The sequence below is a fragment of the Fluviirhizobium alvei genome (assembly GCF_030551875.1).
Lineage (GTDB): Bacteria > Pseudomonadota > Alphaproteobacteria > Rhizobiales > Rhizobiaceae > Rhizobium_E > Rhizobium_E alvei.
This window is the reverse complement of the sequence record NZ_JAUOZU010000013.1, coordinates 1-113,142: the sequence shown is the minus strand read 5'-3', so window position 1 is coordinate 113,142 and position 113,142 is coordinate 1. Positions and strand designations below refer to the sequence as shown.

General features: G+C 59.2%; 111 protein-coding genes, 5 tRNA genes and 1 pseudogene (1 of these 117 only partly in view). 71 read left to right on the top strand and 46 right to left on the bottom strand.

What is annotated here, in order from left to right; translation table 11 throughout:
• Positions 1–2,049: the 5' portion of a phospholipase D-like domain-containing protein gene (locus tag Q4481_RS17590; protein WP_304377709.1), read on the bottom strand. Its footprint begins 57 nt before the window's first position; the window shows 2,049 of its 2,106 coding nt (coding positions 1–2,049); its start codon is at positions 2,047–2,049; its stop codon lies off the left edge, out of view.
• A 182-nt stretch (positions 2,050–2,231) separates the two neighbouring features.
• Between Q4481_RS17590 and Q4481_RS17585 the strand changes: the two genes are divergently transcribed.
• Complete coding sequence (locus tag Q4481_RS17585) at positions 2,232–2,564, top strand: YARHG domain-containing protein (protein ID WP_368400483.1); 333 nt, start codon at positions 2,232–2,234, stop codon at positions 2,562–2,564.
• 6 nt (positions 2,565–2,570) lie between these two features.
• Here Q4481_RS17585 and Q4481_RS17580 read toward each other — a convergent pair whose 3' ends face one another.
• The 5 genes from Q4481_RS17580 to Q4481_RS17560 all read right to left on the bottom strand — a co-directional run bounded on the left by Q4481_RS17580 (position 2,571) and on the right by Q4481_RS17560 (position 7,383).
• Entirely contained in the window at positions 2,571–3,332 is a 762-nt protein-coding gene (locus Q4481_RS17580) for an SDR family NAD(P)-dependent oxidoreductase (RefSeq protein WP_304377707.1), read from the bottom strand.
• A gap of 1 nt (position 3,333) precedes the next feature.
• Positions 3,334–4,158 (bottom strand): ABC transporter permease, encoded by an 825-nt coding sequence (locus tag Q4481_RS17575; RefSeq protein WP_304377706.1) that lies wholly within the window; start codon positions 4,156–4,158, stop codon positions 3,334–3,336.
• On the bottom strand, positions 4,158–5,027 hold the full coding sequence (locus Q4481_RS17570) for an ABC transporter permease (RefSeq protein ID WP_304377705.1): 870 nt from the start codon (positions 5,025–5,027) through the stop codon (positions 4,158–4,160). The genes Q4481_RS17575 and Q4481_RS17570 overlap by 1 nt, the downstream gene beginning before the upstream one ends.
• A gap of 75 nt (positions 5,028–5,102) precedes the next feature.
• Positions 5,103–6,260 carry an ABC transporter substrate-binding protein gene (locus Q4481_RS17565; RefSeq protein WP_304377704.1) on the bottom strand — a complete coding sequence of 386 codons (1,158 nt, stop codon included), beginning with the start codon at positions 6,258–6,260 and terminating at the stop codon, positions 5,103–5,105.
• Between the two features lie 28 nt (positions 6,261–6,288).
• The gene (locus Q4481_RS17560) at positions 6,289–7,383 is read right to left on the bottom strand and encodes an ABC transporter ATP-binding protein (protein WP_304377703.1); all 1,095 of its coding nucleotides are present in this window, start codon (positions 7,381–7,383) and stop codon (positions 6,289–6,291) included.
• A gap of 156 nt (positions 7,384–7,539) precedes the next feature.
• Between Q4481_RS17560 and Q4481_RS17555 the strand changes: the two genes are divergently transcribed.
• Entirely contained in the window at positions 7,540–8,334 is a 795-nt protein-coding gene (locus Q4481_RS17555; RefSeq protein ID WP_304377702.1) for a helix-turn-helix transcriptional regulator, read from the top strand.
• Positions 8,335–8,385: 51 nt separating this feature from the next.
• On the opposite strand, the gene Q4481_RS17550 is transcribed toward Q4481_RS17555, so the two are convergent.
• The 16 genes from Q4481_RS17550 to phnG all read right to left on the bottom strand — a co-directional run bounded on the left by Q4481_RS17550 (position 8,386) and on the right by phnG (position 23,479).
• Positions 8,386–9,654 (bottom strand): calcium-binding protein, encoded by a 1,269-nt coding sequence (locus Q4481_RS17550; RefSeq protein WP_304377701.1) that lies wholly within the window; start codon positions 9,652–9,654, stop codon positions 8,386–8,388.
• A gap of 232 nt (positions 9,655–9,886) precedes the next feature.
• On the bottom strand, positions 9,887–10,486 hold the full coding sequence (gene phnN, locus Q4481_RS17545; RefSeq protein ID WP_304377700.1) for a phosphonate metabolism protein/1,5-bisphosphokinase (PRPP-forming) PhnN: 600 nt from the start codon (positions 10,484–10,486) through the stop codon (positions 9,887–9,889).
• On the bottom strand, positions 10,483–11,622 hold the full coding sequence (locus Q4481_RS17540; RefSeq protein WP_304377699.1) for an alpha-D-ribose 1-methylphosphonate 5-triphosphate diphosphatase: 1,140 nt from the start codon (positions 11,620–11,622) through the stop codon (positions 10,483–10,485). Before Q4481_RS17540 ends, phnN begins: the two co-directional genes overlap by 4 nt.
• A gap of 1 nt (position 11,623) precedes the next feature.
• Complete coding sequence (locus tag Q4481_RS17535; protein ID WP_304377698.1) at positions 11,624–12,331, bottom strand: DUF1045 domain-containing protein; 708 nt, start codon at positions 12,329–12,331, stop codon at positions 11,624–11,626.
• 56 nt (positions 12,332–12,387) lie between these two features.
• A complete protein-coding gene (phnE, locus tag Q4481_RS17530) occupies positions 12,388–13,893 on the bottom strand; it encodes a phosphonate ABC transporter, permease protein PhnE (RefSeq protein WP_304377697.1) in 1,506 nt (501 codons plus the stop codon).
• Positions 13,890–14,852, bottom strand: a complete 963-nt coding sequence (gene phnE / locus Q4481_RS17525; RefSeq protein ID WP_304377696.1) for a phosphonate ABC transporter, permease protein PhnE — start codon at positions 14,850–14,852, stop codon at positions 13,890–13,892. Before phnE (Q4481_RS17525) ends, phnE (Q4481_RS17530) begins: the two co-directional genes overlap by 4 nt.
• Positions 14,853–14,924: 72 nt before the next feature.
• Positions 14,925–15,830 carry a phosphonate ABC transporter substrate-binding protein gene (gene phnD, locus Q4481_RS17520; RefSeq protein WP_304377695.1) on the bottom strand — a complete coding sequence of 302 codons (906 nt, stop codon included), beginning with the start codon at positions 15,828–15,830 and terminating at the stop codon, positions 14,925–14,927.
• A gap of 81 nt (positions 15,831–15,911) precedes the next feature.
• Positions 15,912–16,754 carry a phosphonate ABC transporter ATP-binding protein gene (gene phnC, locus Q4481_RS17515; RefSeq protein ID WP_304377694.1) on the bottom strand — a complete coding sequence of 281 codons (843 nt, stop codon included), beginning with the start codon at positions 16,752–16,754 and terminating at the stop codon, positions 15,912–15,914.
• A gap of 137 nt (positions 16,755–16,891) precedes the next feature.
• Positions 16,892–18,067: an AI-2E family transporter gene (locus Q4481_RS17510; RefSeq protein WP_377353115.1), complete on the bottom strand. Its 1,176-nt coding sequence runs from the start codon at positions 18,065–18,067 to the stop codon at positions 16,892–16,894.
• 138 nt (positions 18,068–18,205) lie between these two features.
• Positions 18,206–18,820, bottom strand: a complete 615-nt coding sequence (locus tag Q4481_RS17505) for a DapH/DapD/GlmU-related protein (RefSeq protein ID WP_377353081.1) — start codon at positions 18,818–18,820, stop codon at positions 18,206–18,208.
• Positions 18,820–19,527, bottom strand: coding sequence for a phosphonate C-P lyase system protein PhnL (gene phnL / locus Q4481_RS17500; RefSeq protein WP_304377819.1), 708 nt, complete (start codon positions 19,525–19,527; stop codon positions 18,820–18,822). Before phnL ends, Q4481_RS17505 begins: the two co-directional genes overlap by 1 nt.
• A gap of 19 nt (positions 19,528–19,546) precedes the next feature.
• Positions 19,547–20,323 (bottom strand): phosphonate C-P lyase system protein PhnK, encoded by a 777-nt coding sequence (phnK, locus tag Q4481_RS17495; protein ID WP_304377693.1) that lies wholly within the window; start codon positions 20,321–20,323, stop codon positions 19,547–19,549.
• On the bottom strand, positions 20,320–21,201 hold the full coding sequence (locus Q4481_RS17490; RefSeq protein WP_304377692.1) for an alpha-D-ribose 1-methylphosphonate 5-phosphate C-P-lyase PhnJ: 882 nt from the start codon (positions 21,199–21,201) through the stop codon (positions 20,320–20,322). Before Q4481_RS17490 ends, phnK begins: the two co-directional genes overlap by 4 nt.
• Before the next feature lie 99 nt (positions 21,202–21,300).
• Positions 21,301–22,416, bottom strand: coding sequence for a carbon-phosphorus lyase complex subunit (locus tag Q4481_RS17485; RefSeq protein ID WP_304377691.1), 1,116 nt, complete (start codon positions 22,414–22,416; stop codon positions 21,301–21,303).
• Positions 22,417–22,418: 2 nt separating this feature from the next.
• Positions 22,419–23,027 carry a phosphonate C-P lyase system protein PhnH gene (phnH, locus tag Q4481_RS17480; protein WP_304377690.1) on the bottom strand — a complete coding sequence of 203 codons (609 nt, stop codon included), beginning with the start codon at positions 23,025–23,027 and terminating at the stop codon, positions 22,419–22,421.
• The gene (phnG, locus tag Q4481_RS17475; protein WP_304377689.1) at positions 23,027–23,479 is read right to left on the bottom strand and encodes a phosphonate C-P lyase system protein PhnG; all 453 of its coding nucleotides are present in this window, start codon (positions 23,477–23,479) and stop codon (positions 23,027–23,029) included. Before phnG ends, phnH begins: the two co-directional genes overlap by 1 nt.
• A gap of 102 nt (positions 23,480–23,581) precedes the next feature.
• Here phnG and phnF point away from each other — a divergent pair, with 102 nt between their 5' ends.
• The 3 genes from phnF (at position 23,582) to Q4481_RS17460 (ending at position 24,878) form a co-directional block, all read left to right on the top strand.
• Complete coding sequence (phnF, locus tag Q4481_RS17470; protein WP_304377688.1) at positions 23,582–24,328, top strand: phosphonate metabolism transcriptional regulator PhnF; 747 nt, start codon at positions 23,582–23,584, stop codon at positions 24,326–24,328.
• Positions 24,329–24,511: 183 nt separating this feature from the next.
• Positions 24,512–24,588: transfer RNA gene (locus tag Q4481_RS17465), tRNA-Asp, on the top strand.
• A 213-nt stretch (positions 24,589–24,801) separates the two neighbouring features.
• Positions 24,802–24,878 (top strand) — tRNA-Asp (locus Q4481_RS17460).
• Positions 24,879–24,966: 88 nt separating this feature from the next.
• Here Q4481_RS17460 and Q4481_RS17455 read toward each other — a convergent pair.
• A complete protein-coding gene (locus Q4481_RS17455; protein ID WP_304377687.1) occupies positions 24,967–25,305 on the bottom strand; it encodes a hypothetical protein in 339 nt (112 codons plus the stop codon).
• A 548-nt stretch (positions 25,306–25,853) separates the two neighbouring features.
• Between Q4481_RS17455 and Q4481_RS17450 the strand changes: the two genes are divergently transcribed.
• The 22 genes from Q4481_RS17450 (at position 25,854) to Q4481_RS17345 (ending at position 48,312) form a co-directional block, all read left to right on the top strand.
• A complete protein-coding gene (locus Q4481_RS17450) occupies positions 25,854–26,219 on the top strand; it encodes an NADH-quinone oxidoreductase subunit A (protein ID WP_304377818.1) in 366 nt (121 codons plus the stop codon).
• A complete protein-coding gene (locus tag Q4481_RS17445) occupies positions 26,210–26,791 on the top strand; it encodes a NuoB/complex I 20 kDa subunit family protein (protein ID WP_304377686.1) in 582 nt (193 codons plus the stop codon). The genes Q4481_RS17450 and Q4481_RS17445 overlap by 10 nt, the downstream gene beginning before the upstream one ends.
• Positions 26,792–26,801: 10 nt before the next feature.
• The gene (locus Q4481_RS17440) at positions 26,802–27,404 is read left to right on the top strand and encodes an NADH-quinone oxidoreductase subunit C (RefSeq protein WP_304377685.1); all 603 of its coding nucleotides are present in this window, start codon (positions 26,802–26,804) and stop codon (positions 27,402–27,404) included.
• A 69-nt stretch (positions 27,405–27,473) separates the two neighbouring features.
• Positions 27,474–28,664, top strand: coding sequence for an NADH-quinone oxidoreductase subunit D (locus tag Q4481_RS17435; RefSeq protein WP_304377684.1), 1,191 nt, complete (start codon positions 27,474–27,476; stop codon positions 28,662–28,664).
• Complete coding sequence (locus tag Q4481_RS17430; protein WP_304377683.1) at positions 28,664–28,912, top strand: hypothetical protein; 249 nt, start codon at positions 28,664–28,666, stop codon at positions 28,910–28,912. Before Q4481_RS17435 ends, Q4481_RS17430 begins: the two co-directional genes overlap by 1 nt.
• 15 nt (positions 28,913–28,927) lie before the next feature.
• On the top strand, positions 28,928–29,950 hold the full coding sequence (gene nuoE / locus Q4481_RS17425) for an NADH-quinone oxidoreductase subunit NuoE (protein WP_304377682.1): 1,023 nt from the start codon (positions 28,928–28,930) through the stop codon (positions 29,948–29,950).
• A gap of 10 nt (positions 29,951–29,960) precedes the next feature.
• Positions 29,961–31,265, top strand: coding sequence for an NADH-quinone oxidoreductase subunit NuoF (gene nuoF, locus Q4481_RS17420; RefSeq protein ID WP_304377681.1), 1,305 nt, complete (start codon positions 29,961–29,963; stop codon positions 31,263–31,265).
• A gap of 4 nt (positions 31,266–31,269) precedes the next feature.
• Positions 31,270–31,764 (top strand): helix-hairpin-helix domain-containing protein, encoded by a 495-nt coding sequence (locus Q4481_RS17415; protein ID WP_304377680.1) that lies wholly within the window; start codon positions 31,270–31,272, stop codon positions 31,762–31,764.
• Between the two features lie 129 nt (positions 31,765–31,893).
• Positions 31,894–33,975: an NADH-quinone oxidoreductase subunit NuoG gene (gene nuoG / locus Q4481_RS17410; RefSeq protein WP_304377679.1), complete on the top strand. Its 2,082-nt coding sequence runs from the start codon at positions 31,894–31,896 to the stop codon at positions 33,973–33,975.
• 20 nt (positions 33,976–33,995) lie between these two features.
• On the top strand, positions 33,996–35,039 hold the full coding sequence (nuoH, locus tag Q4481_RS17405; protein ID WP_304377678.1) for an NADH-quinone oxidoreductase subunit NuoH: 1,044 nt from the start codon (positions 33,996–33,998) through the stop codon (positions 35,037–35,039).
• Positions 35,040–35,075: 36 nt separating this feature from the next.
• Positions 35,076–35,567 (top strand): NADH-quinone oxidoreductase subunit NuoI, encoded by a 492-nt coding sequence (gene nuoI / locus Q4481_RS17400; RefSeq protein WP_304377677.1) that lies wholly within the window; start codon positions 35,076–35,078, stop codon positions 35,565–35,567.
• A 138-nt stretch (positions 35,568–35,705) separates the two neighbouring features.
• Positions 35,706–36,320 (top strand): NADH-quinone oxidoreductase subunit J, encoded by a 615-nt coding sequence (locus Q4481_RS17395; RefSeq protein WP_304377676.1) that lies wholly within the window; start codon positions 35,706–35,708, stop codon positions 36,318–36,320.
• Between the two features lie 23 nt (positions 36,321–36,343).
• On the top strand, positions 36,344–36,652 hold the full coding sequence (gene nuoK / locus Q4481_RS17390; RefSeq protein WP_304377675.1) for an NADH-quinone oxidoreductase subunit NuoK: 309 nt from the start codon (positions 36,344–36,346) through the stop codon (positions 36,650–36,652).
• 7 nt (positions 36,653–36,659) lie between these two features.
• Positions 36,660–38,690: an NADH-quinone oxidoreductase subunit L gene (gene nuoL, locus Q4481_RS17385; protein WP_304377674.1), complete on the top strand. Its 2,031-nt coding sequence runs from the start codon at positions 36,660–36,662 to the stop codon at positions 38,688–38,690.
• Positions 38,690–40,201 (top strand): NADH-quinone oxidoreductase subunit M, encoded by a 1,512-nt coding sequence (locus Q4481_RS17380; protein ID WP_304377673.1) that lies wholly within the window; start codon positions 38,690–38,692, stop codon positions 40,199–40,201. Before nuoL ends, Q4481_RS17380 begins: the two co-directional genes overlap by 1 nt.
• Before the next feature lie 18 nt (positions 40,202–40,219).
• A complete protein-coding gene (gene nuoN / locus Q4481_RS17375) occupies positions 40,220–41,662 on the top strand; it encodes an NADH-quinone oxidoreductase subunit NuoN (RefSeq protein WP_304377672.1) in 1,443 nt (480 codons plus the stop codon).
• The gene (locus Q4481_RS17370; protein ID WP_304377671.1) at positions 41,662–42,429 is read left to right on the top strand and encodes a biotin--[acetyl-CoA-carboxylase] ligase; all 768 of its coding nucleotides are present in this window, start codon (positions 41,662–41,664) and stop codon (positions 42,427–42,429) included. Before nuoN ends, Q4481_RS17370 begins: the two co-directional genes overlap by 1 nt.
• A gap of 22 nt (positions 42,430–42,451) precedes the next feature.
• The gene (locus tag Q4481_RS17365) at positions 42,452–44,119 is read left to right on the top strand and encodes a ribonuclease J (RefSeq protein ID WP_304377670.1); all 1,668 of its coding nucleotides are present in this window, start codon (positions 42,452–42,454) and stop codon (positions 44,117–44,119) included.
• 23 nt (positions 44,120–44,142) lie between these two features.
• Complete coding sequence (locus Q4481_RS17360; protein ID WP_304377669.1) at positions 44,143–44,412, top strand: DUF1467 family protein; 270 nt, start codon at positions 44,143–44,145, stop codon at positions 44,410–44,412.
• Between the two features lie 565 nt (positions 44,413–44,977).
• Positions 44,978–46,300, top strand: coding sequence for a proline--tRNA ligase (gene proS, locus Q4481_RS17355; RefSeq protein ID WP_304377668.1), 1,323 nt, complete (start codon positions 44,978–44,980; stop codon positions 46,298–46,300).
• Positions 46,301–46,327: 27 nt separating this feature from the next.
• The gene (locus tag Q4481_RS17350; protein ID WP_304377667.1) at positions 46,328–47,620 is read left to right on the top strand and encodes a lipoprotein-releasing ABC transporter permease subunit; all 1,293 of its coding nucleotides are present in this window, start codon (positions 46,328–46,330) and stop codon (positions 47,618–47,620) included.
• Positions 47,621–47,628: 8 nt separating this feature from the next.
• A complete protein-coding gene (locus tag Q4481_RS17345; protein WP_304377666.1) occupies positions 47,629–48,312 on the top strand; it encodes an ABC transporter ATP-binding protein in 684 nt (227 codons plus the stop codon).
• 5 nt (positions 48,313–48,317) lie between these two features.
• Here the strand turns inward: Q4481_RS17345 and Q4481_RS17340 are convergent, their stop codons facing one another.
• Both Q4481_RS17340 and Q4481_RS17335 read right to left on the bottom strand, forming a co-directional pair.
• Positions 48,318–48,914, bottom strand: a complete 597-nt coding sequence (locus Q4481_RS17340) for a hypothetical protein (protein WP_304377665.1) — start codon at positions 48,912–48,914, stop codon at positions 48,318–48,320.
• A gap of 166 nt (positions 48,915–49,080) precedes the next feature.
• Positions 49,081–50,040, bottom strand: a complete 960-nt coding sequence (locus Q4481_RS17335; protein ID WP_304377664.1) for an alpha/beta hydrolase — start codon at positions 50,038–50,040, stop codon at positions 49,081–49,083.
• Between the two features lie 138 nt (positions 50,041–50,178).
• Here Q4481_RS17335 and Q4481_RS17330 point away from each other — a divergent pair, with 138 nt between their 5' ends.
• Both Q4481_RS17330 and Q4481_RS17325 read left to right on the top strand, forming a co-directional pair.
• On the top strand, positions 50,179–50,496 hold the full coding sequence (locus Q4481_RS17330; protein WP_304377663.1) for an HlyU family transcriptional regulator: 318 nt from the start codon (positions 50,179–50,181) through the stop codon (positions 50,494–50,496).
• 61 nt (positions 50,497–50,557) lie between these two features.
• Entirely contained in the window at positions 50,558–51,022 is a 465-nt protein-coding gene (locus Q4481_RS17325) for a hypothetical protein (RefSeq protein ID WP_304377662.1), read from the top strand.
• Between the two features lie 287 nt (positions 51,023–51,309).
• Here the strand turns inward: Q4481_RS17325 and Q4481_RS17320 are convergent, their stop codons facing one another.
• Both Q4481_RS17320 and Q4481_RS17315 read right to left on the bottom strand, forming a co-directional pair.
• Positions 51,310–52,077, bottom strand: coding sequence for a class II aldolase and adducin N-terminal domain-containing protein (locus tag Q4481_RS17320; RefSeq protein ID WP_354542189.1), 768 nt, complete (start codon positions 52,075–52,077; stop codon positions 51,310–51,312).
• 325 nt (positions 52,078–52,402) lie between these two features.
• Positions 52,403–52,867, bottom strand: a complete 465-nt coding sequence (locus tag Q4481_RS17315; RefSeq protein ID WP_304377660.1) for an Lrp/AsnC family transcriptional regulator — start codon at positions 52,865–52,867, stop codon at positions 52,403–52,405.
• Between the two features lie 154 nt (positions 52,868–53,021).
• Between Q4481_RS17315 and ald the strand changes: the two genes are divergently transcribed.
• The 3 genes from ald to Q4481_RS17300 all read left to right on the top strand — a co-directional run bounded on the left by ald (position 53,022) and on the right by Q4481_RS17300 (position 57,643).
• The gene (gene ald / locus Q4481_RS17310) at positions 53,022–54,137 is read left to right on the top strand and encodes an alanine dehydrogenase (protein WP_304377659.1); all 1,116 of its coding nucleotides are present in this window, start codon (positions 53,022–53,024) and stop codon (positions 54,135–54,137) included.
• 213 nt (positions 54,138–54,350) lie between these two features.
• The gene (locus Q4481_RS17305) at positions 54,351–56,054 is read left to right on the top strand and encodes a PQQ-dependent sugar dehydrogenase (RefSeq protein WP_304377658.1); all 1,704 of its coding nucleotides are present in this window, start codon (positions 54,351–54,353) and stop codon (positions 56,052–56,054) included.
• 200 nt (positions 56,055–56,254) lie between these two features.
• On the top strand, positions 56,255–57,643 hold the full coding sequence (locus Q4481_RS17300) for an efflux transporter outer membrane subunit (RefSeq protein ID WP_304377657.1): 1,389 nt from the start codon (positions 56,255–56,257) through the stop codon (positions 57,641–57,643).
• An 80-nt stretch (positions 57,644–57,723) separates the two neighbouring features.
• On the opposite strand, the gene Q4481_RS17295 is transcribed toward Q4481_RS17300, so the two are convergent.
• From Q4481_RS17295 to Q4481_RS17255, 9 genes are all read right to left on the bottom strand, one after another.
• Complete coding sequence (locus Q4481_RS17295; RefSeq protein ID WP_304377656.1) at positions 57,724–59,148, bottom strand: gamma-aminobutyraldehyde dehydrogenase; 1,425 nt, start codon at positions 59,146–59,148, stop codon at positions 57,724–57,726.
• 16 nt (positions 59,149–59,164) lie between these two features.
• A complete protein-coding gene (locus Q4481_RS17290; RefSeq protein WP_304377655.1) occupies positions 59,165–59,980 on the bottom strand; it encodes an ABC transporter permease in 816 nt (271 codons plus the stop codon).
• Entirely contained in the window at positions 59,970–60,914 is a 945-nt protein-coding gene (locus tag Q4481_RS17285) for an ABC transporter permease (protein ID WP_304377654.1), read from the bottom strand. Before Q4481_RS17285 ends, Q4481_RS17290 begins: the two co-directional genes overlap by 11 nt.
• Complete coding sequence (locus tag Q4481_RS17280) at positions 60,911–61,912, bottom strand: ABC transporter ATP-binding protein (protein WP_304377653.1); 1,002 nt, start codon at positions 61,910–61,912, stop codon at positions 60,911–60,913. Before Q4481_RS17280 ends, Q4481_RS17285 begins: the two co-directional genes overlap by 4 nt.
• Positions 61,913–62,068: 156 nt before the next feature.
• On the bottom strand, positions 62,069–63,226 hold the full coding sequence (locus tag Q4481_RS17275) for an ABC transporter substrate-binding protein (RefSeq protein ID WP_304377652.1): 1,158 nt from the start codon (positions 63,224–63,226) through the stop codon (positions 62,069–62,071).
• Between the two features lie 105 nt (positions 63,227–63,331).
• The gene (locus Q4481_RS17270; protein WP_304377651.1) at positions 63,332–64,240 is read right to left on the bottom strand and encodes a LysR family transcriptional regulator; all 909 of its coding nucleotides are present in this window, start codon (positions 64,238–64,240) and stop codon (positions 63,332–63,334) included.
• A 51-nt stretch (positions 64,241–64,291) separates the two neighbouring features.
• Entirely contained in the window at positions 64,292–64,753 is a 462-nt protein-coding gene (locus Q4481_RS17265) for a hypothetical protein (protein ID WP_304377650.1), read from the bottom strand.
• Between the two features lie 100 nt (positions 64,754–64,853).
• Positions 64,854–64,982, bottom strand: a complete 129-nt coding sequence (locus Q4481_RS17260; RefSeq protein ID WP_304377649.1) for an SEC-C metal-binding domain-containing protein — start codon at positions 64,980–64,982, stop codon at positions 64,854–64,856.
• Positions 64,983–65,150: 168 nt separating this feature from the next.
• Positions 65,151–67,499, bottom strand: a complete 2,349-nt coding sequence (locus tag Q4481_RS17255; RefSeq protein ID WP_304377648.1) for a membrane-bound PQQ-dependent dehydrogenase, glucose/quinate/shikimate family — start codon at positions 67,497–67,499, stop codon at positions 65,151–65,153.
• Positions 67,500–67,508: 9 nt separating this feature from the next.
• Here Q4481_RS17255 and Q4481_RS17250 point away from each other — a divergent pair, with 9 nt between their 5' ends.
• The 15 genes from Q4481_RS17250 (at position 67,509) to Q4481_RS17180 (ending at position 80,559) form a co-directional block, all read left to right on the top strand.
• Complete coding sequence (locus tag Q4481_RS17250) at positions 67,509–67,766, top strand: hypothetical protein (RefSeq protein WP_304377647.1); 258 nt, start codon at positions 67,509–67,511, stop codon at positions 67,764–67,766.
• Positions 67,763–68,602, top strand: coding sequence for a VOC family protein (locus Q4481_RS17245; RefSeq protein ID WP_304377646.1), 840 nt, complete (start codon positions 67,763–67,765; stop codon positions 68,600–68,602). Before Q4481_RS17250 ends, Q4481_RS17245 begins: the two co-directional genes overlap by 4 nt.
• Positions 68,603–68,606: 4 nt before the next feature.
• Positions 68,607–69,449: a 3-deoxy-8-phosphooctulonate synthase gene (gene kdsA, locus Q4481_RS17240; RefSeq protein WP_304377645.1), complete on the top strand. Its 843-nt coding sequence runs from the start codon at positions 68,607–68,609 to the stop codon at positions 69,447–69,449.
• A 112-nt stretch (positions 69,450–69,561) separates the two neighbouring features.
• A complete protein-coding gene (gene eno / locus Q4481_RS17235) occupies positions 69,562–70,836 on the top strand; it encodes a phosphopyruvate hydratase (RefSeq protein ID WP_304377644.1) in 1,275 nt (424 codons plus the stop codon).
• A 145-nt stretch (positions 70,837–70,981) separates the two neighbouring features.
• Entirely contained in the window at positions 70,982–71,290 is a 309-nt protein-coding gene (locus Q4481_RS17230; RefSeq protein ID WP_304377643.1) for an FtsB family cell division protein, read from the top strand.
• Between the two features lie 210 nt (positions 71,291–71,500).
• Complete coding sequence (gene pdhA / locus Q4481_RS17225; protein WP_304377642.1) at positions 71,501–72,550, top strand: pyruvate dehydrogenase (acetyl-transferring) E1 component subunit alpha; 1,050 nt, start codon at positions 71,501–71,503, stop codon at positions 72,548–72,550.
• 96 nt (positions 72,551–72,646) lie between these two features.
• Positions 72,647–74,020 (top strand): pyruvate dehydrogenase complex E1 component subunit beta, encoded by a 1,374-nt coding sequence (locus Q4481_RS17220; protein ID WP_304377641.1) that lies wholly within the window; start codon positions 72,647–72,649, stop codon positions 74,018–74,020.
• Positions 74,021–74,035: 15 nt separating this feature from the next.
• Positions 74,036–75,388 carry a pyruvate dehydrogenase complex dihydrolipoamide acetyltransferase gene (locus Q4481_RS17215; RefSeq protein ID WP_304377640.1) on the top strand — a complete coding sequence of 451 codons (1,353 nt, stop codon included), beginning with the start codon at positions 74,036–74,038 and terminating at the stop codon, positions 75,386–75,388.
• Positions 75,389–75,551: 163 nt separating this feature from the next.
• Entirely contained in the window at positions 75,552–76,103 is a 552-nt protein-coding gene (locus tag Q4481_RS17210) for a hypothetical protein (protein WP_304377639.1), read from the top strand.
• Positions 76,103–76,741 carry an SGNH/GDSL hydrolase family protein gene (locus Q4481_RS17205; protein ID WP_304377638.1) on the top strand — a complete coding sequence of 213 codons (639 nt, stop codon included), beginning with the start codon at positions 76,103–76,105 and terminating at the stop codon, positions 76,739–76,741. The genes Q4481_RS17210 and Q4481_RS17205 overlap by 1 nt, the downstream gene beginning before the upstream one ends.
• A gap of 75 nt (positions 76,742–76,816) precedes the next feature.
• Positions 76,817–77,083, top strand: a complete 267-nt coding sequence (locus Q4481_RS17200) for an HP1242/YdcH family protein (protein ID WP_304377637.1) — start codon at positions 76,817–76,819, stop codon at positions 77,081–77,083.
• An 83-nt stretch (positions 77,084–77,166) separates the two neighbouring features.
• Complete coding sequence (lpdA, locus tag Q4481_RS17195) at positions 77,167–78,612, top strand: dihydrolipoyl dehydrogenase (protein ID WP_304377636.1); 1,446 nt, start codon at positions 77,167–77,169, stop codon at positions 78,610–78,612.
• Between the two features lie 76 nt (positions 78,613–78,688).
• Positions 78,689–78,946 (top strand): GlsB/YeaQ/YmgE family stress response membrane protein, encoded by a 258-nt coding sequence (locus Q4481_RS17190; RefSeq protein WP_304377635.1) that lies wholly within the window; start codon positions 78,689–78,691, stop codon positions 78,944–78,946.
• 139 nt (positions 78,947–79,085) lie between these two features.
• A complete protein-coding gene (lipA, locus tag Q4481_RS17185; RefSeq protein WP_304377634.1) occupies positions 79,086–80,042 on the top strand; it encodes a lipoyl synthase in 957 nt (318 codons plus the stop codon).
• A gap of 58 nt (positions 80,043–80,100) precedes the next feature.
• A complete protein-coding gene (locus Q4481_RS17180; protein ID WP_304377633.1) occupies positions 80,101–80,559 on the top strand; it encodes a type II toxin-antitoxin system RatA family toxin in 459 nt (152 codons plus the stop codon).
• Here the strand turns inward: Q4481_RS17180 and Q4481_RS17175 are convergent.
• Positions 80,552–81,049, bottom strand: a complete 498-nt coding sequence (locus Q4481_RS17175) for a CinA family protein (protein ID WP_304377632.1) — start codon at positions 81,047–81,049, stop codon at positions 80,552–80,554. The genes Q4481_RS17180 and Q4481_RS17175 overlap by 8 nt on opposite strands.
• On the bottom strand, positions 81,049–82,254 hold the full coding sequence (locus Q4481_RS17170) for a bifunctional 2-C-methyl-D-erythritol 4-phosphate cytidylyltransferase/2-C-methyl-D-erythritol 2,4-cyclodiphosphate synthase (RefSeq protein WP_377353102.1): 1,206 nt from the start codon (positions 82,252–82,254) through the stop codon (positions 81,049–81,051). Before Q4481_RS17170 ends, Q4481_RS17175 begins: the two co-directional genes overlap by 1 nt.
• A 162-nt stretch (positions 82,255–82,416) precedes the next feature.
• Between Q4481_RS17170 and dusB the strand changes: the two genes are divergently transcribed.
• The 8 genes from dusB to hflX all read left to right on the top strand — a co-directional run bounded on the left by dusB (position 82,417) and on the right by hflX (position 92,591).
• The gene (gene dusB, locus Q4481_RS17165; protein ID WP_377353104.1) at positions 82,417–83,439 is read left to right on the top strand and encodes a tRNA dihydrouridine synthase DusB; all 1,023 of its coding nucleotides are present in this window, start codon (positions 82,417–82,419) and stop codon (positions 83,437–83,439) included.
• On the top strand, positions 83,436–84,566 hold the full coding sequence (locus Q4481_RS17160; protein ID WP_304377630.1) for a two-component system sensor histidine kinase NtrB: 1,131 nt from the start codon (positions 83,436–83,438) through the stop codon (positions 84,564–84,566). Before dusB ends, Q4481_RS17160 begins: the two co-directional genes overlap by 4 nt.
• 22 nt (positions 84,567–84,588) lie before the next feature.
• Positions 84,589–86,043 (top strand): nitrogen regulation protein NR(I), encoded by a 1,455-nt coding sequence (ntrC, locus tag Q4481_RS17155; RefSeq protein WP_304377629.1) that lies wholly within the window; start codon positions 84,589–84,591, stop codon positions 86,041–86,043.
• A gap of 188 nt (positions 86,044–86,231) precedes the next feature.
• Positions 86,232–88,478, top strand: coding sequence for a sensor histidine kinase NtrY-like (locus tag Q4481_RS17150; protein WP_304377628.1), 2,247 nt, complete (start codon positions 86,232–86,234; stop codon positions 88,476–88,478).
• Positions 88,468–89,832 (top strand): nitrogen assimilation response regulator NtrX, encoded by a 1,365-nt coding sequence (gene ntrX, locus Q4481_RS17145; RefSeq protein ID WP_304377627.1) that lies wholly within the window; start codon positions 88,468–88,470, stop codon positions 89,830–89,832. The genes Q4481_RS17150 and ntrX overlap by 11 nt, the downstream gene beginning before the upstream one ends.
• A gap of 37 nt (positions 89,833–89,869) precedes the next feature.
• Positions 89,870–90,733 (top strand): D-amino-acid transaminase, encoded by an 864-nt coding sequence (locus Q4481_RS17140; protein ID WP_304377626.1) that lies wholly within the window; start codon positions 89,870–89,872, stop codon positions 90,731–90,733.
• A gap of 104 nt (positions 90,734–90,837) precedes the next feature.
• Complete coding sequence (gene hfq, locus Q4481_RS17135; RefSeq protein WP_304377625.1) at positions 90,838–91,080, top strand: RNA chaperone Hfq; 243 nt, start codon at positions 90,838–90,840, stop codon at positions 91,078–91,080.
• 197 nt (positions 91,081–91,277) lie between these two features.
• Positions 91,278–92,591 carry a GTPase HflX gene (gene hflX, locus Q4481_RS17130; RefSeq protein WP_304377624.1) on the top strand — a complete coding sequence of 438 codons (1,314 nt, stop codon included), beginning with the start codon at positions 91,278–91,280 and terminating at the stop codon, positions 92,589–92,591.
• A gap of 178 nt (positions 92,592–92,769) precedes the next feature.
• On the opposite strand, the gene mazG is transcribed toward hflX, so the two are convergent.
• Both mazG and Q4481_RS17120 read right to left on the bottom strand, forming a co-directional pair.
• The gene (mazG, locus tag Q4481_RS17125; protein WP_304377623.1) at positions 92,770–93,591 is read right to left on the bottom strand and encodes a nucleoside triphosphate pyrophosphohydrolase; all 822 of its coding nucleotides are present in this window, start codon (positions 93,589–93,591) and stop codon (positions 92,770–92,772) included.
• Between the two features lie 5 nt (positions 93,592–93,596).
• Entirely contained in the window at positions 93,597–94,196 is a 600-nt protein-coding gene (locus Q4481_RS17120; protein WP_304377622.1) for a deaminase, read from the bottom strand.
• Positions 94,197–94,476: 280 nt separating this feature from the next.
• Between Q4481_RS17120 and cysG the strand changes: the two genes are divergently transcribed.
• From cysG to Q4481_RS17095, 5 genes are all read left to right on the top strand, one after another.
• Positions 94,477–95,919, top strand: coding sequence for a siroheme synthase CysG (gene cysG / locus Q4481_RS17115; protein ID WP_304377621.1), 1,443 nt, complete (start codon positions 94,477–94,479; stop codon positions 95,917–95,919).
• On the top strand, positions 95,916–96,215 hold the full coding sequence (locus Q4481_RS17110) for a DUF2849 domain-containing protein (protein WP_304377620.1): 300 nt from the start codon (positions 95,916–95,918) through the stop codon (positions 96,213–96,215). Before cysG ends, Q4481_RS17110 begins: the two co-directional genes overlap by 4 nt.
• A 14-nt stretch (positions 96,216–96,229) precedes the next feature.
• Positions 96,230–97,903 (top strand): nitrite/sulfite reductase, encoded by a 1,674-nt coding sequence (locus tag Q4481_RS17105; protein WP_304377619.1) that lies wholly within the window; start codon positions 96,230–96,232, stop codon positions 97,901–97,903.
• Positions 97,904–97,914: 11 nt separating this feature from the next.
• Entirely contained in the window at positions 97,915–98,424 is a 510-nt protein-coding gene (locus tag Q4481_RS17100; RefSeq protein ID WP_304377618.1) for a DUF934 domain-containing protein, read from the top strand.
• A gap of 219 nt (positions 98,425–98,643) precedes the next feature.
• Entirely contained in the window at positions 98,644–99,453 is an 810-nt protein-coding gene (locus Q4481_RS17095; RefSeq protein WP_304377617.1) for a ferredoxin--NADP reductase, read from the top strand.
• A 78-nt stretch (positions 99,454–99,531) separates the two neighbouring features.
• On the opposite strand, the gene Q4481_RS17090 is transcribed toward Q4481_RS17095, so the two are convergent.
• Positions 99,532–100,167, bottom strand: a complete 636-nt coding sequence (locus Q4481_RS17090) for a GntR family transcriptional regulator (protein WP_304377616.1) — start codon at positions 100,165–100,167, stop codon at positions 99,532–99,534.
• A 208-nt stretch (positions 100,168–100,375) separates the two neighbouring features.
• Positions 100,376–101,149: an NAD kinase gene (locus Q4481_RS17085; protein ID WP_304377615.1), complete on the bottom strand. Its 774-nt coding sequence runs from the start codon at positions 101,147–101,149 to the stop codon at positions 100,376–100,378.
• A 250-nt stretch (positions 101,150–101,399) separates the two neighbouring features.
• Between Q4481_RS17085 and cobF the strand changes: the two genes are divergently transcribed.
• From cobF to Q4481_RS17060, 5 genes are all read left to right on the top strand, one after another.
• Entirely contained in the window at positions 101,400–102,173 is a 774-nt protein-coding gene (cobF, locus tag Q4481_RS17080; RefSeq protein WP_304377614.1) for a precorrin-6A synthase (deacetylating), read from the top strand.
• A gap of 67 nt (positions 102,174–102,240) precedes the next feature.
• Positions 102,241–103,659: a precorrin-3B synthase gene (gene cobG, locus Q4481_RS17075; RefSeq protein WP_304377613.1), complete on the top strand. Its 1,419-nt coding sequence runs from the start codon at positions 102,241–102,243 to the stop codon at positions 103,657–103,659.
• Complete coding sequence (locus tag Q4481_RS17070) at positions 103,656–104,288, top strand: precorrin-8X methylmutase (RefSeq protein ID WP_304377612.1); 633 nt, start codon at positions 103,656–103,658, stop codon at positions 104,286–104,288. The genes cobG and Q4481_RS17070 overlap by 4 nt, the downstream gene beginning before the upstream one ends.
• Positions 104,285–105,022 (top strand): precorrin-2 C(20)-methyltransferase, encoded by a 738-nt coding sequence (locus Q4481_RS17065; protein ID WP_304377611.1) that lies wholly within the window; start codon positions 104,285–104,287, stop codon positions 105,020–105,022. The genes Q4481_RS17070 and Q4481_RS17065 overlap by 4 nt, the downstream gene beginning before the upstream one ends.
• Positions 105,019–105,783, top strand: a complete 765-nt coding sequence (locus tag Q4481_RS17060) for a precorrin-3B C(17)-methyltransferase (RefSeq protein ID WP_304377610.1) — start codon at positions 105,019–105,021, stop codon at positions 105,781–105,783. Before Q4481_RS17065 ends, Q4481_RS17060 begins: the two co-directional genes overlap by 4 nt.
• On the opposite strand, the gene Q4481_RS17055 is transcribed toward Q4481_RS17060, so the two are convergent.
• The gene (locus Q4481_RS17055) at positions 105,747–106,517 is read right to left on the bottom strand and encodes a cobalt-precorrin-6A reductase (protein WP_304377609.1); all 771 of its coding nucleotides are present in this window, start codon (positions 106,515–106,517) and stop codon (positions 105,747–105,749) included. The genes Q4481_RS17060 and Q4481_RS17055 overlap by 37 nt on opposite strands.
• Here Q4481_RS17055 and cbiE point away from each other — a divergent pair.
• Positions 106,516–107,793, top strand: a complete 1,278-nt coding sequence (gene cbiE, locus Q4481_RS17050) for a precorrin-6y C5,15-methyltransferase (decarboxylating) subunit CbiE (RefSeq protein WP_304377608.1) — start codon at positions 106,516–106,518, stop codon at positions 107,791–107,793. The two genes, Q4481_RS17055 and cbiE, sit on opposite strands and share 2 nt — an antisense overlap.
• A gap of 2 nt (positions 107,794–107,795) precedes the next feature.
• Positions 107,796–108,557 (top strand): precorrin-4 C(11)-methyltransferase, encoded by a 762-nt coding sequence (gene cobM / locus Q4481_RS17045; RefSeq protein ID WP_304377607.1) that lies wholly within the window; start codon positions 107,796–107,798, stop codon positions 108,555–108,557.
• A 617-nt stretch (positions 108,558–109,174) separates the two neighbouring features.
• On the opposite strand, the gene Q4481_RS17040 is transcribed toward cobM, so the two are convergent.
• Together Q4481_RS17040 and Q4481_RS17035 are read right to left on the bottom strand one after the other, a co-directional pair.
• Positions 109,175–109,250 (bottom strand) — tRNA-Thr (locus Q4481_RS17040).
• A gap of 98 nt (positions 109,251–109,348) precedes the next feature.
• On the bottom strand, positions 109,349–110,266 hold the full coding sequence (locus tag Q4481_RS17035) for an alpha/beta hydrolase (protein WP_304377606.1): 918 nt from the start codon (positions 110,264–110,266) through the stop codon (positions 109,349–109,351).
• A gap of 183 nt (positions 110,267–110,449) precedes the next feature.
• On the opposite strand from Q4481_RS17035, the gene Q4481_RS17030 reads away from it, so the two are divergent.
• Positions 110,450–111,436: a hypothetical protein gene (locus tag Q4481_RS17030; RefSeq protein ID WP_304377605.1), complete on the top strand. Its 987-nt coding sequence runs from the start codon at positions 110,450–110,452 to the stop codon at positions 111,434–111,436.
• A gap of 60 nt (positions 111,437–111,496) precedes the next feature.
• Here the strand turns inward: Q4481_RS17030 and rlmB are convergent, their stop codons facing one another.
• Positions 111,497–112,369, bottom strand: coding sequence for a 23S rRNA (guanosine(2251)-2'-O)-methyltransferase RlmB (rlmB, locus tag Q4481_RS17025; protein ID WP_304377604.1), 873 nt, complete (start codon positions 112,367–112,369; stop codon positions 111,497–111,499).
• A 293-nt stretch (positions 112,370–112,662) separates the two neighbouring features.
• On the opposite strand from rlmB, the gene Q4481_RS17020 reads away from it, so the two are divergent.
• The 3 genes and pseudogenes from Q4481_RS17020 to Q4481_RS17010 all read left to right on the top strand — a co-directional run.
• Positions 112,663–112,747 (top strand) — tRNA-Tyr (locus Q4481_RS17020).
• A 32-nt stretch (positions 112,748–112,779) separates the two neighbouring features.
• Positions 112,780–112,853, top strand: a tRNA-Gly gene (locus Q4481_RS17015).
• Positions 112,854–113,065: 212 nt separating this feature from the next.
• Positions 113,066–113,142: pseudogene (locus tag Q4481_RS17010) on the top strand (GTP-binding protein); the annotation flags it as partial.

Genomic DNA, 113,142 nt, shown 5'->3' with positions numbered 1-113,142 from the left:
GCGAGCGCGGGGGGCCGGGCTCGAATGCTGGCGGTAATCTTCGAACACAGACTGCATACGATTGTAGAATGCCGGATCGATGATCATGACGCCATTTTCGCTGTCATGAATGAAACTGCGATGGTTGAAGTTGACCGAGGAGATGACCACCAGTTTCTCGTCGATCATCAACAGCTTGGAATGCAGGACGACGTTCTGGCGGGCATTGAAGTTGTAGATCTTGATGCGATCGGCAAAGCGGTTGACGAATTCCTGGTTCAGCGCCGTCAGCACATCGCCGCCGAGATCGCCCTTGAGGTTGATGCGACCGATGATGGTCACTGCCACGCCGCGAGCGATTGCGCGATCGAACGCGGCATTGAGGGCCGGCGTCATGTGCAGGTAGGGATTGACGATCTCGATCTTCTTGCGTGCCGAATCCAGCATGTCGACATAGAAGGTTTCGAGCTCCGCGCCGTCGAGATAGGGCAACGAAATGAAATGGCGGAAGGCGGTTTCGTCGGCGGCATGACTGTTGCGTCCGGTTAGCGTGAACGGTCGTGCCAGATGCGTTTGTCCATCATCGAGCCAGACCGTCGAGAAATGCGAAACGAGGGTTCGGACGGCGGCATCCCCATGGATTTCGAGATCGAAATCATGCCAGTTCGAATAGTAATTGACCGTCAGGCCACGGTTGCGCCGGTATTGCTGCAGGTTCGGATATTTGGCGAGGTTGGTCGGCTGATCGAACAGGAAGCCATCATGGATGTTGCGTCCACCGATGATCGCAACGCTGTTTGCCGGACGCGCTGCTACGGTGGCCAGGAGCTTGACGTGATGCACCTTGTGGAATTCGGACAGGAATTCCTCGAGATTGGCGCCTTTCGGTGCTTTCCAGCGGTAGAATCGGACCTGAACATTGGGGAAATCGCCGCTAAGCTTTTCGAGCAGATCGCGATCCTTCGGCCGCTCGAGCACATCGGATGTCAGGATGCGAACCGTTGTTCCGCGCGCAGCATGGTGACGGACCAGCCGATCGATCACGCGGCCGGAAAAATCGGCCTTGATGTCAAGAAAGGAAAGAACGATCAGTTTCAGCTCTGGAGCGGCTGAAAAATCGATCGGCGCTTCCGGATCCTGGGCGTCGATGAAGGCGTCGGAGAGTTCCCGTCCAAGCAGCGCCTTGACCTTGGCATTGAAAGAAGGCCGCTCCTCGGTCAGAAACACTGTCCGGCTCGGCTTAAGCGGGCAGGTTTCGGACAGGAAGCGGCGCGCCGAGAGAAGGTCGTCGAGCGAATTCGGACCGTGCGGTCGTTTAGCGGCACAGACATCGAAGCGCGTGTCGATAGAATGCAGGTCAGGATTGAATGCCTCCTGTCGCAGGATCCGGATCGGACGGGTCTTGCCGCCGATCGACAGGACACCGTGACAGGATTTGAGATTGCGCCCCGGTTCGAGATGGGCCGCGATCTTGACGTTCGGGTTCTGCGCATTCGAAACGTCGAACTGATGCCCCTTTGCAATGGTCGTTTTCCATCCATTCTCTATGACCGCCAGATCACCGTCGCAGGTCAGGGTGAGCGCCTGCAGTCCCGGTCCGAGTGCTTTCAGTTCGATTTCGACCTGTCGAGCATCAATGCCGGAAAACGAGAATGTTGCTTCTGTATCGGGCCCATCCGCCTTGAGAACGAGGGTCTGCCGCGACAGGCGCCAGGCCGTATCCGGAATGGCGTAGCGGCCGGGCGCCGCGTCGCTTGCTTCGGGGCTATCGCGCAGGCGCGGTGCGGCGAGCTCCGCGAGCTTCTTGCGTTCGTTTGCACGGGCCTGATCGTCCGGTGGCGAGCCTGGTTGCTTCGAAATTTCGGAGAACAGGCGGTCATGGCGCTGCAGGCCTTCTGCGGCGATCTCGGCTGACAGAAGGCGGAGATATCCGGTCTCGGCAATGTTGGCTGGCTTCGTGTCGCGTACGGATTTTGCAGCCGAGCTGAAAGTGTCGAAGGTTCCGGAGCAACTGGTCAGGAACAGAAGCAGGGCGAATGATCGCGCGATCCTCACTGCTCCCAATAACATCCACCCACTCCGCTACATAGCCTATCGACATGACCCGTCAAAACCGGCAGGCCCGCTGCTAATCGCCTCAAACATAGCCTTGTCATTCCCACCAGATTTGCCATGCGGTATGGAAAGCGCCAAGTGCTTTTAGTGCAGTCCAGCATTCCTTTCCAGACCGGTAACCGCCTTGATGTCAATCAATGCCAATGTTGTTAACCGTGATGTATTCTTGCATCAACAGTGGAGAGCAGGAGGAAATGGGAATGGGCAGGATTTTTGTTTCACTATTCTTGGGTTGTAGCGCCGCCTTGATCGCGGAAAACGCGATGGCGCAGAGTTGTTACGATCTCTGGTATGAGCGCAATGCCATCTACGATGCCAATGGTTATTGTTTCTCGACCCAGCTCGGTATGGACACGTTCGACAATTCGGACTGCTGGACTGATCGCCCGAACTTCAGCCGGGCGGAACAACGCCGGATCGATCAGCTCCGGCGCCAGGAACGTTCGCGTGGTTGTCGCGTCAACAACTAAACGGCTTCAGGCGACAGTCTCGCCACCATCGCAGACAAGGATCTGGCCGGTCACATAAGAGGAGCGGTCAGACACCAGGAACAGGATGGGCTCGGCGATCTCGTCGACCGATGCCCATCGTCCCATCGGCACACGTGCCTTGACATAGGCTTCGATGGCTTCGCGTCCGCCGACCTGGCGGATGAAGGGCTCGTTGAAAGGCGTGTCGACCCAGCCGGGGCAGAGGGCATTGACGCGGATGCCGTAACGGGCATAGTCGCCCGCCATCTGCCGTGTCATGGCAATGACGGCATGCTTGGTTGTCGTGTAGGCGATCATCTCGCGATCGAAGAGAATGCCGGAGCTTGACGAGGTGTTGAGGATAACGCCGGAGCCTGCTTCGCGCATTAGAGGCATCACGACGCGGGCGGCATAGAAATGCGCCCGCACATTGAGATCCCACGAGCGATCGAAGCCTTCGAGGCTGACATGTTCGAGATCGCCTTCCACCTGCGCGCCGGCATGATTGTGCAGGATATCGATGCGGCCGAACCGCTGATGCATGTCAAGGATGGCCGCTTCGAGCGCCTTGTCGTCGGTCACGTCGACGCCATAGGCCAAGGCGCGCCCGCCGGCAGCGGTTATTTCGGCTTCGGTTACCTTCGCGCCTTCGAGATTGCGATCGAACACGCCAACGACTGCACCTTCGCGCGCCATGATCGCCGCACTCGCGCGGCCAATGCCGGAGCCTGCTCCTGTTACGATCGCGACTTTGTCTTGCAGTATCATTCTATTCTCCGTCGGGTCCTGGTCGCGACCTGTCTCGCAGCATGAAGCGGGACAGGCCAATCAGCAGCAGCGAGGCCACGAGCACGCTGGTTGCAATGGCATTGATTTCCGGTGTCACGCCCCGGCGGATCGAGGCGAAGACATAGATGGGGAGAGTGGTTTCCGATCCGGCCACGAAAAAGGCGACGATGAAATCATCGAAGGAGAAGGTGAAGGCGAGAAGAAAACCGGCAAGGATGGACGGCATGATCTGCGGCAGAACGATCAGCCGAAAGGTCGTCAGCGGCGTTGCATTGAGATCGCTCGACGCTTCGACGATGTCACGGCCGAGGCTTGCGATCCGCGCCTTGACCAGCATGGTGACGAGCGCCAGCGAGAAGAGACCGTGCGCGGCGATCACCGACCCATAGCCAAGTCCGAGACGGGGCGGCGTTTCCCCCGGCCAGATCCAGGCCAGAGCCGGATTGAGGACGGAAAACAGCGAGACCAGCGCAACGAGCGTTGCGATGCCGATCACGACGCCCGGCACGACGATTGCGGCGGCGAACAGCCCATCGAAGAGCGCGCGGCTTTTTCCGCCCAGGCGCTCCATGCCGAGCGCCGCCATGGTTCCGAAAACGGCTGCCAGCCCAGCCGAAACAAAAGCGATCAGAAGACTGTTCTGAAGCGCTTCGAGCAGGAAACGGTTGGTGAATGCCTTGCCATACCAGGCAAGCGAGAAGCCGCTGATTTCCGAAGCATTGCGGCCGGCATTGAAGGAGAACAGCACGACAAGCGCGATCGGCGCATAAAGAAACAGGAAGACGGCGGTGACAAAGCTGCGCATCAGAGAAGATCCACCTGTCTTGTTCCGGCAATGCGGAAGGCAATGCGCATGGCGCTCATCAGAACCACGACGACCACGAGCACGAGCGTGACTGCGATCGCCGAGCCGAATGGCCAGTTGCGCGACTGCAGGAAGAGATCGACCAGGGCGTTGCCGATGAAGAAGACCTTGCCGCCGCCAAGCAGCTGCGGGATGAGATATTCGCCGAGAAGCAGGATGGTCACCAGCGCCACCCCCGTCATCACCCCTGGAAGCGAAAGCGGCAGCGTGATCCTGAAAAAGGTGTTGAGCGGCCGCGAGCCGAGGTCCGAAGAGGCATCGAGGAGCCGCCGGTCCAGCTTTTCGAGGCTGACATAGATCGGCATGATCATCAGCGGCAGGTAGCCATAGACAATGCCCACCAGCACCGCAAAAGGCGTGTTGATCAGGCGGATATCGTCAAGCCCGATTATCGAGAGCAGTTGCGGAATGCCGCGCGAGCCGAGGATGAACATCCAGGCATAGGTGCGCACGAGCAGGCTGGTCCAGAACGGCACGACGACCAGCGAGACGAGCAGAAGCCGGTAACGCGGATTGGCTTTGACCGCGAGGAAATAGGCGACCGGATAGGCGATCAGCAGGCAGAGAAAGGCGCCGACCGGCGCCAGCAGCATGGTGTTCCAGAAGGCCGCGGCACGGGTCGGCAAGGCGGCGAACTGGGCAAAGGTGAAGGCCGGCTGATAGCCGCCTGCCTGGGCGCGTTCCCCAAAGGCAAAGACAAGGATCGCGATGAAGGGCAGGATCAGGAAAATGAAGAGCCAGGCTGCTGCCGGGGCCATCAGAGCCGCTGTTACCAACCGTTCTCGACGCGCGTTTAACCGTGCGATCATTCGCATTCATCCTTTGGGCAATCAGAGCGGATAGCGGACCGGAGCGATGGGGTGCATCACTCCGGTTCCATCAGGTCAAGCCGATTTGAACCGTGCCATCAGTTCGGCGCGGTTCGGATCCGTCAGCGTTACCGCGGCACCGAATTCGAGCGGCTTGAGCGCGGCTTCATCCGGATAAACGATGAGGTTCTGCGTGACATCCTTCGGCAGAAGATCAAAGACACGCGAGTCGGTCGTCGGTGCGCCGTTGAAGATATGTTCCTTGACCGCAACGTCCGGCGTCATCAGGTAGTCGAGCAGGGCATAGGCACCCGGCTTGTTCTGGGCATCCTTGGGAATCGCGTAGAAATCGCACCAGATTTCGCCACCATCCTTGCCGAGATTGAACTTGATTTCTGGCATGTCACGGTTCAGCTGCGCCCCGTCATTGGTCCAGCACATGGTCATCCAGGCATCGGTTGCCCGCATCGCCGGCTGATAGTCCGAGTTGATCGCGAAGAGGTGCGGCTTGACCTTGAGCAACAATTCTTCCGCCTTGGCCAGTTCCTCGGGCTTGATCGAGTTGAAACTGTAGCCGAGGGCGACCAGAGCGCTGCCGATGGTGGTCAGCTGATAATCGTGTACCATGGCGCGGCCATCGGCTTCGGTCATGGCAAGATCGAAAAACTCCTTCCAGCTGGTCACCGGGCTCTTCATCTTGGCAGAATTGAAGGCAATGCCCGTAGTGCCCCAGTTTTTCGGAACCGCATAGACTGTACCATCGATTGTGCCTTCGCTGGTGAAGCGGGGATTTTCCGTTGCGCCAGAGAAATTCGGCAGCATCGAAAGATCGAGCGCATCGATCAGGCCGAGCTTCTGGTAGGTGGAAATCGTGTAGTTGGTCGGCACATAAAGGTCCCAACCCGAAGCGCCGGCCTGCAGTTTGGCGAGCATTTCCTCGTTCGAACCGAAGACGTTGACTTCCACGGCAACGCCGGTCTTGGCCGTGAAGGCGTCGAAGGTGGCCGGATCGTGGTAATTCGGCCAGGTTGCCAGTGACACCTTGCTGCCAAGGTCGCCCGCTTGTGCCGGGCTGCCGAGGATACCGGTGCGGCCTGCAAGCACGGTTGCTGCAAGTCCCAGGCCGGTGACACCCAGGAAATGGCGCCGGCTCACCGAACCTCGCTTGAAGCGCATCAGTTCGTCGGCAAGTTTCGCCTGGGTCAGATAACCGTTTTCATTTTCGCTGCTCATGACACTGTTCCCTGTTTTCGTTTGGTTTTCAGTCATAGAATATGCGCGGCGCATCCGGATCGATCTGCAACTCGACCTCCGCACCCGGATCGAAAAGATCGGCGGGTCCGCCCGCAACCCGGTCAGCAAAGACCAGGATGTCGCCGACGCCGGGGACGGAGATCGAGTATTCCGCCGACGCGCCCAGAAAGATCCGGTGCGTGACACGTCCGGTTAATTGTCCCCCATTCGAACCGGCTGCCAGGAGGCGAATGGATTCGGGACGGATCGACAGTGTTGCCGCGCCCGATCTGATTCCGGAAGGCCGGTCGAGCAAGATTGATGCGCCATTGTTCAGGCGCGCTGAGCCTGTCCTGCCGTCGGTGGTCTCGATCGAGACGGGCAGGCGGTTGGTCTTTCCGACGAAATCGGCGACGAAGAGATCGGCCGGGTTATCGTAGATCTCCTGCGGTGAGGCGAACTGTACGATCCGGCCGGCATTCATCACGCAGACCCGGTCGCTCATCGATAGCGCTTCTTCCTGATCATGGGTGACGAGAAGGAAGGTGATGCCAAGTTCGCGATGCAGGTTCTGCAACTCGATCTGCATGGCAATGCGGAGCTTCTTGTCGAGTGCGGCGAGCGGCTCGTCGAGCAGGAGCACCCGCGGGCGGTTGACGATGGCGCGGGCGAGTGCGACGCGCTGCTGCTGGCCGCCCGACATTTCGTGGATCCGGCGCTGGGCGAACTTGCCCAGATGCACCATTTCCAGTGCTTCGCCGACACGGCGGCGGATTTCGGCATCGCTCAGGCGCGGCCTGATCTGCCGCAATCCATAGGCAATATTGGTTTCCACATCGAAATGCGGAAAGAGCGCATAGTGCTGGAACACCATGTTGACCGGTCGACGGTAGGGCGGCACACCATTCATGGCCTCGCCGCCAACCGAAACGGTTCCCTCGCTTGGCTGCTCGAAACCGCCGATCATGCGCAGGCACGTTGTCTTGCCGCAGCCCGATGGACCGAGGAGTGCGACGAAAGCGCCGCGCTCCAGCTGAAGATTCACATCGGTTACGGCCGTGACGTCGCCGTAGCGCTTGGTGACCGACCGGAATTCGATATCGAATTCGGACTTGTTTTCCACGTAGGTTCCCCGGGCAGTTTTGTTTTATGCGTCATAAGCCCCGTCTGAAAGAACCTTATCCAGACCTTCACTTTAGGGTATATACCCCAAAAGGGGTATTCTCCTTAAAAACGGCCTTGCTAGGGAGTATGGCGTACCCTTTTTGAGGAGCGTCGCATGCGCGTGGATTTCGATGCCCTGTTTCAATCCATCGATCATCTGATCGAATTGGAGAAGGCAGACGACAAAGCGGTCGGGGCGCCGTTGACCGGGCTTCTGTCGTCGCTCGTTGATTTTGATTTCGTTGTGATTTTTGCCTATCGCGGCGAGCAGCGACCGATCGATCTCTATTCGACGTTCGATCCGCAGCAATATCATGTCTATGTCAGTCTCTATCAGGATGGCCCCTATCTCCTCGATCCATTCTACCGGACAGCCTGCGCACAACAGCAGGGCGTATGGCGCATGCGCGACCTGGCGCCGGACCGGTTCTTCGCCTCGGAATATTACCGCAACTACTATATCCAGACCGGGTTGGCGGAGGAGGTGGGCTTTTTCATCCCGATGGAGGAAGGCGTCACGGTGGTGGTTTCCCTGATGCGCACCGAGGTTCGTGGCGCCTTTCGTCCGCCCGAACTTGCAATGCTCAGAAAAACGGAAGCGGTGGTCGCAAGGATCATCCGAAAATTCTGGGGAAGCCTGTCACCACGATTTGATGCTGCCCAGACGAAAGCGGCAAGAACCGGACAGGGCGGCGCCGTGGCTGAACGCGCATGGGCTAACCGCAATCTCACGCATCGCGAGAAATCCATCATCGAACTGGTCTTGCAGGGACATAGTTCGGAATCGATCGGTTTGCGGCTTGGCGTGGCGACCGGAACCATCAAGGTGCATCGGCGCAATATCTATCGCAAGCTCGGTATTTCATCCCAGGCGCAACTGATGTCGCTTTATCTGGGTAGCCTGAAGTAGAAGACCCGGCACGATGGCCGGGTCCCTGAATGAGCATCTGATCGGATCAGATCAAAGTACCAGATAGTCTGCCTTGAGGTTGTAGATATCGTCGAGGAAGATCGAGAAATCGGCCTTGCCGTCACCGTTAACATCGCCCTTGAGGTAGGAGCCTTCGTCGGTCTTTGCCAGGCGAAGTTCACCCGCTTCGCCTGAGAAGGCCTTGTTTCCGATATAGTCGAAGGCCTGATTGCCCTTGGCGGTGGTATCCGCATCGATGAAATGCAGGTCGATGCTGTCGCCCTGCCACTTCTTGAAATCAGCGACGACGTCTGCAGCCGCATTGGAAGCCGAAAGATGGGCAATGCGGAACTGGAACGTGTCGGCTCCTGCGCCGCCATAAAGCTCGTCCTTGCCGGCGCCGCCGACCAGAATGTCGTTACCGACCTTGCCGTAAATCACGTCATCGCCATCTCCGCCCGTCAGGCGATTCGAGGCTGCGTTACCTGTCAGCGTGTTGGCAAGTGCATTGCCTGTGCCGCGCAGCGCGGATCCGGTCAGTGTGAGATTTTCCACATTATCCGACAGCGTGAAATTGACGCTCGCGGAAACGCTGTCGGTTCCTTCATCAGCGCTTTCGCTGATCGTATCGTTGACATCGTCCACGACATACTGGTCGTCTCCAGCTGCGCCAGCAAGAATATCGGCTCCGGCTCCGCCATCGATGATGTCGCCATAGGCCGTGCCGCGATAGGTATCGGCTCCAGCGCTACCGACAAAATTCTGCGCCTTGGTGCCGAGCAGTTCATAGACCAGATCGATATACTCGTAGCCGGTGACATTGTCGCTATCGAGGTCGACGACCGTGTTTGCCTTCCGGAGGGCGTTGTAGAGCGTATAGACCAGATTGTCGCTGCCGGTGCCATCGCCGATTTCGGCGCTGAAATCGAGGCCGGAAACGACGAGGCCGGAGATCACGCCGGTCAGTTCGCTGCGGACGGTATTGTTATCTTCATCGGTGGTTTCGGTATAGGTCGTGGAGCTGTCATAATAGCCGAGCGTGAAACCGTCCACCGATCCGGAAATGCCGTGACCCTGGCCATACATGCCGTCATAGGCAAGATCAGAGCCTTCCATGAGAACCTGTGCGCTGGTGGTGTCGCCGGAATAGCGGAAACCGACCTGGGTGTCGCCCATATAGGGAATGCCGCCATAGTAGGTGGAGGAACCGGCAGTTGTCGTGCCGGCGCCTTCGGCAATTGCGGCGAAGTAATCATAGATGAATTGTTCGTAGTCGAAGCTTTCGAGCGAAGATGCGTCGATCGTGATATAGTCAGCCATAGTTGTCTCCCCGTGTCTGACGGCAGCTGTTGAGCTTTTGAAGAGGCATGGCTAGGCGCGTCTGGTTCGATCAGACGGCGAGGGCTTTGCCGAATGGATGGCCCCGACCGAAAGAGGGCTCGATCTGGCTCCGTTGGAGCGCTATCTATTAAACATGATTATATCAGTCAACATATATTGCACACGGAACAAAAAAATATGAATGAAAATGTCAGGTAATTGAAGCGAACGATCAGACGGCGACGGGTGCCGTCTGTTCGGATTGCGCGGTCCTGATGGCATTCACAAAACGATGGGCTGCGTCGTGCAGATCGCCGGAATTGTCGATTGTCTCCACCTGGAGACCGATCTGCCAGTCCTGCGTCTGGCGGGCCATGCGGCGCATGATGTCTTCGGCACTCTCGCGTCCCCTCGCTGCCAGACGCAAAGCGATGATTTCCGGGGAAGCCGTCACATGAAGCACAATGAGCTTGTCGTAAGTGCGCGCGAACTCCGCAAGATGTTCGCGCGAGCCGTTGACGATCAGGGATGTGCCCGCAGCCAGTTCGTCCAGGGTTGTCGCAGGGATGCCATAGTTCAAACCATGCGCCTGCCAATGAACGGCGAAGGCGCCGGCTTCCACCATGGTCCTAAACTGCGTCTCGGTGACCGCGATATGATCTTCGGTCACGCCGTCGGATGGGCGGGTGATGACGCGCCGGACAAATCCGATGCGCGAATTGCCCGCGAGGGTCTTTCTCGCTTCGGAGATCAGGCTGTCCTTTCCCGCACCGCTGGGACCGACGACGACGAAAAGCGTGCCGAGCCGATCGAGAGGATCCGTGCTCATCATGCCACGCGCCGCCCCCGGCGCCAGACGGACCGGACCACCGGAACACCGGCATCGTGGCGGATGCGCACGAGATCGGCCCGCAAGCCTTGCCGAATGGCGCCGCGGTCGTTCAGGCCGACCGTGCGGGCGGGTGTCGTGGTGACCAGCGCGATCGCCTCGGTGAGTGGCAAGCCATTTTCGGATTCGGCCAGCACGAAGGGAGCGTGAATGAGACTGAGCGGCACGTAATCCGACGACAGGACATCGAGGATCCGGTTTTCCGCCAGATCGCGGGCCGATATATTGCCCGAGTGAGACTTGCCGCGAACGATGTTCGGCGCCCCCATCAGAACGCTCATGCCGTTTTCATGCGAGGCACGGGCCGCTTCCATGCTGGTCGGGAACTCGGCGAGCCGTACACCATAGCCTTTCGCCTCTTCGACATGGTCGATCGTGGCATCGTCATGGGAGGCGACCGTAATGCCGCGACCGGCACAGATGGCGGCGATCGCATCGCGGTGTTTCTTCGAATAAATGGCGGAAGCTTCCTGCCGGCGCGCGACGAAATGGGCGAAGGCTTCGTCGGACAGGCCGCGCTTGGTCTTGTAGTAAAGCGTGTACTGTTCCATCGTCTGGAACTGGCGCTGACCCGGAGCATGGTCCATCAGCGAGACAAGACGGACCTGAGGATCTTCCTCGAACTCGATGAAATGATCCATCACATCGGCGGATGACACTTCGCAGCGCAAATGAATAAGGTGTTCAGCCTTCAGGCGACCGTCGCGTCCGGCTTCGGCAAGCGCATCTGCCATGGAGCGCATTTCGCCGAGCTCGAAGCCGCCATCCTCGTCCGATCCCATCCGCAGGCAGTCGAAGACAGTCGTGATGCCGGAGCTCGCGATCTGGGCATCATGGGCCTGGATGGCCGCTGTCTTGACCCAGCGCACACCCGGCCGCGGCGAATAATGGGCTTCGAGATGGTCGGTGTGCAGTTCGACAAGTCCCGGAATCAGATAGTCGCCCTCAAAATCCTCGCCATGCACCGACCGGCCGTGATCAATGGCGGCGATCATTCCATCGCGAACCACCACGGTTCCCTCAATCACCTCGTCCTCGAGAACGATGCGGGCATTGGTCAGAATAAGTTCGTTCGTCATCTCAGGCGGTCTTTCTCAATTTGGGCTCGGCGAGCTTTGCGACATGCCGCACCAGAAACGGCGCGCCGCGCTCAGGCTCGATGAAAAGGGCGAGTTGGGAGAATTCGAGTGGTTCGTTGGCGTGGCCGGCGAAATGCCGATCGAGTTCCTGTTGCATGAAGGGCTGCTGCTCGGGCGGAACCGGACCTGTCAACGTCATGTGGAAGCGGAAATCCTCGAACACATAGGGATAGCCCCAGGTACGCAGGTTTTCCCGCTGGCTTTCTGAGAGCTTTTCGGGTTGCCGGCGCGCGATATCGGCTTCGTTCAGGGGGGCACGGAAGGATTCAAGTCGCATCACGGCGGTGTCGCACAGCAACTGCAGCTCGGCACTCCATTCCGCAGGGACCAGGGCGAAGAACGGCCCCAGCCGGCCAAGGACGATCTGTGGCAAGGTAAAGGCCGGCAGATCGGATGCCAACAGATCGAGCGCCTCGACAAGCTCCGCTTCCGTCTTGCCCTCTGCAAGCATGAAAGGCGCTTTCAAGGTGCCGTGAAAGCCGTACCGACGCGGATCGGCCGTGAGTTCCGCCAAAGCCTGCTGGCCGAAATGTTCGCTGGATGGCTGTGCGATCGCAGCGCCGTCAAAAGCATCGCGCCCGAGCCAATGGGCCGCCTTTCGGGTCAGCGGATCGTCTGCCGGTGGCGTGAAATAGATTGCGTAGCGCATTGCGGTTCCATCTGCCTCATCATCTGTCTGGCGGGGCTTAAGGCCCTACTGTGACATTAACGTGAAGCTCCGCCAATAAGACGCGATCTCAATGCATTTGATGCCGTATCGAACAGATAGACGACCAGCAGAATGAGAACGACCATATAGGCCACATTCTCCCAGTCCGAATTGGTGCGCATGGCTTCCCACAGCTTGAGGCCGATGCCGCCAGCGCCGACTGCGCCGATGATGGTGGCCGAGCGGGTGTTCGATTCCCAGAAATAGAGTGCCTGGCTGGCGAAGATGGGGAGAACCTGCGGAATCACGCCGTATCGTTGGACGGCGAGCGGCGAGGCGCCGACCGATTTGACGCCTTCGCGCGGCTTGTTGTCGATATTCTCGAGCGCTTCGGAATACAGTTTTCCGAGCGTGCCGGTGTCGGTGAAGAAGATCGCCGAAATGCCAGCCAGCGGCCCCGGGCCAAAGGCTCGGGTGAAGAAGAGAGCCCAGATCAGCATATCCACCGAGCGGAGAAAATCGAAGAGGCGCTTGGTCAACTGATTGGCGAGGCTGTTGGCGGTGATGTTCCGTGCAGCAATGAAGGCGAGAGGGAAGGACAGAACCATCGCAAAGAGGGTGCCAACGAAGGCCATGACGATCGTCTGCAGGAGCTTGGTCCAGACATCGAGATGCTGCCAGGACGGATTGTAGAGAATGTCGTTGGCGGCGCGTTCGAAGTTGCTCATTTTCGGATCCAGCCGCTCGCCGCTCACCATAAGGCTGGCAACATCGCTTAAGGATTTGCCGAAAAAGACGGAATTGGTGTCGAAGAAGAAATTGGCCCAGCCGAAGAAGCGGTTGCGGATCTTGATCCGGTCCGAATCGATTTCTGCCCAGCCGGTGAGGCCGAAACTCAGGATGATCTTCTTGTCGATATGCGGCTGGCTGGCCCATGCCGGCAGCTGCCCTTTTGCCCTGACCGGCAGATCGTGGCCGAGCGGAATTTCCAGCACGTCGCCCTGATGCCTTATGATCGCAAGCTCGGGCGTCGCCTCGATCGAGGTGCCCGGCGAAAAGGTGACGATCGTTCGATCGACGATCGTTTCAGTGACAGTCTTCGGCGCAGATGTTGGATCGGCAGCCGGCTTGGCCTCCGCCGGCTGTGCCATGAAGCTGATGGTCGATTTCGGTTTGGCGACGGTATCTGCCGCATTGGATTCGACCGTCCGCGTGATCGTCCGTTCGTCTTTTTCCAACCAGTCCGGATGCGGATTGGCGCCGAGTGCGGAATTGTTGGGAAAGGTCACCGTCATGGTTCCATCCGCGCGCAGGCGGATTTCGGGCCGTTCCTCGTAACTCACCCAGTCGGCCAGATAGGCGCCGGCAATATCCCAGTTGGCGCCCTGGAACACTTTTCCGAACGCAAAGAACCAGAAGCTGAACAGAAAGTAGGCGCAGATGGTGGCGATCACGATCGGGATTCTGAGGCGCGACGTCCAGGATTGCTGCACAAGCGCGGGATGCCTTGCGGCAATCAGATCCATGTCATAGCCGTTCATGGTGGTGATTTTCCCGTTCATTGCACGACCTGGAAGGATTGTTCGCCGACGAGCCTGCGTCTCAGCCAGGCGGAAAACTGGTCGACGGCGATGATGGTCAGGAACAGAAGGCCGACGATGGCGAGTGTCTTGGCCTCATGGTCCTGGCTGATGGACAGACGCAGCAATTCGCCAATGCCGCCGCCGCCGACTGCGCCGATGATGGTGGAGGCGCGCACATTGATTTCAAGCCGGAGCAGAAAATAGCTCATGAAGTTCGGCATCACTTGCGGGACAATGGCGAACCAGACCCGTTCAATCCAGTTGGCGCCGGTGGCACGCAGCCCTTCATCGGCCTTCATGTCGGCATTTTCGACAACCTCGAAGAACATTTTTCCGAGCGCGCCGATCGTATGGATCGAGACGGCGATGATGGCCGGAACCGGTCCGAGCGAGAAAATGGCAAGAAAGAAACCTGCGATCACCACTTCCGGGAAGGCGCGCTGGATTTCCATGATGCGACGGACGATTATGCGAACGATCCGGTTCGGCATCAGGTTGGAGGCGGCGAAGAAGCAGAGGACGAAGCCGACCAGGAAACCGACCAGCGTCGCGAAGATGGCGATGTTGACGGTCTCGGCCATCTTGTAGAAATATTCCGGAATGTAGAAGGTTTCCGTCAGATAATAGCGGCCTTCGGGATAATTGTATTTGAAGCTGCCATCGTCATAGGGCGACGGAAGATCGAAGAGGGCGCGGAACACTTCCCAGCCATCGCGCGGTGCCAGACCGCCGATAAAATCGAAGAAATAGGGCAGGCGATCGAAGAACTTGCCGGAATTGCTGTCGTTGGCGAACCAGAGTGAACTTCCGAGAATCGCAAGGAAAACAACAGCGATGAGTGCTGTATAGAGCCGGCGACGGCGAGCAAGCTCACGCCAGTGCATCTCGACCTGACGCCCCTTGTCGCCGAGTTCCGGCGTGAAGGTCGTGGATGACATCGTTTTGGGCTCCGCTCTTTTCGTGAAAACGCCGCCGGACGTCCTGTCCGGCGGCGCGTGAGTGGGTCTTAATCAACCACCGATCGTGGCTTTGCGGGCGTCGATGATCGGCTTGTAGAAATCGACGTTGACTTCAGTAAAGCCCTTGTTTTCGCCGGCGGTCACGGCCTTGAAGCAGGCCGGATCGGTTTCCGGCAGCTTCATCATGTAGTCCTTGAACTTCTGCTTGGATTCGGCGCTCATCGTGGTGCGAACGACATAGGGGCCGTTCGGGATCAGCGGCGAACGCCACAGTTCAACAACGTCGTCCATGTTCAGGATGCCCTTGTCGACCATCTTGCGGAGATTGCCGGAGGTGTAGCCATCCTTGAACTCGCCGACGCCCGAAGCCCAGGTCGTGCCGGCATCGAAGTTGCCCTTCAGCACTTCGAGAACGAGGTTTTCATGGCCGCCGCCGAAACCGGTCGACGAGAAATACTCCTTGACCGGGGCGCCGATGGAGCCCGGTAGCGTGACGAGCGGTACGAGATAACCGGAGGTCGAGTCCGGATCGGCAAAGCCGAGCTTCTTGCCCTTGAGGTCGGCAAGCGTCTTGTAACCCTTGTCCTTGCGGGCAACCATGACCGAATAGTAGCCCATGGAGCCGTCGGTCTGGACAGTCGTCAGCATCGGCTCGACTGCGTTGGCGTTGGCGAGGTAGATCTTGGCGAAGCCGGAAGCGCCGAGTTCGGCGAAATCAAGCGTGCCGCCGAGGAGGCCCTGAACGACGCCGTCATAATCGGCGGCCGGGAACAGCGAGACCTTTTCAACGCCGAGAACGGCCGGAAGCTGATCAACCATGCACTGGTATGACTTCAGTCGGTCGGCTTCGTTTTCGCCACCGAGGATGCCGATACGGAATTCCTTGAGGTCTTCGGCGGCTGCGGCGCCGGCGAATGCCAGTACGGCAACGGCGGCAAGAAGGGTTTTCTTGAGCATGTCAGTCTCCTGTCGGGCCGGATCAGCCGGCATCGGGTAAATCTGGATTTGCCTTTGACGCGGGCGGGCGATCGTCTGACCTCAGACGCCGGCGAGCACGAGCGGACGCAGCGGTCTTTCCCCTGCGGCAACAGCGTTCGCATTCGGCTTGCTGATGGCGGTCGAGGTCATGGATTCATCAATAGCCGACTGATCGGCACCGTAAATTTCGGAGACGGCTTCGGATGTCAGCTGATCCGGTGTGCCATCAAAGACGACACGGCCCTGGGCCATGCCGATGATCCGCTGGCAATAGGCGCGCGCCGTATCCAGCGTGTGAAGGTTGGTGATAACCGTGATGCCTTCGCGTTCGTTGATGTCGCGCAGCGCATCCATGACGATCTTGGCATTCAGCGGATCAAGCGAGGCGATTGGCTCATCGGCAAGCAGCACCTTGGGTTCCTGCATGAGAGCGCGGGCGATGGCGACGCGCTGCTGCTGACCGCCAGAAAGCGTGCCGGCTGCCTGAAGGGCGCTCTGTTCGATACCGAGGCGCTCAAGCGCGGCGATCGCCATGATCCGTTCTTCGCGGGTGAAGAGGTTGAGGATCGAGGTCACAGTCGAGCGATGGTTCAGGCGCCCGAGCAAGACATTGGTCAGCACATCAAGGCGCGGGACAAGATTGAATTGCTGGAAGATCATGGCGCAATCGCGCTGCCAGCGACGCAGTTCGGCACCACGAAGCGTCGAAACCGTGCGTCCGCCAAAGGAGATCGTTCCGGATGTCGGATCCGCAAGACGGTTGATCATGCGCAGGAGGGTTGATTTTCCCGCGCCGGAACGGCCGATGACGCCGACCATCTGGCCGGCGGGAATATCGAAAGTCACATTGTCGACTGCCGTCTTGTCACCAAATCGTCGCGTCAGACCCTTGAACTCGAACATTCCGCCATTTCCCTTTATGTTTATGGGAGCGGTTTATTCGGCTTGCTTGAAGGTCTCGTGTCACTTGCATGACGGTTGGGTGACAAATCCTGTGGTTTGTTGGCCCAAATGAGTGCTTCGCCGTTGGAATTACGAAATCACTCGGATGGCTTGTCAGGAGATGCCCGGTTTGTTGCTATCTCTTCTTCGGTGATGGTCAGAACCCATTCGCGCCAGATGGCTACGAGCAGTGCCATGAGCACCGGCCCGACGAACAGACCGAGGAAGCCCATGGTCTTGACGCCACCGATGAGGCCGAAAAAGGTCGGTAGGAACGGCAGTTTGATCGGGCCGCCGACCAGTTTGGGTCTGAGCGTCTTGTCGACGATAAAGAGTTCGGTTGTGCCCCAGACGAACAGGGCGACGCCTTCGATCAGCGAACCGCTGGCAACCAGATAGGCCGATACGAGCGTGAAGCTTAATGGCGCCCCACCGGGGATCAGGGCTGCAAGACCGGTGAGAAGACCGAGCGTCACAGGCGAGGGCACACCCGCCAGCCAGTAGGCGATGCCAAGGACGATGCCTTCGCCGATGGCGATGATCGTCATTCCGGTGACCGTCGAGCTGATCGTCTGCGGCACGATGCGGGAAACGCGCTCCCAGCGTTCGGGGAGAATGCGTTCGCCGACCTTGTCGAGCTGTCCGACCAGCATCTCGCCTTTGAGATAGACGAAAAACAGTGAAATGAGCATGAAGAGCAGTGTCAAAAGGGCCTGGACCGCCGATGTGCCCGCCGTGATAACACCGCGATAGATGTTGCCGATGTTCGACCCGCTGATCGTTTGAACCAGTTCTCCGAGACCGCCCGGTGTGCCGACATAATGGGTCCAGCTTTCAGCGATCGAGGAACCGATGATTGGCAGTGCCGAAAGCCAGGCCGGTACCGGTGCGCCGACCTTGTTGGCCTCGATAGCCCAATAGACCCAGACCCTGATTTCCTTGATCGCATAGGCCGAAGCTAGGGAAACGGGGATGACGATCAATGTGACGATGAGGAAGATGGCGATCGTGGCGCCCAGCATCCGGCTGCCATTGACCATGGCAAGCAGTCGGCGATAGAGCGGCCAGCTCGCAAAGCCGATGACGAGTGCCGCCAGAACCGGCACGATGAAGCCGTGGAAGAAATAGACGCCGGCAACAAGAACGGCGACAAGCAGAGCGCGGGCGACGGTCACGGGGCCGACAAGTGTAAGACGTCCCGGTTGAGCGCTCGATGCTGCCGATGACGGTTCAATCCCCGGATTCGTTTGCTGATCCTGGTCGTTTTTCATCACCGGCAGATTGGCCATTCTGTTCGTCGCTTTGTTTTTGTTTTCCTTGGAACGGCACCCTATAAAGAAAAATTGTTACGTTCTAACGAAAAATATTGTCGCACGTGTTTCCTGATGGCGAAACGATCCGTTCTGGAGGGTTCAGGCGCCATATTTGTCGAGGAATGCCTCGGCGGAGAGCGACCGGAAATCCGGCAGTGCCTGGCGCAGGGTCATGTGATCCCAATCCCACCAGGCGAGGGTTTCGAACCGTCCCGCGATCTTGCGCGAGAAACGCTCGCGGATCGGCTTGGCGGCAACGCCACCGACGATCATGTAGGGTTCGACATCCTTGGAGACCACCGCTCCGGCCCCGATCGCTGCCCCGTTCCCGATGGTAACTCCGGGAAGGATGGTGGCGCCATGACCGATCCAGACATCATGACCGATCACGATCCGGTGGTCGCGACGCCAGCCGAAAAAATCGTCATCATTGTCGGCATCCGGCCAATAGTCGCCCGAACGATAGGTGAAATGGTGCAGGGTCGGTCGCCAGGTCGGGTGATTGGTGGCATTGATGCGCACGGATGCCGCAATATTGGCGAATTTTCCGATATCCGCGCACCAGATCATACCATATTCCATGACATAGGAATAATCGTCGATGCGGCTTTCGCTGATCCGGCAATGTTCGGCGATCTCGGTATAGGTGCCGAGCTCCGTCTCATGCAACTGGGCGGTCGGATGGATGAGTGGCGTCTCAGAGAGTTTCGGCATTATGCGGCCCTCTTACGTGCCGAGAATGTCGAAACGTCGACAATGCGATCGGCGACGCTGGAACGCACATCCTCGTCATGGAAGATGCCGACAAGTGCTGTGCCGGCCGCCTTCTTCTCGCGGATCATCTCGACGACGACCTGGCGGTTCATCGCATCGAGCGAGGCCGTCGGTTCGTCCAGCAACAGGATCGGGTGATCGGTAATGAAGCCGCGAGCGATGTTGACGCGCTGCTGTTCACCGCCGGAGAACGTGGCCGGTGGCAATTGCCAGAGCGTTTCGGGCAGATTGAGGCGGGCAAGAAGCGCTTCGGCGCGCCTGCGGGCTTCATCCTTGTCTACGCCGCGCGCGATCAAGGGTTCAGCGACGATATCGACCGTCGAGACACGCGGGACTGCGCGGAGGAACTGGCTGACATAGCCGAGCGTTTCGCGGCGGACTTCGAGCACTTTCCGCGGCATGGCTGTCGCGATGTCAATCGCTTCGCCGCGATGGCGAATAATGATCTCGCCGGCATCGACGGCATAGTTGCCGTAGAGCATCTTGAGGATCGAGCTCTTGCCGACGCCCGACGGGCCGCCCAGCACAACGCATTCGCCGGCTGCGGCATGAAGGGTGGCATTCTCGACCACCGGCAGGAGAAGGCCGCCACGCAGATGCATGGTGAAACTCTTCGCGACATTGCGGACGAGCAGAGGTGATTCCAACATGGGGGTTCCTTTCGTCTCAAGCCTGCAGGATCGAGGATACGAGCAGTTGCGTATAGGGTTCGTGCGGATCGTCGAGCACCCGGTCCGTCAGCCCCTGTTCGATGACATGGCCGTCCTTCATCACCATCATCCGATGCGAAATGAGGCGTGCGACGGCAAGGTCGTGGGTAACGATGATCACCGAAAGGCCAAGATCCTGCACCAGTCCGCGCAGGAGATCGAGGAGCCTGGCCTGGACCGACACATCGAGACCGCCGGTCGGCTCATCCATGAACACCAGTCGCGGCGAGGTGACGAGATTGCGGGCGATCTGCAGACGCTGCCGCATGCCGCCGGAAAACGCGCGCGGCTGGTCATCGATACGATCGACGGCGATTTCCACGCGCTCCAGCCAGTCGGAGGCGGTTTCGCGGATCTGGCCGTAATGGCGGGCGCCAACCGCCATCAGGCGCTCTCCGACATTGGCGCCGGCGGAAACGGCCATGCGCAGGCCATCGGCCGGGTTCTGGTGCACAAAACCCCAGTCCGTCCGCATCAGGAAACGGCGCTCGGCCTCGCTCATGCGGCCGATATCGCGATAGGCGCCGTCGCGCATCTGATACTGGATGATGCCGGAATCCGCCATCAGGCGGGTCGAGAGGCAGTTGAGCAGGGTCGTCTTGCCGGAACCCGATTCGCCGACGATCGCCAGCACTTCACCCGGCCAGAGATCGAAGCTGACATTGGCACAGCCGATGCGGCCGCCATAGAATTTCGACAGGCTCATGACCTTCAACAGCGGCAGATCGCTCATTCGGCGGCCTCCTTCAGAATGTCCGTCTGGTCGCCGACATGGCCGTCAGCGCGGCGGGTTTCGCAGAAATCGGTATCGGAGCAGACGAACATCCGCTTGCCCCGGTCATCGAGGATCACCTCATCGAGATAGACATTGCGGGCGCCGCAGAGCGCGCAGGGTTTGGTGAATTTCTGGATCGTGAACGGGTGATCGTCGAAATCGAGGCTGACGACATCCGAATAGGGCGGAATGGCATAGATCCGCTTTTCGCGGCCGGCGCCAAAAAGCTGCAGGGCCTGCGAATGGTGCATTTTCGGATTATCGAACTTGGGGATCGGCGACGGGTCCATGACATAACGCTCTTCGACCTTGACCGGATAGGCATAGGTCGTGGCGATCTCGCCGTTCTTGGCGATATCCTCATAGAGCTTCACATGCATGAGGCCATATTCCTCCAATGCGTGCATTTTGCGGGTTTCCGTTTCGCGCGGCTCGAGGAAGCGCAACGGTTCCGGGATCGGCACCTGATAGACCAGCGTCTGCCCGGCCGTCAGCGTCTCCTCCGGGATCCGGTGGCGGGTCTGGATGATGGTGGCTTCCGACGTCTTCGTCGTCACGGCGACATTGGCAACCTTCTGGAAGAAGGCGCGAATTGACACCGCGTTTGTCGTATCGTCGGCGCCCTGGTCGATGACCTTGAGCACGTCATCCGGTCCGATGATTGCCGCCGTCACCTGGACGCCACCAGTGCCCCATCCATAGGGCATCGGCATTTCGCGGCTTGCAAAGGGCACCTGGTAGCCGGGAATCGCGATCGCTTTAAGGATCGCACGCCGGATCATCCGCTTGGTGCCTTCGTCGAGATAGGCAAAGTTGTAACTGGCAAGTTCAGACATTGTTTCGGTTCCCGACGGGATTTGGAGAGAGGTCGGCGTTTGACTTGATTTCAACGGTTCGGAAAGCGAGCCGGGCGGCGCTGATCGGTTGCTTCTGGATCATTCCGCCGCCTGCCTTGCTTCTGCGTCGGTCGCCTCCTTGCCATGGGCGCGATCGAATTCGCGGCGCATGCGGCGGACGAGATCGAGTTCGGCCTGGAAATCGACATAGTGCGGCAGTTTCAGATGTTCGACGAAGCCGGTGGCCTGGACATTGTCGGAATGGGAAATGACGAATTCCTCATCCTGGGCAGGAGCGACGACATCTTCTCCGAATTCGGCGGCGCGCAGGGCGCGATCCACCAGCGACATCGCCATCGCCTTGCGTTCGCTCTGGCCGAAGACCAGACCGTAACCGCGGGTGAATTGCGGCGGCTGCTTGGCCGATCCCTTGAACTGATTGATCATCTGGCATTCGGTGACCTGGATGCGGCCGACGGAGACGGCAAAACCCAGTTCCGGGATATCGACCTCAACTTCGACTTCGCCGATGCGGATTTCGCCTGCGAAAGGATGAGTGCGGGCATAGCCGCGCTGGGTCGAATAGCCGAGCGCGAGGATAAAGCCTTCATCGGCTCTCGCCAAAGCCTGCAGACGGCTATCGCGATCCAGCGGGAATTCCAGCGGCGTGCGGGTGATGTCCCCGGTCTGGTGGCCGGCGGGCAGGGCGCCGTCTTCCTCGATCAGGCTTTCACCGGCGAGAATCTCTGAGACCCGCATCACCGGTTCGGTGCCGACATCCTTTTCGATCGGTGTGGCCGGCTCATTGTCACCCAGCAGTGATGGTTCCAGTAGCCGGTGGGTATAGTCGAAGGTCGGTCCAAGCAGCTGTCCACCCGGAAGATCCTTGTAGGTGGCCGAGATGCGGCGGGCGACCTGCATTGCGCCGGTGTCGATCGGACGCGAGTAGCCGAACCGGGGAAGGGTGGTGCGGTGGGCACGCAGAATGAAGATCGCCTCGATCATGTCGCCGCGCGCCTGTTTCAGCGCCAGCGCTGCCAGTTCGCGGTCATAAAGAGACCCTTCGGCCATGACGCGGTCGACGCCGAGCGCCAGCTGTTCGACCAGCTGGTCGATCGTAATTGCGGGCAGATTGCGGTCTCCGCGGCGCTTGTCGGCAAGCAGCCGATGGGCATTGTCGATCGCGGCTTCGCCACCCTTGACGGCAACATACATGATCAGATCTCCCGGGACTGGATTCGGGTCGTGCGCGGCAGGCAGACGATGTCGTTGCCGCAGGTGAGGATGAGATCGATGCCGCGCGGATACTGGGCGGCATTGTCAAGCCAGGCCCGTTCGAACTGGGCCGGAAGACCTTCCGGGGCGAGTGTCGTTTCCCCATCGATACCGGGACCGCTGAGCGTCAGCGGACGGCCGGACGTCAGGCTCGAAACTTCATAGACCAGCGTTGCCGAACGATCGGGATATTCCTGGCTGCCCATGGCGAAGGTGGACAGGGACGGCAGGCTGGCACCCTTCTCGATGAAGGCGAAGGAGGCTTCGTCGCGCACATCGGTGATGAGCGCTCCGGCCTGAAAGGCGAGCCAGGACTGGACGCCAGCCTCGATCAGGCGACCGGACATGTGAATCGGTGTGTCGTGATCGCAAAGCGTCAGGGCAATCGCGCCTGCGGCAGCTCCGAGTGGTGCCGGAGGCGTTGCGACCGGATCGAGCCGGCCAATCGTTCCGGGGCGGGACATGCAATCCATGATCGTCTTGAAGACGCATTGGGACTGGTAGACCGGGTCGGCAAATCCGCCTCGATAGGCAACAGAATCATGCGGCATCAATCGTCTCCCCGGACCATGGTGAAAAACTCGACCTTCGTGGCTGCCGTCTGGCGGGCATGGGTGGCATCGGACTGGCTGTGATCGGCGCTGAGGTTTGCCACCAGCTGTGCGATCGCGGTTCTATGGGTCGCCGTCTGGGCAAGCGCGTCGAGAAGTGCGGAGAGTTCCGCCTTGCGACGCGAAAGGCCGAGGCATTGGCCGAAGCCGATTTCTCCGGAGTCCAGACGGATGGTGGCGCGCGAAATCGTGGCCTCACCCAGATTGAACGGGGCGCCGCCGCCACCGATCCGTCCGCGGACCATCACGATCCCGGATTCGGGTCCGCGCACGGGCTCATGGTTTGGAACCGGTGCCATCATTGCGATGGCGTGTTCGAGTTCTTCTTCCGTGGCTCGGGCGAAGCAGGCCATTGCCTGACGCCTTGCTGCCTGTTCTGGCGATTCGCGCATTTGGTTTTGCTGTGGCATTGATCCTGTCCTAAATGTCTATTAGTCTAGATGACTAGACATCTTGAAGGCGGATGTAAGCCGCGGACATGACAGGCATGTGACATGACACAGACTTATGCGATCGATCGGCGCAGCGGCATTTCGGCCTGGCGGCAGATTGCCGACCAGATCAGCCGCTCGATTGCGAGCGGAGAATATGACGCGCGCGGCATGGTGCCGCCGGAAGCGGAACTGGCTGAAAAATTCGGCGTCAACCGCCATACGGTGCGCAGTGCGATCGCCACGTTGGCGGAGGAGGGGTTGCTTCAACCTGTTCGCGGACGCGGCACACTGATTGCCAAGCGGGAACGGCTGGTACTGCCGGTGTCGCGTCGCACGCGATTCTCGAGCGGTCTTGGCGAACAATCGGGCGATGTCGTGATCCGGCTTCTCTCTTCCGAAACGGTCTTGCCCGAAGAAGAGGTTCGTCGCGCGCTGCGGCTCGGCGAAAGTGAAAAGGTCGTGATGGCCAAAACCCTGGGTCTAGCGCGTGACATGCCCATTTCATTCGCGACGAGCTTCTTTCCCGCAGAGCGATTCCCGAACATGGCCGATTCGATCCGCGCGACCGGTTCGGTGACTCGCGCCTTTGCGATGAACGGTCTTGCCGACTATGTGCGCGTCTCGACCGAAGTGATCGGGCGGCTTGCAACCTCGGAGGAGGCAGAACAGCTGAATCTTTCGAATTCCGCCGTCGTTCTGGAGACGATTTCCATCAACGCGGATCTGGACGGCAACCCGGTTCAGTTCGCGCGGACAATCTTCGCCGGGGACCGAATATCTCTAAGGCTTGAGACCGCGCAAGGATGATCCTTCGACGGGATCATGATGGCACGTTTCAAATATATCCTCATAAATTCAATGGGATGACGTTCTTGGGGCGGGAAGTTGGGGCTGTAAAATCAAATTGTCACAAAAGCTGCTTGACACTGATGGCCCGACCCCTTAGACAGCCGCTCACGAACGGCGGCAACGCGGTTCGCAAAGAAAAGCGCGGGTGTAGCTCAGTCGGTTAGAGTGCCGGCCTGTCACGCCGGAGGTCGCGGGTTCGAGCCCCGTCACTCGCGCCATTCTCTTCTTCATTTTGTTTTGTCTGATCGCGGCGCCAAAAGCGCTGCTTTTTTGTTTTTGGCGTTGGATTTCCGGCCGTTTCGGAGCGACCGGGCCGAGTAGGGCGATCCTCTTCGAATATGCACATTCAGCTCGGATAACGGTCTTGACACTGGTTGCCTGACCGCTTAGACAGCCGCTCACGAACGGCGGCAACGCGGTTCGGAAAATGCGCGGGTGTAGCTCAGTCGGTTAGAGTGCCGGCCTGTCACGCCGGAGGTCGCGGGTTCGAGCCCCGTCACTCGCGCCATTCCTTCCTCTTCAATGAAAAGTCATCTCTTTCAAACGCAACCTTGTGCGTTACCCGTTTTGTGCGATCTGCACTGAGAAAAGAGGGCTTACCGGGCCCGCATCCGGACCGGGAGATCGGCCTCGATTTCGCGCCAACCGGCGTCGAGCATATTGTAGGCGGCCTGCATCATGTCGAGGTCCTGAATATTGGAGATGGCGGCAACTGCGGCCATGACGTCGCCGATCGTATCGGCCGTCGTGCCGACCGGGGTCGAGAAGGCCTTCTGAAACTGGGCAGCAGCGTCATTCTGTGTGCCACCGAGCGCACGAAACAGCTCCAGCGCACTTTGAAGGAATCGCTCGCGGCTGTTTTCGAGATCATTGCAGTCTTCGAACCCATGGCGGGCTTCCAACAGCTGGACGGCTTTGTTCTGATACTCGCTCATTCAAAATCACCTTTTGCAATCAAGAGCCGAAGAGTTTCATCAGTTTTTAAAAAACAGGTTAAATCATGCGCTTCGACGTTTGAAAAAATCGATTTTGAAGCGTTGGTCGCCCGATTTTTCCAAACAATGCGACTCAGATTCGCGACAGGCGAACTTGATTCTTGTCCAGAAGGGTAAGGAGCGGCAATTGAGCCGCCAATGAGGCCTCGGCAGGCGCAGGCAATCGAAAAGGCCGGCCCGCCTGTGCATAACCGAATACGACTTTTGTAGCTTCACTTTATGCCGTTCTACCCGCGACTCATCCCGAGAACTGCATGGTTTTGCGCTTGTTTGTCGATCTTGCCATGAATGCGCCTGCCAGGGTGGTGTCATTGCCCGACGGACCGACGGCGCAAATGTGGCGGCAACCCGGCGATTTTAGACACGACGTCTTGCTAATCGGGGATAGCTGCGCTAACCACGACTGCGTTGCAACATCATTCGGCTTGCCGGAGCAGCGTCGTCGCGTGCGACAAACAATGCTGCCGGGCGGGCAGGGACAGATTGAAATGACTGCACTTCTTGGCTCCTATTTGCCGATCGCCATCTTCATTGGCATTGCCCTCGTCATCGGCCTTGCACTGCTGATCGCACCTTTTGCGGTTGCGTTCAAAGCGCCGGATCCTGAAAAGCTCTCGGCATTCGAGTGCGGATTCAATGCCTTCGACGACGCGCGTATGAAATTCGACATCCGGTTCTATCTGGTGTCGATTCTCTTCATCATCTTCGATCTCGAAGTTGCCTTCCTGTTTCCGTGGGCCGTTTCCTTCGGCGACATGGGCTGGTTCGGTTTCTGGTCGATGATGGTCTTCCTCGGCGTTTTGACGATCGGCTTCATTTATGAATGGAAGAAGGGAGCACTCGAATGGGAGTGACATCCGCAAACCAGACGCTTGTGGCTCCTCAGCCCAAGGGCGTGATTGATCCGTCGACCGGCAAGCCGGTTGGCGCCAATGATGCTTTCTTTGGCGAGATCAACAACGAGCTGGCCGACAAGGGTTTCCTCGTCACCTCCACCGATGAGCTGATCACCTGGGCCCGCACCGGTTCGCTCATGTGGATGCAGTTTGGTCTTGCCTGCTGCGCGGTTGAAATGATGCAGGCTTCGATGCCGCGTTATGACATGGAGCGCTTTGGTTTTGCGCCCCGCGCTTCGCCGCGCCAGTCCGACGTGATGATCGTTGCCGGTACTTTGACCAACAAGATGGCGCCTGCGCTCCGCAAGGTCTATGACCAGATGCCGGAGCCGCGTTATGTGATCTCGATGGGCTCCTGCGCCAACGGCGGTGGATACTACCACTATTCCTATTCGGTGGTGCGCGGTTGCGATCGCGTCGTTCCTGTCGATGTCTATGTGCCGGGCTGTCCCCCCACGGCAGAAGCGCTCCTTTACGGCGTGCTGCTGCTGCAGAAGAAAATTCGCCGCACCGGCACGATCGAGCGTTGAGGTGAGTGGGATGACGATTTCCGCACAAGAGCTTTCCACCTACCTGACCGAAACGCGTGGCGCGCTGTTGCTTTCCAACGAGATTGCCTACGGCGAAGTCACGGTTAGCGTGGCGCCTGAAAACTACATCGCGCTTCTGACCTTCCTGCGCGACGATAAAGGCTGTCAGTTCGTCAATATCACCGACCTTTGCGGCGTTGACTATCCGGCACGCGAGAAGCGTTTCGACGTTGTCACGCACCTCATGTCGCCGAAAAAGAACATCCGTTTGCGCGTGAAGGTTCAGGTCGGCGAGGATGAGGCACTGGAATCGGCAACGGCTGTTTATCCGGGTGCCGACTGGTTCGAACGCGAAGCCTACGATATGTACGGCATCCTGTTCTCCGGCCATCCCGATCTTCGCCGCATCCTGACGGATTACGGTTTCGAAGGCTATCCGCTGCGCAAGGATTTCCCGACCACGGGTTATGTCGAGGTTCGCTACGACGATGCTGTCAAGCGGGTCGTCTATGAGCCGGTCCAGCTGCGCCAGGAATTCCGCAATTTCGACTTCCTGTCGCCGTGGGAAGGCACCGACTACGTGCTGCCCGGTGATGAGAAGAAGAGTCAGTGAGAGGAATTTGCACGCCTCGGAAGAGGAAGCAGGTTATTCTCCCCATGATGCTATCTGGAGCGCATCGCGATGACTGAACATAACGTCCGCAACTTTACCATCAACTTCGGACCGGAGCATCCGTCGGCACACGGCGTGCTGCGTCTGGTTCTCGAGCTCGATGGTGAAATCGTCGAACGCGTCGATCCGCATATCGGACTTCTGCACCGCGGCACGGAAAAGCTGATCGAGAGCAAGACCTATCTGCAGGCCGTTCCCTATTTCGACCGGCTCGACTATGTCGCGCCGATGAATCAGGAACATGCCTATGCCCTGGCGGTTGAAAAGCTCCTCGGTATCGAGATCCCGATTCGCGGCCAGCTGATCCGGGTACTCTATTCGGAAATCGGCCGTATCCTGAACCATCTGCTCAACGTGACGACGCAGGCCATGGACTGCGGCGCGCTAACGCCGCCGCTCTGGGGCTTCGAAGAACGTGAAAAGCTGATGCTGTTCTATGAACGTGCGTCGGGCGCGCGCATGCACGCTGCCTATTTCCGTCCGGGCGGCGTCCATCAGGACATCCCGCAGGAACTCGTCGACGATATCGACAAGTGGTGCGATCAGTTCCCGGCCGCGCTTGCCGACATCGACAAGCTTCTGACCGGCAACCGTATCTTCAAGCAGCGCAACGTCGATATCGGCGTCGTCAGCTTGGAAGATGCCTGGGCCTGGGGCTTCTCGGGTGTGATGGTGCGCGGTTCGGGTGCTGCCTGGGATCTTCGCCGCTCGCAGCCATACGAATGCTATTCGGATCTCGAATTCGAAGTTCCGATCGGCAAGAACGGCGACTGCTACGACCGCTATCTCGTGCGCATGGAAGAAATGCGCCAGTCCTGCAAGATCATGAAGCAGGTCTGCAAGCGGCTGAAGACCGACGCCAAGGGCGGCCCAGTGTCCTCGCTCGATGGCAAGGTGGTTCCGCCGAAGCGCGGGCAGATGAAGCGTTCGATGGAAGCGCTCATCCACCACTTCAAGCTCTATACCGAAGGCTACCATGTGCCGGCCGGGGAAGTGTATGCGGCGGTTGAAGCCCCCAAGGGTGAATTCGGCGTCTATGTCGTCTCCGATGGCACCAACAAGCCTTATCGCTGCAAGATCAGGGCTCCGGGCTTTGCCCATCTGCAGGCCATGGATTTCCTCAACCGCAAGCACATGCTCGCTGACGTGACCGCCATTCTCGGCTCGCTCGACATCGTGTTCGGGGAGGTTGATCGCTGATGTCGATGCGTAAGCTCGCCGTTTTCGCTCTGGTTCTCGTTGCTTCCGCTGCGCAGGCTGCGGATGAACAGGAGAACCTGACCGGCGCCAACGGCAGCACGATGACGCAGCTTCTGTCGGAGGGATATGAGATCAAGACTGCCGTTCCGAACGGCAAGCGGGTGATCGTCTTCCTCCAAAAAGATACCAACGCCGCCGCCTGCGAGCTGGTCAGCCTGACCCGCGCTCGCTGCGGCAAGTTAAATTGATAGGGCGTAAAACGAATGTCCGTACGTCGACTTGCCGATGACAGCGTCCAGCCCGCCTCCTTCGCTTTTTCGGAGGAAAATGCGGCCTGGGCGGAAAAGACCATCAGGAAATATCCGGAAGGGCGTCAGCAGTCCGCCGTAATTCCGCTTCTCATGCGTGCGCAGGAGCAGGATGGCTGGGTGACGAAGGCAGCGATCGAAATGATCGCCGACATGCTCGGCATGGCCTATATCCGCGTTCTGGAAGTGGCGACATTCTACACCCAGTTCCAGCTGGGTCCTGTCGGAACCCGCGCCCACATTCAGGTCTGCGGTACCACGCCCTGCATGCTACGCGGCTCGGAAGATCTGATGGCGGTGTGCAAGTCGAAGATCCATCCGCATCCGCACCACCTCAATGCCGACGGCACGCTGTCGTGGGAAGAGGTCGAATGTCTTGGCGCCTGCGTCAATGCACCGATGGTCGCGATCTTCAAGGATACCTATGAGGATCTGACGCCGCGTCAGCTCGAATATATCATCGAGCGTTTCGAGGCCGGCCGTCCGGAAGATGTCAAGCCGGGTCCGCAGATCGACCGTATCAGTTCGGCGCCGTTCGGTGGCCTGAAGACCCTGACGTCGGAAGATGCGGCACCTGCGACAGCCGTTGCGCCGAAGAAGGCCAAGGCGGAAGCGCCGAAGGCCGAGCCGGCAGCTGTCGAAGCAAAGGCAGAGGAAAAGGCTGACGACAAGAAGGCTGATGCGAAGCCTTCTCTGGATGATCCGAACCGTCCCGCCGGCATCGAGAAGCCGGCAACCCCGGACGATCTCAAGATGATCTCTGGCGTCGGTCCGAAAATCGAGGGAACGCTGCAGAGCCTCGGCATCTATACCTTCGCGCAGATCGCGGCCTGGAAGGCCGAAGAACGCGCCTGGGTCGACAGCTACCTCAATTTCCGCGGTCGTATCGATCGCGACGAATGGGTCAAGCAGGCCGAAGTTCTCGCCCGTGGCGGCGAGGAAGAATATCTCAAGGTCTTCGGCAAGAAGCCGCGTTGAAAGGTGAACCATGCTCAAGGATGAAGATCGCATTTTCACCAATCTTTACGGCCACAAGGACAAGTCCCTGAAAGGTGCGATGTCGCGCGGCCACTGGGATGGCACCAAGGCCATTCTCGAAAAGGGCCGTGACTGGATCATCGATGAAATGAAGGCGTCGGGCCTGCGTGGTCGCGGTGGCGCCGGCTTCCCGACAGGCATGAAATGGTCCTTCATGCCGAAGCAGAGCGACGGCCGTCCGCATTACCTTGTCGTCAATGCCGACGAATCCGAACCCGGTACCTGTAAGGACCGCGATATCATGCGCCACGATCCGCATACGCTGATCGAAGGCTGTCTGATTGCGTCCTTCGCCATGGGTGCCCATGCCGCCTATATCTATGTGCGTGGCGAATATATCCGCGAACGCGAAGCGCTGCAGGCCGCAATCGACGAATGCTACGATGCGGGTCTGCTCGGCAAGAACAACAAGCATGGCTGGGACATGGATATCTATGTCCACCATGGCGCCGGCGCCTATATCTGCGGTGAAGAGACCGCGCTGCTCGAAAGCCTTGAAGGCAAGAAGGGTCAGCCGCGCCTGAAGCCGCCGTTCCCGGCCAACATGGGCCTCTATGGCTGCCCGACGACGGTCAACAATGTCGAATCGATCGCGGTCGCCCCGACCATCCTGCGTCGTGGCGCCGGCTGGTTCTCGGCGATCGGCCGGCCGAACAATGTCGGCACCAAGCTGTTCATGGTTTCGGGGCACGTCAATCGTCCCTGCACCTTCGAAGAGGCGATGGGCCACACGTTCCGCGAAATCATCGACTATCATTGCGGCGGTATCCGCGGCGGCTGGGATAATCTTCTTGCCGTCATTCCGGGCGGTGCGTCCTGCCCGATCGTGCGGGCCGAAGACATGGCCGATGCGATCATGGATTTTGACGGCATGCGTGCGGTGAAATCCTCGTTCGGCACCGGCGGCATGATCGTGATGGACAAGTCGACCGACGTCATCAAGGCGATCTGGCGCATCTCGGCCTTCTTCAAGCATGAGAGCTGCGGCCAGTGCACGCCGTGCCGCGAAGGCACGGGCTGGATGATGCGCGTGCTCGAACGCATGGTCAAAGGCCAGGCGCAGAAGCGCGAAATCGACATGCTGTTTGAAGTATCGAAGCAGGTCGAAGGTCATACGATCTGCGCTCTTGGCGATGCTGCGGCCTGGCCCGTCCAGGGTCTGATCCGCAACTTCCGTGCCGAGATCGAAGCTCGGATCGACCAGTATACGCATAATGCGACCGCCCACGGGGCGGTGCTCGAAGCGGCTGAGTGAGGCAATGGTCGGAGCGGAAAAGCAGGGACCGGATGAGACAGGCGGGACAGATCCCGACGCTCTCCTTCGCCTTGCGGAAGCTTCGGCCAAGATCTTTGCCGGTCAGGCTGCGGCCATGACGATGATGACCGCCTTCGGCTTGTCTCTGACGGGCCAGATGGCGGGATTGTTCCTCGGTTCGCTCGACAAGGGCAATCCGGACCGGGAACCGGAAGAATTAAAGGTTGAACCGGATCTTGAGCCGGTTGCCGACAATGTGGTGCCGCTTCGTTCTTCCAGGAAGCGTGCGGCACCGAAGATGGATGATCTGAAGCGCATTTCGGGGATCGGTCCGAAACTCGAAAAAGCGCTCAAGGAAAACGGCATTCTCCGCATTGCGGATATTGCCGGATGGGATGCCGGGCAGGCAGCCGAATTCGATACGCGTCTCGGGCTGGATGGCCGGATCGAACGCGATGATTGGATTGGCCAGGCACGCCGGCTTCTGGGTGATGCTTGAAATACGGATGTGACCGGAAACGGTGACGGACGATAAATGAACAGTCGGCGAGACGCGAGGGGCCATGCCCAGCGGTTTTGACGAAGACTCTGGCTAGACGCGCTGAAAGCGTGAGGCGGGAAGGCAGAAATGGCGAAGCTGAAGGTAGACGGAATAGAAATCGAGGTTCCGGATCATTTCACGCTGTTGCAGGCGTGCGAGGAGGCGGGTGCCGAAGTTCCGCGCTTCTGTTTCCATGAGCGGCTGTCGGTTGCCGGCAATTGTCGCATGTGTCTGGTTGAGGTGAAGGGCGGCCCGCCGAAGCCTGCGGCATCCTGCGCCATGGGCGTGCGCGATATCCGTGGCGGACCGAACGGCGAACTGCCGGAAGTCTTCACCAACACGCCGATGGTCAAGAAGGCCCGCGAAGGCGTCATGGAGTTCCTGCTGATCAACCATCCGCTAGATTGCCCGATCTGCGACCAGGGCGGCGAATGCGACCTGCAGGACCAGGCTATGACCTTCGGTGTCGACGCCTCGCGCTACAGCGAGAACAAGCGCGCCGTCGAGGACAAGTATATCGGACCGCTCGTCAAGACGGTGATGAACCGCTGCATTCACTGCACGCGCTGCGTTCGTTTCACCACCGAAGTGGCCGGCATTTCCGAACTCGGTCTGATCGGTCGTGGCGAAGATGCCGAAATCACCACCTATCTCGAGCAGGCGATGACTTCGGAACTGCAGGGCAATGTCGTTGACCTTTGCCCGGTTGGCGCACTGACCTCGAAGCCGTTTGCCTTCACCGCACGTCCGTGGGAACTCAACAAGACCGAATCGATCGACGTCATGGATGCGCTCGGTTCTGCGATCCGCATCGATACGCGTGGTCGTGAAGTGATGCGCGTGATGCCGCGCGTCAACGAAGACATCAACGAAGAGTGGATTTCCGACAAGACCCGCTTCATCTGGGATGGCCTGCGCACGCAGCGTCTCGACCGGCCCTACGTCCGCAAGGATGGAAAGCTGGTGCCCGCCTCCTGGGGCGAAGCCTTTGCGGCGATCAAGGCCGGCGTTACCGGAACGGCTGCCGACAAGATCGGTGCGATTGCCGGTGACCTCGCAAGCGTCGAGGACATGTACGCGCTCAAGGAACTGATGAGCGCACTCGGTTCGAAGAATATCGATTGCCGCCAGGATGGTGTCGCTCTCGATCCGTCTCTGGGTCGCGCCAGCTACATCTTCAATCCGACGATTGCAGGGATCGAAGACGCCGATGCGCTGCTGATCGTTGGCGCCAACCCGCGTTACGAGGCGGCTGTTCTCAATGCCCGGATTCGCAAGCGCTGGCGTCGCGGCGGCTTCAAGATCGGCGTCATCGGCGAGCATGCCGAACTGCGTTACGATTACGACTATCTCGGCGCCGGCACCGATACGCTCAGCGATCTTGCCGATGGCAAGCTTTCCTTCGCCGAAGTGCTGAAGTCGGCCTCCAAGCCTATGATCATCGTCGGCCAGGGCGCGCTTGTCGGCGAGAATGGCGCTGCCGTCCTCGCTTCTGTTGCTGCGCTTGCTGAAAGCGTCGGTGCGGTTTCGGCCGACTGGAACGGTTTTGCCGTTCTGCATACGGCTGCGTCCCGCGTCGGCGGTCTGGATATCGGCTTCGTGCCGGGCGAGGGCGGTGCCAATGCGGCAGCCCAGGTTGCCGGCATGGATGTGCTCTTCCTGCTCGGTGCCGATGAAATCGACTTGTCGAACAAGAAGGCCAAGCTGACCGTCTATATCGGCTCGCATGGGGACAATGGCGCGCAGAACGCCGACGTCATCCTGCCGGCTGCTGCCTATACAGAAAAGGCCGGGATCTGGGTCAATACCGAAGGTCGGGTCCAGTATGGCAACCGCGCCAACTTCCCGCCGGGCGATGCCCGCGAGGACTGGGCGATTTTCCGCGCGCTTTCGGATGTGCTCGGCAAGCGTCTCGCCTTTGATTCGCTGTCGCAGTTGCGCGCGAAGCTGGTGGCTGAATACCCCCATCTCGGCGAGGACGATGGTATTGTGGCCGGTTCGGTCGACGATATTGCCGCACTTGCGAAAAAACCCCGGGCATTGGCCAAATCGGCATTTGCTTCGCCCGTGAAAGACTTCTATTTGACGAACCCGATAGCGCGCGCTTCGGCCGTAATGGCAGAGTGCTCGGCATTGGCCCGCAACAATTTCAAGGCTGCGGCCGAGTAAGCGCCAAGGGGTAGGGGATCATGGAACAATTTGTCACCACCTATGTCTGGCCGGGCCTGATCATGGTCGCGCAGTCACTGCTGTTTCTGGTAGCGCTGCTGGTCTTCATCGCCTTCATTCTGCTGGCGGACCGCAAGATCTGGGCCGCCGTGCAGTTGCGTCGCGGTCCGAACGTTGTCGGTCTCTGGGGGCTCTTGCAGTCGTTCGCCGACCTTCTGAAGTTCGTCTTCAAGGAACCGGTGATTCCGTCGGGCGCCAACAAGGCCGTCTTCCTGCTGGCGCCGCTTGTTGCCGTGACGCTGGCCCTTGCCACCTATGCCGTCATTCCGGTGTCGGAAGGTTGGGTGATCGCCAACATCAATGTCGGCATCCTTTATGTCTTCGCGATCTCGTCGCTGGAAGTCTATGGCGTGATCATGGGCGGCTGGGCATCGAACTCGAAGTATCCGTTCCTCGGTGCACTTCGTTCGGCAGCGCAGATGGTGTCCTACGAAGTCTCGATCGGCTTCGTCATCGTCACCGTTCTGCTCTGCGTCGGCTCGCTCAATCTGACCGATATCGTACTTTCGCAAAAGGACGGCCTCGGAACGCGGCTCGGCCTGCCGAATTCTTTCCTGGACTGGCATTGGCTGGCACTCTTCCCGATGTTCATCGTCTTCTTCATCTCGGCGCTGGCGGAAACCAACCGTCCTCCGTTCGACCTGCCGGAAGCGGAATCGGAACTCGTGGCCGGCTTCATGGTCGAATATGGCTCCACGCCCTACATGATGTTCATGCTCGGTGAGTATGCGGCCATCGTTCTGATGTGCTCGCTGACGACCGTGCTGTTCCTCGGTGGATGGCTGCCGCCAGTCGATTTCTGGCTGCTCAACTGGGTGCCCGGCATTGTCTGGTTCATCCTCAAGGTCTGCATGGTGTTCTTCATGTTCGCCCTGGTGAAGGCCTTCGTTCCGCGCTACCGCTACGACCAGCTGATGCGCCTGGGCTGGAAGGTATTCCTGCCGCTGTCGCTGGTCATGCTGGTCATCACGGCCTTCGTCCTCAAGCTGACGGGTTGGGCATAACGATGGCGCACAAGTCTGGAATCAAGGAGTAAAGTGATGGCTGCAATTTCCCAGGCGGTACGTTCGCTGTTCCTCAAGGAATTCGTCGGTGCGATTGCGCTGACCATGCGCTATTTTTTCAAGGCGAAGACCACGATCAACTATCCGTTCGAAAAGGGGCCGACCAGCCCGCGTTTCCGCGGCGAGCATGCGCTTCGCCGCTATCCGAACGGCGAGGAGCGCTGCATTGCCTGCAAGCTCTGCGAGGCGATCTGTCCCGCACAGGCTATCACGATCGAAGCCGGTCCGCGTCGCAACGATGGAACGCGCCGAACGGTTCGCTACGACATCGACATGGTGAAGTGCATCTATTGCGGCTTCTGCCAGGAAGCCTGCCCGGTGGATGCGATCGTCGAAGGCCCGAACTTCGAATTCGCGACCGAAACCCGCGAAGAACTCTATTACGACAAGGAGCGCTTGCTGGATAACGGCGATCGCTGGGAGCGCGAAATCGCGCGCAATATTTCGCTCGACGCACCTTACCGGTGATCGGCACAGTTCGATGAGGCCCTGCAACTGCGGGGCACAATTTGGGGATGCGACCGCAGGGCTTGAGCCCATCGGCCGGTATCGCAAGTGGGGCAGGGCGCAAATGGCGGTCCCTGCCGGGAAGAAAAAGGCGCCAAAATGGGTCTGCAGGCTCTGTTTTTCTATCTGTTTGCCTTCGTCGCGGTGGCGTCGGCTTTCATGGTCATCTGGGCAAAGAACCCGGTTCACTCCGTGTTGTTCCTGATCCTGACCTTCGTCAACGCATCGGGACTGTTCCTGCTGACGGGGGCCGAATTCGTCGCCATGATCCTTCTCGTCGTTTATGTCGGCGCGGTTGCGGTTCTCTTCCTCTTCGTGGTGATGATGCTCGACATCGACTTCACCAAGCTCAGGGCGACTGCGCTTGAATACACGCCGGTCGGTGTTCTCATCGGGCTCATTCTGGCTGCCGAACTCGTCATCGTCATCGGTGGTTCGATGTTCTCTCCGAGCGTTGCCAAGAGCGTATCGATGCCGATCCCGGCACCGGAAACCCGGACCAACACTGCCGCCCTCGGCGACGTTCTCTATACCCACTATGCCTATTTCTTCCAGATAGCAGGCCTTGTGCTCCTGGTGGCGATGATCGGCGCGATCGTGCTGACCCTGAAGCACCGCACCGACGTGAAGCGCCAGAACATTGCCAAGCAGGTGGCTCGCTCGCCGGAAACCGGCATGGCGATCACCAATCCGAAGCCCGGTCAGGGCCTGTGAAGTAGAGGCGAAGGATCAGGACCATGGAAATCACACTCGGCCACTATCTCACCGTCAGCGCCATCCTGTTCATGTTGGGTGCCTTCGGAATTTTCCTCAATCGTAAGAACGTGATCGTCATTCTGATGTCGATCGAGCTGATGTTGCTCGCGGTCAACACCAACATGGTCGCGTTCTCCGCATTTCTCAATGACATTACCGGCCAGGTCTTCGCCCTGTTCATCCTGACCGTCGCGGCTGCCGAAGCGGCGATCGGTCTGGCGATCCTGGTGGTGTTCTACCGTAATCGCGGCACCATTGCCGTCGAAGACGTCAACATGATGAAGGGCTGAGAAGGCTATGCTCATCTACAAACTCATCGTCTTCCTTCCCCTTCTCGGTGCCTTGATCGCGGGCCTTGGTGGTTCGTCGATCGGCGCCAAGGCGTCCGAATATGTCACGACCGGTCTGATGCTGGTGGTGGCGGTTCTGTCCTGGATCGTCTTCTTCGACGTGGCGCTTGGCGACAGTCAGCAGTTTTCCGTTCCGGTTCTGCGCTGGATCCAGTCTGGCGGTATCGATGTCGAATGGGCCCTGCGGATCGATACACTGACAGCGGTGATGTTCGTCGTCGTCAACACCGTCTCGAGCCTCGTGCATCTCTATTCGATCGGCTATATGCACCATGATCCGCATCGGCCGCGTTTCTTCGCTTACCTTTCGCTCTTCACCTTCGCCATGCTGATGCTGGTAACGTCGGACAACCTGGTCCAGATGTTCTTCGGTTGGGAAGGCGTGGGTCTGGCTTCCTACCTGCTGATCGGCTTCTGGTACAAGAAGCCGTCGGCCAGTGCCGCCGCCATGAAGGCGTTCATCGTCAACCGCGTCGGTGACTTCGGCTTTGCGCTGGGCATCTTCGGTGTGTTCGTTCTCTTCGGTTCGGTCAATCTGTCGTCGATCTTCGCTGCGGCTGCCAACTATCTGCCGGCTGTGGCCGAGCATGGTGCGGAAGCGGCGGCAACCGGCGAACATGCTGCCGTTGCTGGCGACGTCGTGTTGAACCTCTTCGGTCTGCATCTCGACAAGGCTGGAGCGATCACCGCTGTCTGCCTGCTGCTCTTCATGGGTGCCATGGGTAAATCGGCGCAGTTCCTCCTCCACACCTGGCTGCCGGACGCGATGGAAGGCCCGACCCCGGTCTCGGCGCTCATCCATGCCGCAACCATGGTGACCGCCGGTGTCTTCCTCGTCGCACGCATGTCGCCGCTGTTCGAACTCAGCCACACCGCGCTGATGGTCGTTACGCTGGTTGGTGCCGTGACTGCATTCTTCGCCGCCTCGGTCGGCCTCGTGCAGAACGACATCAAGCGCGTCATCGCTTATTCGACCTGTTCGCAGCTCGGCTATATGTTCGTGGCGCTCGGCGTCGGTGCTTATGGTGCAGCCGTTTTCCACCTCTTCACGCATGCCTTCTTCAAGGCGCTCCTGTTCCTTTGCGCCGGTTCGGTCATCCACGCCGTTTCGAACGAACAGGACATGCGCTACATGGGCGGCCTGCGCAAGCATATCCCCATCACCTTCTGGATGATGATGATCGGCACGCTCGCCATCACCGGCGTCGGCATTCCCGGCACCTCGCTCGGTTTCGCCGGCTTCTTCTCGAAGGATGCGATCATCGAAGCATCCTGGGCCGCGCATAGCCCGCTCTCCGGCTTTGCCTTCACGCTTCTGGTGATCGCGGCCGTGTTCACGAGCTTCTACTCGTGGCGCCTGATCTTCATGACCTTCTTCAACGAGCCGCGCGCTTCGCATGACGTGATGCATCATGTTCATGAATCGCCGAGCGTCATGCTGATCCCGCTTTACGTGCTTGCCGTAGGTGCCGTTTTCGCCGGCTTCGTGTTCCACGATTACTTCTTCGGCGAAGCCTATGCCGAGTTCTGGAAGGGTGCGCTCTTCACGCTGCCGACCAACGAGATCCTCGATCACTATCACCATGTTCCGCTCCTGGTGAAGTGGAGCTCGTTCATCGCCATGGCGCTTGGTCTCTTCGTGGCCTGGATCATGTATATCCGCGCCAAGTGGATGCCGTCCTACCTCGCGAACCAGCACCACGGCCTCTACAATTTCCTTCTCAACAAGTGGTATTTCGACGAGCTCTATGACGTTCTCTTCGTCCGCTCGGCGAAGTGGCTCGGTCGCTTCCTGTGGAAGCAGGGCGACGGCACCGTCATCGATGGTTACGGACCGAACGGCATTGCTGCCCGTGTGGTCGATGTCACCGGTCGTGTCGTGCGTCTGCAGACGGGCTACCTCTACCACTATGCGTTCGTAATGCTGATCGGCATTGCCGCACTCGTAACCTGGATGATGCTCGGGAGTTCGTTCTGATGTCCGGTTGGCCAATTCTTTCCCTGATCACCTTTTTGCCGCTGGTCGGGGTCGTCCTGCTTCTCCTGATGCGGGGTGACAGCGAGGCCGGGCGCCGCAACGTCCTCGTCATTTCGCTTCTGACGACGATTGCGACCCTCGTTCTGTCGCTGGTGCTCTGGTCGTCGTTCGACAATTCCAATGCCGGCTTCCAGTTCGTCGAAAAGGTTGCCTGGCTGAACACGGGTATTTCCTACCATGTCGGCGTCGATGGTATCTCGATGCTCTTCGTGGTCCTGTCCGCGTTCCTGATGCCGTTCTGCGTCATTGCAAGCTGGGTATCTGTCGAGAAGCGCATCAAGGAATATATGATCGCCTTCCTGCTGCTCGAAACGCTGATGATCGGCGTGTTCGTGGCGCTTGATATCGTTCTCTTCTATGTCTTCTTCGAAGCTGGCCTCATCCCGATGTTCATCATCATCGGTGTCTGGGGTGGCAAGGATCGCGTCTACGCTTCCTACAAGTTCTTTCTCTATACGCTGCTTGGCTCGGTTCTGATGCTGCTGGCGATCATGGCGATGTACTGGGATGCCGGCACGACCGATATCACCCAGCTGCTTGCCCACAAGTTCCCGGCGCACATGCAGACATGGCTATGGCTGGCCTTCTTCTCGTCCTTTGCCGTGAAGATGCCGATGTGGCCGGTTCATACCTGGTTGCCGGATGCGCACGTGCAAGCACCGACGGCTGGCTCCGTCATCCTGGCGGGCATTCTGCTGAAGCTCGGCGGCTACGGCTTCCTGCGCTTCTCGCTGCCGATGTTTCCGCTGGCGTCCGACTATTTCGCGCCGTTCGTCTTCTCGCTCTCCGTGATTGCGATCATCTACACCTCGCTGGTGGCGATGATGCAGGAGGACATCAAGAAGCTGATCGCCTATTCGTCGGTCGCCCATATGGGGTACGTGACCATGGGCATCTTCGCGGCCAACACCCAGGGTGTTCAGGGCGCCATCTTCCAGATGCTCAGCCATGGTATCGTGTCGGGTGCGCTTTTCCTCTGCGTCGGCGTCGTCTATGACCGTATGCACACCCGCGACATCGACGCCTATGGTGGCCTCGTCAACAACATGCCGAAATATGCCGTCGCCTTCATGGTCTTCACCATGGCCAATGTCGGCCTGCCTGGCACGTCTGGTTTCGTCGGCGAGTTCCTGACCCTGCTCGGTGCCTTCCGCGCCAACACCTGGGTCGCGCTCTTTGCCACCACCGGCGTCATCCTTTCGGCGGCCTACGCGCTCTGGCTTTACCGTCGGGTGATCTGGGGTGCGCTCGAGAAGGAAAATCTCAAGAAGCTTCTCGATCTTTCGCCGCGTGAACAGCTGATCCTCTATCCGCTGATCGCCCTGACCGTGTTCTTCGGTGTCTATCCGGCTCCGGTATTCGACGCGACGGCAGCCTCGGTCGATCTGCTCGTGAATAACTATAATGCCGCCCTCCAGGCAGCACATGACGTCGCCCTTGCGGTGCACTGACAACAGGACCTTTGCAAAATGACCGTGGAAACATTCATCGCAAGCCTGAACATCTCGGCACCGGAACTGATCCTGGCGATCGGCGCGCTGGTGCTCTTGATGGTCGGTGTCTTCTCGGGCGAACGGGCGGCTGGCGTCGTCACGACGCTCGCCATTCTGGTGATCATCGCCGCAGGCGTCGCTCTCGGCCTCTACGGCAGCGAGGGTACCGCCTATAACGGCGCCTTCGTGTCGGATGCGTTCGCGCGCTTCATGAAGATGCTGTCGCTGGTTGGTGCCGGCGTGGCTCTCTTCATGTCTGCCACCAATGCCAAGAGCGAAAAGATCGACAAGTTCGAATATCCGGTGCTGGTCCTGCTTGCCACGCTCGGCATGATGCTGATGATCTCGGCACATGATCTGATTTCGCTTTACATGTCGCTCGAACTGCAGTCGCTGGCGCTTTACGTGGTCGCGGCAATGAACCGGGACTCGGCGAAATCAACCGAAGCCGGCCTCAAGTATTTCGTTCTCGGCGCGCTGTCGTCGGGCATGATGCTTTACGGCATGTCGCTGGTCTATGGCTTCACCGGCCATACTGGCTTCAGCGAAATCGCAGCTGCCTTGACTGCCGAAACCCGCTCGCTCGGCTTCGTCTTCGGTCTCGTCTTCGTCTTTGCCGGCATGGCGTTCAAGATCTCGGCGGTTCCCTTCCATATGTGGACGCCGGATGTGTATGAAGGTGCGCCGACTTCGGTCACCGCCTTCTTCGCCGCTGCGCCGAAGGTGGCCGCGATGGCGCTTATGGTCCGCACGGCGACCGGTCCGTTCCAGCCCGTCTTCCATGACTGGCAGCAGATCGTCGTCTTCATCGCCATCGCCTCGATGGTGCTCGGTGCCTTTGCCGCGATCGGCCAGACCAATATCAAGCGACTGATGGCCTATTCGTCGATCGGCCATATGGGCTATGCGCTTGTCGGTCTTTCGGCTGGCAATCAGGAAGGCATCACCGGCGTTGCCATCTATATGGCGATCTACATGGTCATGACGCTCGGCTCCTTCGCGGTCATCCTGTCCATGCGCGACAAGAATGGAGAGCCGCTGGAAAAGATCTCGGATCTTGCCGGTCTTTCGACCACCAATCCGATGATGGCGACGGTTCTCACGATCCTGATGTTCTCGTTGGCCGGTATTCCGCCGCTTGCAGGCTTCTTCGCCAAGTATTTCGTCTTCATGGCAGCCATCAAGGCCGGTCTCTATATTCTCTCGGTTATCGGTGTGGTCGCCTCGGTCGTCGGTGCCTACTACTACCTCCGCGTTGTCAAGATCATGTGGTTCGATGAAGCGACCACGGAGATTGCGCGCGTTCCGGCCAGCCTGCGCCTGGTCTTCGGTCTCTCCGGCCTGTTCGTGGTTGGATACATCCTGTTCGGTAGCGTCATCGGTACGGCTGCCGAAGCGGCGGCGATCGCGCTGTTTTGATGGCCAATCGCCTGACGGATGTCGCATCCATCGAGCGCTACCGACATGTCGCGCTCGATGAGGTGGGATCGACAAACACCTACGCACTTGAAAAGGCTCGGGACGGTGACCCGGGCCTTCTCTGGGTTACGGCGCGGCGCCAGACCAGCGGGCGAGGGCGGCGCAACCGGCCCTGGGTCAGTGAACCGGGCAACCTCTATGCGAGCCTCCTGTTGATCGATGTTGCGGCTGAAATGAGCGCGCTTGCATCCCTGCCGCTCGCAGCAGCCCTTGCCGTCCATGATGCCGTATCAGCCGAGTTCGCCTGGGCGCCGGAGCGCGTACGGATCAAATGGCCGAACGATATTCTGCTCGATGGCAAGAAACTTTGCGGCATTCTTCTGGAGGGCGAAACGCTTGCCGATGGACGCCATGCTGTGGTGATTGGCTGCGGTGTCAATATTGTCCACAAGCCGGATTCGCCGCTCTATCCAACCACCACTCTGGCCGAAGCCGGTGTTTCGATCGATGCCGAGGGGCTTCTCGCCCGGTTCATGGTCGCTTTTGCCGAGGTTCTGGCCCTGTGGGATGGCGGGCGAGGCGTGGCTAAGGTCGTGTCCCGCTGGAGCGAGGCGATTGCCGGCGTCGGCAAACCGATCACAGCCAATTTGCCAGACCGTTCGGTTTCCGGCATATTCGCCGGTGTCGAACGTGATGGACGGCTGCGACTGCGGCTCGAATCCGGAGACGATATGCTCATCGCTTCCGGCGATGTGTTCTTTTCCTGAAGTGACGAAAGTGAGTGTGCGTATGGCCGGAACGGAAGAACTGGTATTTCTACCGTTGGGGGGCGTCGGCGAGATCGGCATGAACCTCGCCCTTTATGGTTTCGGCCCGCCGCAAAAACGCGTCTGGATCATGGTCGATTGCGGCGTGTCCTTCCCGGGGCCGGACCTTCCGGGCGTCGATCTTGTCCTGCCGGACATTTCCTTCGTCGAAGCCGAAAAGAAGAACCTTCTCGGCATCTTCATCACGCACGCGCATGAGGACCATTATGGCGCGCTCAAGGATCTCTGGCCGCGGCTGGAAGCGCCGCTTTATGCGTCGGCCTTCACGGCCGGATTGCTCGAAGCGAAGGGCGATTACGAAAAATCCCGCGATGTCATTCCGGTCAAGGCGCTGCATCCGGGCATGAAGGTCGAGGTCGGCCCGTTCCTGATCGAACCGGTGGAAGTCTCGCATTCCATACCGGAAGCGATGTCGCTGTTGATCCGTACGCCACTCGGCAATGTCGTTCATTCGGGTGACTGGAAGATCGATCCCGAGCCGACGCTCGGTCGCACCGACGAGGTGCGATTCCGTAAGATCGGTGACGAGGGTGTTCTGGCGCTGATCTGCGATTCGACCAATGCCCAGCGGGAAGGGGATTCGCCTTCCGAAATGGATGTCTCGCGCAGCCTGACCGAGATCATCCGCAACGCCGAGGGCCGCGTCGCGATCACCACCTTCTCTTCGAATGTCGGGCGCATCCGTTCGATTGCGCTCGCTGCCGAACAGGCGGGCCGCGAAGTTCTTCTGCTCGGCTCGTCCATGCGCCGGGTCGCAGATGTCGCCGATGATCTCGGCATGATGGAGGGATTGAAGCCGTTCATTCAGGAGGACGAGTTCGGCTATCTGCCGCGCGAGAATGCCGTCGTCATCCTGACCGGCAGCCAGGGAGAGGCGCGGGCGGCGCTCGCCAAGATCGCCCGTGATGAAATGCGCAATATCGGTTTCACCCGCGGCGATACGTTCGTCTTTTCCTCGCGCGCCATTCCCGGCAATGAAAAGGCCATTCTTGATATCAAGAATGCACTGATCGATCAGGGAATGATCGTCATCACCGATGGCGAGGCGCTCGTGCATGTGTCGGGCCATCCGCGTCGTAATGAGCTCAAGCGGATGTATGAATGGGTGCGGCCGCAGATCCTGGTCCCGGTCCATGGCGAGGCGGCCCATCTTCATGCCCATGCCGCCCTCGGCCGCGAGGCGGGCATTGCCGACGTTGCGGAGGTGCGCAACGGTTCTATGCTGCGTCTGGCACCTGGGCCGGCGACGATCGTGGATGCTGCTCCGTTCGGACGCATCTACAAGGATGGCAAGCTGATCGGCGACTATGACGAGCTCGGGATCGGTGATCGCCGCAAGCTCTCATTTGTCGGCCATGTTTCCGTCAATGTTCTGCTCGACAACCGCTATGATTTCATCGCCGACCCGGATGTGGTTGCGTTTGGGTTGCCGGCGTTGGACGAGGATGGCGACGATATGGAGGATGTTCTCTATGATGCTGTTCTTGGCGCTGTTGAAAGCATCCCGCGTGTGAAACGCAAGGATCTCGATATGGTGAAAGAAGCGGTGCGGCGCTCCGTTCGTGCGGCCGCAAATGCAGCCTGGGGCAAGAAGCCGGTCGTGACCGTTTTCGTGACCCGGATTGCCTGATCGGTCCTATTGCGGAGGAAGCCATGCCGATTGTTTCGATCATTGCCGAATATTTCATCTGCTGGTGGGTTACACTGTTCATCGTCTTGCCGATCGGGCTTAGAACCCAGGCTGAAGAGCAGAATGTGGTGAATGGCACGGTCAAAAGTGCGCCGGCACGGTTCCGGGCGCGCCGCGTGTTCCTCATGACGACCTTAGTTGCAGCCGTGATTTACGCGATCTGGTTTGTTGCGACGCGTTACTTTGGTCTGAACGCGTTTACCTTTCCACAAGTGGTACCAAATTTCGATTAAGGATTCGGGCAGGCTCATAGAGCTGTCGCAATAGTCATACTATTCGTCGTAAACGGATTTGCGATCGTCGGAAAACAGCAACTCCAGATTCGCGGGCAAAAAAAAACAAGGCATAAAGCCTTGTTTTTTAATGTTTTCGCGTGACCTTTGACCCTTTCGGGGGCTGCGGATAATCGCGCCTTAGATCTCATCCTCCCAAGACTTAACCGCGAAACTTGGCTTGGATTTGAACTCCCTGCCTTATTTATGGCCGGAAACTAGCCCAAGAATTAAGCGCTGTCATCCATTTTTTTGCAAAAATGAGACACCAGGCGAAAAAAAATCCGTTGACTCTCAATTTTTGATAATCTCGTAACAAAAGTGCCTTTTGGCGGCGCGAGCCTGTGAAAAGAAGAACAGCTAGACACTTAAGACGATCGTCGACTGGCATCCTGATCGCTCTGGCTTTCCCCTGAAATCAATGGTGTTGCGGGTTTCTTTCGTTGCCGGAAGCGATTATGAACACTACGAAACTTGTGAAATTCGCGCGATTCCGCAATGGCGCGCCATTCTTCTGGATACGAACATGCGTCTCTCCCGTTATTTTCTGCCCATCCTCAAGGAAAATCCCAAGGAGGCGGAGATTGTCTCGCATCGCCTGATGCTGCGCGCCGGTATGATCCGTCAGCAGAGCCAAGGCATCTATTCTTGGCTGCCGCTCGGCAAGCGCGTGCTCGACAAGGTCAATGCCATCATTCGGGAAGAGCAGAACCGCTCGGGCGCCGTCGAACTCCTGATGCCGACTCTGCAATCGGCAGAGCTCTGGCAGGAGAGCGGTCGTTATGACGATTACGGCAAGGAAATGCTGCGCATCAAGGATCGCCAGGAGCGGTCGATGCTCTATGGTCCGACCAACGAGGAAATGATCACGGACATTTTCCGGTCCTATGTGAAGTCCTACAAGAACCTGCCGCTCAACCTCTACCATATCCAGCTCAAGTTCCGTGACGAGCTGCGGCCGCGTTTCGGCACCATGCGTTCGCGCGAATTCCTGATGAAGGATGCCTACTCGTTCGACCTGACGAAGGAAGGCGCACTGCACGCCTACAACAAGATGTTTACCGCCTATCTCAGAACCTTCGATCGGCTTGGCCTGCGCGCCATTCCGATGCGGGCCGATACGGGTCCGATCGGCGGCAACCACAGCCATGAATTCATCATTCTGGCCGATACGGGCGAATCCGAAGTGTTCTGCCACAAGGATTTCATCGATTTCGACATTCCGCCGGTCGATACCGATTTCGACAGCGTCGATGGTCTGCAGTCGATCTTCGAAAAGTGGACCTCGCGCTATGCCGCGACCTCGGAAATGCATGACGAAGCAGCTTTCGCGGCCATTCCGGAAGGCGATCGGCTTTCGGCTCGCGGCATCGAAGTTGGCCACATCTTCTATTTCGGAACCAAATATTCCGAACCGATGGGTGCCAGTGTGACCGGTCCGGACGGCAAGGAACATCTGGTTCATATGGGTTCGTACGGGATCGGTCCGACGCGCCTTGTTCCGGCCATCATTGAAGCTTCCCATGACGAGAACGGAATCATCTGGCCGAAATCCGTTGCGCCGTTCGATGTTTCCGTCATCAACATGAAGGTTGGTGATGCTGCCTGCGATGCTGCCTCGCTCGAGATCTACCAGAAGCTCGGCAATGCAGGTCTCGATGCTCTGTACGACGATACCGATGACCGTGCCGGCGCGAAGTTCGCGACTGCCGATCTGATCGGCGTCCCGGTCCAGGTCATCGTTGGGCCGCGTTCGATTGCGAGTGGCGAAGTTGAGCTGAAGGATCGCAAGACCGGTGCACGCGAAACCATGAGCATCGAAGCGGCGATCAACAAGATTACGGCATAACACAGACCGAGGATGGGCGAAATCAACGTGGCGAATGCGGATAACAAGGTGAGTGAAGTGGCGTCTTCGCGGCCCTTCTCTACGTTTGAACGGATGGTGGCTTTCCGCTATCTCAGGCCGCGTCGCAAGGAAGCCTTCATTTCGGTGATTGCCGGCTTTTCCTTTGCCGGTATCATGCTCGGCGTGGCGACCCTCATCATCGTCATGGCGGTGATGAACGGATTTCGGACCGAGCTGATCAGCCGCATCCTCGGCATCAATGGTCACATGATCGTGCAGCCGATCGATGGCCCGCTCACCAACTATGCGGACCTTGCGACGAAATATGGTGCGATCGCCGGCGTGAAACTGGCCATCCCGCTCGTCGAGGGCCAGGTGCTTGCGTCAGGCACGGCCTTGGGCAAGACCGGCGCCCTTGTGCGCGGTATCCGCGCCGACGACCTGACCAAACTCAAGCAGGTGTCCGACAATATCAAGCAGGGCGATCTCGTCGGTTTTGCCGCCGGTGATGGCGTCGCGATCGGCTCGCGGATGGCAGCCGATCTCGGTCTTTCGCTCGGGGATAACATCACGCTCATATCTCCCGACGGCGATGTGACGCCGATGGGCGTCAATCCACGCGTGAAGGCCTACAAGGTCTCGGCGATTTTCGAGATCGGCATGTCGGAATATGATGCCTCAATTATCTATATGCCGCTCGAAGAGGCGCAGCTGTTCTTCAATGCCGAGGGGCTGGCGGAATCGATCGAGGTTTTCATCGACAATCCCGACAATGTCGACGAGATGCGGCTCAAGGTCGAGGAGGCTTCCGAGCGCCAGATCTTCATCACCGATTGGCGCCAGAAGAACCGCACCTTCTTCTCAGCCCTTTCGGTGGAACGCAACGTCATGTTCATGATTCTGACGCTGATCGTGCTGGTGGCCGCGCTCAACATCATCTCCGGTCTCATCATGCTGGTGAAGGACAAGGGAACCGATATTGCGATCCTGCGCACGATGGGGGCGACATCGGGTGCCGTCATGCGCATCTTCTTCATGACCGGAGCCGCAATCGGCGTGACCGGGACGCTGGCCGGTGTTTTCCTGGGGGTCGTCGTCTGTCTCAATGTCGAGCGGATCCGCCAGTTCTTCTCCTGGCTCTCAGGAACGACGCTGTTTAATCCGGAACTCTACTTCCTGAGCCAGTTGCCGGCCGAAATGAATCTGGGTGAGACGATTTCCGTTGTCATCATGGCGCTCAGCTTATCCTTCCTTGCCACCATCCTGCCGGCCTGGCGCGCTTCGCGCATCGATCCGGTCCAGGCATTGCGTTACGAATAGGTCGACCCATGGCTGTTGAAGAAGTCTTGCGGCTGGAAGGGGTGGGGCGTCACTATGGTGACGGCGACAAGCGGCTCGACATTTTGAAGGACGCGAATTTTACCATGCGTCGTGGCGAGATGATCGGGCTGGTGGCGCCTTCCGGCACCGGGAAATCGACTCTCTTGCATCTGGCGGGCCTGCTGGAACGGCCGGATGATGGCGACGTCATCATCAATGACCGGCCTTGCGGCACCTTGGCGGATGCCGAACGGACAGCGATCCGCCGGTCGGATATCGGGTTCGTCTATCAGTTCCATCACTTGCTGCCGGAATTTTCCGCGATCGAGAATGTGATGCTGCCGCAGATGATTGCCGGGCTCGGACGCAAGGAAGCGGAAGAGCGGGCAGGGCAGTTGCTCGATTATCTGCGGGTTGGCCATCGCGGCGTTCATCGTCCGGCGGAACTGTCGGGCGGCGAACAGCAGCGTGTGGCGATTGCGCGCGCGGTTGCCAATGCGCCGATCATCCTGCTGGCCGATGAGCCGACCGGCAATCTCGATCCGCATACGGCCCATTACGTGTTTGATGCGTTGGAAGCGCTGGTGCGTCAATCTGGTCTGGCTGCGCTGATCGCGACCCATAACCACGAACTCGCCGCGCGCATGGACCGGCGCGTGACGCTGGACGAGGGCAAGATCGTCGAACTCTGAACCTGTTATTTCAGGGTGAACTTCTGCTCGATGCTGGTGGTCTTGCCGGAATTCTGGTCGGTGAACGTATATTGCAGGACATAGTCTCCTGCAGGGACCGAACTGACATCTAGCGTCAATGGCGTATAGATTTCGAACAGTGGTTCGCGGCTCTCGACCTTGAAATTGCCGAAAGCCTTCTGGACTGCGAGCTTTTCGCCGGTCGGGTTGCGCAGTTCGAAATCGACTGTGAACTGGCTGAAGAGTTCGCCATTGTCATTGGGTTTCCAGGCAAGGCCGACCGGTTCGACATAGGTGATGAGGGATGAACCGACTGGAAATTGGTTTTCCTTCACCCGGTCATAGTTTCCGAACACAACCGGCTTGGCCGTGACGAAAAACGCCCGTCTGATATCGAATGGAATTTTCTCGGAAGCTTTCGACAGGGACGACCGCAGCTTTTCATAGGCTTCGAGCCCATTGCCCTTGTCGAGCAGTTGCTCCGCTTCCGTGGCGAGATCGACAAGAGTGCCAGCGTGAGATGCATTCACCGGCATGCCGATGGAAACGAGTGCTGAAGCTGCGATGACGGCGAAGGTTCGGCCTCGAATGCCATGGGTCATTGCGTGTTCTTTCCGGTTTTGGCGTGAGAATCAATCTTAGCCATTGTGAAGATTAAACGCGCTCTATTTTGGGTCGGTCAAGATTTACTCGCCATCAATTGCTGCGATGCTTGGCAGGCCAAGCCTGTTTTTCGTCGTCAGGCGCGCTGTCAGAGTCGTATTGGGGTCAGAGCTTCCGAAACCAGTCGGAGGCCAACTGCACCGTGCGATCGTTGGATGAAGGCGACAGGGCATCACCGGCCAGCACATGGTGCGACGGGTCTTGGGTGTCGATTTCGGCAATCTCGTTAGGTCCGCTCCAACGGGCGGCGATTGCCTTGGTAGCGACTGGATCGACGACTTCGTCGAGAGGCGAAATCAGGAACAGAACCGGCGTCCTGATCTTGCCGACTTCGGCACCGGCCGCGAGCCTGACGATTTCCGCCATCGGTAACAGGGCCTCGACCGGATAATCCGTTGTCCAGAGAGCCGCCTGCAGGGCATTGGCAGGCTCGAAGCCGCGGCGATCGCCGACAAGGACGTGGGCGATCTGACGAGCGAAGGGCAGGGTGAGGGCGAAAGCCCCGTTAGCCTTGACGCCATAGTTCGGTGATATGAACACTGCCGCATCGATCCGGTCAGCAAATTGTGGATCCGCCAACGCCCATGTGACAAGCGACGCACCGGTGGATGTCGCGATCACGACCACACGGTCGCCGAGCCTGTGGCCGATCTCCACCGCTTCGGCGAGATCGTTGACCCAGTCATTGACTGTCGCTTCACCCATGGCATCAGAATGGCTGCGGCCATGGCCGGCAAGGCGGGCGAAATAGAGATTGGCGCCCAGTGCCTGTGCCACGCGTTCCGGCACCGGCCGGATTTCGCCCGACGAAGCGGAAAAGCCGTGAATATAGAGGAGCGCGACCGGTGTTTTCCGTCGGGCCACCGGATCGGCCCAGAGGATCGATTTGGCCTGGCCCGGTTTGATGTCGGAATATCCCTGTTCCCGTTCGGCGAGGTAGGCATCCAGGTCGCTGCCGATTTTCGACGGGTCAAAGCGCACTGTCGTATCGACCGGTGTTCGCGGCCCGAACAGAAACGCGCCGAGCAAGGCAACGACGATGATCAACAGTCCCCACAGGATCATTCTCTTCCATGCCTTCATAAGCGCCAGCCGAGCGAACCCGGCCCCTCCCGACGTCACCGGAGGCTAGATCGGCAGCGACCGGTTCGCAAGTTAAACTTGCTGCTTCCGTCCTGCGCAGGCCTATGGTAAATCCCGAGCATGTCAGGATTTTTCTCAAAGATTTTCGGTGCCTTTACGGGCGGTTCCAGGGAAACGCCGGCGAAGGCCGAGCAGATGCAGATGATTGGCGACTATCGGGTCATCGCAATCCCGATGCGCGACGGTGCGCAATATCGGCTGGCCGGGCGTATCGAAGTCCAGAAAGGCGAGGAGCTGCTGGTTCGCCGGTTCATCCGCGCCGATCTGTTTGCCAGCGAAGATGACGCCGTCGAGGTTACGTTCCGCAAGGCAAAGCAGATCATCGATCAGCATGGCGCCAGCCTGTTCGGCGATGGGGTCGCGGACCGGACGGTTTGAAGCCAACGTCACCGACGCCTGAAGAGATTGTGCGCAGAAGGCGCAGGTTGGGAGGCATGACGTGAAGATCTTGTTCAGGACTTTGGCCGCTCTGGCCATTCTGGCTGTGCCTGCTCTGGCAGCGGATGTGCCTCCGCCGAAAGTCGATCGCTTCCGGGCCTATCTGATCTACGAAGATACCGGTGAACTGTCCAAGAATCTGGCGAAGGTGGACGACCAGATCGTTGCCAATGATGACAAGGGAACCAGTGTCCAGATGATTGTCGACGTCGTTCTCTCCGGCAAACCGAACCAGCTTTATGAATCCAATCCGGTTCTGCGGGTGAGTGCGCGATCGGATCTCGATGATATCGGAACGCTGGTCGAAAAGGATTATCCGCTGGTCTTCTTTGCCAAGGATGAACTGGTGCGGACCGTCGTCGTCGACCATGCCTGCAACGGCTTTACCATCGATGCCGCCATCATCGATGGCGGCAACAAGGTTTCGGAACTGAGCAAGACCTTCTCGATCACCTGCGGTGACTGATACCAAGCGTCGATGATAGGGATCGATTGCGCCAGAGCGATTTTGGTTTCCGGCGAGGAGAAAACCACAGTCGGACCAGAAGGTCCGGCGCGGATTTTCGACGAAGCCCGGAGGGCAAAAGCGCCCGGTCCTCCGGATGGGCCGGACATCCTTCCCCGACTTTGTCGCAATCCTCGACCGATGCCTCTGCATCGCTCTCCGGTATGCTCCTCGTCGGATGAAGGTGTGCGGTCCTACGCAATCGGTTCATATCATCGACGCTTGGTATGAGCGGTCTGCCGGTCGCGTCAATCCAGAAAATCCGGTTCGCTTTTTTGAAGCAACTTCCTGAGATCGGCGAAGTGGCGATCGGACTGGCCGGGATAATCCTCGATTTCCTGGGCGACCTTTTCGGCGATCTCGTCGGATAGAATCCGCAGTTTCTGTCCGGTCTGCAACGCCTTGATATAGGTCTCGGCTGCCCGTTCGAAATAATACATGCGGTTGAACGTGTCGGCGACATCCTTGCCGATTACCAGCACCCCGTGATTGCCCATGATCATCACTTTGTGCTTCGGATTGGCGAGCAGGCGGGCGCAGCGCTCGCCTTCGTCCTCGAACGCCAGCCCGCCGTAGTCATTATCGATGACATAGCGATCGAAGAAGGTGGCGCAGTTCTGGTCGATCGGCAGCAGACGCGAATCCGCAAGCGAAGCAAGCACCGTCGAATAGATGGAGTGAACATGCATGACGCAGCGCGCATGCGGCAGACGGCGGTGGATCGAGCCATGCAGGCCCCAGGCTGTCGGATCCGGCGCGTCCGGTCGATCCATCGTCTTCGGATCGTTGGCATCGAGCAGCAGAATGTTCGAGGCCGAAATCAAGGAGAAATGGACCTGATTGGGGTTCATCAGAAACTGGGTGCCGTCATCGTTGACGGCCAGCGAGAAGTGATTGGCGACCGCCTCGTGCATGTTGAGACGCGCCGTCCAGCGGAAGGCGCAGGCCAGATCGGCCCGTTCTTCAAAGTAAGGCAGATTGTCGTGACGGGAAATCGTGGAAACGGTTGCGGTCATGTCGGGTCCTCGTAGCAATGGCATCAGGATGCCTTCGGCGCCCTGCAAGGTCAATGATGGCTGCGACATTGCCTGTCCTGTTTGACCGTTCTTCCAGGAATGTGCGTCTTGAGAATATAAACTCAAATTTTGTGTTTATAAACAGAATGATAAAATGAATACCTTACCTTAAATGTCGCTGCTTTTCGAAAAAGAGATTCAGGGATTCAAAGTTCGATAAAGTTTCATGATTACAGATAAATAAAACTCGTAATTCATGTTAAAGATTAGGTGCGGCATTTTCGGTAAAGCCGTATTTGAGCCGGTCGCCCGGCAACCGGTGGAGTCAACGGATTTCGACATTCGGACGATCGATGATCTCTCTTAAGGCAAAGGATGAAACGATCTTCACCACATGCGGCAGGGCCGAAAGCCAGTCGCGGTGCAGCCGTTCGTAATCCTCGAGGTCCTTGCAGGCGACGCGGAGGAGATAGTCGTATTCGCCGGACATCAGGTAACAGACCATGACATTGGGGACCCGCTTTACGGCGGCTTCGAACTCCGTCAACGTCTTTGCAAACTGGCCCGACAGCGAGATATGGACGATGACCATCATCTTGTAGTCGAGCGCCTTGTGGCTGATGCGGGCATAATAGCCTTCAATCACGCCGGACTTTTCGAGAATATCGAGGCGGCGCGAACAGGCGGATGGCGACAGGCCCACGCGTTCGGCGAGATCCGCATTCGAAATGCGTCCCTGCCGGCGCAAGACCGAAAGAATGGCCATATCCATGCTATCGAGTTTTTCCATTCGATGATCCTTCGAAGAATGATGCTAATTGCGCAATAATATTCGATTTTGCGTTTTGGGAAAAGCCAACTTTGCAAGGACATTTCATCGAGGCTCATGTCTAATCGCGCATCGAAAGAAATTTCCAACCGTGCCAAACAAGGGAACATTTGCAATGCGCGTCGGCTGCCCGAAGGAAATCAAGAACCATGAATACCGCGTCGGCCTTACGCCGGCTTCGGTGCGCGAATATGTGGCGCACGGCCACGACGTGCTGATCGAAACCAATGCCGGTTCCGGGATCGGTGCCAGCGATGCCGATTACGTGGCAGCCGGTGCCAAGATTGCCGCCACTGCTGCCGAAGTGTTCGCCTCCTGCGACATGATCGTGAAGGTCAAGGAACCGCAGCCGTCCGAATGGGTGCAGCTGCGCGAAGGCCAGATCCTCTATACCTACCTGCATCTGGCTCCGGATCCGGAACAGACCAAGGGCCTGCTCGCGTCCGGCGTCACTGCCGTTGCCTATGAAACCGTGACCGATGATCGCGGCGGTCTGCCGCTTCTCGCACCGATGTCGGAAGTCGCCGGTCGCCTGTCCATCCAGGCTGGTGCCTTTTCGCTGCAGAAGGCCAATGGTGGCCGCGGCGTGCTGCTCGGCGGTGTCCCGGGTGTTAATCCGGCCAAGGTGGTTGTGATCGGCGGCGGCGTCGTTGGCATTCATGCCGCTCGCATGGCGGTTGGCCTCGGTGCCGATGTGACCATTCTCGATCGTTCTCTGCCGCGCCTGCGTCAGCTCGACGATATTTTCTCCGGTCGCGTCCACACCCTGTTCTCGTCGATCGACGCGCTCGAGAATGAAGTCTTCTCGGCTGACCTCGTGGTCGGTGCCGTTCTCATTCCGGGTGCGGCCGCACCGAAGCTCGTGACGCGCAAGATGCTCTCGGGCATGAAGAAGGGTGCCGTCATCGTTGACGTTGCCATCGACCAGGGTGGATGTTTTGAAACCTCGCATGCCACGACCCACTCCGACCCGACATATGAAGTCGACGGCGTGATCCACTATTGCGTCGCCAACATGCCGGGCGCCGTTCCTGTGACGTCTGCCCATGCGCTCAACAATGCCACCATCTTCCATGGCCTGGCTCTGGCCGACAAGGGCATCGCGGCCATCCTTGCGGATCGCCACCTGATGAACGGTCTCAACGTCCACAAGGGCAAGATCACCAACAAGGCGGTTGCCGAAGCGCTCGGCTACGAAATGCACGAAGGTGCGAAGGTTCTGGCTGCCTGAGCCAAAGCTCAATCTGGAAAACCCAGTCTGGACGCCGGCCATATGGCCGGCGTTTCAGTTTGTGGCGATGACCGAAAGCTTTCCCACTCAATGGAAGAATGCATTTGCTCTTGTGAACATTATCCAATGAATTCGGAGACTGTTGGCAGTCGGTTGTCTTCCAAATGTCTAAAGAATGCAGGATGATCCCTTCCTTACCTTTGGGAGGGTCTCATGGCACGCAAGAAGAGCGCGATTCCGGAGCAGTTCGAAACCGCAACCGGGCTTGATCCGAAGTTCGGACCCGGCGCGAACGAGCATTTGTTCGCACAGGGACAAAACGATGTTCTCTCCGGCGGCGACGGCAACGACAAACTCTCCGGCGGCCTTGGCAACGATATCCTCTATGGTCACTCGGCTGGCGACAGGAAAGACAGCAATGGCTTCATCCTCGCCGACGAAGTTGCCAATATTGGTTATGGTGCGGTCGAGGCCGTGTCGGCGCCGGGCGATCCGGGCTTCCTCTTCGCCTTGTCCAAGGATGACGGCAAGGTCTATCGCATCAATCTCGAAACGGGTGCCCGATCCACTTTCCTCGACATTCCCGACGATGAGATCGGCGACGGCGGTGAACGCGGTGCGCTCGGAATCGCCTTCCATCCCGACTACAAGCAGAATGGCCGTTTCTTCGTTTACATGACCAATGCCGACGGCGCGATCGAGGTTAGAGAATATTCACGTGCCGACGGAGATCGTCGCCATGCCGATCCGGATCCGGTAAGCACCATCATCACAATTCCGCACACATTGGCGAAGAATCACAATGGCGGCTCGATGCGATTTGGTCCGGATGGTTACCTCTATCTTGGCACCGGGGATGGTGGCGGTGGTGGCGATCCGGAGGGCAATGCGCAGGATCGCAACTCACTGCTCGGAAAGATCCTGCGTCTGGATATCAATGGCGACGATTTCCCCGGGCAGGCCGGCCGCAGCTATGCGATTCCCGAGGATAACCCGTTCGTTGGCAAGGCTGGCGCCGACGAAATCTGGGCGCTCGGGGTCCGCAACCCCTGGCGCCTTTCCTTTGATGAAGCGACCGGTGATTTCTATATCGGGGACGTCGGTCAAAGCGCCTGGGAAGAGGTGAACTATATCAAGGCCGGGACCAAGGGCGGACTGAACTTCGGCTGGAACGAGCGTGAAGGTTACGTTGCTTACGAAGGCTCAGTTGCCGATCCTTCGAAATTCACCGATCCGATCCATGTCTATCCGCATGATGGAGACAACGCCTCGATCACCGGCGGCATTGTCTACCGGGGAGATGCGGGTGGGATGCAGGGTGCCTATATCTATGCCGATTTTGTCCAGAACCGTCTCTATTCGTTGAAGGTCGTCAGTGGCGAAGCGGTTCAGGAAGTCAACCGGACGGCGCAGATTCGCGGCGCGGATCTTTCGAATATTTCCTCCTTCGGCTCCGACAGTGACGGCAATCTCTATGCCGTCGGATTGTCAGGGGCGATCTGGCGGTTGACGCCGGGGTCAACGGCTGGCGATGGCGCCGATAAACTGTTTGGTGGCGCTGGCAACGATACGTTCTATGGCGGTGTCGGCGGCGATCATTTGGACGGTGGTGCAGATAACGACCATCTCAATGGTGGGCTTGGTTCGGACCGGCTTACCGGTGGAACCGGCGAGGATGTTTTCGTTTTCAATGCTCGCTCGGGTCGCGATACGATCACCGACTTCGATGCGGTCGGATCAGTGCATGACCGCATCGATCTCAGCGCCCTTGCGGCGATCACCGACCTTACCGATCTCAAGGCCGATCATCTGACAGTCAAGGGTGATGATCTCGTCATCACGGCTGGCGAGGTTTCGATCCGTCTTCTCGACGTTTCCAAGGCCGATCTGGATCGCGGTGATTTTATCTTTGGGTAGTTGCCGATCCATGGGTAAATTTTTGTAAACACGGTTGAACTGGAGGGCAATGCGGGTTCTATGTGTGGTTCCGGCTGGGAGGATTCTGTCGTTCCGAAACGAATGACAGATGCCGTGAAATCTTGAGCGATGCGCAATGGCCTCGAAGGGGTAGCGTATCTGTACTGAGTCCGAGAAGCCATGAAAGCTGGTTCTGACTGATGAGAAACACAATTGCCCTACTGCTCTGTGCGAGCATTCTCGGCTCCTGTTCAGCAACATCCGGGTTTCAGCCGGGTCCCGAGGTCGCTGTCACACCGAATTTCAAGCAGGCGACCCGTAAGCCGGGCACAACCATTGCACCTTCCACACAATGGTGGGCCAATTTCGGCGATGCCAATCTCAACCGTCTGGTAGAGGAAGCTCTGGCCCAAAATCTGACTGTCGAGCTGGCGCGTGAGCGCGTGCGGGCGGCTCGCCTATCCGCCAAGGTGTCGAAAGGAGCCTATTATCCGAGCATCACGGCGAGTTATTCCGACACGCGGTCCGGAACCAGGGTGAATGGCAAGACGACCAACACCTCCTCAAAATCTGCCGGCCTGAATGGTTCATGGACTCTCGATTTCCTGGGAGGGAAATCGACCGCGGATCGCGAGGCCGCCAAGATCGAGGCGCAGAAGGAAGCGCTGAACGGCGCCCGGCTCGACATCATCGCCTCGATGGTCACGGCCTATCTCAACGCGCAAGGGATCGGCCAGCAGCTCGCAATCTCGCGTAAGTCGCTTTCGGTACAGAAGGAAACGCTTGGCATCACAAGGGCGAAGCTGGAAGCCGGTTCGGCCAGCGCGCTCGATTCGACCCGCGCAGCCGCCCAGACCGCACTGACCTCGGCGGACATCCCGTCGCTGCAGGAATCGCGCGAGCAGGCGATCAACCAGATCGCTCTGCTTCTTGGCAAGCAGCCGGCTGAACTCAACAATGTTTTCACCGAGTACAAGCCGCTCAAGCGCCCCAAGGTTCGTTTCTCGGAAGGTGTGCCGGCGGATCTGTTGCGGAACCGCCCGGATATTCGCGAGGCTGAACGGACGCTCGCTGCCGCGGTCGCTGATATCGGCGTTGCCGAAGCCGATCTCCTGCCGTCGCTCAGCCTTTCGGGCTCTCTTAAACTGTCCGGTAGCGATCTGGCGACAAAGAGCTGGAGCTTCGGACCGGCGATCAACCTGCCGATCTTCAACCGCGGCACTCTCAAGGCATCGGTCGATCTCGCCAAGTCCTCGGCGCGTCAGGACTATCTGACCTATCGTGAAACGGTGATTGCGGCCGTAGGCGAGGTTGAAGATGCGCTGGTGGCGCTGAAATACGAACGGGACCGCAATGGCAAGCTCGCGGTTGCCGTTTCCGAGTTGCGCAAGGCAGAGGCTCTGGCCCGCCAGCTCTATACGTCTGGCTCGGCTGAGTTCTCCGATGTGCTGGATGCACAGGATTCGCTCTACTCGGCCGAACTCCAGCTTGCGAGCAGTTCATTGCAACTGGCGGTCAATTATGTCGTTCTCTGCCAGGCGCTCGGCGGTGGATGGGACGGTGACGAGCCGGTCAAGAACGAGAGCTGACAGGCGCTTTCACTGTCTCTTGATAGCAAAAGGCCCGCGGGACCAGGTTCCGCGGGCCTTTTCGTGGATGAGTGATCGCCTTAATGGGCAATCATGACATGGCGGACCACGGTATAGTCCTCCAGCGCATACATCGACATATCCTTGCCGTAACCGGACTGTTTGAGACCGCCATGCGGCATTTCATTGGTCAGCATGAAATGGGTGTTCACCCAGGTGCAGCCATATTGAAGCCGTGCAGTGGCCTGCAATGCGCGCGAGACATCCTTGGTCCAGACCGACGAGGCGAGGCCGTAGTCACTGTCATTGGCCCAGGAGATCACGTCATCATCGGCGCCGAAGCGGGTGACCGAAACGACCGGGCCAAAAACCTCGCGGCGGACGATTTCGTCATCCTGGCGGGCGCCCGCGACAACGGTCGGCTGATAGAAGAAGCCCTTTTCCGAACCGAGCTTGCCACCGGCGGTGATTTCCATGTGGCCAAGCTCGGCTGCGCGTTCGACGAAGGAAGCGACGCGGTCGCGCTGGCGCCTGGAAATGCAGGGCCCGATTTCATTTTCGGTGTCATCGGCCTGATTGTAGCGGATCGTCGAAACGGCGGCCGAGAAATCGGCGACGAAACGGTCGTAGATCTTCTCATGCGCGTAAACGCGGCAGGCTGCGGTGCAATCCTGTCCGGCATTGTAGTAGCCGAAGGTGCGGATGGCGCCGACAACGGCTTCGAGATCGGCATCGTCATAGATGATGACCGGAGCCTTGCCGCCGAGTTCGAGATGGGTGCGCTTTACCGTCTTGGAGGCGGCCGTCAGCACCTTCTTGCCGGTGGCGATGTCGCCCGTGATCGAAACCATGTTGATCTTCGGATGGTTGATCAGATAGTTGCCGGTCGTTTCGCCACGGCCGAGAACGATGTTGACGACGCCTTCCGGAAGCACATCGGCCAGAACCTTGGCGAGCTTCAGGGTCGTCAACGGCGTCTGTTCGGATGGCTTGATCACGACGGTGTTGCCACCGGCAAGCGCCGGCGCCAGTTTCCAGGCCGCCATCATCAGCGGGTAGTTCCACGGCGCGATCGAACCGATGATGCCGACCGGATCACGGCGGATCATCGAGGTAAAGCCGGGCAGATATTCGCCAGCAACCGGACCATGCTGGTTGCGGATCGCACCGGCAAAGAAACGGAAGCAATCGGCAATGGCCGGAATCTCGTCGTTAAGGGCCGCATTGATCGGCTTGCCGCAATTGAGCGCTTCGAGCGTGGCGAAGCCAACCGCATCGGCCTCGATCGCATCGGCAATCTTGAGGAGATAGGCCGAACGCTGGGCGGGCGTCGTGGCAGCCCAGGAGGAGAAGGCGGCTTCGGCCGCGTCCACAGCCGCATCGATCTGTGCGGTCGAGGCTTCCGGTATCTTGGCGACGACATCACCGGTCTTGGGATTGAGAACCAGTTCTTCCTGTTCGGTGCCGGCCACGAATTTCGAGCCGATGAGCATTTCGGTATCCATGTGCACTTCTCCTCGCTTACTTGCCGGATCCGGCTGTCTCCGCGCCGTCCCGTGTCAGATAATAGGCGCCCAGAATGGGCAGGAATGTCACCACGACCACAAGCATGGCGACGACGTTGGTGACCGGCCGTTCGCGCGGCCGGATGAGTTCTTCGAGCATCCAGATCGGCAGGGTCGTCTGCTGGCCGGCAGTGAAGGTCGTCACGATCACTTCGTCGAACGAAAGGGCAAAGGCCAGCATGCCACCGGCGAGCAGGGCGGTGCCGATATTCGGCAGGATGACGTAACGGAATGTCTGGAAGCCGTCGGCGCCGAGATCATAGGAAGCCTCGATCAGCGATCCGGACAGGCGGCGGAACCGCGCCACCGCATTGTTGTAGACGACAACGACACAGAAGGTGGCATGACCGAGCACGATGGTCCAGAAGGAGAAGGGGATCTCCATGATGCCGAACGCCGAGCGCAATGCGATGCCGGTGACGATGCCGGGCAGGGCGATAGGCAGGACCAGCAGCAGCGAGATCGATTCCCGGCCGAAGAAGTTCGACCGGGCCACGGCCGCAGCGGCCAGCGTGCCGAGCACGAGTGCTACGGCCGTTGCGATCGCCGCGACCTGGACCGACAGCGAAAGAGCCTCCCAGACATCCGGGCGCGCCCAGGCTCGACCGAACCATTGCAGGGTGAAGCCGGGCGGCGGCCACTTGAAGCTCTTTTCCTCGATCGTGAAGGCATAGACGAAGATGAGCAGGATCGGTAGTTGCAGGAACAGAAGGCCGAGACCGGCGGCGATCTTCAGGCCGAGAGGGGCTTCGTGAAGACGATCAGAGCGCATCGAAAGCTCCCTTTTTCTTGGCCGCCCAGAGATAGAAGGCCATGATGACGATCGGGACGATCGAGAAAGCGGCGGCGAGCGGAATGTTGCCGGCGGTACCCTGCTGGGTATAGACGGCCTGGCCGATGAAAAGCCGCGACGAGCCGATGATGCCCGGAATAATGTAGTCGCCAAGCGTCAGCGAGAAGGTGAAGATCGAGCCGGCGACGATGCCTGGCAGGGCCAGCGGCAAGAGAACATGGCGGAAGGTTTGCCCCGGCGAACCGCCGAGATCATAGGAGGCTTCGATGAGGTTGGAGGGCACCCGTTCAAGTGCGGCCTGAACCGGCAGGATCATGTAGGGCAGCCAGACATAGACGAAGACGAGAAAGGTGCCGGTGTAACTGATCGATAGCGAATTGCCGCCAACGATCGGCAGGGCGAGATAGGCATCGAGCAGCCAGGACAGCGACAGTTTCTCAAACAGCCAGGAAATGATGCCTTCCTTGGCGAGGATCATCTTCCAGGCATAGATCTTGACCAGATAGGATGACCAGAGCGGCAACATGGCGCCAAGATAGAAGAGTGCCTTCCATTTGCCGCGAGCATAGCGGGCCGCATAATAGGCGATCGGAAAGGCAACGATGGCAGACGCCACCGTCACCAGCGCCGCCATCGTCACCGTTCTGATAATGATGTCGAAATTCGATGGCCGGAACAATTCGCGGTAGGTCGAAAGCGTCAGTTCATATCTCACCTGGCCGGTGAAATCATCGAGCGAGAAGAAGCTCTGCGCCAGAAGGGCAAAAAGCGACCCGATATAGATGATGCCCAGCCAGAGAACCGGCGGCAGCAGCATGAGTGCGAGCAGAAATTTCGGACGCCGCCAGAACAGCGCCGACAGGCGCGAGAGCACGCCGTCTCGATTGGGTGAGGGTTGAGCCAGCGTCGTCATGCGGCATCGTCCAGAAGATGGATGGCGGAGGCCGGGAAATGAAGCGAGATCGCTTCGCCATCGGCTGGCAACGTCGTGCCGGGTACCAGGTTGGCATGCAGCCTGGCGGAACCGACATCGACGGCGATACGGTAGATGGAGCCGAGAAACGAGCGGCTGGCCAAAGTGCCTTCAAGCCGCTTCATGTCGGTGCCCGTCGGCGCTATGCTGATCGCTTCCGGACGCAGGCTGGCCCAACGTTTGCCGGCACCCAGCGTTTCCGTCAATGCGGGCGGCAACACATTCGAGGAGCCGACGAAATCGGCAACGAATTTCGAACTGGGGCGCTGGTAGATATCTTCCGGCGAGCCCGCCTGGACAATGCCGCCATTGTTGAAGACGGCGACGCGATCGGCCATCGAGAGCGCTTCGCCCTGATCGTGCGTCACGAAGATGAAGGTGATGCCGAGCGCCTTCTGCAGGCTCTTGAGCTCTTCCTGCATCGCCTCGCGCAGCTTGAGATCGAGTGCGCCGAGGGGTTCATCGAGTAGCAGCACTTTCGGCTTGTTGACCAGAGCACGGGCTAGGGCGACGCGCTGGCGCTGGCCGCCCGAGAGCTGACCGGTCTTGCGGCTTCCGTAACCGCCGAGCTTGACGAGTTCGAGCGCTTCTTCGGCCTGGCGATGGCGGGTCGGCTTGTCGATGCCCTTGACCATAAGGCCGTAGGACACGTTGTCGAGAATGCTCATGTGGGGAAATAGAGCATAATCCTGGAACACGGTGTTGACCGATCGTTTCCAGGGCGGAACGCCATTGGCGCTTTCGCCAAAGATCTCGATGGTGCCGCCGGTCGACTGTTCGAAGCCAGCCACCAGTCTGAGGCAGGTCGTCTTGCCGGAACCGGACGGGCCGAGCATGGCAAAGAATTCGCCTTCGGCAATATCGAGATTGACCTGGTCGACCGCCTTGACCGCGCCGAAATGGCGCGACACGGCACGAAAGGAAACAGCAGTCGCCATCCTCATACCCCACATATCAGCAATTTGGTTCTGTCGTTGTCGAGACGTTCGCGCATGGCGGGATCCATTCCGGTTTCACCTGCGGTCGTCATTCCCGGGAACTTGTGTTCGCGGGGGAAGGTCGGGGGCCGGCAAGCCAGCCCCCGATCATCATGCTTACTGTCCGCCCATGACGGCGATATAGTCGGAAACCCAGCGGTTATAGGGAACGCAAGTGCCCTGGCTGCATTTGGCAGTCGGCGTCTTCCAGAAGCTGATCTTGTCGAAGTTCTCGAAGCCGTTGTGGGCGCAGCCTTCGTCGGTCAGGAGCGCATTGCCCTTGCAGGCAGCCGGGACGGAAGGAACCGAACCGAACCAGGCGGCGAGATCACCCTGCACCTTGGGCGAGAGCGAATGTTCCATCCACATATAGGCGCAATTCGGATGAGCGGCTTCGGCATGCAGCATGGTCGTGTCGGCCCAACCTGTCGCGCCTTCCTTCGGGAAGACGGAGGCGACCGGCTGCTTGTCGGCTTCGAGCAGGTTTACCTGGAACGGCCAGGAGCTCGAAGCAACAACGCCTTCGTTCTTGAAGTCGTCGATCTGCACCATGGCATCGTGCCAGTAACGGCCGACGAGCGAACGCTGGCCCTTGAGCAGTTCGAGAACGGCGGCATACTGGTCTTCATTCAGCTCATAGGGGTCCTTGATGCCTAGTTCCGGCTTCTTGGACTTCAGATAGAGCGCGCCGTCGGCGATGTAGATCGGACCGTCGAAGGCCTGAACGCGGCCCTTGTTGGTCTTGCCATCGGGCAGGTTCTGTTCTTCGAACACGACCGACCAGCTGTCCGGAGCCTTGTCGCCGAAGACCTTGGTATTGTACATCAGTACGTTCGGGCCCCACTGGTATGGCGTGCCATAATGCTTGCCATCGACTGTGTGCCAGGGAGCGTCCTTCAGACGATCATCGACCGCCGACCAGCTCTTGATAAGATCGGTGTTGATCGGCTGGACCTTGCCGCCGGCGATGAGGCGCAGCGAGGCGTCGCCCGAGGCAGTGACGAGGTCGAAGCCGCCCTGGTTCATCAGCGTTACCATTTCGTCCGACGTGGCCGCGGTCTTCACCGAGACCTTGCAGCCGGTCGACTTTTCGAATTCGGTAACCCAGTCGTAGTTCTTGTCGGTTTCGCCGCGCTCGATATAGCCGGCCCAGGCGACGATCGAAACTTCGCCTTCACCCGGTCCGATTTCCTTGAGCATTTCGGCGGAAACAGCATTGCCGGCAAAGGCGCCAGCCATAAGTAGAGCAGTGGTGGATTTCAGTAAGGCCTTCATCACTCGTCTCCCTGTTGGATTGTTCCCTCCGACATGAAGCCAAAATTTCGGCGTATTCGCAATTTCTTTATTCAGAAACGCGCTTTCGGTTTTTCCGATATCGGATCAGCGATCCCGAACGCCACGGGCTGTTTCGGCGATGCGGAGAAACTCCTTGGCCGCGACTGGCAGTTTCGATCCGCGGCGCCACACTAGGCCGACCTGAACGACCGGGAGCGAGCCGGAGACATCGCGGCTTTCGATTCTGTCGCCTTCCAGCGACCAGGGACGATAGACGAGATCGGGCAGAAGCGCGATGCCGGCGCCGGTGGCGACCAGACTGCGCACGGCTTCGACTGAACGGGTGCGGAAAGCCACATGCGGTTTGGCGCCGAGGGCGGAGAGGAGCTTGCCGGTGTTTTCCTCGATCTCGTCGACCGTCAGCATGATGAGCGGTTCCTGGGTGATGTCCTTGATCGAGATGATATCGGCGGCCCCGAGCGGATGGCCCATGGGAAGCCAAAGCCTGTAGGGCGAGGTTTCGATGATCTCCGCCTGCAGCGCCATACGGTCACGGAGATTGGAGATCGTCATCACCGCGATGTCGAGCTCGCCGCCGATCAGAAGATGTTCGAGATAGGAGCCGTTGTCCTCGATGGCGGTCACATCGACGCCGGGCAGGGCGCGGCGGTAGCGGGCAAGAAGATCCGACAGTACATAGCCGGCCACGAGCGAGGTCACGCCGAGATTGAGCGAGCCCGCCATTTCCTCCTTGGTTTCGCTGAAGGCGTGCCGCGCATCCGAAACCGAGGCGAGGATTTTCGTCGCATGCCTGAGAAAATTATGGCCGTTATGGGTAATGGTCAGGCCGCGCGGATGGCGATCGAACAGGCTGACGCCGAGATCGCCTTCAAGCTCCTTGATCGCTTCGGTGATCGAGGATTGGGAGATCGACAGCATATGTGCGGCGCCGCTGACCGTTCCCTGTTCGGCGACCGCGATGAAATATTGCAACTGACGAAGTGTGAAAGCCATGGTCTCCTGATGCCATGGCTTTCCCCTCTCTTGCAAGCGTTGGTCAAACGGTCAGCACACTTCGCTGAAAGCGCCGTCTTTCCAGCAGAGATAGCGGCTCTTCTCGCCATTCGGTCCGAGGCTGCTGATGTTCCAATCCGGCCCTTCCTCTACGGTCATGAAGGACAGGATGCGGAAGCCGTTCGAAAATTCGATCACGATTTCCGGCAGGCGCCCGAAATGAGAGATGTCCAAGACACGGGAGCCGGTAACCTGATCGAAAGCCGGCTGCCAGTCATCATCATCGCTCCAGCTACCCACCACGATCCTGTTGCCATGTTCTATTCGCCAACTCCAAGACAGGAAGACGCTCATGTCCCCTGTCGGAAATCTGAAAGGTCGGCCATTGCGATGAAATCTGGTCCGGAGGTTCCCGAATTCCAGGAAGCAGGCAGAGCTGTATCCCAGCCAGATGAGGGTGAGTTCCATTCCGCGCAGGCGCAGGCGTTGCGCTTCGAAAAGTGTGTTATCCATCAATTGATCCGAATTGGAGAAGGATGCCGGTCGGCAAAGAGGCCGAGCCGGCTTTTGCTGGATCACCGTTCTCTAAAAATAATGATCGCGAAGCGAGCCGTCATGCCGCCCGGATTTCATGCAGCAGTTTTTGAAACCGCCTCCATGAACCGCAGGGGCATGGATCGTTGCGGCCAAGTTTTTCGACAAGCTCGACGCCGCCGTGAACCTCGCGGATTCCGGTTTTCACATGCGTTTCAGATGGATAAGATTTACGTCTTTTGGACGTGACCTCAAAAGCTCACGTCGTGGAGGGTTTCGATACGCTTGGTCATGGTCGCCTCCTGTGCTTTGCGAACCTTGGTTTTCTGCCACGAGCTGCTTCCGGTTGCAAGGGTGATCGCAGCACTAGTGTTTTTCAAGGCAGGCTGTAGGCGATCACGTGATCGCCTTGCACTGTTGCAAGTTCCCCATGGCCACCTGCCGCAATGACCACGAACTGGCGCCCATCCTGCAGCGCGTAGGTCATCGGTGTCGCCTGACCGCCCGCGGGCAGCTTCGCCTGCCAGAGACGCCGACCGCTGGTCAGATCGAAGGCACGGAAATAGCCATCCTTCGTTGTCGCAAGAAAAGCGAGCCCGCCACGGGTGACGATCGGACCGCCCAATCCCTGCACGCCAAAATCCCGAATGCCAAGATCGACCGGAAGGGGTGACTCAAGATCGAAGGTGCCATTGCGCGACAAATAGGAGATCTTGCCAGTGCGCAGATCGGCTCCGGTGATGAAACCCCAGGGCGGTGCCTGACAGGGAATGCCGAGCGGCCCAAGAAACTGCGCCATTGCAACGCCGTAGGGCGCGCCAATATTGCGCTTGAGGCCGATTGCCGCTTCGGTCGCGTCTTCGGCTAGGGCCGGGATTTCCGACCGCGGCACCAGTCGCGAAGTATAGGCGAGATGGTTGACGGCGCCGAACATGACCTGCCGCGCCGGATCCACGGCGACCGAACCCCAGTTGAAGACGCCCTGATTGCCAGGATAGATCAGCGAACCGCGGAGCGAGGGCGGCGTGAAGCGACCGTCGTAGCGGAGGCGCTTGAATTCAATGCGGCAGGCGAGTTGGTCGAATATCGACAGACCCCACATCGCACTCTCCGAAAGGACGGGCGGATCGTAACTCAACGCTGACGCAGGCTGTGTCGGAGCGGTGAAATCGCCCTCTACGGCGCCGGATGGCGCCTTGACTTCCCTGACGGGCAGAATGGGTTCACCGGTTCGGCGGTCGAGGACGAAGATGTCGCCCTGTTTGGTCGGGGCGACGAGCGCTGGAACGATGCCGCCATCGAACCGGGCCAGATCGATGAGGACGGGTTGTGCCGGCACATCCATGCCCCAGAGATCGTGGTGCACTGTCTGGCGGACCCAGCGATCGCGTCCGGTTTTCAGATCGAGTGCGACGATCGCGGAGGAATATTTCTCGACATAATCGGAGCGTCCCATGCCGATCTGGTCCGGCACCTGGTTGCCCATCGGCACATAGACGAGCCCGAGCCGTTCATCGACCGAGAAGGCCGACCAGCTGTTGGGTGAGTTCGTGGTGTAATATTCGTCCGGAGCGATCGGCCCGGTATTTTCGGGATTGCCCGCATCCCAGTTCCATTCGAGCGCGCCGGTAATCACGTTGAAAGCCCGGATGACGCCGGACTGTTCGTAGATCGATTCATTGTCGGCAACCGCGCCGCCGATGATGATCTTGCCATCGGCGACGGCCGGCGGGGTGGTCGAATAATAATATCCGGCCGGATTGTGCAGCATGCCCTGGCCAAGATCGATGGCGCCGAGTTTGCCGAAATCAGGGCAGGGCAACCCGGTCCTTGCATCGAGTGCGAAGAGCCTCGCATCAGCGGTCGGTAGATAGATACGTGCGGCGCAGGTATCGCCGATCCAGCGACCGGGATCACGGAAATAGCTGACGCCGCGGCAGGTCAGTTCCTGCCGATTGGGATTGCGGGCGACCTTCGGATCGAAACGCCACTTTTCCTTGCCGGTTTCCGCATCGAGCGCGATGGCGATGCTGTGCGGGGTGCAGAGAAAAAGCGTCTCGTCCACCATCAGCGGCGTTGCCTGGAAACTCGTCTTTGCCTCTTCACCCGATCGCGGCAGATCTCCCGTCCGATAGGTCCATGCAACCTTCAGCCGCGCGACATTGCCGGTATTGATCGTATCGAGCGGTGAATAGCGCTGGCCGTATGGGGTGCGGCCATAGGCATGCCATTCACCTTCCGGAACGCGACCACCCAATTCCGGGAAGAGAAACTGCCGGACGGTCGGCAGATTTCCGCTCACCGGCTGTTGCTGGGTCGCAACCCCTTGCGCGATCGCACCAGCCGACAGGAGAAGCCCGAGGGAAAGTATAAGACCACCGCGCCGCTGCGCCATCGCATTGCGATAGGGCCAGTTGAGCCCGTTCCGGATGGGGGGAAGCAGAAGCCAGAGCCCCATGAGCAGAAACAAGCCGAGCCTCGGAACGAGCTGGGGCCAGTCGAACCCGACCTCCCAGAGCGACCAGGCGAGCGTACAAAGCAACAGGGCGCCGTAGATCCACAAGGTGACGGCGCGACGCATGAGCACGAGATAGGCCATCAGCGCGAAAACGATGCCGGCCGCGAGATAGAACAGGCTGCCGCCCAGCATCGCCAGCTGGATGCCGGGGAGCACAAGCGCCAGTGCGATGGCGGAGAAGAGAATCGCGGTCGCGACGAAGAGCATGGAGCGGCCTTGCAGATGGTTCCCGTCATGCCAGATGAGGATCAAATGGCCAGAGGCCTTCTCTTTCCGGGAATTTTCGGCAGGATCAAGGCCTGTCATTCAATTTGCACGACAAGCCATTCCATCAAACCGGCCAAAATGCCGCCGAATGCGGCGCATTTGATGGCTGCACTTGAACAGGATGCGGCAAACATGCGAAAGACGGTCGCCCGCTCCGGAGGACGCTCTTGCCAGCACGCCCAATCGATCATCTGGTTCTACCCGTGACAAATCTTTCTGAAGCTCGCCTGCGATTGTCGGCGATCGGCTTCAACATCGCGGCTGATGCCAGGCATCCGTTCGGAACCGAAAACGCCTGTATCTTCTTCAAGGATGGGACCTATCTCGAGCCTCTCGCTGTCTGGGACCGAAATGTCGTCATGGATGCGCTGCGACGGGGCAACCAGTTTGTGGCGCGTAACAACGCCTACCGTTTCCTGTTCAGCGAGGAAGGGCTTTCGGCCGTTGCGATGGGGACTGGCGATGCCGACCAGGATCATGCCGAATTCGCGCGCCAGGGTCTCGTTGCCGGCGATATGCTGACCTTTTCGCGCCCGATGCGCTTTCCTGACGGTTCCGAAGCGCTTGCGAGTTTCAAACTGGCGTTTGCCAATGATTTCCGTTCGCCCGGGTTCTTTGGTTTTACCTGCCAGAGGATCAACGTTCCCGCAGCTGATCGTTCGGCGCTGGAGCAGCATGACAATGGCGTGACCGGCCTTCGCGGCATCGTCCTGATTGAACCGTGCCCGGATGATTTCTTCGGTTATCTGTCGGCGATCGTCGGCGAGCCAAGCATGATAGGTACACCGGATGGTGCCGTGATCCGAGCCGCCAATGCCGAAATTTCCATTCTGACGCCGACAGCCTTCGGTGACCTCTTCGGCGAGCCGATGGTGGCCAATGAGCGCGGGCTACGCGGCCGGGCGGTCGTTTTCACCGTGGCGGATCTGGCGCGAACCACAGATCTTCTTAAGGAACGACAGATCGATTGTCACACAAGAGATGGAATGATCGTGGTTCCGCACCGGCCGGGCCAGGCAACAACATTCGCATTCGTGGAGTAGGAACATGAGCAAGACCAATTCAACCGTCACCGTCGGTGAGGGCACCAAAGCCGTTACCTTCTCCAATACGGCCCCGCTTGCGCTTATTGCCGGCCCCTGCCAGATGGAAAGCCGCGATCACGCTTTCATGATGGCAGGCCAACTGGCCGAAATCTGCGGCAAGCTTGGCATCGGCCTTGTCTACAAATCTTCCTTCGACAAGGCCAATCGCACCTCGCTTTCCGGCAAGCGCGGCATCGGGCTGGAGAAGGCGCTCGAAGTCTTCGCCGATCTCAAGAAGGAATATGGTTTTCCGGTCATCACCGACATCCATACCGAAGAGCAATGCGCGCAGGTCGCTCCGGTGGTGGATATGCTGCAGATCCCGGCCTTCCTCTGCCGCCAGACCGATCTTCTCGTGGCTGCTGCCCGCACCGGACGTGTCGTCAATGTCAAGAAAGGCCAGTTCCTGGCCCCCTGGGACATGAAGAACGTGCTCGGCAAGCTCAATGACAGCGGCAATCCCAACGTGCTGCTCTGTGAGCGCGGCGCTTCTTTCGGTTACAATACGCTGGTATCGGACATGCGGGCGCTGCCGATCATGGCGGCGATGGGCGCGCCGGTCGTCTTCGATGCCACGCATTCGGTTCAGCAGCCGGGCGGGCAGGGGGCATCCACCGGCGGCGATCGTTCCATGGTGCCGGTTCTCGCACGTGCGGCGGTGGCGGTCGGTGTTGCCGGTCTCTTCGTCGAGACCCATCAGGACCCCGACAATGCGCCCTCCGATGGCCCCAATATGGTGCGGCTTGAGGACATGCCGGCGCTGCTTGAAAAACTGATGGCCTTCGACCGGATCGCGAAATCGTAAGTCATCGAGAATTGCCCGTGCTGCCATTGTTTTTTTGCAGAAACGGGCTATGGGAAGGGCCGGAACCATCTCCCCCGGCCGCTGGGCCAGACAACAAGGCAAGGACTAGGACATGACCGCAATCGTCGACATTTTGGGCAGGGAAATTCTCGATAGCCGTGGCAATCCGACCGTTGAGGTCGATGTTCTTCTCGAAGATGGCAGCCTCGGACGCGCTGCGGTTCCGTCGGGCGCCTCCACGGGTGCGCATGAAGCCGTCGAACTGCGCGATGGCGGTGGCCGTTTCCTCGGCAAGGGCGTGCAGAAGGCCGTCGATGCCGTCAACGGCGAAATCTTCGAAGCCATCACCGGCATGGAAGCCGAAGACCAGATCGACATCGACAATGCGATGATCGAGCTCGATGGCACCGACAACAAGGGTCGCCTCGGCGCCAATGCCATTCTCGGCGTGTCGCTGGCTGTCGCCAAGGCAGCTGCGATCGCTTCCGGCATGCCGCTCTATCGTTACGTCGGCGGCGTGAATGCCCGCCTTCTGCCGGTGCCGATGATGAACATCATCAACGGTGGCGCCCATGCCGACAACCCGATCGACTTCCAGGAATTCATGATCATGCCGGTCGGCGCCGACACGCTGAAGGATGCTGTCCGCATGGGTGCGGAAGTGTTCCACACGCTGAAGAAGGAACTCTCCTCGCAGGGTCACAATACCAGCGTCGGCGATGAAGGCGGTTTCGCACCGAATCTCGCTTCGGCTCCGGCTGCGCTCGACTTCATCATGAAGTCGATCGAGAAGGCAGGCTATCGTCCGGGCGAGGATATTGCCCTGGCGCTCGATTGCGCCTCCACCGAATTCTTCAAGGATGGCAAGTACGACATGCATGGCGAAGGCAAGGTGCGTTCGTCGGGCGAAATGGCCGAATATCTCGCGAGCCTCGTTGCCGGCTATCCGATCATCTCGATCGAAGACGGCATGGCGGAAGATGATTGGGAAGGCTGGAAGATCCTGACCGATCTCGTCGGTTCCAAGTGCCAGCTGGTAGGCGACGATCTGTTTGTCACCAACTCCCGCCGCCTGCGCGATGGTATCAAGATGGGTGTCGCCAACTCGATCCTCGTCAAGGTCAACCAGATCGGCTCGCTGACCGAGACACTCGACGCCGTCGAGACCGCTCACAAGGCCCGCTACACCGCCGTCATGTCGCACCGTTCCGGCGAAACCGAAGATTCGACGATTGCCGATCTCGCGGTTGCCACCAACTGCGGTCAGATCAAGACCGGGTCGCTGGCCCGTTCGGACCGGACTGCAAAGTACAACCAGCTGATCCGCATCGAACAGGAACTCGGCTCGGCCGCTTCCTATGCCGGACGCTCGATCCTGCGCGGCTGATCCTGCTTCAAGACCCAAATCGAAAAGCCGGCCTTCGCGCCGGCTTTTCTTTTTGCGCTGCATTCGGCGCAGCGGCTTATGGTCAACGGACGATTAAGCTTTTTCGTCCATTCTGTCACAATCGTATTGCGTGACAGGCGTATTCATGTGGACCAAACAACATAAGAAGCGGCATTATGGTCGTCTGGTGACGCCGTTGCTGGCTGCGGGCTTCTTCACCTATTTCGGCTATCACTCCCTCAATGGCGACCTCGGCCTGAAAGCGACCGAACAATTCGAGCGTCGCCGCGTCGAGCGCGAGGCGGAGCTTGCCAGTCTCGTCAAGGTGCGCACCGAACTCGAGCGTCAGGTCAAGCTGATGAGCGACGGCTCGCTCGAAAAGGACATGCTGGACGAGAAGGCGCGTTATTCGCTGAACGTTTCGCGCGAGGACGAAATCGTCATTTTTCATTGAGGCGAAATCGGTCGACTCATTGACGGAGCGGGTGCGCCGCAGCATGTTGCGTGCCGCGTCGCAGCATATTAACTTAATTTCAGTTAATTCAAAGAAAATATAGATTCTACAGGTACTTAATTGTAATGTTAGCCATGCATTTATGGCATTGCTGGCAGCGGTTTTATCCCCTATCCTGCGTGCAAATTTGAACCCTGAAGGGAGGATCGGATGGCCACGCGCAAGACCGCGGCGATTCCTGCACGCAAATCTCAAGGCACCAAGGCGCAGAAGGGTGAATTCAAGCCCGGCGCCATTTCCGAGTTCGACAAGGACGAGGAACTCAAGGCCTATCGCGAGATGCTTCTCATTCGCCGATTCGAGGAAAAGGCCGGCCAGCTTTATGGCATGGGCTTCATCGGTGGCTTCTGTCACCTTTATATCGGTCAGGAAGCTGTCATCGTCGGAATGATGATGTCGCTCAAGGAAGGCGATCAGCTGATCACCGGTTACCGCGATCACGGCCATATGCTGGCCTGCGGTATGAGCGCCCGCGGCGTGATGGCCGAGCTGACCGGACGTCGTGGTGGCCTGTCGAAGGGCAAGGGCGGCTCCATGCACATGTTCTCCAAGGAGAAGAATTTCTACGGCGGTCACGGCATCGTCGGTGCGCAGGTGTCGCTCGGAACCGGGCTTGGTTTTGCCAACCACTACCGCAACAACGGCAATGTCTCCTGTGCCTTCTTCGGCGATGGTGCCGCCAACCAGGGCCAGGTCTACGAGAGCTTCAACATGGCAGCACTCTGGAAGCTGCCGGTGATCTATATCGTCGAAAACAACCGCTATGCGATGGGTACGGCGGTTAACCGCGCCTCGGCCCAGACCGATTTCTCGCAGCGCGGCGCCTCCTTCGGCATTCCCGGCATCCAAGTCGATGGCATGGACGTGCGCGCCGTCAAGGCTGCGACCGATGAGGCTGCCGAACATGCCCGCTCCGGCAAGGGCCCGATCATCATGGAAATGCTGACCTACCGTTATCGCGGTCACTCCATGTCCGACCCGGCCAAGTATCGTTCCAAGGATGAAGTGCAGAAGATGCGTTCCGAGCACGATCCGATCGAACAGGTGCGCGCCCGCATTCTGGAAAAGAAGTGGGCGACCGAGGACGATCTCAAAGCGATCGACAAGGATGTCCGCGATATCGTCGCCGACTCGGCCGATTTCGCGCAGGCTGATCGCGAGCCGGATGCGTCCGAGCTCTACACCGATATTCTTCTGTGATGCTTCGATGCGGAGCGGACGACCGGTCCAGCGCCGCTCAGCCAGTCAACCAATTTGGGATCGCCCGGCGGTCCCGACGATACGGGTGAGGAACCAATGCCGATAGAAATCCTGATGCCTGCGCTGTCGCCGACCATGGAAGAAGGCACGCTTTCGAAATGGCTCAAGGGCGAGGGCGATACGGTCAAGTCCGGTGACGTGATCGCCGAGATTGAAACCGACAAGGCCACCATGGAAGTGGAAGCGGTCGATGAGGGCACGATCGGGAAGATCCTGGTCGCTGCCGGCACCGAAAACGTCAAGGTCAACACGCCGATTGCGGTGCTGCTGCAGGAAGGCGAAAGCGCTTCCGATGCCGTCGCCCCGAAGGCGGCTGCCAAGGTGGAAGACGCTCCGACCAAAGCCGAGCCAGCTGCTGCTGCTGCGCCCGTTCCGGCCGCACCCAAGGCTGAAACCGTCACTGATCCGGCAATCCCGGCCGGCACCGAGATGGTGCAGATGACGGTGCGCGAAGCGCTACGCGATGCCATGGCCGAGGAAATGCGCGCCGATCCCGACGTGTTCGTCATGGGTGAGGAAGTCGCCGAATATCAGGGCGCCTACAAGGTTACCCAGGGTCTGCTCCAGGAATTCGGCCCCAAGCGCGTCATCGACACGCCGATCACCGAACATGGTTTCGCCGGCGTCGGCGTCGGTGCCGCCATGGCGGGCCTGAAGCCGATCGTCGAATTCATGACCTTCAATTTCTCGATGCAGGCGATCGACCAGATCATCAACTCGGCCGCCAAGACGCTCTATATGTCGGGCGGCCAGATGGGCGCACCGATGGTGTTCCGTGGTCCGAACGGTGCGGCGGCCCGCGTTGCCGCCCAGCATTCGCAATGTTACGCCGCCTGGTACAGCCATATTCCGGGTCTCAAGGTCGTGATGCCTTATACGGCAGCCGATGCGAAGGGCCTTCTGAAGGCCGCGATCCGCGATCCGAACCCGGTCGTGTTCCTCGAAAACGAAATCCTCTACGGCCAGACCTTCGACGTTCCGAAGCTCGACAATTTCGTTCTGCCGATCGGCAAGGCGCGCATTCATCGTGCGGGCAAGGATGTCACCATGGTCTCCTTCGGCATTGGCATGACCTACGCGGTCAAGGCCGTCGCCGAGCTTGAAGCGATGGGCATTGATGTCGAACTGATCGACCTGCGCACCATTCGTCCGATGGACCTGCCGACGATCATCGAATCGGTGAAGAAGACCGGTCGCCTGGTGACGGTGGAAGAGGGCTATCCTCAGAATTCGGTCGGCGATTTCATTGCCAACCGCGTCAGCCGCGAGGCCTTCGACTATCTCGATGCGCCGGTGATGACGATTGCAGGCAAGGACGTTCCGATGCCCTATGCCGCCAATCTCGAAAAGCTGGCTCTGCCGAATGTCGGCGAAGTCGTCGATGCCGTCAAAGCCGTCTGCTACAAGTAAGAGGGAGGCAAGGTCATGCCCATCAACATTACCATGCCGGCCCTTTCGCCCACGATGGAAGAGGGCAACCTCTCCAAGTGGCTCGTGAAGGAAGGCGACACGATCAAGTCCGGCGATGTGATTGCCGAGATCGAAACCGACAAGGCGACGATGGAAGTCGAAGCCGTCGATGAAGGAACGGTCGCGAAAATCCTTGTCCCGGCCGGCACCGAAGGCGTCAAGGTCAATACCGTGATTGCGGTTCTGGCCGCCGAGGGTGAAGATGCAGCCGCCGCAGCGTCTGCAGGCGGTGCTGCTCCCGCAGCCGCCGCCAAGGAAGCGCCGAAGGCGGAAGCTGCCCCACAGGTCGCAGCACCCGTTGCCGCTCCCGCAGCGGCCCCGGCTGCAGCCCCCGCTGTTTCCCATGGCAATCGTCCGTTCTCCTCGCCGCTGGCGCGCCGGCTGGCCAAGGAAGCCGGCCTCGATATTGCTGCCATTTCGGGCTCCGGTCCGCATGGCCGCATCGTGAAGTCGGATATCGAGAAGGCTGTCGCCAGCGGAACCAGCAAGGCTGCGCCTGTTGCGGTCGCACCGGCATCCGTAGCTTCGGCCGCTGCCGCAGCGCCCGCCGTCAAGGCTATGTCCGACGATGCGGTTCTGAAACTGTTCGAGGAAGGCTCTTACGAGGTCATTCCGCATGACGGCATGCGCAAGACCATTGCCTCGCGCCTGACGGAATCCCACCAGACGGTGCCGTCCTATTTCGTGTCGATGGATTGCGAACTCGATGCGCTGATGAAGCTGCGCGCCGAGATCAACCGCGCAACGCCGATGATCAAGACGGAGAAGGGCGAGGTTCCGGCCTACAAGCTTTCGGTCAACGATTTCATCATCAAGGCGATGGCGCTTGCGCTTCGCGATGTGCCGATGGCCAATGCATCCTGGACCTCGACGGCCCGCATCAAGCACAAGCATTCCGATGTCGGCGTGGCCGTGGCTATCCCGGATGGTCTTATCACCCCGATCATCCGCAAGGCGGAAGCCAAGACGCTCTCGACCATCTCCAACGAGATGAAGGATCTGGCCCGCCGTGCCCGCGACAAGAAGCTGAAGCCCGACGAATATCAGGGCGGCACGACGGCGGTTTCAAACCTTGGCATGTTCGGTGTGTCGAACTTCACCTCGATCATCAACCCGCCGCATGCCTCGATTCTCTCGGTCGGTGCCGGGGTCGAAAAGCCGGTGGTCAAGAATGGCGAGATCAAGATCGCGACCGTGATGACCGTTACCTTCGCCTTCGATCACCGCGTGATCGACGGCGCCCTCGGTGCCGAACTCGCCGCCGCGTTCCAGAAGCATATCCAGAACCCGATGGGCATGCTGGTGTGAGCAGGACAGGGAGCAGGAGTAATCCCTGCTCCTGACCATTCCTAGCATTTGTCGCTTCACTGCGGTGTGGCAATCTTACGTGGCATTAGGAACGTTTGAATGCTGAAAGGCATCTCGCATCAGTCGAGCGGAGTTTGCTCCCGATCCGGGTGGGAGTTGGCTCATGTCCGATAACTTCCAATCCTACGTCTTTGCCGATCCCGCAAACGGTGATTTGTCAGCCGATTTCAGGCGCATTCCTGCTTACCTGATTGCCGAACAGATCATCCTGGACAAGACAAGAGACAACAGTCTTGAAGGTGAAGGCCATATGCCGGGGTCGCAAGCGGAAAAACTGTACACTCAGGACATCGATCGCTGGCGCGAACTGGATGTGAACGGGGTGACATTTCGTTCAGGACGGATTGTGGAAGTGTCGTCCGATCTTGCGGAGTGTCGCTGCCCGCATTGCAACACTGTCATTGATGCTGAGAGCGAGAACTTCGAGGCAGTCTCTGCTGCGCTCGATCGTTTTGACAATGAGGGCATTGATCTGCTTTCGTGCCCTGCCTGTTCGAGGGAGACGAAGCTGTCGGATTGGGATTTCAGTGACGCGCTTGTAGTTGGTCGCCACAAGGTGACTTTCTGGAATTGGCCTCGGCTTAAGCCAGATCTTGCTCACCGGTTCGAACAGATTTCAGGGCTGAAATGCCACTATATCGAGGGCCGAATCTGATGAAAACGATCCTCTGCTACGGCGATAGCCTGACGTGGGGCGTGGATGCGGAAAACGGAACCCGCCACGCCCATGAGAACCGCTGGCCATCGGTGCTGCAGAAAGCGCTCGGCCATGGGGTCCGGGTCATTGCCGAAGGGCTGAATGGCCGCACGACGGTCTATGACGATCATATGAGTGCGGCCGATCGCAACGGCGCCCGCATTCTGCCGACGGTGCTTTCGACCCATGCGCCGATCGATCTCGTGATCATCATGCTCGGCACCAATGATCTGAAGCCGGTCTTCGCCAACAATGCGGTGATTGTCGGTCGCGGCATCGAGCGGCTGGTGGAGATCATCCGTCACCATGCCTGGCCGATGGAAACGGAAACGCCGGAAATCCTGATCGTGTCGCCGCCGCCGATCTCGGAAACCGATCATCCGTTCCTCGGGCCGATGTTCGCCGGCCGGATCGAGGACAGTCATATGCTGGCCTCGGTCTATGCCGATCTTGCCGATGAGCTTGGATGCGGATTTTTCGATGCCGGTTCGGTCGCAAGGACGACGCCGATCGATGGCATCCATCTCGATGCGGACAATACCCGTGCCATCGGCAAGGGGCTCGAACCGATCGTCAGAATGATGCTCGGTCTTTGAAAGGATTGATCAGAATCAAGGAGGCATGACGCGGAGTGTTTAACCTCAAATCATCGTAACGAAGGAGAGGTTACCATGTCGAACACACCGCACGAACTGGCCGCTGAATTTCCGGAATTCGTGAAGCAGATGCAGCATCTGAAATCCACGGATGGGCATTTCGCGAGACTCTACAATGAGTATCACGATATCAACGGACGTATTCATCGTGCCGAAACCGATATCGAGCCGCTTGATGACGTGACTGTCATCGATCTCCGCAAACAGCGGATGCAGCTCAAGGATGAACTATACGGGATGCTGGTGCATCACGAGCCGGAAGCTGAAAAACTCGGGGACTGAGCCCGGCCTTCGCTTCCACTCCATGTGCCAGGTCTCACGGGGTCAAACCGGCCCTGACACAAGGCCAAGGAGTGGAAGCGCCCATGTCGAATAGCTATGACGTCATCATTATCGGTTCCGGCCCCGGCGGTTATGTGACCGCCATCCGTTCGGCCCAGCTCGGCTTCAAGACAGCCATTGTCGAACGCGAACATCTGGGCGGCATCTGCCTCAACTGGGGCTGCATTCCCACCAAGGCTCTTCTGCGTTCCGCCGAAATTCTCGACCATGCCAACCATGCAAAAAGCTTCGGCCTGACGCTGAATGGAACCATGACGGCCGACGTCAAGGACGTCGTCGCCCGCTCGCGCGGCGTTTCCGCCCGCCTCAATGGCGGCGTCGCCTTCCTGATGAAGAAGAACAAAGTCGATGTGATCTGGGGCGAAGCCAAGCTTACGAAGGCCAACGAGATCGTTGTCGGCAAATCCACCAAGCCGGTGATCGAGCCGCAGAACCCGGTGCCGAAGGGCGTGCTGGGCGAGGGCACCTACACCGCCAAGCATATCATCGTTGCCACCGGCGCCCGTCCGCGCGCACTGCCCGGCATCGAGCCGGATGGCAAGCTGATCTGGACCTATTTCGAGGCGATGAAGCCGGATTTCATGCCGAAATCGCTCGTCGTCATGGGCTCGGGCGCCATCGGCATCGAATTTGCCTCCTTCTATCGCTCTATGGGCGTCGATGTGACGGTCGTCGAGGTGATGGACCAGATCATGCCGGTCGAGGATGCGGAAATCTCCGCCTTTGCCCGCAAGCAGCTTGAGAAGCGCGGCCTCAAGATCATCACCGGCGCCAAGGTGACTAAGGTCGACAAGGCTGCCAATTCCATCACCGCCCATGTCGAGACCAAGGATGGCAAGGTGCAGCAGATTTCGGCCGATCGCCTGATTTCTGCCGTAGGCGTGCAGGGCAATATCGAAAATCTCGGGCTCGAGGCGCTGGGCGTGAAGACCGATCGCGGCTGCATCGTCATCGATGGCTATGGCAAGACCAATGTTGCCGGTCTTTACGCGATCGGCGATGTTGCCGGTCCGCCGATGCTGGCCCACAAGGCCGAGCATGAGGGTGTGATCTGCATCGAGAAGATTGCTGGCGTGCCCGGCGTCCATTCGATGGACAAGAGCAAGATCCCGGGCTGCACCTATTGCAACCCGCAGGTTGCTTCCGTCGGCCTCACCGAAGCCAAGGCCAAGGCGGAAGGGCGCGAGATCCGCGTCGGCCGCTACAATTTTGCCGCCAACGGCAAGGCGATCGCGCTTGGCGAAGACCAGGGCATGATCAAGACCATCTTCGACAAGAAGACCGGCGAACTGATCGGTGCCCATATGGTCGGCGCCGAAGTCACGGAACTCATCCAGGGCTTCGTGGTGGCGATGAACCTCGAGACGACCGAAGAAGAGCTGATGCACACGATCTTCCCGCATCCGACCCTTTCCGAAATGATGAAGGAAAGCGTTCTGGATGCCTATGGTCGGGTCCTGAACGCCTGATTGAGTCATTCCATGGAACAAACCGGCACGAGCAGCGTTGTATCTCCATCGTTCACAGAATGTGGGGAGTTATACAATGGATCTGAATGGCGTTGGTTTGCTGGGGGCTATCATTGTCGGCGGTTTCGCCGGTTGGCTCGCGGAAATGTTCATGAAAAGCAACATGGGCATCTTCATGAACATCATTCTCGGGATCATCGGGGCGGCCTTCCTGAACTTCGTTCTGGCGGCGCTCGGCATCTACACGGGGACCGGATGGCTGGTCTATCTGCTGGTTGGTTTCGTGGGCGCGAGCCTGCTGATTGCGATCGGGCGGATGCTCCGTCGCGACTGATCGGGTCGCGGTTGATTTCCAATCGCGTGAGAACTATGTGTCATCGGGCTGCCACACTACGTGGCGGCCCGTTTTTGTTGTTTGGCCGAATGCCTCAGAGGCTGAATTCGGGCCTTCACACCAGGTGGGTGGGAAATTCATGGTAACGATCCTCGACACGACGACGGAAAAGCGGGTGCGGCATCCGGAAAAGGCGCATCGGCCGGACCAGGAGGTGATGCGCAAGCCGGACTGGATCCGCGTGCGCGCACCGGTGTCGAAGGGCTATTCCGAGACGCGCGCGCTCGTCAAGGAACACAATCTCGTCACCGTCTGCGAAGAGGCCGGCTGCCCCAATATCGGCGAATGCTGGGACAAGAAGCACGCCACCTTCATGATCATGGGCGAGATCTGCACCCGCGCCTGCGCCTTCTGCAATGTCGCCACCGGCAAGCCGCTGCCGCTCGATCCGTCCGAGCCGGAGAACATCGCCAAGGCCGTGGTCAAGATGGGCCTTTCCCATGTCGTCATCACCTCGGTCGATCGCGACGATCTCGAGGATGGCGGTGCCGAACATTTCGAAAAGGTGATTCTCGCCATCCGGGCCGCTTCGCCGCTGACGACGATCGAGATCCTGACGCCCGACTTCCTCAAGAAGCCCGGTGCGCTCGAGCGGGTTGTCGCCGCCAAGCCCGATGTCTTCAACCACAATCTCGAAACGGTGCCGGGCAACTATCTCACCGTCCGCCCCGGCGCACGTTATTTCCACTCGATCCGGCTTCTGCAGCGGGTCAAGGAACTCGATCCGACCATGTTCACAAAGTCGGGCATCATGGTCGGCCTCGGCGAAGAACGCAACGAAGTGCTGCAGCTGATGGACGACCTGCGCACGGCGGACGTCGATTTCATGACCATCGGCCAATATCTGCAACCGACGCGCAAGCATCACCGCGTCGTCAGCTTCGTGACGCCGGAGGAGTTCAAGTCCTATGAAACCGTGGCCTATGCCAAGGGTTTCCTGATGGTGGCCTCAAGCCCGCTCACCCGCTCGTCGCACCATGCCGGCGATGATTTCGCCCGGCTGAAGGCCGCGCGCGAGAAGATGCTGAAAGCCTGATCACCCGACTATCCGCGGCTCGGCACCGCCGGGCCGGCCCAAGGGACCGACGCCTGCCATGCCAAAATTCGATACACGACGTCCTGCCAGTCACAGCGCAGACCAGATGTTTGCGCTTGTAGCCGATGTCGAGAAATATCCCGAGTTCCTGCCGCTTTGCGAAGCCTTGACGATCAACAGCCGCAAGGAGCGCGACGGCAAGACCCTGCTGGTGGCCTCGATGACCGTCGGCTACAAGGCGATCCGCGAGACCTTCACGACCCAGGTGCTCTTGAAGCCGGACGAACGGATCATCGAAGTCAAATATATCGATGGCCCATTCAAATATCTCAACAATGTCTGGACCTTCGTCGAAACCGGCCCGGGTCGCTCGGATGTCGGCTTCTTCATCGATTATGAGTTCAAGAGCCGCGTGCTCGGGGCCCTGATGGGGTCGATGTTCGATCGGGCTTTTCGCATGTTCACCGAAGCATTCGAAAAGCGCGCCGATGCGATCTACGGCAAGGCCGCTACTTGATCTTGGCGAGTTCGATCAGCATTTCGAGTGCCACCACAACCGATTCCCGCCGCACGGCATCGCGACCGATATCGCCGAAATTCATTTCGCGGTGGATGAGCTTGCCCTTGTAGTGGCGACCGCCGAAATGGACGAGACCCACCGGCTTGTTGGTCGAGCCGCCATTGGGGCCGGCAATGCCGGTCACGGAAACCGTGATGCCAGCCTCCGAGCGCGACATGGCGCCATGCGCCATTTCCAACGCCACATCGCGCGACACGGCGCCATACTGGCGCAGCGTGATCGGCATGACGCCGAGCATTTCGCTCTTGGCCTGGTCCGAATAGGTCACAAAACCACGCTCCAGCACCTGAGAAGCGCCTGAAATCGCGGTGATGGCGCCGGCAACAAGTCCGCCCGTGCAGGACTCGGCCGTTGCGACCATCACGTTGCCTTCCGTGCACAGGAAAACAACCTCATCGGCCAGAGCGAGAATTTCCTTGTCGAACATCAGTCCTTCCTCCGGTAGGCGACCGTTGCGGTCGCAATCGCTGCAATCCCTTCACCGCGTCCGATGAAGCCGATCTTCTCATTGGTTGTCGCCTTGACGGAACAGCGTTCGAGCTCGATTCCCAGGACGTCGGCCATCGCCTGTCGCATGTCTTGCCTGTGCGGACCTATCTTCGGCGCTTCGGCAATGATGGAAACATCGGCATTCATGATGGTGCCGCCATGATCTGCGACGATTTTTGCCGCATGGGCAAGAAAGATGCGGGAAGGCGCGCCCTTCCATTGCGGGTCCGAAGGCGGAAAATGATCGCCTATATCGCCGGCACCGCAAGTCGCCAGCAATGCGTCGGTCAGCGCGTGCAGCGCGACATCGGCATCGGAATGGCCCTTGAGCTTCCTGTCATGCGGGATGAGAATGCCGCAGAGCGTCACGCCATCGCCTGGCTCGAGCTGGTGAACGTCATAGCCGTTGCCGGTCCGGATGTCGGGTAACATGGTCGATCGCAGCCTCTCGTTGGCCAGCTCGATATCGCGGGCGAGGGTGATTTTCGTATTGTCGGCTTCGCCCGCCACGAGCGTGACGGGAAGCCCCGCCCATTCGAAGATCGAGGCGTCGTCGGTGAAATCCGCCTTGCCGGAGGATGCAGCCTTCCGGTGCGCGTCAAGGATCATCGCGTAGGAAAAGGATTGTGGTGTCTGGGCTGCAAAGAGCCCCTGGCGGTCTACAGTGGCAGCCACCATGCCGTCTGATCCACGCTTCAGCGTATCGGCGACCGGAACCGCCGGCAATACGCCCTGAGATCCAGCCTGCAGGCTCGATGCGACCCGATCGAGCAGAGCCGCGGAGAAAAACGGCCGCACGGCATCATGGATCATGACATGCGACGGATCGGTTTTGGCGAGAGCCTCGAGGCCGTTGAGAACCGATTGCTGGCGCGTGGGACCGCCGTGAACCACGATCGGTGGCGTGTCGAACGTTAGGCCATGGATGGCAGCGGCCAGCAATGCTTGATCGTCCGGATGGATGACAATGACGATCGGGCTCGAAGGGGACCAGGCGCGGAAACGTTCAAGCGTGTGGCGAATGATCGGCCTGTCGCCGATTCGTCGGTATTGCTTAGGACCCTCATGGCTGCTACCAGCGCGTTCACCGCGTCCGGCTGCCACGATCAGGATCGCGATGCCTGCTTGTGATGGTTGGGTCATAATGCGTCGTTCAAACAGTGCTAGCGTTTGACGACTCGCTTTACAGACTGACCTTCGCGAAAGCCAGAGCAACCAGGGACCGAGCCCGCACCTTTTTTCAGCGACACGACGAATCCGCTTGGCAAAGGTTTATCAACTGTCTAAAAATAGTGCATTGTAGTCATGTGCCGTAAAGATATGCAAAACAGCTTCGAGCTCATCCGCCAACCGTTACGCATTGGCCCAGCCGTGCTACGCAACAGGATTATCCTCGCGCCGATGTCGGGTGTCACGGATCTGCCGTTCCGGATTCTTGCGAGCGAATTCGGTGCCGGAATGGTGGTGACCGAGATGATCGCCAGTCGCGAGCTGGTGGGGAACCGGGCGGAATCCTGGTCGCGTCTGCGATCTGCCGGCTTTGCGCCGCATGTGGTGCAGCTTGCCGGCCGCGATCCCGAAATCATGGCGGAAGCCGCACGCATCTGCGAGGCACATGGGGCCGATATCATCGACATCAATATGGGGTGTCCGGCCAAGAAGGTCATCGGTGGCCTGTCCGGTTCGGCATTGCTGCGTGAACCGGAACTGGCGCTTGCGATCATCAAGGCGGTCGTGGAGGCCGTGAAAATTCCGGTGACGCTGAAGACACGGCTCGGCTGGGACTGGGATAAGATCAATGCGCCCGACATTGCCGCTGCTGCGGAAGCGCTTGGCGTTCAGATGATTACCATTCATGGCCGTACCCGCATGCAATTCTATGAAGGCCGCGCCGATTGGGACCGGATCGCCGAAGTTCGCGCCCGGATTTCCGTTCCGCTTGTGGCCAATGGCGATGTCGATACCGCCGAGGATGTCGGCGAGATCCTGCGAAAGTCCGGTGCCGATGCGGTCATGATCGGTCGGGCGAGCCAGGGACGGCCATGGCATCTCGGTGTCCTTGCAGGCGTATCCACTGAACCGGATGCTGCCGCACGTGCCGCGATCTTCGAACGTCAGTACCGCATGATGCTCGATTTTTATGGGCATGAAGGCGGGTTGCGCCACGCTCGAAAGCACATCGGCTGGTATCTCGACCGGTTGCCTTCGGTAGATCAGAGCCTGCGGCAGGCGTTGCTCGTGAGCCGCGATACCGAAGCCGTGGTGAAAGGCATGCGCGATGCCATCCTTGCGGCCGGCTCCGGAACGGAGCTCGGGATTGCCGCATGAAAGGAAATCCGTTGGAGCGGGACAAGTTGAAATCGGAAAATGACTGGGCGGTCAGCGTCCTCAATGCCATCCAGAATGCCGTCATTCTCGTCAATGAGGACGGCTACATCGCCTTTGCCAACTGGGAGGCGGAATCCTTCTTCGGCGCTTCGGCATCCTATCTCGCCCGGCACACGATCTATGCCTATATTCCGTTCGGCAGTCCGCTCCTGACCTTGATCGACCAGGTTCGCGAACGGCGCGCGCCGGTCAATGAATATCGGGTCGACCTCTCATCGCCGCGACTGGGTGCCGACAAGCTGGTTGATATCTATGTGGCGCCGGTCCTTTCCGAGCCGGGGGCAGTGGTAATCGTGTTCCAGGAAAGGTCGATGGCCGACAAGATCGACCGCCAGCTGACCCACCGGGCGGCGGCACGGTCGGTGACAGGCCTTGCCTCGATGCTGGCGCATGAAATCAAAAACCCGCTCTCCGGCATCCGCGGTGCTGCGCAGCTTCTCGAAACCTCTGTGAGCGATGAAGACCGTGCGCTGACGCAATTGATCTGCGAGGAAACCGACCGCATCGTCTCGCTCGTCGATCGGATGGAGGTTTTCTCCGATGAACGGCCGGTCGACCGGATGCCGATCAACATCCATTCTGTGCTCGACCATGTGAAGGCGGCCGCGAAAGCCGGCTTTGCGCGCCATATCAGGATCACCGAGAACTACGATCCGTCCCTTCCGGCGGTGCATGCCAACCGCGACCAGCTGATCCAGGTATTCATGAACCTGATCAAGAATGCGGCCGAGGCGGTCGGCGATCGTCCGGATGCCGAAATCACGCTGACGACGGCCTATCGCCCCGGCATCCGCATGTCGGTTGCCGGAACGCGCGAGAAGATTTCACTGCCGCTCGAATTCTGCGTCATCGATAACGGACCGGGGATTCCCGAGGATCTGCTGCCGCATCTGTTCGATCCGTTCATCACCACCAAGACCAACGGGTCCGGCCTTGGTCTGGCGCTGGTAGCGAAGATCATCGGCGGACATGGCGGGATCGTCGAGTGCGATCGACAGAACAACAAGACCATTTTCCGGGTGCTGATGCCGGCGTCGCGCAACATTGCGCCGGACAGCGAAGCCTGACCGCAACTGCAAGGGAAACGACATGACTGCTGCCACGATCCTTGTTGCCGATGACGACGCCGCCATCCGGACGGTTCTCAATCAGGCGCTCAGCCGGGCTGGATATGATGTGCGGATCACCTCCAATGCCGCAACCCTGTGGCGTTGGGTGTCTGCCGGTGAGGGCGATCTCGTCATCACCGACGTCGTGATGCCGGACGAGAATGCCTTCGATCTTTTGCCGCGGATCAAGAAGCTGCGGCCGGATCTGCCGGTGCTGGTCATGAGCGCGCAGAACACGTTCATGACGGCCATCAAGGCGTCGGAAAAGGGTGCCTACGATTACCTTCCGAAGCCGTTCGATCTGACGGAACTGATCGCGATCGTCGGCCGGGCCCTGTCTGAACCCAAGCGCCGCCCGCAGCGGCCGGAAGACGACACCCAGGATGGAATGCCGCTCGTGGGCCGTTCGGCGGCGATGCAGGAAATCTACCGCGTTCTTGCCCGCCTGATGCAGACGGATCTGACGCTGATGATTACCGGCGAATCGGGAACCGGCAAGGAATTGGTGGCGCGCGCACTGCATGACTATGGCAAGCGCCGCAACGGTCCGTTCGTGGCGATCAACATGGCCGCCATTCCGCGCGATCTAATCGAATCGGAACTGTTCGGGCACGAAAAGGGCGCGTTTACCGGCGCGCAGGCGCGTTCGACCGGTCGGTTCGAACAGGCGGAAGGCGGCACACTCTTTCTCGATGAAATCGGTGATATGCCGATGGATGCGCAGACGCGGCTACTTCGCGTTCTGCAGCAGGGCGAATATACCACTGTGGGCGGACGCACGCCGATCCGGACCGATGTGCGTATCGTGGCTGCGACCAACAAGGACCTCAAGCAGGCGATCAATCAGGGCCTCTTTCGCGAAGATCTCTATTATCGCCTCAATGTCGTGCCCCTGCGCCTGCCGCCGCTCCGCGAGCGCGCGGAGGATATTCCCGATCTCGTCCGCCATTTCGTGCAGATGACCGAGAAGGAAGGGATGGCGCCCAAGCGTTTCGACAATGAGGCGCTCGATGTGATGAAGGCCTATCCCTGGCCGGGCAATGTGCGCGAACTGGAAAATTTCGTACGTCGTCTGACCGCGCTCTATCCGCAGGACATCATTACCCGCGAGATTGCCGAGACCGAGTTGAAGCCGGATTTCGCAGCTGCACCCGCAGAAAAGCCCGGGAGCAGACCCGGTAGCGTATCGATTTCGCAGGCGGTGGAAGAAAACATGCGCACCTATTTCGCCGAGTTCGGCGACAGCCTGCCGCCCCCCGGTCTCTATGATCGCGTTCTGGCCGAGATGGAATACCCGCTGATTCTCGCCGCCCTGACAGCAACGCGCGGCAACCAGATCAAGGCTGCCGATCTTCTGGGTCTCAACCGCAATACGCTGCGCAAGAAAATCCGCGAACTCGGCGTGACGGTTTATCGCAGCTCCCGGATTGCTTGACAGACCCGGCAGGCCCGTTGCATTTTCGCCACAATATGTTGCTCTCTGGCAACGGCATCTCGTTACGAGAGTCGCGCCTGACATGATGATGCCACATGGCTTCGCCAGAAGCCGTGCGCAAATGTCTGGCTAGAAACATAATCGGGGAAGGCTTTCCATCCTGGAAGCCATCAGAAATCGGAAGTGACATGTCGCTCGGAGGGGATGAAGACGCCCGCCAATTCAGCGAACGCCGCGGTATTTCCACCACGGCTGGAATTGCCGTGGCTGGTGGCGCGCTGGTCGCAGCCCTTGCAACTCTGGCAGTCCTGCTGGGCTTCACGCCCATCGAGCCGGTGCCGCAGGTCGTCATCACGTCCGTCGTCATCAACGCTCTGTTTGTAACTGCGCTCATCGCGCTCGTCGGTTATGAACTGTTCCGGCTTGCAAAAGCGCGGGCTCGCGGGAAGGCGGCTGCGCGCCTGCATATCCGCATCGTCACGCTTTTTTCGGTTGTTGCGATCGCGCCGGCCATTTTGGTCGCTGTCATTGCCTCGCTGACGCTGAATGCCGGCCTCGATCGTTGGTTTTCGAACCGGACCCGCCAGATCGTCGATTCCTCGATCAACGTCGCCGAAGCCTATGTGACGGAAAACGCCAGTTATCTTCAGGGCCAGACGATTTCGATGGCGAACGATCTCGATCGCAACCGCCAGCTCTATGCGCTCGACCCGAACGGCTTTGTCGAACTGATGACGCGGCAGGCCAAGGGCAGGGGCATCCTTGGCGCCTTCATCGTGACGGCAGAGGGAACCGTTCTCTTGAAGGCCAATATCGAGACGGCAAAGCCTTTGCCGCCGGTACCACCGGTGGCTCTGCGGGAAGCGGCTGCCGGCCGGCCAACCCTCATTCCGCCGGGTTCGACCAATCTGGTCGGCGCCATCATCAATCTCGATCAGATCGATGCCTATCTCTATACAATCCGGGCCGTCGATCCCGATGTGATGAAGGCGCTCAATCTGATGCGCGACAATGCCGCCGAATACCAGGCGCTCGATGAAGGCAAGATGTCGACGCAGATCGCCTTTGCGATCATCTATCTCGGCTTTGCGCTCGTCGCCCTTCTGACGGCTATCTGGGCGGCAATTGCCGTCGCCGACAGAATTGTCCGGCCGATCCGGCTGCTGATCAATGCGGCCGACAATGTGGCCGGCGGTAATCTCAATGTCATAGTGCCGGTGCGCACGGTCGATGGCGATGTCGGATCGCTGTCGCGCACTTTCAACAAGATGATTTCGGAAATTCGTTCGCAACGGGATGAAATTCTCGTTGCCAAGGATGAAGTCGATGACCGGCGCCGTTTCATCGAGGCGGTTCTGTCGGGTGTCACCGCTGCGGTGATCGGCGTCGAGGAAGACCGCACTATCACGATCGCCAATCCATCGACGGAAATCCTGCTTGGCCAGGCGCCGGAGAAGATCATCGGGCGCAAGCTTGCCGATGTGGTGCCTGAAATCGATGCGGTCCTGTCCGAAGCGACGATGCGCTATCGCAGCGATTTCCGCCGCCAGATCGGGCTTTTGCGTGGCGGCAAGGAACGGACGCTCAACGTGCAGGTGACCCGCGAGGAATCGCATGCCGGTCGCGAATCCTACGTGATCACGCTCGATGACATTACCGATCTGGTGATCGCACAGCGATCGACCGCCTGGGCCGACGTGGCGCGACGTATCGCCCATGAGATCAAGAACCCGCTGACGCCGATCACCCTGTCCGCAGAGCGTCTGAAGCGCCGCTATGGCCGCCAGATCAACGAGGATGACCGCGCCGTCTTTGACCAGTGCACCGATACGATCGTTCGCCAGGTCGAGGATATCGGCCGTATGGTGGATGAGTTTTCGTCTTTTGCCCGCATGCCGAAGCCGTCGAAGGAACGGGGCGATCTCCGGACAATTCTCAAGGATACCGTTTTCCTGCGCGAAATGGGCAACAGCCATGTCGAGTTCATTCGCGACTGGGGCGATGAACCTCTGATGGGCGAATTCGATTCCCGCATGCTCGGGCAAGCCTTCACCAATCTGATCAAGAATGCCGTCGAGGCAATCGAGGCCATTCCGGAAGGGCAGGTCCGCGATCATTACAAGGTGATGATCCGCGCAAGGGAAGATGTCGAAGGCGACCGGTTCGTCATCGATATCATCGACAATGGCAAGGGACTGCCTCAGGAGAACCGTCACCGGATCCTGGAACCCTATATGACTATGCGCGACAAGGGCACCGGTCTCGGTTTGCCCATCGTCAAGAAAATCATCGAGGACCATGGCGGTCAACTCGAGTTGCATGATGCGCCGACCGATTTTGACAATGGCAATGGCGCGATGTTCCGCATTCTCCTGCCGCGCGCGGCAGAGACGGCGGAGACGGCGGACAAGAAGGTGAGAGTCAATGGCGTCTGATATTTTGGTGGTCGATGACGAACAGGATATCCGCGAAATCGTTTCGGGTATCCTCTCCGATGAAGGACACGAAACCCGTACCGCACACGATAGCGACAGTGCGCTTGCCGCGATTTCCGATCGCGTGCCGCGTCTCGTCTTCCTCGATGTCTGGATGAAGGGCAGCCGGCTGGACGGATTGGGGCTTCTCGACGAACTGAAAAGCCGGCATCCCGAACTGCCGGTTGTGATGATCTCCGGACATGGCAATATCGAGATGGCGGTCAATGCCATTCGGCGCGGCGCCTACGACTTTATCGAAAAGCCGTTCAAGGCCGACCGGCTGATCCTGATTGCCGAGCGTGCGCTTGAGAATTCGCAGCTCAAGAAGGAAGTCAAGGAACTCAAGAAGCGATCGGGCGATGCGGCCGATCTCGTCGGCACCTCGGTCGCTGTCTCCCAGCTCCGTCAGACGATCGACAAGATCGCGCCCACCAACAGTCGTGTGATGATTTTCGGGCCATCAGGCTCAGGCAAAGAACTGGTGGCGCGTCTGATCCACAAGAAATCCAGCCGCGCCAATGGTCCGTTCGTCGCACTCAATGCGGCGACGATCACGCCCGACCGGATGGAGATCGCCCTGTTCGGGACCGAAGGCATGCCGGGCCAGCCGCGGCGCATTGGTGCGCTCGAGGAAGCGCATCGCGGCATTCTCTATCTCGACGAAATTGGCGAAATGCCGCGTGAAACGCAGAACAAGATCCTGCGCGTGCTGGTGGACCAGCAATTCGAAAGGGTTGGCGGTTCCAAACGGGTGAAGGTGGATGTGCGCATCATTTCATCGACGGCTCTCAATCTCGAAAGCATGATTGCCGAAGGCCGCTTCCGCGAGGATCTCTATCACCGGCTGTCGGTCGTGCCGGTGCGGGTGCCGGCGCTGTCGGACCGGCGCGAGGATATCCCGTTCCTTGTCGATATTTTCATGCGGCAGATCTCCGAACATGCCGGCATTCGCGCAAGGCGGATCGGTGACGATGCGCTGGCGATCCTGCAGGCGCATGACTGGCCGGGCAACCTTCGCCAGCTGCGCAACATCATCGAGCGACTGCTCATTCTGGCGCAGTCGGACGGACAGGATAAGCCGATCACCGCTGACATGCTGCCATCCGACGTGCTCGACACGATGCCGAAAGTGTCATCGACCGGTGACCAGCATATCATGACGTTACCGCTGCGAGAGGCCCGAGAAATGTTCGAGCGCGATTACCTGATCGCACAAATCAACCGGTTCGGCGGCAATATCTCCAGAACCGCGGAATTTGTCGGCATGGAACGGTCTGCGCTTCATCGCAAGCTGAAGTCGCTCGGCGTCTGAACCATTCTATCCCATTCTCAATCACCAGGAATTTTCGATGTCGCGCATTGCCTATGTCAACGGAGCCTATGTCCCCCATGGCGACGCCATGATCCATGTCGAGGATCGCGGTTATCAGTTCGCCGATGGCGTCTATGAAGTCTGCCAGGTGCGCGAAGGCGTGATCGTCGATCTCAGCCGCCATCTCGACCGGCTCGATCGCTCGCTTAAGGAATTGCGGATCGACTGGCCGATGCATCGCGGTTCGCTCATCCATGTGATCCGTCAGGTCCTGCGCCGCAACCGCATTACCGAAGGTATGTTCTATCTGCAGGTCACGCGCGGCGTTGCTCCGCGCGATCATGTGTTTCCGGCAGAGGGAACCCGTCCCTCGATCGTCATCACCGCCAAGCGGATTGCACCTTCCGTGATTGCGGCAAAGAATGCCAAGGGGCTCAAGGCCATCACTGTGACGGACAATCGCTGGGATCGGGTCGACATCAAGACGGTCGGCCTGTTGCCGAACGTGCTCGCGCGCCAGGAAGCCAAGGAAAAGGGCGCGCAGGAAGCAATCTATATCGATTGCGAGGGTAAGGTGAAGGAGGGGGCCGCGACCAATGTCTGGATGGTCGACAAGGATGGCGTCCTCCTCACGCGACCGGCAGAGCATGGTATTTTGCGCGGGATTACCCGTACGACGCTCATGGACGTCGCAAGTCGGCTCGGCGTCGAGATCCGCGAACAGGAGTTCAGTCGCGACGAGATGATGAATGCACGTGAAGTGTTCATTACCGCGGCCACGAGCATCTGCCTGCCGATCGTGGAAATCGACGGAAAACCGATCGGGAACGCCCATCCGGGCATCGTAACGCAAAAAATCCGCGAAGCCTTTTTCGAGATTGCGGAAAAGACTCCGATTTGATAGCTGTTCGATCAAGGCAAGCTGCTTGAGGGAGCGGTGCGCTGGGAGGCATCAATCATAATCCGGTGAAACCACCGGCAAAAACCTAAGAAGCGGCGGGGCAAATGGCTGAACGTTCTCAAAATCTGCAAGATCTTTTCCTCAATACAGTTCGCAAGCAGAAAATCTCCCTGACAATCTTTCTGATCAACGGTGTCAAGTTGACCGGTGTCGTCACATCGTTCGATAATTTCTGCGTACTTCTTCGTCGGGATGGTCATTCGCAGCTGGTTTACAAGCATGCGATCTCCACCATCATGCCCGGTTCGCCGGTGCAGATGTTCGAAGGCGAAGACGCGGCCGGCTGATTGCCAGTTTCGAAACCTGTTTTTTGGGCCCGGCGGCTTCCCGACCGGGCTCTTTTGGCATAGAGGTTCGGAGCTTTGGCGGAATTTCCGCCAAAGATATGATGCGGTTTCGGACCTGATTGGGAGATTGAACCATTACCGAAAGAGATACGTCACAGGATTCGCTGGTTCCTGAAAGCGAGAAGCTGCGCGATTCGATGCGCGCCGTCGTTGTCGTGCCCGTGCTTAAGACGGCAGGGCCGGACGACGTGCCGCAGCGCTCGAACGAAAGCCGTCTCGAGGAAGCCGTCGGACTGGCCGGTGCCATCGATCTCGACATTGTTGGCGGCGTCATCGTACCGGTCAACCAGCCGAGGCCTGCGACCCTGATCGGGACCGGCAAGATCGAGGAAATAGGCACGCTGCTCGACGAGGGTAATGCCGGACTTGTGATTGTCGACCACGCCTTGACACCGGTTCAGCAGCGCAATCTCGAAAAGGAATGGAACGCCAAGGTTATCGACCGTACGGGCCTTATTCTGGAAATCTTCGGCCGACGGGCATCCACCAAGGAAGGGACGCTGCAGGTCGAACTTGCCCATCTCAACTACCAGAAGGGCCGGCTGGTTCGCAGCTGGACTCACCTTGAACGCCAGCGCGGCGGTGCAGGCTTTCTCGGCGGTCCGGGCGAAACCCAGATCGAAGCGGACCGCCGCATTCTGCAGGACAAGATCGTGCGGCTCGAACGCGAGCTCGAACAGGTCCGGCGGACGCGCCAGCTCCATCGCGCTAAACGCAAGAAGGTGCCACATCCGATCGTTGCTCTGGCCGGTTACACCAATGCCGGAAAATCGACCCTGTTCAACCGCCTGACCGGTGCCGGCGTCATGGCCGAAGACATGTTGTTTGCCACGCTCGATCCAACGCTCCGGCGCATCAAGCTGCCGCATGGCCGCATGATCATCCTGTCCGATACGGTCGGTTTCATTTCCAACCTGCCGACCCATCTGGTCGCTGCCTTCCGTGCGACGCTCGAAGAGGTTCTCGAAGCCGATCTCATCCTGCATGTGCGCGATATGTCCGATCCGGACAATGTCGCACAGGCGCAGGATGTGCTGCGGATCCTCACCGATCTCGGCATCGAGGATGCCGACAAGGACAAGCGGATCATCGAAGTCTGGAACAAGATCGACCGGCTGGAGCCGGAAGCGCGCGAGGCGATCGCGCAGAAGGCCGAAGCAACGGCGAACACGATTGCCGTCTCAGCCGTGACGGGCGAGGGGGTGGACCGGCTTCTCAACCTGATTGGCGATCGCCTGTCCGGTGTGATGAGCGAAGTCACCGTCGTGCTGCCACCCGAAAAGCTCTCGATGCTTTCCTGGTTCTACGAACATTCGATCGTCGATGCGCGCGAGGATCGCGAGGATGGTTCGGTGAGCCTTGATGTGCGTCTTGCCGAAAACGAGGCGATGGAAATGGAACGCAAGCTCGGCACTGCCAAGGTACCGCCGAAAGCGCCCTGGGAAGATTGAGGCACCCGTCTATTTGCCCGTTGGTACGGCTGTCGTGGCTGTAACGTACCCTCTCCGTCATGGCCGGGCCCGTCCCGACCATCTGCTGCCGCACAATCCGGATCGCAACGTCGCTTGTCTGGCGGGACTTGGCAGATCCTCGGCACAAGGCCGGGGATGACGAACCGAGGGAGGTCTCCTACTCGTCCGTCTTGGCCTCTTGCCAGAGCGCTTCCATCTCGTCGAGCGTTGCGTCGGCAAGCGAGGTGCCTTTTGCCGATAGCGCCCGCTCGATATGGCCAAAGCGGCGGCGGAATTTGGTGTTTGTCCCGCGAACAGCCATTTCCGGTTCCACGCCCGCATGGCGCCCGAGATTGACGGCGGCGAAGATCAGATCCCCAAGTTCATCGGCAATGCGGCCCTTGTCGCCGCTTGCGAGAGCCTGACGGAATTCGCCGATTTCCTCTTCGATCTTGTCGAGGATCGGTTCGGGTTCGGACCAGTCGAAGCCGACCTTGGCGGCCTGTTGCTGCAATTTCAGCGCCTCGACGAGCGCGGGCATGGCGCGCGGAACTGTGCCGAGATGGCCTTCCTTGAAATTCTCGCTCAGGCCCCGTCGGGCGCGCCGTTCTGCACGCTCCTTCTTTTCCTCGGCCTTGATCCTGTCCCACTGGGCCTTTACCGCATCGGGCGTATCGGCCTCCGAGCGGGCAAAGACATGCGGATGACGGCGGATCATTTTGGTCGTGATCGCATCCACAACATCGCCGAAGCCGAATTCGCCCTGTTCCTCGGCCATCCGGGCATGGAAGACCACTTGAAGGAGCAGGTCGCCGAGCTCTTCGCGAAGATCGTCGAGATCCTTGCGTTCGATCGCATCGGCCACCTCGTAGGCTTCCTCAAGCGTGTAGGGCTTGATGCTTTCGAAATCCTGTTCAAGATCCCATGGGCAGCCGGTCACCGGGGTCCGGAGAGCTGCCATGATCTCGATCAGGCGCGTGATATCCTTTGAGGGTTTCATGGCGCTCAGTTCAGCGGAATGGAATTGGCGTCCTTGGACGACTGGTAAAGGTTTGACAGTTCCGCATATTGCGCCTTGATCGCTTCGATGCGCGCCGCAAAACCGGCACGTTCCTCTGCCGTAGTCGTGGCCAGAAGATCGGCAATCCAGGCGCTGTGCCAGAAGGCATTATTGCGGCGGTAACCGCCTGGTTCGAGGCCGAACACTTCCTTGAGGATCTTCAGGTCATGCGGGATCGCGAAAGCATCACGGCTGTCCTCATGGCTGAAGAAATAGAAGAAATTGTCAAAGCCGGCCCAGGTGATTGCCGACATGCACATGGTGCAGGGTTCGTGCGTCGACAGAAAGATCAGATCCCTGGTGTCCGGCCGTTCTCCCAGCTCATAGAAACGCTTGAGCGCGTGGACCTCGCCATGCCAGAGCGGATTTTCGAGTTCGTTGTTGGTTTCGGCGATCACCAGCGAGAGATCGGATTTTCTCAGAAGGGCGGCTCCGAACACCTTGTTGCCAGCGGCAACGCCACGAGTCGTCAGCGGCAGGATGTCGTTTTCCATCACCGAAAGCAGGCGCGACAGAAGATCAGCGGGGGCGTGGTCGAAGTACATGCGGGCTCCGGAAAACAGCGGCGGGAGAGAGCATGTAAGCCGATGTCCCACCGGCTGAAAAGACGTCGAAAGTCGAAAAGGAAACAAAGCGGTGGAAGCACAGGCGGTTTTCCCCCAAATTGCGTTTTGCCAAGCAAGCGCCGGTGGTCGGGCGGATTTCCTCTTTTCCTGCGCATTCCGAGAAAAACAATATAGTCGTTTGGAGAAAGCCGGATTCCTGTTTCTTCATATTTGGCGATTTAAAGACGATAGTGCAGCATCTCCGCAATAGGGTTGCCCGATGAGCGTCCAGGACGAAAAGCTTTGCGTATTCCCGGCCTTTTTCAAGGTCGAGGGAAAGCGCGTCATTGTCGTCGGCAATGGTGAGGAAGCGCTGGCCAAGGTGCGGCTGCTTCTCAATACGCGCGCGCGCATTGGCCTGATTGCCGATCGACCCGAAGCGAACCTGATGTCTCTCGTCATCCAGCGCGATATCGATCACATCGCGCGCGCCTACGAGGCGGGATTGCTTGCCGATGCCGCGCTCGTGTTTGCCGCGACCGGTGATGCCGATACCGATCGTTCCATCGTCGAGGATGCGCGCACCTTCCGCATCCCGGCCAATGCGGTCGATCAACCGGAATGCTGCGATTTCTTCACGCCGGCGATCGTCAATCGCGCGCCTGTCGCGGTGGCCATCGGTACGGAAGGGGCCGGACCGGTGCTGGCGCAGATGATCCGGGCCCAGATCGATCAGTTGCTTTCGCCGTCTCTCGGCAGGCTGGCGCGACTGGCCATGCTTTATCGCGATGCCGTCGACAAGCTGTTGCCGCGCGGTGCTGCCCGGCGGATCTTCTGGCGCCGTTTCTTTTCCGGATCGGTTGCCGATTCCGTTGCAGGTGGTGATCTCTCCGATGCTCGTCGCAATGCGACAAAGCTTCTGAAATCCATGGATGCCGTGGAAGGTCGCATCTGGCTGGTCGGGGCCGGGCCGGGGGCCGAGGACCTTTTGACCCTTAGAGCCCAGCGCGTGATGATGGAGGCCGATGCGATCGTCTATGATGCGCTCGTGCCATCATCGATCGTCGATCTCGGACGTCGCGATGCCGAGCGCTTTGCAGTTGGAAAGCGCAAGGGCTGCCATTCCAAGTCGCAGGAAGAAATCAACGATCTGCTGGTTGCGCTTGGTCGCGCCGGCAAACGGGTCGTGCGTCTTAAGTCCGGTGATCCGCTCATCTTCGGCCGGGCCGGCGAGGAAATGACAGCCCTGCGCAATGCCGGCATTGCTTATGAAATCGTTCCGGGCATCACGTCGGCGCTTGCGGCTGCAGCCGATTTCGAGTTGCCGCTGACGTTGCGTGGCGTTTCGTCGTCGCTGGTTTTCACAACCGGCCACGACCTTTTTGGCGAAACCCTGCCGGACTGGGCCTCGCTTGCGATCTCCGGCGCCACCGTTGCCGTCTATATGGGACGCAGTGTGGCCGCTTCGGTGGCCGAGCGTCTGATCGCCGCCGGTCTTCCGGCTGAAACGCCGGTCGCCGTCGTCGAAAATGCGTCGCGACGCGAACGGCGCCGTCTGCATGGAACGCTGATGGATCTGCCGGGGCTTGCAGAACGCGTCGAGCTTGATGGTCCGGTGATGGTCATTATCGGCGAGGCGGTTGCCGGCGCCAATTTCGAACAGTCTTTGCCGCTCTCCCGCCAGAAGGAAGATGCGGTCGTACTTACGGGGAGCATGAAATGACTTTGCAGGTTCTGACGGCCAACCGGCTGACCGACGGTATCACCGTCTGGTATGCTGCTTCCGGCGATTGGAGCGAATCTTTCTCCGATGCCGAGATTGTGCGCAGCAAGGAAGATGCCGCGCGCCTGGAAGCCATCGGCAAGCAGGCCTATGCGGACAACTTCGTGCTCGACGTCAATCTCATCGACGTGGAGGAGGTCGACGGTCGCATTCGTCCGCAGCGGATGCGCGAACGCATTCGTGCGGAAGGCCCGTCGATCGATTACCTGCCGGCGAATGCCGGCACCGCAGCCTGAGGAATTGAAAAAGCATGTATCGCTACGATGAATTCGACCACGCCTTCGTCGCCTCCCGCGTCGCACAGTTTCGCGACCAGGTGGAGCGTCGCCTGAGCGGTGAAATCGCGGAAGAGGCCTTCCGTCCGCTCCGGTTGATGAATGGCGTCTATCTGCAGCTCCATGCCTATATGCTGCGGGTGGCCATTCCCTACGGTACACTCAACTCGCGACAGATGCGGATGCTGGCGCATATCGCGCGCAAGTATGACCGCGGTTACGGCCATTTCACCACCCGCCAGAACATTCAGTATAACTGGCCGCGCCTGAAGGACACGCCCGACATTCTGGCCGAACTCGCCAGCGTCGAGATGCATGCGATCCAGACGTCGGGCAACTGTATCCGCAATGTCACCGCCGATCATTTCGCCGGTGCCGCTGCGGATGAGGCTGCCGACCCGCGTCCCTATGCGGAAATCCTGCGCCAATGGTCGTCCGTCCATCCGGAATTCTCGTTCCTACCGCGCAAGTTCAAGATTGCCGTAACCGGTGCACCGCATGACCGTGCGGCCATCCAGGTGCATGATATCGGCCTGCATCTCAAGAAGAACGACAAGGGCGAACTCGGTTTCGACGTCTATGTCGGCGGCGGCCAGGGCCGCACCCCGATGATCGCCAAGAAGATTCGTGAATTCCTGCCGGAAGAGGATCTTCTCTCCTACATCACCGCCGTCATGCGCGTTTACAATCTTTATGGTCGCCGCGACAACAAGTACAAGGCCCGCATCAAGATCCTCGTTCACGAGACCGGCGTGGAAAAGCTCTCGGCCGAGATCGAGACCGAGTTCAATGCGCTCAAGAATTCCGAGCTGAAATTGCCGGAAGCCGATGTGGCCTCCATTGCAGCCTATTTTGCGCCGCCGTCGCTGCCGGCCCGCGCGGAAGGCTGGACAAATCTGGCTGCCTGGAAAAAGGCCGATCCGGCCTTTGCCCGCTGGGTCGACCAGAACGTGAAGCCGCACAAGCATCCGGATTACGGGATGGTGACGATTTCGCTGAAGCCGATCGGTGGCATCCCGGGTGACGCAACCGATGCGCAGATGGATCTGGTGGCCGATCTTGCCGAGGAATTTGCCTTCGATGAAATCCGCATCAGCCATGAGCAGAATATCATCCTGCCGCATGTGGCGCTGGCCGATCTCGAGCCGCTTTACCGCGCGCTGAAGCCGGCCGGTCTGGTGACCGCCAATTCCGACCTCATCACCGATATCATTGCCTGTCCCGGGCTCGATTACTGCGCGCTTGCCAATGCGCGTTCGATTCCGGTCGCCCAGGCGATTTCCGAACGTTTCGGTGCACCGGAACGCCAGGCAGAGATCGGCGAACTGAAGATCAAGATTTCGGGCTGCATCAATGCCTGCGGACACCACCATGTCGGCCATATCGGCCTGCTGGGTGTCGAAAAGAAGGGTGCGGAACTCTATCAGATCACGCTCGGCGGTTCGGCGGACGAGCATAGCTCGATCGGCGAGATCATCGGCCGCGGTTTCGAACCGGAAAAGGTCACCGATGCCGTCGAGGTGGTGGTCAACACCTATCTCGGTCTCAGGCTCTCGAAGGATGAAACCTTCCTCCAGGCCTATCGTCGCGTTGGCCCGCAGCCGTTCAAGGATGCGCTCTATGGCGGAAACACCGCCGAAGCCGCATAAGGAAGACAAGAATGACCAAGATTTGGAACGAAGCCGGGTTTGTCAGTGATGATCCCTGGGTGATCGAAAGCGACGAGGTTGAGGCAGGCCAGAACGAAAAGCCAATCCTGCCGCTCGCAAGCTTTCTGGAGCGGGCCGAGGCGGGCGAGAGCGGCCTTGGCGTTCTGATCGCACCGGCCGACAATGTGCGGGCGCTGCAGCCCCATCTCGACAAGATCGCTCTGGTGGCGCTGTCCTTTCCGGCCTTCAACGATGGTCGCGGCTTTTCGCACGCCTCGCTCCTGCGCACACAGCTTGGTTTTGACGGCGAGATCCGTGCGGTCGGCGATGTGCTGATAGACCAGATCCCGCTGATGCTCCGTTGCGGTATCTCCTCCTTCGCGGTGACCAATCCGGTGGCGATCCGCCGGCTGGGCGAGGGCAGGCTGCCCGGCATCGACCTGCATTACCAGCCCACGGCGCGCGATGCGGCCAATCCCGGTTCCTACAGCTGGCGTCGGGTTTCAGGCTCGGTCGCCTGAAATAGGAAAAACGCTATCTTTGGCGCCGGCTATTGATCATGATCAAGGCCGGCGCTTTTCTTTTCCGACATTTCACGCTAAGCGCTTTGCCACAGGAGGCGTAACCGGAATGCCTTTTCTGTTCCGGGCGCTGCGTTGGAATGTGATGCCTTCAAGTCGAGGGCACGCTGTATTATCAGCCTTGTTGACGATGACGAAGCCCAAGGGATCCGACCTTTCATGAACGCCCCAGCATTGAACACCGAAGCCTCCGCGTTGCCTGCAGGCGTCTATGCCGAAACCGTGACTGCGGTTCAGCACTATACCGACCGCCTGTTCCGTTTCCGGATGACGCGGCCTGCCGATTTCCGCTTCCGCTCGGGCGAGTTCGTGATGATCGGACTGATGGTCGACGGCAAACCGCTTTATCGCGCCTATTCGATTGCCAGCCCGGCTTGGGATGAAGAGCTCGAATTCTTCTCGATCAAGGTTTCGGATGGTCCGCTGACACAGCACCTGCAGAATCTCAAGGTCGGCGATACGGTGCTGATGCGCAAGAAATCGACCGGCACGCTGGTCAATGACGCGCTTCTGCCGGGAAAACGTCTTTATATGTTCTCGACCGGAACCGGCATCGCCCCCTTCGCCAGCCTGATCCGCGATCCGGAAACCTATGAGAAGTTCGAGGAAGTGGTGCTTTGCCATACCTGCCGCGAGGTGGCCGAACTGAAATACGGTTTCGATCTGATCGAGGAGATCAAGAACCACGAATTCCTGGCGGAAATCGTCGGCGACAAGCTCAAGCATTATGCGACCGTGACACGGGAAGATTATCCGTTCCAGGGCCGGATCACCGACAATATCCGTTCCGGCAAGATGTTTGCCGATCTCGGCGTGGCGCCGCTCGATCCGGCGGTTGATCGGGGCATGATCTGCGGTTCTGCTGCCATGCTCAAGGAAATCAAGCAGCTGCTTCTGGATGCCGGACTGACGGAAGGCGCCAACAACAAGCCGGCCGAATTCGTCATCGAGCGCGCATTCGTCGACTGACATTAGTTAGAACGAGGACGGATGGACCGGTCATTTCCCAAATGGCCGGTCTTTTCATTTTTTACGCCGGCCGTCGTGTCAGGCGATGACTTCCTGTTCCAGCATGGCGTCGAGCAATTCGGTCATCGACTTTTCGGCCTCGTCCCCGTGACCGTTCAGCAGTGCGCGGATGACACGCACATGCAGGCTGACGGATCGATCGAGCGACATTTCGTTGGCCGTGGCAAACCAGTAACGCCGGGAATGGGTCTGCAACGACGCCAAAGCTTGCGAAATGAAGGGATTGGGGCAGCATCGTTCCAGGATCTCATCAAACCGCTTGTCGGCGGCGAGAAACCCTTCGAGATCACCGGTCACCGAACATTCCGTCATCGCCTTGGCGCAATCGATGAGGGCATTACGCGCCTCGTCATCGATCGTGTCGGCGGTCTTGCGAACAGCGAGAGGTTCGAGCTGACGGCGTGCTTCGAGAATTTGCGCCGGCTGCCGTGGATCGAGTTCGGCAACCTGGAGCCCGGCGCGTGGCCGCACGGCGATCAGACCTTGCCATTCGAGTTTCTGGATCGCCTCGCGCACCGGCGTACGACCAAAACCGGCGAGCGCAATCAGCTGCTTTTCCGTCACCAGCGAACCGGGCGCCAGCTTGAGCGTCACGATGAGGCTTTCAAGGGCGAGATAGGCGAGGCGGCTTTGGGATTCCGTGCTGTCGCGCATGCTGGTTCCAGTCTGATATATCAGGTTGCGGTATGTCGCAAAATCGCCATCCAGATATCTGATATATCACGAATGTAACAAAGCAAGGGGGTAACCGCTTCCGCAGTGCAAAAACCGGACAATTTGTGTGGATTGCATGCGGAGATCCCGGTTCGTTCAGCGACGGTCCGGGCCTTTGGGTACATTCAGCATGGAAATTGGTGCCCCGTCAGTCGATAAACTGTTCGGCCAGGATACGGTCGGACCAGGAATGGTCGGGGTCCGAGAGGAGGCAGGCGGTTCTATCCAATGCCTGTGCGACGACGACTTTCAGCACGGACTTGACCTCGTTATGGTCGGCGACCGCGTTGACGGGGCGCTTTTCCGGTTCGAGGACCTGGATCTCCACCGTCACCCGATCGGGCAGCAACGCGCCACGCCAGCGGCGCGGGCGGAAGGGGCTAACCGGCGTCAGCGCCAGAAGCGGTGCCTCGAGCGGCAGGATCGGACCATGGGCCGAGAAATTGTAGGCAGTGGAGCCGGCAGGGGTCGACAAGAGAAGACCGTCGCAGGTCAGTTCCGGAAGCCGTTCCTTGCCATCGACCAGCACCCGCAGTTTGGCGGCCTGATAGGATTGCCGCAGCAGCGACACTTCGTTGATCGCATATTCGATACGCTCGTCGCCATTCTCGTCGATTGTCGTCATCCGCAGGGGATGGATGGCATTCTGTACCGCAGCCTCGATCCGCTCCACCAGACGGTCCGTCGAAAACTTGTTCATCAAGAAGCCGACCGAACCCCGGTTCATGCCATAGACGAGCTTGCCGCTGTTGGTCGTGTCGTGCAGCGTCTGCAGCATGAAACCATCACCGCCGAGGGCGACGATCACATCGGCTGCTGCATAATCGACATGGCGATAGAGAGCCTCGAGTTCGGCAAGTGCCTGTTGAGCATCCGGTGCATTCGACGCCATGAAGGCGAGGGTGGGGGACGTACGTGTCATCAATCAACTGCCTGTCTTCGGGATCATAGTGCTACAGCAAATCAGGCCTAGCCAATAGGGCTTTGTTTACAGCAATTTGTCGGTTTGCTGGCAGAGGCAGGAAATTTCATTTGACGATCGATGGCGCAACAGGACAAGCAACCCCTGATCCATCGGACTAGAACGGCGAGATCTGTCGGTCCGTGGCTGGGTAAGATAGGTTTATGTCCGGGAGCAACGACCGGATCGGTTATCGGGTGGAAGGGCCAACATGCGCAAGATCCTCGTCATCGGCATCGGAACCGGCAATCCCGAACATATGACGGTGCAGGCGATCAATGCGCTCAACCGGGCCGATGTCATCTTCATTCCGACCAAAGGGGCGCAGAAATCGGATCTCGCCGAAATCCGTCGTGAGATTGTTGGTCGTTATTCGACACGTCCCGGGCAAAGGTCAATCGAGTTTTCGCTTCCCAAGCGCAATGCGGCCGATCCCAGCTATGTGCGCGGCGTCGATGACTGGCATGCGGCGATATCGGCAATCTACAGCCGTCTCTTTGCTGAGGAACTGCAGGCCGATGGCACCGGGGCCTTTCTCGTCTGGGGCGATCCGATGCTCTATGATTCGACCATCCGCATTCTCGAAAGGGTGCGATTGGCCGGCGACATCGCCTTCGAGATCGAAGTCTTTCCGGGCATCACATCCATTCAGGCGCTGTGCGCCACTCATCGCATCCCGCTCAACCTGGTCGGAAAGCCGGTGGAAATCACGACCGGGCGCCGGTTGGTCGAGACCTTCCCAGCCAGGAGCGAATCCGCGATCGTGATGCTGGATGGCGAACAGGCCTTCGCGAAGATCGATGATCCCGAAGCCGAAATCTTCTGGGGTGCTTATCTCGGAACACCGGACGAGATTGCCATATCCGGTCGGCTCAAGGATGTGGCCGATGAAATCCTGCGCAAACGGGCCGAAGCCCGCGCAAGGCATGGCTGGATCATGGATATTTATCTGATGCGCAAGGGTGCCGATTTCGATGATGAATGAAAGTTGGCTTTCGGGCCGGAGCGGTTGATTTCGCGCAAGGCGGAAAGGCGTGATAAGGAGAATGCCGGTGGCGGATGTTGCAACAGAGGATGATGCCACCATGTATCGGGCTGGAACTGACATGCAAATGCACTGGAACGCAGAGGCGCGGCCGGCGGTTCGACGCGGCGAATGCCCTACGCTCGGAAAGCCGATGCCGACCGGCGATGGTCTGTTGGCACGGCTGAGGACGCGCGATGGCGTTCTGACCCCGCCCCAGTTGCGGGCGCTGGCGCTTGCTGCACAAGAGCATGGAAACGGCATCGTGGAGGTGACAGCGCGCGGCAGCCTGCAGATCCGTGGCGTCCGCGAAGAGACGATTGTGCCGCTGGAACGGTCGTTGAAGGAAGCCGGCATCGAGGCCTTGCCGGGCATTGCGATTGAAGTCGGTCCCTTGAGCGGTCTCGATGCTGACGAATTCACCGACATGCGACCGATCGCAGAGGACCTGCGTGCCGCCATCGCCGATCACGAGCCGCTGCTTGTTCTCGCGCCGAAACTGTCGATCACGCTCGATGGCGGTGGCCGCTATCATCTCGGCGATGTCGCCTCCGACATCAAGATTGCGGCCTATCGCGACAGCGGGGGGCAAATCCGGCATCTGATGTCCGTCGGCGGTGACAACCGGACCGCCTGTCGGCTTGCCATCCTGGAAGAGCGCCAGATCGTCTCCAGCATCATGGCACTGCTCGCATTCATGGCGTCGCGCGGTCCCTCGACGCGCGGCAAGGAACTGGATGCGGCCATGCTCGCCGATCTTTTCCATCCGGATGCGTCGCTTGTCCGTGTCGAATTGCCGACACAATCGCCGGCGCCGGCGGGCAGGGTGGCGACCGACGCAAAGGATGCGGTTCTCGGCCTCGTTCTGCCCTATTGCCAGATCGATTCGACTTCGCTCGCGACACTTGCGGACCGACTGATCGAAATTGATGCGGGCGAACTCCGTTTTGCGCCAAAGCATGGTTTCTTCGTCACCGGTCTTGAAAAAGAAAAGGTGGAAGACGTTGCTACCCTGGCGACTACGCTTGGATTCTGGCTCGATCCCAAGGATCCGCGACAGTCGATCGCGCTCTGTGTCGGCGCGCGCGGATGCGCATCTGCCTTTTATGATACGCACGAAGTTGCAGACAGCGTGCTCAGGCATGCGCAGGGTCTTCTCGATGGGTCGCTGACGTTGCATCTGTCCGGATGCGCCAAGGGATGCGCGCATCCTTCGCGCAGTGCTCTGGCGCTCGTCGGTACGCCGACAGGCTATGGGCTTGTCGTAAACGGCGCAGCTTCGTCGCCTCCCGAACGCTACCTTGTCGCATCTGAGCTGAATTCGGCGCTGGAAGGACTTGCATCTTTGGCAATGCCTTCTAATGAGACGGGACATACCGTTTGCGACCGCCTGATGAAGCTCGGAGCGCGACGGATCGCCGAAGCCCTGCTACTGGAAAAGACATGACCGACTACGACTACATCCGTGATGGCAATGCGATTTACGAAAAATCCTTTGCCATCATTCGTTCAGAAGCCGATCTCAGCCGTTTTTCGGAAGCTGAAGCGGATGTTGCCGTCAGGATGATCCATGCGGCCGGTTCGGTCGATGCCGTCCGCCATTTCGATTTCTCGCCGGATTTCGTTACGAGCGCGCGGGCGGCACTGGCTGCCGGCGCGCCGATCTTCTGTGATGCGCAGATGGTGGCGCATGGCGTTACCCATGCCCGGCTCCCGGCCGGCAACGAGGTGATCTGTACCCTGCGCGATCCGCGCACGGCAACCATCGCAGCCGAAATCGGCAACACCCGTTCGGCAGCCGCCTTGAAGCTCTGGGGCGAACGGATGGCGGGTGCGGTGGTGGCGATCGGCAATGCGCCGACGGCCCTGTTCTTCCTTCTGGAAATGCTGCGCGATGGAGCGCCGAAGCCGGCGGCAATCCTCGGGATGCCGGTGGGTTTCGTCGGCGCTGCAGAATCCAAGGATGCGCTGGCTGAAAACTCCTATGGCGTGCCCTGGGCGGTGGTGCGCGGTCGCCTTGGCGGCAGCGCGATGGCTGCGGCAGCGCTCAATTCTCTCGCGAGGCCGGGCCTGTGAGCGGCGGCGCTGTGGGACGCCTCATCGGCGTGGGAACCGGTCCGGGTGATCCCGAACTGCTGACCGTCAAGGCCGTCAAGGCCATCATGGAAACCGATGTGCTGGCCTATTTCGCCAAGGCCGGCCGGCGCGGCAATGGTCGCGCCATCGTTGATGAAATTGTCCGCGAAGGCACGATCGAACTGCCGCTCTATTATCCGGTCACCACCGAGATCGAGAAGGACGAGCAGGATTACATCAGCCAGATCGGCGATTTTTACGAGCAGTCGGCCAAGGCCGTTGCCGACCATCTGGAAGCGGGCCGCACGGTTGCCGTGCTCAGCGAAGGCGATCCGCTGTTCTATGGATCCTACATGCATCTTCATGTTCGGCTGGCGCACCGGTTCCCGACCGAGGTGATTCCGGGCGTAACGGCCATGTCCGGCTGCTGGTCGCAGGCCGGCATCCCGATCGTGCAGGGGGACGATGTGCTGAGCGTGCTTCCCGGTACACTGTCAGAGGCCGAACTCGGCCGCAAGCTTGCCGATACCGAAGCCGCGGTGATCATGAAAGTCGGCCGCAATCTGCCCAAGATCCGGCGTGCGCTCGCAAAGACCGGCCGCATCAACGATGCCTTCTATGTCGAGCGTGGCACAATGAGCAACACCGACATGCGACGGCTGATCGACAAGGCTGACGATGTGGCGCCCTATTTCTCGATCGTTCTCGTGCCCGGCTGGAAGGCCAAGCCATGACGGGGACGCTCTATGTGATCGGTACCGGGCCCGGCAATCCGGATCAGATGACGCCGGAAGCGCGCCACGCCGTGGAACGCGCCCGCGAGTTTTTCGGCTATTTCCCCTATCTCGACCGCCTATCCCTGCGCAGTGACCAGATCAAGGTGGCGTCTGACAATCGCGAGGAACTCGACCGCGCGAGTGCGGCCTTGAAGAGGGCGTCCGAAGGGATCGATGTTGCCGTCGTATCCGGCGGTGATCCGGGCGTCTTTGCCATGGCGGCTGCGGTCTGTGAAGCGATCGACCGCGGGCCGGAAGAATGGAAGGCGGTTGAGCTCGTCATTCTGCCCGGCGTCACGGCCATGCTTTCGGTCGCGGCCCGGATCGGCGCGCCGCTCGGACATGATTTTTGCGCACTATCGCTTTCTGACAATCTCAAGCCCTGGGACCTGATCGAACGTCGCCTGCAACTGGCGGCGCAAGCCGGTTTCGTGATGGCCTTCTACAATCCGATCAGCAAGGCGCGGCCCTGGCAGTTGGGCAAGGCTTTCGATGTGCTGCGGGCGGAACTGCCCGGATCCGTGCCGGTTGTGTTTGGCCGCGCCGCAGGCCGACCGGACGAGAGGATGCAGGTTGTTCCGCTGGCGGACGCCGACCCGGCGATGGCCGACATGGCGACCTGCATCATTGTCGGATCCGACCAGACCCGCATCATCAAGCGCGAGGGCAAGCCGGATCTCGTCTATACGCCCCGTTTCCATGACGGGGGAAAGGCGTGATCGATCAGGGCGAGGGCGGCTTCGGCGTCAGCGACGGTTTGAACGCCGGGCGGCGGTTGGCGCCCAATCATGATCACCTCAAGCCCCAGCGCTCGCGCGGCGGCAATCTTGCCATAGGTGGCCGATCCGCCCGAATCCTTGGTCACGACAACATCGATCCTCTCTCTGGAAAGCAGAGCCTCCTCGTCAGCCGGATCAAATGGGCCGCAAGCGAGAATGTAGCGGCAATCCGGAACAGTGAGCGGCGGATCGACAGGATCGACGCTGCGCACGAGGTAGGAATGTTGCGGAGCCGCAGAGAAGCGTGCCGCTTCCTGGCGGCCGATGGCGAGAAACACTCGACGTGGTGCCACACCAAGGGCATCGACCGCTTCCTCGACCGATCCCGTGATCGTCCAGCGGTCACCTTCAAGCCTGCTCCAGCCCGGACGGCAGAGAATGAAATGGCACACCCCGCTGCGCGCCGAGGCCGCTGCAGCGTTGGCCGAGATCCGGTTCGCGAACGGATGGGTGGCATCGATCAGAAGATCGATCCTTTCGTTTTCGATATAGGATACGAGTCCATCGACGCCGCCAAAGCCGCCAACGCGGGTCCGGACCGGCAACGGTCGCGGTTCGGCAGTGCGCCCGGCCAGCGACAGGGTCACATCGAGGTCGCTGCGACCGGCCAGCCGTTCGGCCAGGGCCCGCGCTTCGGTGGTGCCACCCAGAATGAGAATATGGGGCTTGTCCATGTCTGATGCCGATAGGAATGCAATGGTACCGGTGACAACGGACGCCGCCCCGCTCAGGTGGCTGACGATCATTGGCATCGGCGAGGATGGTATAGAGGGTCTTGGCAACGAGGCCAAGCGACGGATTGCCGAAGCCGAGTTCGTTTTCGGCGGCAGCCGCCATCTTTCGCTTGCAGCCGAACTCATTCGCGGGGAGGCCGAAGCCTGGCTTAGCCCGCTAGAGGGTTCGCTCGTCCGCATCGAATCGCTGCGCGGGCGCGGGGTCGTTGTTCTAGGTTCCGGCGATCCGTTTTATTACGGCATCGGCGCAACACTCAGCCGCCGCATTGCGGTAAGCGAAATGCTGTCACTGCCGGCGCCGTCCTCCTTTTCACTCGCTGCCTCGCGTCTCGGCTGGCCGCTGCAGGATTGCACAATCCTGTCTCTGCATGGACGGCCTATCGATCTCATCCGGCCGCATTTGCAACCCGGCAATCGCATTCTGGCGCTGACTTCGGATGAAAAGGGGCCGGTAGAACTTGCTTCTCTTCTGGTGGAAGCCGGTTTTCAGCAATCCCGCATCACGGTTCTCGAAGCACTCGGCGGCCCACAGGAAACGATCTCGGAACACTATGCCGAGCGCTTTTCCAAAGACCCTGTTCATTCGCTCAACATTTGCGCTGTCGAGGTCGTTGCGGCGTCGAATGCCCGGATCCTGACGCTCGCAAGCGGGCTGGACGACGTGCTGTTCGAGCATGATGGTCAAATTACCAAACGCGAAGTCCGGGCGCTGACGCTGTCCGCACTTGCGCCGCGAAAGGGCGAACGCCTGTGGGATATCGGCGGCGGTTCCGGTTCGATTTCGATCGAATGGATGTTGTGCGATTCCTCGTTAAAAGCGATTGCCATCGAATCGCATCCCGAGCGGGCGGCCAGAATAAAGCGCAATGCGGCGCGCTTTGGCGTTCCAGCGCTCGAGGTGGTGACCGGCTCGGCACCCGAAGCGCTCGCCGGCCTTGCCGAACCGGACGCGATCTTTGTCGGCGGCGGTGGCAGCGAGCCCAGCGTCATGACGGCTGCGATGGATGCACTCAAGCCGGGCGGCCGTCTGGTGGCCAATGCGGTGACGCTTGAAATGGAACGCGTGCTGCTCGATCTTCATTCGAGCCGCGGCGGCAGCCTCTGCCGCATCGATATCGCGCGCGCCTCACCGATCGGTGACATGACGGGCTGGCGGCCTGCCATGCCGATCACGCAATGGAGCTGGACCAAGCCGCTCCCCGGGAAGGAGATCTGACCATGACCGTTCATTTCATTGGCGCCGGGCCAGGCGCTGCCGATCTCATCACGCTTCGCGGCATGCGGCTTATCCAGTCCTGCCCGGTTTGCCTCTATGCGGGTTCGATCGTTTCACCCGAACTCCTGCAATATTGCCCGGAAGGTGCGCGGATCATCGATACGGCGCCGATGTCGCTCGATGAAATCGAGGCGGAATATGTGCGTGCGGCGGAAGCCGGCCAGGATGTTGCGCGGCTTCATTCCGGCGATCTCTCCGTCTGGAGTGCGGTTGCGGAACAAATCCGGCGGCTCGAGCGTCGCGGAATCAACTATACGATGACGCCGGGCGTGCCATCCTTTGCGGCCGCTGCGGCGGCCCTCGGGCGCGAACTCACCATCCCGGAAGTGGCGCAATCATTGGTTCTCACACGCGTATCGGGACGGGCGTCACCGATGCCCAACCGGGAAACGCTTGAAAATTTCGGCCAGACCGGAGCGACGCTCGCCGTTCATCTGGCGATCCATGCGCTTCCGCAGGTCGTGTCCGAACTGACGCCGCTCTATGGCGCCGATTGTCCGGTGGCGATCGTCGTCAAGGCGAGCTGGCCCGATGAACGCATCCTGCGCGGGACGCTCTCCGATATCGAAGCGAAGGTTGCCGCCGAGCCGATCGAGCGCACAGCGCTCATCTTCGTGGGTCCGGGTCTGGCTGCGGCCGATTTTCGCGAAAGCTCGCTTTATGATCCCGGCTATCAGCGACGTTTCCGCGGCCGCGGCGAATAACGCGGACGAAAGGCAAGAAAAAACCGCCGGAAGCGATTCCGGCGGGTTTTTTCGTGGCGAATGCAATCTGTTTACTGGTGGCAAAGAGCGCCGAACTGGCAGGTCGCCGGGTCGCGGCTGCTCAGCTCGAGGGCGGAAGCGCCAAATGTCAGGGCAACCATCGTCAGGAGCAAAACAAAAATGAACTTCACGGTCTTATCCTCATCTGCGTCTCCGGTTTGGTCGAACCGGGTGAATTCGTTTGTGAGGCGGTAAATCACGGATGGGCTTGGCGAAATTGTGACGCAGAATGGGTCTGAATTGGGCGTTCTCATGCGAGGGCGTTCAAAGAGGGCCTATCTGGCCGATGGAGCGATCTTGCGGCGACAGGGAGCCGGCGGCATGTCTGAAAATAAATCAATGGAATCATATACATAAAGAAATGGTCGATCGGGCTTTCGGCGTTGATCTTCCGTTAACCATAGGGTGAAGAACAGTCTGTTTCGGCACAATCACGTGCCGAAACGGCAAGATCTCTGTCCCAATCGAAATTGGGCATCTCGGTACGGCGATTTTCAGGAAAAAATGCAGGATGCGCCGCCAGAAACAGGGCGCGTCAGCATTCATGAAAGGAAGAGTGGTGCCCCCAGCAAGACTCGAACTCGCGACCCCCTGATTACAAATCAGGTGCTCTACCAACTGAGCTATAAGGGCACTCGCGGGACGAATTAGCAGATTTTCGCGGCCTGTAAAGAGAAGAAGTTGGAGTGGGCCTCTCTTTCCTGTGGGCCGGTGCCAGTTTCAGTCGCCTTTCAGAGCACGGATTCGATGAAGTTGTCGACGGTGCTGGAATAGGTTTGCGATACGCCGAGCTTGGCATTGATGTCGCTCGAACCGTAGCTTTGCTGCGATACCGTGACCGTGACACCCTGCTCTTGGGCGGCCTGTTTGAAGCTGCTGGCGCGGCTGCAGGTATTACTGGCGCTTGATTCTGAGCAGACGATGAGCATCGGCACGCCCGAGGACGCCACGAGATGGGTCGGGGAGGCATCTTCCCAGAACTCGACATTGGTTCCGAAGGCCGTGTCATAGTCGTTCGAGTGATCGGACTGCATGATCGAGGGAATGTTAAGGGCAGGGGTTTCAAGAACCACCGCACCCGCCCAGGGCGATGCACCCTGATCGCTTGCAAGGGAGGGATTGGATGACAGGAGTGCCGCAAGATGGCCGCCGGAGCCAGCGCCCATCAGAACGATCTTGGAGGCATTTCCGCCCCAGTTCGCCGCATTCTTCTGGATGCTGGCAATGCCGAGCGCGATATCGGCAGCCTGGATCAGCGGATCGGATTTCGGCAACAGGCGATAGTTGATCGAGACGAAGATATAGCCTTTCGCCACCCAGTAGCCAGCCTTGTCCTCAGCCACCGAATCATCCTGCTTGTCGCCCGACTGCCAGTTTCCACCATGGATCATGACGATGATCGGTGCCGAAGACCGGCTTGCCGGCAGGTAGACATCGTATTTCTGCGCATCATTGAGACCGTAGGGCACGTCGACATTGACGGTCGCGCCAGAGACACCGGAATAGCCGGAGCGGAAGGCGCTCGTCAGGCTGGAGGATTCGAAATCCAGAAGAGGGTTTGTGGAGGAAGCCTGCACAACGGCGCCCGATGCCATGAGGATCATTGTTGCCACAAGGGCCGTGCGTTTTAGCGGGGCGGCGATACGCATTTACATTCTCCGGATTGCGCGAAGCTCGGTGTTAGGCAAGAGTAGGCACGAGGGAATCCGCCTCGCAACCGGCACTTGGTGAAATGGTTGCATCGCGGTTTCCACCCACCAATTTCGGGAGGCCTTATGTATCATTTTGGGAATCCAAAGGTCACGATTGGCCTTTCCAGGCGGCTGACGACCATGGCTGCGGCTTGCCTTGCCGGCGCGCTCATCGCAAATCCCGCGCAGGCGCAGGAAGATTCGGACGCGGGCGATGATTCCGTCCGGCTGGTCTGCGACGACGGTTCAGAATTTGTCGCCCTCTTCGGCGAGCGGGATGTCGAGATTACACTTGCCGACGGAACCAAGATAAAGCTGCCGGAGAAGCCCGGCGGCGATGATGGTTTCCTCTTTACCAATGGCAAGATGCAGTTGAAGGGGGATGAGGAAAAGGTCCTGTGGATCGTCGGCAAGAAGGCGCCGGTCAACTGCCAGTTCGATCAGGGCCCGCAATATGCGCATTTCGATCAGCCGATCACGGTCGATTCGCAGGATCTGCCACCTGATTCGGCCAATCCGGATATGTCGCCGGTCGTCAGTTGCTACCGGTTTGCGGATTTCATGATCAAGGAAGTGGATCTTGGCGAGAAGGGGGCCGCCAAACTGGCGATCCTACCGCCCAAGGCCGCGTGCCAGAAGGATGATCCTGCCGAAAAACTGATCTCTGGCGACGAAGCGGGTTATTTCCTTGGCGCCAAGGGCAAATTCCTGTTCTTCCAGGCCGCAGATGGCTGGAATGGCGGACTGCCTTTCGCGGTCTATGATTCCCAATCGGCGAAACGTCTGTTCAGCGACAGTTTCGAGGGCGAGGATTTCGTCAATATCGTCACTGACGGGACGAAACTGACAATCGATTTCCGGCGCGTCCATACGGCAAGCTGCACCATGATGCCGGACAACGCCGCCTGTATTGACATGGTCAAGAAGGAAACCGGCCTCGGTGAGGGCATCGCGGTACCCGATTGCAAGGCAAGCTATGACGAGGAAATGAAGCGGACACCGGATTATGCCAAGGAGATCGGTGAACTGCCGAGTGTGATTTCCTACCAGGCCAAACTTGTTTTCGACGGAACCAAGGCGACCGTTACGCCGGAAGCTGGAGAGACCGCCTGCCGCGTGCCGGATTGATGTGCTCTGTCGGGTGCCGCCCTGGCGGCGCCCGACTGATTCCGGACTATGATCTCCTGCTCAGCGGGAGAGATACTGCCGCGCAGCGTAAAGCGAAATCGCAGCGGCATTCGATACATTCAACGACTTGATGGCGCCGGGCATGTCGAGCCTCGCGAGATCATTGCAGATCGTGCGCGTCTTCTGCCGCAGACCCTTTCCTTCGGCGCCCAGCACGAGCGCGATCTTGCTGCCGCTAAAGGTCTGCTCCAAGGGGGCTGGCCCTTCCGAATCAAGCCCGATGATCTGAAAACCAAGACGTTTCAGATCTTCCAGTGCATCGCCAAGATTGGTGATCTGGATATAGGGAATCATTTCGAGCGCGCCGGAGGCGGATTTTCCCATGACACCCGATTCGGTCGGCGAATGCCGTTCCGTCGTTACCACGGCGCCGGCGTCGAAAGCGACGGCCGAACGCAGGATGGCGCCGACATTGTGCGGATCGGTGACCTGATCGAGGACGAGCAAAAGCGGCCGGTCCTTGAGCGAATCGAGCTTGCGAACCGGCAAAGGCTTGCATTCGAGCAGGGCGCCCTGATGGATCGCATCCGGACCGACAATCATGTCGATTTCTTGCGGCGAGCGCATTTCGATGGCGAAAGGCAATCGCTCGATATGCGAAAGATCGAGTTTGGGCAGGGCGTTTCGCGTCACCAGAAGCTTGCGGATCACCCGTTGCGGGTTTTCGATCGCTGCCTTGACCGAATGGAGCCCATAAATATGGACCGTATCTTCGGCAAGCTTTGGCGGCGTCCAGTCATTCTTGCGACCCTGTTGCGGCTTTGCCGCGGAAAGGTTGCCATTTTCGCGCTTCTGATCGCGATGGGCGCGCCGCAGTTTGGCGTAGTGCGTGTCTTTCGGCGTCTTGGTCTTGTCCGGATCGTTCTTGCTCATCGCGATGGTCCCGTTTGCAACAGCGAAAGCGTCTCTGATGAACGCCGGTTTGACTGCAGCTTCTTGAAATGTCGCCTGTTTGTCGGGCCCGGGAAATCTCCGCGAGCGTATCAGGTGCTTAAAGCAGCCTATAGCCCTTAAGAGAGGCGGCGTCACGAGCGGCGCGAAAAAATGACTGAATATTTTTCGCTTTTCGTGTTGACAGGAAACGAGGGTCCGTCCATATAGCCGGCCCATGCCGACCGGCAAAAACGGTCGACAGCCTGGACCGCCCAAACGGTCAGGTACGGTAAGGAAGGGTGCCCGAGTGGTTAAAGGGGACGGACTGTAAATCCGTTGGCTCAGCCTACGTTGGTTCAAATCCAACCCCTTCCACCATCCGTACGAACAGGCAGGCTTCGAACCGGTTCGCGGGTATAGCTCAATGGTAGAGCAGCAGCCTTCCAAGCTGAATACGCGGGTTCGATTCCCGCTACCCGCTCCAAAGCCTCTCAATCAGCTTTAAAAAACACGCATAGAACCTTGTTTGTACGACGATTCGCGTCGACACAGCATCTATCGTGCCGCGGCGTTAGCCATTTCGCAGCAGGCAGAACAATTTTACTTGCGCTTGCCATCCGAAACCTCTAAACGGCAGCGCAATCCGGCCCAGTTCGCGGCTGGCAGGTATTATTTTGATCATGAGGAACCATTCACATGGCAAAGAGCAAGTTCGAGCGCACCAAGCCGCACGTGAACATCGGCACGATCGGCCACGTTGACCACGGCAAGAC

Coding starts and splice junctions, on each gene's coding strand:
- Q4481_RS17585 (WP_368400483.1), top strand. CDS start 2,232: ATGCCAATGTTGTTAACCGTGATGTATTCTTGCATCAACAGTGGAGAG.
- Q4481_RS17580 (WP_304377707.1), bottom strand. CDS start 3,332: ATGATACTGCAAGACAAAGTCGCGATCGTAACAGGAGCAGGCTCCGGC.
- Q4481_RS17575 (WP_304377706.1), bottom strand. CDS start 4,158: ATGCGCAGCTTTGTCACCGCCGTCTTCCTGTTTCTTTATGCGCCGATC.
- Q4481_RS17570 (WP_304377705.1), bottom strand. CDS start 5,027: ATGATCGCACGGTTAAACGCGCGTCGAGAACGGTTGGTAACAGCGGCT.
- Q4481_RS17565 (WP_304377704.1), bottom strand. CDS start 6,260: ATGAGCAGCGAAAATGAAAACGGTTATCTGACCCAGGCGAAACTTGCC.
- Q4481_RS17555 (WP_304377702.1), top strand. CDS start 7,540: ATGCGCGTGGATTTCGATGCCCTGTTTCAATCCATCGATCATCTGATC.
- Q4481_RS17550 (WP_304377701.1), bottom strand. CDS start 9,654: ATGGCTGACTATATCACGATCGACGCATCTTCGCTCGAAAGCTTCGAC.
- phnN (WP_304377700.1), bottom strand. CDS start 10,486: ATGATGAGCACGGATCCTCTCGATCGGCTCGGCACGCTTTTCGTCGTC.
- Q4481_RS17540 (WP_304377699.1), bottom strand. CDS start 11,622: ATGACGAACGAACTTATTCTGACCAATGCCCGCATCGTTCTCGAGGAC.
- Q4481_RS17535 (WP_304377698.1), bottom strand. CDS start 12,331: ATGCGCTACGCAATCTATTTCACGCCACCGGCAGACGATCCGCTGACC.
- phnE (WP_304377697.1), bottom strand. CDS start 13,893: ATGAACGGGAAAATCACCACCATGAACGGCTATGACATGGATCTGATT.
- phnE (WP_304377696.1), bottom strand. CDS start 14,852: ATGTCATCCACGACCTTCACGCCGGAACTCGGCGACAAGGGGCGTCAG.
- phnD (WP_304377695.1), bottom strand. CDS start 15,830: ATGCTCAAGAAAACCCTTCTTGCCGCCGTTGCCGTACTGGCATTCGCC.
- phnC (WP_304377694.1), bottom strand. CDS start 16,754: ATGTTCGAGTTCAAGGGTCTGACGCGACGATTTGGTGACAAGACGGCA.
- Q4481_RS17505 (WP_377353081.1), bottom strand. CDS start 18,820: ATGCCGAAACTCTCTGAGACGCCACTCATCCATCCGACCGCCCAGTTG.
- phnK (WP_304377693.1), bottom strand. CDS start 20,323: ATGAGCGATCTGCCGCTGTTGAAGGTCATGAGCCTGTCGAAATTCTAT.
- Q4481_RS17490 (WP_304377692.1), bottom strand. CDS start 21,201: ATGTCTGAACTTGCCAGTTACAACTTTGCCTATCTCGACGAAGGCACC.
- Q4481_RS17485 (WP_304377691.1), bottom strand. CDS start 22,416: ATGTATGTTGCCGTCAAGGGTGGCGAAGCCGCGATCGACAATGCCCAT.
- phnH (WP_304377690.1), bottom strand. CDS start 23,027: ATGCCGCATGATTCTGTTGCCTATCGAGGCGGATTTGCCGACCCGGTC.
- phnG (WP_304377689.1), bottom strand. CDS start 23,479: ATGCGCGAATCGCCAGAACAGGCAGCAAGGCGTCAGGCAATGGCCTGC.
- phnF (WP_304377688.1), top strand. CDS start 23,582: ATGACACAGACTTATGCGATCGATCGGCGCAGCGGCATTTCGGCCTGG.
- Q4481_RS17455 (WP_304377687.1), bottom strand. CDS start 25,305: ATGAGCGAGTATCAGAACAAAGCCGTCCAGCTGTTGGAAGCCCGCCAT.
- Q4481_RS17450 (WP_304377818.1), top strand. CDS start 25,854: ATGACTGCACTTCTTGGCTCCTATTTGCCGATCGCCATCTTCATTGGC.
- Q4481_RS17445 (WP_304377686.1), top strand. CDS start 26,210: ATGGGAGTGACATCCGCAAACCAGACGCTTGTGGCTCCTCAGCCCAAG.
- Q4481_RS17440 (WP_304377685.1), top strand. CDS start 26,802: ATGACGATTTCCGCACAAGAGCTTTCCACCTACCTGACCGAAACGCGT.
- Q4481_RS17435 (WP_304377684.1), top strand. CDS start 27,474: ATGACTGAACATAACGTCCGCAACTTTACCATCAACTTCGGACCGGAG.
- Q4481_RS17430 (WP_304377683.1), top strand. CDS start 28,664: ATGTCGATGCGTAAGCTCGCCGTTTTCGCTCTGGTTCTCGTTGCTTCC.
- nuoE (WP_304377682.1), top strand. CDS start 28,928: ATGTCCGTACGTCGACTTGCCGATGACAGCGTCCAGCCCGCCTCCTTC.
- nuoF (WP_304377681.1), top strand. CDS start 29,961: ATGCTCAAGGATGAAGATCGCATTTTCACCAATCTTTACGGCCACAAG.
- Q4481_RS17415 (WP_304377680.1), top strand. CDS start 31,270: ATGGTCGGAGCGGAAAAGCAGGGACCGGATGAGACAGGCGGGACAGAT.
- nuoG (WP_304377679.1), top strand. CDS start 31,894: ATGGCGAAGCTGAAGGTAGACGGAATAGAAATCGAGGTTCCGGATCAT.
- nuoH (WP_304377678.1), top strand. CDS start 33,996: ATGGAACAATTTGTCACCACCTATGTCTGGCCGGGCCTGATCATGGTC.
- nuoI (WP_304377677.1), top strand. CDS start 35,076: ATGGCTGCAATTTCCCAGGCGGTACGTTCGCTGTTCCTCAAGGAATTC.
- Q4481_RS17395 (WP_304377676.1), top strand. CDS start 35,706: ATGGGTCTGCAGGCTCTGTTTTTCTATCTGTTTGCCTTCGTCGCGGTG.
- nuoK (WP_304377675.1), top strand. CDS start 36,344: ATGGAAATCACACTCGGCCACTATCTCACCGTCAGCGCCATCCTGTTC.
- nuoL (WP_304377674.1), top strand. CDS start 36,660: ATGCTCATCTACAAACTCATCGTCTTCCTTCCCCTTCTCGGTGCCTTG.
- Q4481_RS17380 (WP_304377673.1), top strand. CDS start 38,690: ATGTCCGGTTGGCCAATTCTTTCCCTGATCACCTTTTTGCCGCTGGTC.
- nuoN (WP_304377672.1), top strand. CDS start 40,220: ATGACCGTGGAAACATTCATCGCAAGCCTGAACATCTCGGCACCGGAA.
- Q4481_RS17370 (WP_304377671.1), top strand. CDS start 41,662: ATGGCCAATCGCCTGACGGATGTCGCATCCATCGAGCGCTACCGACAT.
- Q4481_RS17365 (WP_304377670.1), top strand. CDS start 42,452: ATGGCCGGAACGGAAGAACTGGTATTTCTACCGTTGGGGGGCGTCGGC.
- Q4481_RS17360 (WP_304377669.1), top strand. CDS start 44,143: ATGCCGATTGTTTCGATCATTGCCGAATATTTCATCTGCTGGTGGGTT.
- proS (WP_304377668.1), top strand. CDS start 44,978: ATGCGTCTCTCCCGTTATTTTCTGCCCATCCTCAAGGAAAATCCCAAG.
- Q4481_RS17345 (WP_304377666.1), top strand. CDS start 47,629: ATGGCTGTTGAAGAAGTCTTGCGGCTGGAAGGGGTGGGGCGTCACTAT.
- Q4481_RS17340 (WP_304377665.1), bottom strand. CDS start 48,914: ATGACCCATGGCATTCGAGGCCGAACCTTCGCCGTCATCGCAGCTTCA.
- Q4481_RS17335 (WP_304377664.1), bottom strand. CDS start 50,040: ATGATCCTGTGGGGACTGTTGATCATCGTCGTTGCCTTGCTCGGCGCG.
- Q4481_RS17330 (WP_304377663.1), top strand. CDS start 50,179: ATGTCAGGATTTTTCTCAAAGATTTTCGGTGCCTTTACGGGCGGTTCC.
- Q4481_RS17320 (WP_354542189.1), bottom strand. CDS start 52,077: ATGACCGCAACCGTTTCCACGATTTCCCGTCACGACAATCTGCCTTAC.
- Q4481_RS17315 (WP_304377660.1), bottom strand. CDS start 52,867: ATGGAAAAACTCGATAGCATGGATATGGCCATTCTTTCGGTCTTGCGC.
- ald (WP_304377659.1), top strand. CDS start 53,022: ATGCGCGTCGGCTGCCCGAAGGAAATCAAGAACCATGAATACCGCGTC.
- Q4481_RS17305 (WP_304377658.1), top strand. CDS start 54,351: ATGGCACGCAAGAAGAGCGCGATTCCGGAGCAGTTCGAAACCGCAACC.
- Q4481_RS17300 (WP_304377657.1), top strand. CDS start 56,255: ATGAGAAACACAATTGCCCTACTGCTCTGTGCGAGCATTCTCGGCTCC.
- Q4481_RS17295 (WP_304377656.1), bottom strand. CDS start 59,148: ATGGATACCGAAATGCTCATCGGCTCGAAATTCGTGGCCGGCACCGAA.
- Q4481_RS17290 (WP_304377655.1), bottom strand. CDS start 59,980: ATGCGCTCTGATCGTCTTCACGAAGCCCCTCTCGGCCTGAAGATCGCC.
- Q4481_RS17285 (WP_304377654.1), bottom strand. CDS start 60,914: ATGACGACGCTGGCTCAACCCTCACCCAATCGAGACGGCGTGCTCTCG.
- Q4481_RS17280 (WP_304377653.1), bottom strand. CDS start 61,912: ATGGCGACTGCTGTTTCCTTTCGTGCCGTGTCGCGCCATTTCGGCGCG.
- Q4481_RS17275 (WP_304377652.1), bottom strand. CDS start 63,226: ATGAAGGCCTTACTGAAATCCACCACTGCTCTACTTATGGCTGGCGCC.
- Q4481_RS17270 (WP_304377651.1), bottom strand. CDS start 64,240: ATGGCTTTCACACTTCGTCAGTTGCAATATTTCATCGCGGTCGCCGAA.
- Q4481_RS17265 (WP_304377650.1), bottom strand. CDS start 64,753: ATGGATAACACACTTTTCGAAGCGCAACGCCTGCGCCTGCGCGGAATG.
- Q4481_RS17255 (WP_304377648.1), bottom strand. CDS start 67,499: ATGCTCTTCGTCGCGACCGCGATTCTCTTCTCCGCCATCGCACTGGCG.
- kdsA (WP_304377645.1), top strand. CDS start 68,607: ATGAGCAAGACCAATTCAACCGTCACCGTCGGTGAGGGCACCAAAGCC.
- eno (WP_304377644.1), top strand. CDS start 69,562: ATGACCGCAATCGTCGACATTTTGGGCAGGGAAATTCTCGATAGCCGT.
- Q4481_RS17230 (WP_304377643.1), top strand. CDS start 70,982: ATGTGGACCAAACAACATAAGAAGCGGCATTATGGTCGTCTGGTGACG.
- pdhA (WP_304377642.1), top strand. CDS start 71,501: ATGGCCACGCGCAAGACCGCGGCGATTCCTGCACGCAAATCTCAAGGC.
- Q4481_RS17220 (WP_304377641.1), top strand. CDS start 72,647: ATGCCGATAGAAATCCTGATGCCTGCGCTGTCGCCGACCATGGAAGAA.
- Q4481_RS17215 (WP_304377640.1), top strand. CDS start 74,036: ATGCCCATCAACATTACCATGCCGGCCCTTTCGCCCACGATGGAAGAG.
- Q4481_RS17210 (WP_304377639.1), top strand. CDS start 75,552: ATGTCCGATAACTTCCAATCCTACGTCTTTGCCGATCCCGCAAACGGT.
- Q4481_RS17205 (WP_304377638.1), top strand. CDS start 76,103: ATGAAAACGATCCTCTGCTACGGCGATAGCCTGACGTGGGGCGTGGAT.
- Q4481_RS17200 (WP_304377637.1), top strand. CDS start 76,817: ATGTCGAACACACCGCACGAACTGGCCGCTGAATTTCCGGAATTCGTG.
- lpdA (WP_304377636.1), top strand. CDS start 77,167: ATGTCGAATAGCTATGACGTCATCATTATCGGTTCCGGCCCCGGCGGT.
- Q4481_RS17190 (WP_304377635.1), top strand. CDS start 78,689: ATGGATCTGAATGGCGTTGGTTTGCTGGGGGCTATCATTGTCGGCGGT.
- lipA (WP_304377634.1), top strand. CDS start 79,086: ATGGTAACGATCCTCGACACGACGACGGAAAAGCGGGTGCGGCATCCG.
- Q4481_RS17180 (WP_304377633.1), top strand. CDS start 80,101: ATGCCAAAATTCGATACACGACGTCCTGCCAGTCACAGCGCAGACCAG.
- Q4481_RS17175 (WP_304377632.1), bottom strand. CDS start 81,049: ATGTTCGACAAGGAAATTCTCGCTCTGGCCGATGAGGTTGTTTTCCTG.
- Q4481_RS17170 (WP_377353102.1), bottom strand. CDS start 82,254: ATGACCCAACCATCACAAGCAGGCATCGCGATCCTGATCGTGGCAGCC.
- dusB (WP_377353104.1), top strand. CDS start 82,417: ATGTGCCGTAAAGATATGCAAAACAGCTTCGAGCTCATCCGCCAACCG.
- Q4481_RS17160 (WP_304377630.1), top strand. CDS start 83,436: ATGAAAGGAAATCCGTTGGAGCGGGACAAGTTGAAATCGGAAAATGAC.
- ntrC (WP_304377629.1), top strand. CDS start 84,589: ATGACTGCTGCCACGATCCTTGTTGCCGATGACGACGCCGCCATCCGG.
- Q4481_RS17150 (WP_304377628.1), top strand. CDS start 86,232: ATGTCGCTCGGAGGGGATGAAGACGCCCGCCAATTCAGCGAACGCCGC.
- ntrX (WP_304377627.1), top strand. CDS start 88,468: ATGGCGTCTGATATTTTGGTGGTCGATGACGAACAGGATATCCGCGAA.
- Q4481_RS17140 (WP_304377626.1), top strand. CDS start 89,870: ATGTCGCGCATTGCCTATGTCAACGGAGCCTATGTCCCCCATGGCGAC.
- hfq (WP_304377625.1), top strand. CDS start 90,838: ATGGCTGAACGTTCTCAAAATCTGCAAGATCTTTTCCTCAATACAGTT.
- hflX (WP_304377624.1), top strand. CDS start 91,278: ATGCGCGCCGTCGTTGTCGTGCCCGTGCTTAAGACGGCAGGGCCGGAC.
- mazG (WP_304377623.1), bottom strand. CDS start 93,591: ATGAAACCCTCAAAGGATATCACGCGCCTGATCGAGATCATGGCAGCT.
- Q4481_RS17120 (WP_304377622.1), bottom strand. CDS start 94,196: ATGTACTTCGACCACGCCCCCGCTGATCTTCTGTCGCGCCTGCTTTCG.
- cysG (WP_304377621.1), top strand. CDS start 94,477: ATGAGCGTCCAGGACGAAAAGCTTTGCGTATTCCCGGCCTTTTTCAAG.
- Q4481_RS17110 (WP_304377620.1), top strand. CDS start 95,916: ATGACTTTGCAGGTTCTGACGGCCAACCGGCTGACCGACGGTATCACC.
- Q4481_RS17105 (WP_304377619.1), top strand. CDS start 96,230: ATGTATCGCTACGATGAATTCGACCACGCCTTCGTCGCCTCCCGCGTC.
- Q4481_RS17100 (WP_304377618.1), top strand. CDS start 97,915: ATGACCAAGATTTGGAACGAAGCCGGGTTTGTCAGTGATGATCCCTGG.
- Q4481_RS17095 (WP_304377617.1), top strand. CDS start 98,644: ATGAACGCCCCAGCATTGAACACCGAAGCCTCCGCGTTGCCTGCAGGC.
- Q4481_RS17090 (WP_304377616.1), bottom strand. CDS start 100,167: ATGCGCGACAGCACGGAATCCCAAAGCCGCCTCGCCTATCTCGCCCTT.
- Q4481_RS17085 (WP_304377615.1), bottom strand. CDS start 101,149: ATGACACGTACGTCCCCCACCCTCGCCTTCATGGCGTCGAATGCACCG.
- cobF (WP_304377614.1), top strand. CDS start 101,400: ATGCGCAAGATCCTCGTCATCGGCATCGGAACCGGCAATCCCGAACAT.
- Q4481_RS17070 (WP_304377612.1), top strand. CDS start 103,656: ATGACCGACTACGACTACATCCGTGATGGCAATGCGATTTACGAAAAA.
- Q4481_RS17060 (WP_304377610.1), top strand. CDS start 105,019: ATGACGGGGACGCTCTATGTGATCGGTACCGGGCCCGGCAATCCGGAT.
- cbiE (WP_304377608.1), top strand. CDS start 106,516: ATGTCTGATGCCGATAGGAATGCAATGGTACCGGTGACAACGGACGCC.
- Q4481_RS17055 (WP_304377609.1), bottom strand. CDS start 106,517: ATGGACAAGCCCCATATTCTCATTCTGGGTGGCACCACCGAAGCGCGG.
- cobM (WP_304377607.1), top strand. CDS start 107,796: ATGACCGTTCATTTCATTGGCGCCGGGCCAGGCGCTGCCGATCTCATC.
- Q4481_RS17035 (WP_304377606.1), bottom strand. CDS start 110,266: ATGCGTATCGCCGCCCCGCTAAAACGCACGGCCCTTGTGGCAACAATG.
- Q4481_RS17030 (WP_304377605.1), top strand. CDS start 110,450: ATGGCTGCGGCTTGCCTTGCCGGCGCGCTCATCGCAAATCCCGCGCAG.
- rlmB (WP_304377604.1), bottom strand. CDS start 112,369: ATGAGCAAGAACGATCCGGACAAGACCAAGACGCCGAAAGACACGCAC.